We start from the raw sequence: 115,343 nt of genomic DNA on the forward strand, positions 1-115,343 counted from the left end.
TGTTTTGGAGTGCCTTTGCCTCTCAGCTTATAGCTTCGCTTAGATTGCTGTTTACACCTATTTTACTGACGGTAACATATTTTTCTAAACACTTTATCGTGCACTCCGATATGCTAAGATTAACCATGATTGGTATTCAATTGAGATGATTTTAAATTACGCGCTGAACGACTTAAAAAGCGCGAGACGCTATTTAAGATTTAAGTCAAAAAGGAAAGAGCTAAATCTCGGTTGCTTTATCGAGGTGCACATAAATAAATTTACATTATTTTCTTTGTCCCCATTAAGCTTTTAGGTGCTAATTTTAAAAAAGGAAGCTGCGTATCTATTTTTAGTCTTGATAATGTCAATTGGTTTAATGAGATAAAAGGTTTTCTGCTGCCTCAGGTAGTTTTTCGTCTCCTTCCTTATTTGAGCCTTCGCTCCTATTATTGATTATGTGTTTAACTATGCTCATGCTAATTCTAGCTTAAAGGAGCCCAAGTGCTAGCTATCACGACATTGATATCGCTTTACCTTATAGGTCCAGCGCTCGTCGGTTACGTCAAAAACGTGGAATGCTCCGCTCGAAAACGGGCGTGGTACAGGGAGCGCACCGAAGAGATACGGCGCTGGAAACCCATCGCATATGCGACTACCTTATTCGGGATTACCACTGCGGTGTTTTTTCTTGTGGGATTTTCCTCAGTTTATGGTGTCAAGTTTAGCAGTAAGCTTCTAGTTTCGGTATTGGCCGCAGATTGTATTGGGGCGCTTATTTTCCTTTACTTTTACTGGAATGTATCGAAGCTCTGGGGGGAATACGGCGGAATATTGAAAGCTCTTTTTGTGCCGTTAACTATTACCGTAGCGACGCTTTCGAAGATTTATTCTGATTCCACCATTGCTGAATTAAGCGGTCTTGACCCGCAGGATTTGCCTAGTGCCCAGCTGTTCCTCACGCTTATCTTAACGCCTGTCATCTGGCTCATCGCATTCTCCCTTACTTTGGGCTATGTCAGCCTCCCACTGATGCCAATCCTGTTAATTAGGAGTCTAATCCTCGACTTTCGTGAACAAAATAAGAAAGCGTCTGCCCGGAGCGATAATAAAACTTTGGATATCACCGCTATAGTGGCCATCGCCCTATCTGCTATTCTTTCTTTGACAATTATGGAAAAGGTTGTTAGCAAGGGCATCTACGAGCCGCGGCTGAGACAGGCAATTGCCTTTTCTTCCTTCCATTTGCCTACAACGTTTTGCGGACTAAGGGCGGTAAAAAACGTGTACGTCGCGCCTATGTCAGATGATCGCGCTGCGTTGGCAATACCCGATAGCAAAGGGGCATATAGATTCGTGCCTATAAGTTGCAAGCCTACTGCTAAAAGCGACGAAGAGACTAAAAAGCTGATAGATGACATCACTGCACAGGATCTGGCCAGCAACGCTATAAAAAAGTCGCCCACAAGCTCGGGAGGACCAAAAAATTAATCCCCAAATATTTATTCAATAGATTAGCGATACGAACAGGTGCTAACATGTATACGCTCAACTAGATCAGACTTTTACCGAGGGCTCGGCGGAGAGACTGCTGTCGACCCTTATCGGCCTTGGCCCAGTTTTTGTGTGGCGCTCACGAAATGGGCCGTAGAGGGCATCCCTCATCTATCGCCGGACTGAGAATCTTAGGGAGCTTTACGAACTGGCCTGAGAACCGACAGGCGTCCAAGAACTGGTCAGCCAATAGCGGGGAGGGGAGCGACGGCTCACGGCGGTGGAATTTCAGCACCTAGCCCGGGTACCCGCCCGGTGGAATGGTTTGCCAACATCGACAACCCGCGCACGCGCCGTGCGTACCAGAATGATCTGAGAGATTTCTCTTCCTTTATAGGGCTTGCCGGTGCGGCTGATCGTCGCCTGGTCACGCGGGCGCCCTCCTGGCCTGGCGGGCGGACCTGTAACGACGCGGATTGGCCGGCGCCACGATCCGCCGCAAACTGGCGGCACTGGCAAGCCTGTTCGCTCACCTCTTGGAAAACAATGCGGTCGCCGACAGCAACCCGGTGCGTGGGTCAAACGGCCCCGAATCGAAACCAACGAGGGCAAGACCCCGGCGCTGGGCAACCACCAGGCCAAAGCCCTGCTCGAAGCCCCCGATCACACCACGCTCAAAGGGCTGCGCGATCGGGCCATTCTGGCGATGTTGCTGTACCACGGTCTGCGCCAAGAGGAAGCCGCGCAGCTGCGGGTGAGCGACATGCTCGAGCGGCGCGGGGTGAAACATCTGTTGGTGCAAGGGAAGGGTGGCAAGGTGCGTTATTTGCCGTTGCACGTGGTGGCGGCCGAGCGCATTCATGCCTACCTAGAGCGCTCAGCGCATCACCTAGCGAACCCCAAAGCTCCGCATGTTTCATGCCCCTACGCGGTCCGCAGACCGGCGGCGGCGTCACGGCCATCGGCATCTATCCCTTCGTGGAAGCCTATGTGAAGAAAGCCGGCATCGAGGTCGCTGGTTTGGGGGTGCATGGGCTGCGTGCAACCGCAGCCACCAATGCCCTGTAGCATGAGGTGGACATTGCCAAGGTCCAGGCTTGGCTCGGCCATGCCAACATCAGTACCACGCGAATTTATGATCGGCGGCAGAACCGGCCCGAGGATTCTTCGACATATAAGGTAAAATATTACCGGTCTATATATTAATTATATGTATCAATCATCATTGTAGCCGGGAATTCCTTCAGCTTTGCATTGTTCTGAAAATATTAATCTATTAAGAAATTCCGTATAGGTGTCGCGAGTACCGGTCGTCATGTAAATAAAGCTTTTAATGTTGCGGAAAAACTCTTTAGGGTTACTAGAGTTTTCCAAAACCATCATTATTTGAGGAAAACTCATAAATAAAGAGTTATGAAATGGCATATTGCCTGGGGTTCCAATCTCTCCGTTTTCAACAGCAAGCTTCTTTAATTGTACTGAATGCTCTTTCCAGGTTTTTAAATCTTTATCTAAAGCTGGATCCGGATGCTCCACCTGGGTAGATATAGCGACAGTCAGTATACGCTGCATCACTGTCTTATCCTGCAAGGCACCGAAGTCATTAAGACTTACAGAAATTCTGATTACAGGCTTCCCTTTTAGCGATAGGGATTTTTCGATACCTTTATAACTTACAGCAAACACCTCTACGCTTTTTAAAGCTTTTTCGATTCTCATTGCTTGTAAATGCGTAGCCAAAACACTATCAGCTAGGTCAGAAATAATTTTGGGCTCATCTCCAGACAACGCTTGCCTAGTTAGTGCCTTCTTTTTAATTTCAAAAATGTAGACTTCGTCGTCAGCTTCACAGATCAGATCGCATTCGATATCTGCGTCACTCTCCATCTGAAGGCCATTGATAAAATATATGCCTTTTTCTGAAAATTTGTTCCGTAGGAAATCTTCTATTGCATATCCTAACGCGCTATCTTTAGGGTTCGACCATTTTCCATTAGGCCTTGATATACAGTCATTAAATGAATTTAAAGAACCAATGGCAGCAATGCTCTTCGGCAACAAGAAATACTTCTCGCCTGTTTTTACGCAGGGTTTAAAGTAATAGTTTATGTCCAAGCTTGATGGAGGAAACTTAAGCTTAGAGTTTACTGCTCCAGAAACACTACAGAAGAACCTATCTAAAACTTCTTTTGATTTAAATTCAGAAACTCTGGATTTTAGTGATACTTCTCTTGGGGTAATGTCGGTCAGACGCTTGGTATTTGCTAGTGAAATTAGTGCCAGCGCTACCCGGGCTATATCCCGTATTTTTATGCCGAACGATTCAAACCCTCTTGGGTCAATTGCGGTATTTATGTATTTTACCAAATCTGAAGCATAACTCGATTTAGTTTGGGGTAGTCCAACGAGGCTATCATAAAGCATGTTTCTTTTTATAAATGGAATTACCCCGCTGGCATTAACATGCATCGCTTCAAATTGTGAATACGGTTGGATTTCAAAAATAATTATTATATCGGACACTAGATTTAGTAGCGCCTCGTAATAGGATTTCTCTGCAGTTCCCTTTTTTTCTGCATACTTTACACCAAGCGCGTAAAGGTACCCAATTGGTAAAGCAGTTTGTACCGTTGTTAATCCTTGGCTGACATACCGATATTCCATGAATCGGCCAGATATCGAATTAAACGCCTTACCGATACGGTCAGTTAAGGTCTTTAGTATATTCTTCCCTCCGTATCTCGAGCAAAGGCTATCTATTTTTTCATCTATTAGAGAGTAGCTTTCTTCCGAAATAAAAAAATTGTAGTCCTGTTCAGCAATCACTATTCCTGCTGAGCTAAGCCTTTGATATGCAAAGGAAAAATTATCATGCTTGTAGTCTACAAATGATGAATGTGAGCTATCAAAAAAAGAGATTTCCCTACGATTTCTTATTATAATATTTAAAATCTCTACCCAATTCGTTTTATGAGGATCAGCTACACCCTTCGGAAGAGGTTTTCTAGCAGAATCTCGGATGGCATCTATAACCGGGACGTATTTTAAATAATTTAGCCCTTGTTGATGATGCATAATTACAATCTTTTGACGCAGATAAACGCAGGCTCGAAAAACGTTATCTGGCTCAGAAATTTCCCGCCTCGCTAAAGAATATATTCTTTCATAGCCTTTAGGCGTTCTGACGAAATTCTTTTCTTCACTCTCTTGAAATAGCTCATCGCAACGCGAAATAAATTCTGATATATCCAAAGCAGCCTCGCCAGATAACTTTTTAAAATAGCTGTTACAGTGTAGTAATATGCAGTTTCCCTTCTTTTTTTTCAATTTTTTTAACGCAGATACCTCCCCCATAAGCTTCAGAAAACCTTTTGCAAGCATTGATAGCGCGGACTTCGCTGTTAATCCCAACTACAATCTCTTTCACCGCTTCGGCGGGATAATGAAACAGGTTCGTGGGTCGGGTAGGGCAGCTCGACCAGGACGCCGTTCGCGTATTTGGCTCGTCCGGGTTGAACATGCCGGTACGCACGCTGATGCGCATCTGCTTGCACATCGATCCCTGGGCGCGCAGCTTCTCGGCGGCTCGCGCGGTGTAGCTGGCCACCGCTTCCTTGATCGGGGCCAGGTCGGTCAGCCGCTTGCCGAACATGCGGCTACAGCAAATTTCCTGCTTGGGTGGGTCCTGGTCTTCAAGTTCCAGGCAGGGCACGCCGGCCAGTTCGCGGGCCGTGCGCTCCAGCACCACGCTGAACTTGGCCCGCAGGGTCACGGGGTCGGCATGGGCCAGGTCCATGGCCGAGTGGATGCCCATGGCCTGCAAGTGCGTATTCAGGCGTCGGCCCACTCCCCATACCTCGGCTACGGCGGTGTTGCGCAGCACCCAGTCGCGCTTGAACGGGTCGCAGATGTCCACCACGCCGCCGGTTTGTTGCTGCAAGCGCTTGGCGGTGTGGTTAGCCAGCTTGGCGAGGGTCTTGGTGCGGGCAATGCCCACGCCGACCGGAATGCCGGTACAGCGCAGCACCTTCTCCCGGATCGACCGGCCCAGGGCGCTCAGGTCGCCCGGCTGGCCGGTCAGGTCACAGAACATCTCGTCAATTGAATAGACTTCGGCGCCGGCCACCATGCTTTCGATGATCGTCATCACCCGCTCGGACATCTCCCCATACAGCGCGTAATTGCTGCTGAACGCGACGATCCCGTGCCGGCGCAGCGTGTCCTTGATCTGGAAGTACGGCGCGCCCATTTTCACGAAGGGCTTGGCGTCATAGCTGCGGGCGATCACGCAACCGTCGTTGTTCGACAGCACCACAATCGGCGTCTTGGCCAGGTCCGGCCGAAACACCCGCTCGCACGAGGCATAGAAGCTGTTGCAGTCCACCAAGGCGAATACCGGCTCAGGCGTAGGCATGATCGCGCACGCTGTAGCGCACTACACCCCAGATGGTCATGTCATCGCTTTCCAGCACGTAGCGTTGAGGGTAAGCCGGGTTTTCGGACTGGAGAATGACTTCGCTGCCCTTGCGGTGTAGCCGCTTGCACACCGGCTCGCCGTTGAGCGCGGCAATCACGATGTCGCCATGGCGCGCTTCGCGGCCGCGATCCACGATCACCAGGTCGCCGGAGAACAAGCCGGCACCGGTCATGCTGTCGCCCTCGATCTTCACCAGGTAGATATGCGGGGCGCGCAGGTCGAACAGCTCATCCAGGGAGATGTGCTTTTCCAGATGGTCCGCCGCTGGCGAGGGAAACCCGGCCGGCACGCGGCAGGCGAAAAAGGGCAGGGGATACACGGACGGTGCCAGCGGCCCCAGGACAGAAAACGCCATGGTCAATCGTCCTGCAGCACGGTCCAGAAAATCTGGATATGGCCATCGTCCCGGTAGGCCAGGGTTACGTTATCGTTTTCGCCCAGCTCCTCCATGATCCGCTCCCAAGCTTCTTCCGAGTCGCCGTCCAGCCGTTCAAGCAAGGCCGTTTTGGCCTGTTGCGCGGCGGGATGGTTAATGGCGCGCTGCAGGCGCATCGCCAAAAGGTCATAGGGCTGGGGTTGTACGGGCGCGGAAGGTTGCTTGGCCATAACGATGACTCTTAACTGTATGTATTTACAGTATTACAGCCAAAACCAGCTCAGCAAGATTTTTTCTTTCCAGTCATCGGGTTAGGGCTCACCTATGCAAACGTAGCCAGGTGCTCGCATGAGGGCGACGTGTTGCCACGGTGGGCCCATGCGTGAGCCCAGGGCTGAATAGGCCGGCGCTTCAAGCGTGGACGCTTCGCACCGCTGCACGTCCTCGATCCGGAAAAACACCTGGCCGTATTCCTGGTTGGCCAATTGCAACGCGCCTTCCGGGCTGTAGGCGGCGTAGATTTCTTCCAGACCCACCCAAAAGGCCCGCAAGGGCTGTTCCAGTACAGCGTGAGCATCGTCTGCGACTGTCATATCCAGTGTCCTCCTGTGCGTCGCCCTTACTGTAGAACCAGATCCGTGCCGGCGCTGCAACCGCGATTGAGCGCGCATCCTTCGGTTCTGGATGGCGACCAGGAGGCCGTTCCAAGACCTGCGCTTAAGGTTATACTGTACATACATACACTAAAAACAGACAACCGGCATGGACGAACAGCCTTCGACGCTACTGCCTGACCCACACCAGGAAACGTTCACAGCTGGCGCCTGCAATAGGATTTACGACGAGACGTCACAGACCTGTTTATCGATTTCGAACCGGCCAATCTCCTTTATAGTTTTACTCCCATAGATAAAAACATAGGTGCCGCCCATGGTTAATATCGAATTCGCTTTAAGCTTTTTAGGGTCGCATGCAACCTTTATTGCTTCAAGCCTTGTCGCAGCCAAGTCAAAGCCAGCTGGGTTGGCTTCGTAATCAACCGCCTCATAATAAAGCGCTAATGTGTGACTATTATAGGCTTCTGCACGGAGGAATATCGTACCCTCATCGATCATGCGATTCTTAGGAATAGAGTATGTGGAAACCGCTATCAGATCGCTGAGGGGGCTAGGTTTGGTGGGCTGATGACGCACCGCTATTGTTTGTTTGAAAACAACCGCCGCCACCCCCAGGCAACATAGCAGCAAGCTCCAACAGACGATGACTTTAGTTGTTTTTTCCAAATTGGTTCACACTTCCTTCAAATCCAAGAAAGCGGCACGGTTTTTAAATCCACCTGCCTACGTATCGGGCTTCACAGCGAGGCTCAAGTCGTGCTCGACCTCAGCGCGACGCAACAAAGACATCGTGCGTTTGTGAGTATCGCGAGTCGCAGCGCACCGAGCAACAAATTCGACAGAGCCTTGCTGAGCTCGCGGGGTGGAATGCTGGACATCCTGTTAGATTGCGTTCTCGAACCCGTGGCAAGAGCCATTTTCTTTCCAGTGGGGTGGCCGGTCGTTGGTCTTGCCCCCTTCGGGCCTTCAATCCCTCACGCCTTCGCCCGTCCCGGGCTGCGCGCTGTGCTTGCCTCCGGCCGCTGGCCTGTAGCTTCAAACGTTCTCGCTGGGTATGCCGTCCATGCTCGGCCTGGAAACACCACTGCACCATGCTCAATCATGAACTGGACGAGGCGTGCCGCGAACTCGCCAATGGCCGGCGTCGGAGCGCCCAGCTGGTGACCCAGCACGACAATGACCAGCAACGGATCAAGCAGCAGCAGACCAGGATTGGCGAGCTTGAAACCGAAGTGAAGCGGCTAAAGGACCGGCTTGTTGCCGCTACGGCCCGTGAGGCCGCCGGCAACAGCGCCGCCATTTACGAGCACGCATACAACGGGGCGTAGCTTTAGCGTTAGATCACCCGGCTATTAGAACAATGGCTCAGGCGCTATCTGATGGCTCCGCCAATGATTGAAAACGCTGGAATGCTCAGTGAGCCCTATCATCGAGAAAAACCAATGCTAACCAGCTTACCGTCAAGGAATTTGAGCTGATAAATAGCACCGTTTTGAGGTCCATACACCCAGTTTTCCACGGTCACAGCATGATTCTTTTCTGACCTGGTAAAGCCCGGCGCCGCCGGTATTACCTCCCGGTGGGCCGGAGGGCCGCATTTTCGTTGCACGTCATAGGTAGAGTCGCCTTCAGCCACTATCCCCGTTCCGCACCTCATATCAGCAAATGCTAGACCCTGAAGGCTAAACAGGATCGCACCGGCAAAGATGCTTCGCTTAAACGCTCCCACTCTATTCATACCCACTCGCTTTTGATCTGCGCTAGAAGACTCGAATTGCGCCGTATTTACGCCAGTCCTGACATTTTGAGCTAGCACTGAAGTTGAGCACAAGCCGCTTCCCGTACGCTGTAGGCTTGGCCTTAAGCCTCCTCTATGCCCTTATAAGTGCGATACCACGCCCACCAGCGCTGGAGCTGGCCAGGTCTTGCGCGTCAACCTGGGTAGTCTTCGGTGCTGGCCCTGCCAGTACGCTGTGCTCGGGCTCATCAGCACAGGCCACGCGCCAATGGGTCACATCGCTGAGACCGGTTGCGCCTGCTTCAGACCACCACCGGGCACCGCTGTGATTGAACGTGCACACATGCAGGTTGCCCCCATAGGGTGGGCTGTAGACAACATACCGCAGCTGTGCCTGAAGATCGTTCCAAGGCAGCGCGTCGGCACTGACCACCCAGCCATGCCCCAGCGGCGGGATCAATTCACACGGCCATACCGCCGACCACAGGGCATTTTCGCCCTTTTGCCGGCCCATGGCCGGCGTAGCAGGGTCGGGGACACCGGCAGACGCCCGGGTATCCGGGGCGTTCAGCGTGCCGGCCAGCGCCTGGTGCGCGCCGGCCTGCTTTCAATGATCGTCCGCACGTGCTCGGACACGTCACCGTACAGCGCCTAATTGCTGCTGAAGGCGACGATGCCGTGCTGGCGCGGCGCGTCGTTGATCTGGAATACGGCGCCGCCAATCTCGGGACTTGAGAGGAAACTCCTCCGCCTGTGAAACGGCATTCTAGCTGCTCGTAGCATTTTGTATCTTTTTACTTACGAGCATATTGCCACCCTAATAGCCTACTGATAGCATCGCCGCCGCTTCAGCAGGTATGGCCTAACGCCATACCCAGAATATCGCTCCGCTATATCGAGCACTCCAGGGATGGGCACTCCATGAATCAGGATTACGTTTTGCACGTGCTTAAGGAGGGCTTGCTGACTACCGCAACGGTGGCCGCTCCTGTCCTGCTGGCGATTTTGATTGTGGGGCTGGTGATCAGCATTGTTCAGGTCGCCACCCAGATCCAAGAAATGACCCTGACCTTCATCCCCAAATTAATGGTGACGATCGCCATGCTGCTTCTATTCGGCAGTTGGATGCTTGCGTCACTGCAACGCTTTGCAATCGACATCATCACACAAGCGGCGTTTTTGTAATCCGCGTTTCGCCAGGAAAGTCGATTGTGTCCACCGCCATGTTCCTCAATGCAGCGATGATCTTCGTGCGCCTCTTGCCAGTGATGGTAGTGGCGCCTGTAATGCCCTTCGCCCATGTGCCGGTTGTGGTACGGCTCGTGCTCGGGCTGGCGCTAGCACTGCTCATGGCTACCGCATTGCCCGAGTCTGCGCCGTCGATTACCCCCGGTGCGCTAGCGGCAGAGTTCTTGCTAGGCGTAATGATCAGCTTCGGCTTTCACGCCGCCCAGGCTGCAGTCGACCTCGTTGGCAAGTTGCTCGATACTCAAATCGGCCTCAATGCGGCTGGGGTGTTCGATCCAGCGACGGCCCTGGTATCTGGGTTGTTAGGTCAGGTTTTGAGCATTGGCTTCTTGCTGCTGTTCGTAGGCATGAATGTCCATCATGCATTGCTGCGCCTGTTTTGCCGATTTCTGAGCCTTGTGCCGCCCGGTCATGTCTCGCTTGCCCTCCTGTCCATGCCAATGGCCCCGGTACTCACCCGCACGGCCCTGCTGGCTTTCATCACATTGTTGCCCGTGTTGCTGGCATTGTGGTTGACCGATATCGCCTTCGCCTTGATGTCCCGTTCCATGCCTCAGGCGAACATCTACTTTCTTGCGCTTCCAGTGAAATTGGGCGTTGGTGTAGCCGTGCTGCTGCTTAGCCTTCCGCTGATCACCCAGCGGTTGCCATCGCTCTTTGACACTGCTCTGACCCTCGGCGGGCAGTGGGAGGGAGCGTTGTGAGCGACCAAGACGACAAATCCGAAGCAGCCAGCCCGTTCAAACGTGAGCAGGCCCGCCGCAGGGGCCAGGTACCGCGCAGTCAGGACCTCCTATCGTTCGCTATGGTATTGGCGTTCTTGGCGGGGTTCTCGGCAACCATCCAGCCCATCGCCAGCGCCATCGGTGTGCATGGCCGCTGGTGGCTGGGGCACGCCGCTGAATTACACGGCCAATGGGGCGCGCTAGCAGCGCAGGCCATCTTCAGCGTGAAACAGATCGCTTCTGCGGTCATGCCGCTGGTAGGAGCGCTGGTGTTGATGGCGATCCTGGCCAATGTCCTGTTCAGTGGTCCTGTGTTCTCGCTGACGCCAATCAAGCCAGACTTCAAGCGCCTCCATCCCGTGGCCGGCTTGCGCAAGATTTTTTCCCGGAAAATGCTGGTCGAGCTGGGGAAAGTGTTGCTCAAAGGGATACTGTTCGCGGCCGTGCTGTATGTGGTGGGCAAGGCGCAACTGCCGGCGCTGATCGAATTGGCCAACGCCTCACCCGCAGCCCTGGCAGACGCTGCCCGACGCCTGCTGATGCGCGTCTCCTTTTCATTACTCGCGGTGCTCGCGGTCTTTGCGTTGTTCGACATGTGGTTCTCGCGCCGGGACTATGCCCGCCAATTACGCATGAGTAAGCGTGAACTCAAGGATGAACATCGCCGACGTGAAGGCGATCCCGAGATCCGTTCACGGCGCAAGGGTATCCAGCAAGAACTGCTGAAAAAGGCCCGCGCCGTCGGTAAGGTACGGGATGCAGACGTGATCGTCGTCAACCCCACCCACTATTCAGTGGCCTTGCAATACAGACCTTCGACCATGCGCGCGCCCATCGTGTTGGCGCTCGGCCGCGGGGTACAGGCTTGGCGCATCAACCAAATGGCGCGCAAGCACCGAGTGCCAATCCTGCGCCGGCCACCCCTGGCTCGTGCGCTCCATGCCTTGGCACGTATCGGTGCGCCGGTACCGGAGAGCACTCAGGATGAAGTGGCCAATGTCTACCGCTGGGTAATCGCCTTGCCAGGCAACAAGGTGCTGGCCTCATGAAAGCCATGCTTACGCTAGTCAGGGCCGAAGGCGGCAACCTACTGCTGACTGCCGCGGTCATCGGCATCCTGATGGTGCTGTTCACGCCTATACCGTCGGCCTTGCTGGATTTGCTGCTGTTGACCAACTTCGTAGTGGCCTTGCTGGTATTACTGGTCACCTTCGATACCGACAAACCGCTGAGTTTCTCCACCTTCCCATCACTTCTACTGATGACCACGTTGTTCCGGCTTTCCCTGAACATTGCCGCCACCCGTTTGATCCTGTCGGATGGAGACGCTGGCAAAGTTATAGGCGCGGTCGGCAGCCATGTGGTGGCCGGTAATTACGTGGTCGGTTTCGTGGTATTCCTGATTCTGGTAGTCGTGCAATACGTGGTGGTCACCAGCGGCGCGCAGCGGGTGGCAGAAGTGGCGGCGCGCTTCACCCTGGACTCCCTGCCGGGTAAGCAGATGAGCATCGACGCCGACCTCAACATGGGCATCATCGACCAGGATGAAGCCAAGCGGCGGCGCAGCCAGTTGGAGCGCGAGTCGAACTTCTACGGAGCGATGGACGGCGCTTCGAAATTCGTGAAGGGCGATGCCATTGCCGGCATCGTGATCATTGCCATCAACATCATCGGTGGCTTGTCGGTCGGCATGTTGCAAAAGGGCCTTGGTTGGGCCGAAGCGCTGCATCACTACACGCTGCTCACGGTAGGCGACGGCATCGTCACCCAGATCCCTTCGTTGGTGATCGCCGTCGCTGCGGGCATCATCATCACCCGTGCCGCCACGGATGCGAAGCTGGGCCAAGAGCTGGGCAAGCAAGTATCAGCTTACCCGAGAACCCTGGTAGTGATTGCCGCGGTAACCTTGTTGTTGATGACGCTTCCGGGTCTGCCAATACTGCCCTTGGCTGCGCTCTTCATTGGTTTCTCTACAGCCGCTTGGTATGCCTATCGCAAAGCCCAGCGCCAAGGCTCACCTGCCACCGAGCCCGCTTCGGACAGCGCTGCGAAAACCGAAGGCGAAAGCGACCTGTATGCGCTGATGCACACCCATGCCTTTGAGCTGCGCCTGAGCTCGGACCTGGCTGTCCAAGTCCTCGCTGCCACCAGCACCATGCGTCTGCGCCTGGATAACTTGCGCAAGCAGTTTGCCAAGGATTACGGGTTTGCCTTGCCGGCATTGCACTTGGATGCCGACAAGCGGCTTGCTCCCGAGACGTACCAGGTGGCTGTACAGGGCGCGGTCGTCGCTGCTGGCGAACTGGAGCTGGATAAGGTCCTGGCCATTGATTCCGGCAAGACCACTGTCACCCTTGAGGGCCGGGTCACCCGCGAGCCGACCTATGGGCTGGCCGCGCAATGGATCTTGCCCGGCCAGCGGGCCCAGGCCCGGGCAGGTGGCTTCACCTTGGTGGAACCAGAAACCGTGCTGCTGACGCACCTGTCGGAGCTAGCCCGGCGCTATGCGCCAGATTTTCTAACGCGCGCCGAGACCGAACGCATGGTCGAGCACAAACGCGCCGTGCTTGGCAGCCTAATCGATGAGCTGGTGCCGACGGTGCTTACCCTCTCGGACATTCAGCGTGTACTTCAGTTGCTGCTGCGCGAACAGGTACCGATCCGTAACCTGGAAACCATTCTTGAGGTTCTGGTCGATGCTGGGCGTACCACCAAGCATGCCGAAGAACTGGTAGAACGCACGCGGGCCAAGCTCGGTGCAGCATTGTACGAGCGCCTGACTGATGGCAATGGCGAGCTCAATGTGTTGACCATCGCTCCAGGCGTCGAGAGCTACATGCTCAACGCCGCACGGCACCGCGAGGGCGCGCTGGGTGGCTTGCTGCCGGCCCGCGAACTGGACCGCTTCGTCAGTACGGTGGCCAAGGAAGCCGAGCGTCAGCTCGGCGCGAATCGACAACCCGTTTTACTTTGCGCGGCGCCTCTGCGGCGGCCCCTCAGCCTGTTCCTCTGGCGTGCCGTGCCGCATATGGCGGTGCTCTCGGTCAACGAGGTTGGCCAGCACGCGAGGATCACGTCCGCAGGCATGATCGACTTGCCCGGTTTTCCTGAGTTGGAGGCTTCGTGAGCGATTTGGTGATGCAAATGGGCGGGGTGCTTCAGCGCGACCTCGACAGCCTGTCGGCGATTTCCATGAACGTAGCCAATGCCAATACTCCGGGTTACCGCGCCAACCGGGCGTTCAGCGCGCTCGCGTCAACGCCTGGCGTAAACCAACCCGCTCTGGGTCTGGAAGGCGTGGCTACGCAGGCCGCCTTGGATAATCAGGGTGGTGCGCTACAGGTCAGCGGCCGACCCACCGACCTGGCCCTGGAAGGAGATGCATGGTTCGCGGTTAAAGGACCGCGAGGCATCCTGCTCACACGGGATGGCCGCTTTCATGTGGATGCCGCCGGTGGGCTGGTCACTTCATCGAGCTATCCAGTCATGGGGCGCGACGGCCCAATTGCTGTGGACGGCGGTGTTTTCAAGGTGGACGCGGCCGGCGTTGTATCGGTGGACGACAACGAGACTGGGCAATTGAGCATCGTTCGGGTCGCCGACCTGCGTGCCCTGCGCAGTGAGGGCGCGGGGCTGTATTCCAGCACGACGCCTTTGCAAGTCGCCGCTGACTACAGGGTGCGGCAAAACATGCAGGAACGTTCCAACGTCGCCTTGAGTAGCGACATGGTCAGGATGATGCAGGTCACCCGCCACGTGGAAAGCGTGCAGCGCGCGCTGTCGGCTTACGACGGCCTGCTGGACAAAGGCATCAACCAATTAGGTAAGGATTGAGGGCAACACATGATTGACGCACTGAGTATCGCCAGCTCCGGCCTTGCCGCCAACCAAGCCTGGATCGACAGCATCTCCAACAACGTCGCCAACATGCAAACCATCGGTTACAAGCGCAGCCAGGTGGACTTCCACGATCAGGTGCGCACGGTTGCCACGCGTGACGAAACCGGCGCTCAGGTCGATGACACTCTGACCGGCGCCGGCATCCTGGCCTCCAGCCCTACCCAAGTGTTCACGCCAGGCACCATGCGGCAGACCGATAACACGCTCGACCTGGCCATCCAGGGCGATGGTTTCTTCGAGGTGGCCCTGCCCAACGGTGATTCGGCCTATACGCGCGCGGGTCGCTTCCATGTGGACGCAGACGGCCAATTGGCTGTCGTCAGCGGCCAGACCTTGACCTCTAACGTGCGGATTCCGCCGGATGTGAAGCAGGTGGTGATCAAGGCGGATGGCAGCGTGCAGGGAACAGTCATCGACACCGGGGAAGTTCTTGATCTTGGGCAGATCCAGCTGGCCAAGTTCGTAAGCGCGGAGAACCTCAAGCAGTTGGGTGATGGTTTGTACCGGCCGACGACCATGAGCGGCGAAGCCAGCTATGCCCAGCCCGGCAGCGATGGCCAGGGCAGCCTCCAGCAGGGTTACGTGGAGATGTCCAACGTCAACATGATCGACGAAATGAGCGGGTTGGTACTGGCGCAACGTGCCTACCAGATGAACGCCCGCATTCTGCAAGCCAGTGACCAAGTGCTGGAAACCATCAATAACCTGCGGCGTTGATCAGGTGAGCTGGATGTGTTCTTCCGCGGCGCGTTGGCTCAGCCTCGGGGCGCTCGCCCTCGCGGCAAATGCTCTGGCGGCGTGCCCGGACCTGGACCCAGAGAGTGCCGAGGCCCAGGCCCTGCAGCGGCAGGTGGCCGCCTTGATTCCGGCCGACGGCGCCGAGCTGCGTCTTAGTCTGGTCAGCGCGCTGCCGGCCTTTGCGAGGCCAAGCGTGCGGGTGATCACCCCGGGGCTGCCCAGCCGGGTGGCGGTGGAGTTGAGTGGCCAGGCTTGTGGCCAGGCACGGGTAGCGACGGTGTGGTTCAGCCTGAAAGCCCTGCGCGATGCATGGGTGTACGGCCGGGATGCCAAGGGTGACCGCCCGCTTAACGATGCCGAGCCTCATCGCCAGAGCGTGGACGTCGCCGCCTTGCAGTTGCCGGCCCAGGCATTAGCCAGTGATCTGGAAGGGGCCTGGCTGCGGCAGGCTGTCAGGGCGGGCACGCCGGTGCTCAAGCGACAATTGCAGGCGGAACCATTGGTACAGCGCTCTGCGCCGGTCACGGTAGTGGTGTATGGCAATGGCTTGCGCTTGACCTTGCCAGGCACCGCGATGCGCCCAGGGGCCAAGGGCGACCAGGTACCGGTCATGCTCGAAGGAGCGAATTCAAGCTTGCTCGCCGAAGTGGCGGGAAAAGGGGAAGTGCATGTTGGGCCGTAACTTCAGGTGTGCTGCGCTGGCGCTAGGCTTGGCGTGCCTGCCGGTGTTCGCTGGACAGACCCTGATCAACCCAGATGGCTATCGCACGTTGACTGGCGACCGTCGGGGCCACTACGTGGGCCAGACCCTTACCGTGCTGGTGGTCGAGTCCACCAGTGCTGAAACCGACTCCGGAACCGGCGCGAACAGCAAGACCGGCATCAGCGCCAGCGTGACCGGCGACAGCCATTCGCATGACTTCGGTCTCTCGCTTGGCGGCGACACTTCTGGGGGCGGTAAAACCAATCGGCACGGTCAGATCCGCACCAACGTGTCGGTACGCATCATCGGCGTGTTGCCCGAAGGGTTGTTGAAAGTCAGCGGCGAGCAGGCCGTGACCATCAACGACGAAGTGCAGCAGATCCGCATCGAGGGCCTGGTTCGTCCCGACGACATCAGCTACGACAACACCGTGCTGTCGTACCGCCTGGCCGATGCTCGCATCGACATCATCGGTGATGGCGTGGTGACCGATGCACAGCGGCAAAACATCGTTTATCGGGCCTTGAAGTGGTTAAGAATTCTATGAGCATCCGCGTCCTGAACCTGTGCTGGGCGCTGCTAGCGGCGGTGTTCGCGCTAAACGCTCAAGCGGCCGAGTCCGATGTGCGCATCAAAGAGCTCGCGCGCATCCAGGGGGTCCGCGATTACCCCCTGATCGGTTATGGCTTGGTCGTGGGGTTGGCCGGCACCGGCGATAGCGACCGCAATCGAGCGACCCGGCAATCGCTGGTCAACACCTTGAAGACCTTCAACGTCAACGTGTCGGACCGTGACCTGAGCGCGCGGAACACTGCGGCCGTGATGATCACCGCCAACATGGGCTCGTTCAGTGAGTCCGGCGACCGCCTTGATGTCGAGGTATCTTCCTTGGGCGACGCGCGCAGCCTGTTGGGCGGCACCTTGTTGATGACCTCGCTCAATGGCCCGGACGAACGCCTCTATGCGCTGGCCCAGGGGCCCATTTCGGTGGGCGGGTATGTCTTCGAGGCCAACGGCAACTCGGTGCAGAAGAATCACCCCACAGTCGGCCGCATCCCTCACGGCGCCAGTGTCGAGCGCTCGGTGTTCTCCCAAGCGGATGAAAGCGCGCGCACTTTGGTACTGATCCTCAACGACCCGGACTACACCACGGCCCAGCGGATTGCCGATGCACTGTCGCGCAGCCTGGCGCTGCCGGGGGTGCGGGTGGTGCACGCGGCGAAAGTGGAGGTGCCACTGCCGCCCGGGATGAGCCTGCCCCGGCTGATCTCCCAGGTAGAGCGAGTCAGCGTCGCGCCGGATTACGCCGCCCGGGTGGTGGTGAACGAGCGCACCGGCACGGTGGTGGCCGGCAGCAATGTACGCATCGGTGAAGTGAACATTTCCCAGGGTGCGCTCAACGTGGTCATCAGCACCCGCTACGAGGTCTCGCAACCCAACTGGGCAATTCGCCCTGGGCCGAGCATCGGCACAGCGGTGGTCCCTGATACCGACGTCTCGGTCACGGAGGAGTCACGCGGGCCAGTGCAATTGGCCGAAGGCGCCACCGTGGGCGACCTGATCCAGGCCTTGAACCGCATCAAGCTCAGCACCCGCGAAATGATCACGGTGCTCCAGGCGATCAAGCAAGCGGGCGCATTGCATGCCGAACTCATCATTCAATAAGGGGAAGGGCCAATGTCACTTGAAGTAGCGGCAAGCCTGCAGGCAGTGCGCCTGGCTATGGGGGTCGAGGACCTGCGCGCTAAGGTGGCGGCGCACAACATCGCTATGGCCGATGTGCCAGGGGGCCGCGCGTTGCGGCTGGACGCCAGCGGCGTCCTTTCCGGGCTGCGCGCCACTTTGGGAGACCCGCAGCTGTTCGCCCAGGCGCTGGGCGACCTCGAAGGCGCCCCCGCCGCCCTTTATATGCACGAGCACGGTGCTCTGGCACCGGTGGCGCTCGACGCCGAAGTGTCCGAACTAGCGGACGCTAGCGCCCGTTACCAGGCACTGGCCGACGGGGTAAGCCGGCAGTACGCGCTCATGACCCTGGCAATCAAGGGCAACCGCTGATGCCCTTAGATAATGTCTCCGATGTAGTCCGGTCGGCCATGAACTATGAGCGCGCGCGCGCGGAAGCTGCCAGTCAGAACATTGCCCTCGCCAACGTGGCCTTGGCCCCTGGCCAGGCCTCGCCGCTGCGCACGGCCGGCGACCCCAGCTTTGCCGAGCGCCTGGACGCCCACCAGGCACGTGTGAGCGCGGCCGGTGGAGATGACACTCGGCTTGAGCTCGACCCTCATCATCCATTGGCGGACAAAGACGGCATGGTTCATTACCCGAAGGTCGAGATGGCGCGGGAAATGGCGACGCTGGTCTCCGCCACCCGCGCCTACGAGGCGAACATCCGGGCCTACAACACCCTGCGCGGCATGACCCTCAAAGCGTTCGAAATCGGTAAATGACATGACCCTACCTATCGCTCCCATCGCCCCACCCGGTGAGCTTGCCTCCATGGCCAGCATGGTACCCGCCGGTACCGCCGAGACCACGGCCGGCACGGATTTCCTCGGCTTGGTGAAGACTGGCGCCAGCGCCCTCGCCGAACAGTCTGGGCAAGCCAATGACCTGCTGGCGGCCTATGCCGCGGGGGATGCTATCGCCCCGCATGAGCTGGTGATGGCCCTGGAGCAGGCACGGTTGTCCATGCAACTTGCCGTAGAGGTGCGCAACCGTGTTGTCGATGCCTACCAAGAACTGACCCGACTGCAGATCTGACCTATGTCCATGACTTCTTCGAATCCGCTGGCGGGCCGTTCCCGCTTCGTGCTGCTGGGCTCGCTCGTAATAGTCGCGGCCTTTGCCGTCGCGGCCTGGTGGGTATTGCGACCCACCTATGTGGCGTTGTTCAAGGAGGCGAGTGACGCCTCTCAGGCAGAGATCCTTGCCACCCTTAGCCAGCACGGTGTGCCGTACCGGATCAACACCCAAGAGGGCACCATCGAGGTGCCCAGCGAAACTGTCGGCGCGGCCCGGATGGTGCTGGCCGAAGCCGGCATGCCGACTCGCGCCGGCGTAGGCTTCGAGTTGTTCGACCATGCCGAGTACGGAATGTCGGAGTTCAGCCAGAAGATCAACTATCAGCGTGCCATCGAAGGCGAGCTGGCCCGTACCTTGATGAGCATGTCCGAAGTGCAGTACGCCCGTGTGCATCTGACGCTGCGCAAGGCTGGGCTGTTCCAGGGCAGCGAGGAGCCGCCAAAGGCGTCGGTCATCGTGCGCTTGCGAGACCAGGCCACGCTCGATGCCCAACGCGTACGCGGCATGCAACAACTGGTGGCCTCGGCAGTGGAAGGCATGACCCAGGACCATGTGGTGATCCTCAACGAAAGTGGCCAGGTATTGACAGCCACGGGTAGCACCGCCTCCGTACCTGAGCATTTGCAGATGGCTGCGCAGGTGGAGCAGAGCATCCAGCAGAAGATCGAACAGCTGATTCGCCAGCCTTTGGGCCAGCAAGGTGCACAGGTATCGGTGCGGGTCCGCATGAATTTCGACCGGGTCAAATCGGTGACCGAGCAGCCCTTATCAGCGGACGGCAAGGGCTTCGTTCGCCATGAAAAGCGTCTCAAGTCCAGTGATAGCAGCTCGGGTGATACCCGTAGCGAACGCTCCCAGGCCACCAATGAAGTGGACTACGCCTTTGGGCAAGAGCGCGCAGAGGTCGAGCACGCCACCGGCACAGTGGAGCAGGTCAACGTCGGCATCGTACTGGCCAGCCCCTTGAGCAAAGAGGAACTGGCCAGCCTGCGTACCCTGGTGGATGCCTCGGTGGGGCTGGATGCCAAGCGGGGCGACCAACTGGTGATCGCCTACATTCCCGCCCATGCTCAAGCGCCCGGCGCGGCTATCAGCGCGCCCGTGACCGTTCCCCCCACAGCCCCCAGCCTCGACCCGGCGCCCGCTGAGCCTCAGCCGGTGGCGCCTGGCAATGTATGGCGCTACATGCTGGCGGGACTGATCGGCGTATTGGCGTTGCTGCTGGTCGCCCTAGCCCTACGCGGCCGTCACAAAGCTCATGCGCCTGCAGCTCTGCCACGCATGACCTCGGTCGAGCGCGAGCAACTGCTGCTGGACCTGCGTGCCTGGCTACAGCGGGAGGCCTGACTAATGATCGCCGAACCCCTACGTAAGCTGGCCATACGCCTGGCCTGTAGCCTTCACGAAGATCGAGACTGGGTCTTGGCCCAGCTGAGCGCCGAAGAGCGTCAGCGCTTGGAGACCTTGCTTGAAGAGATTCAGGTGCTAGGGCTGGCCAGCGACCCGTCGGTGGTTGCTGCGGTCCTTGCCGAAACAGCCCTCACGCCTGAGCCGGCCCCACTCGCCGAGCACGAGGGTATCGCCCGCTTGGCGGCCGTGAGCGGCCATCCGTTCTGGGAAGCCCTGGCATTACAGCAGCTTCCCGGGGGCAGCCGCGCTGCAGTAATACGCGGCGCGCGGCAAGCCGAGCGGGTACGCCAGTGGGATGCGACCTTCGCCCGTCAGGCCGTACCGCCGTCATTGGGGCTGGCGCTGCAAACACATCTGAATGAGGAGGACACGCGCAATGCGTGATGCCGAGGACACCCGCAACGTGCTGCGCCAACCGCTCTTCAGTGCGGGAACCCGCCGCCTGCCAGCCCGGGCCACGGTGCCAGCACCTGACGCGGCGCCAGAGCAAGCGCTGCGCCTGGCATTCGCGCAAGAGTTACAAGCGCTGCACGAGAACGCCTGTGAGCAAGGTCTGCAAGAGGGCCGCGTGCTGGCAGCAAAGGAACTCGCCAGCGCGCTGGCCGAGCAGCAAGCGCAGCAGGCCGCCTGGATTGTCGAGCAACAACGAACCCTGGCCGCGACGGCGGATGAACAGCGCGAGCAACTGAAGCAGGCGTCGAAGGTGCTGGCGGAAGCCCATCAGCAGTTGTCGAGCGGCCTCGACGGTGCGGTCGCTCGGCTGGCCTATGCTGTGGTGGTAAAGCTGTTGGGTGAGCGGCACCTGCACGGGACGCTGATCGCGGAGCTGGCCGCCCAGGCTGTAGAAGCGTATCGCCTGGCGGCGCCGCTGTGTATCACCGTCGCCAGCGTGGATCACGCCGCCTTGCTGGCCGGCGGCATCGATGCCCAAGTGCAGACAGACTCGGCGTTGTCGGCTGGCGACTGCCGCATCGAACACAGCACCGGGCTGCTCGATGCCGGGGTGGAGACGCAACTGGCCGCGCTGCGGCAGGCGTTGGGATTGGCCGCAGCTCAGGACCGGCCCCATGCTGTCCGCGCTTGAGGCCGACCTGCTGGCGCGGGTGAGCCGAGCCAGCCTGTGCCAGCGCATCGGGCGGCTGACGGCAGTTCATGGGCTGTTGCTCGAAGCCAGTGGTTTAGAGGTCACCTTGGGCGAGCTGTGCAACATCCAGCCGTGCCACGGTGGCCCCGCTATCACCGCCGAAGTGGTGGGAATGCGCGCCGACCATAGCCTGTTGATGCCTTACGCCTCGGTGGAAGGCGTTTCCCTGGCCAGCGAAGTGACTGCCCGTGGTGAGCCAGCCACCGTGGCGGTGGGTGCCAGTTTGCTGGGCCGGGTATTGGACGCCGCTGGCGCCCCGCTGGATGAACTGCCTGCTCCAGCGGGGTTGATCGCGGTGCCGCGTTTCGCGACGGCAATCAATCCGTTGCACCGGCTACCTATCGATCACGCGCTGGACACCGGGGTCAAGGCCGTGGACCTGTTCACGCCATTGGGACGAGGCCAACGCATGGGCGTGTTCGCCGGCAGTGGCGTCGGCAAAAGCACGCTGTTGGGCATGCTCAGTCGGCACGCCGATGCCGAGGTGATCGTCATCGCCTTGATCGGTGAACGCGGCCGGGAGGTGGGGGATTTCATTCGCAACACCCTGGGACCTGAAGGCTTGAAAAAAGCCGTGGTCATCGCCGCAGCCGCCGAGCAGCCGGCGGTACTGCGCCGCCAGGCCGCCTACGCAGCGACCACCATCGCCGAATGGTTCCGTGCCCAGGGCAAGCACGTATTGCTGATTATGGATTCGATCACCCGCTTCGCCTTGGCTCAGCGAGAGATCGGCCTGGCCACGGGCGAACCCATGGGCAGCCGCGGCTACCCGCCCTCGGTATTCGCGCTACTGCCGCCTTTGCTGGAACGGGCCGGCGCCCTGCGCGGTCAGGGCTCGATCACCGCGGTGTATACGGTTCTGGTCGAAGGCGACGACATGAACGAACCCGTGGCCGACCACATGCGCGCCATTTTGGATGGGCATATCGAGCTCAGCCGCGCCATCGCCGCCCGCGGCCAGTGGCCGGCAATCAATGTACTGGGCAGCCTCAGCCGCTTGGCCGGGGCGCTGCGCGGCGCAGAGCAAAAGCGCTGCATCGAGCGCCTGCACGCGAGCTTGGGAACCTACGCCTCCAGCGCGGACCTGATCGAGCTCGGCGCTTACGAAAGCGGCTCGCAGCCCGCGCTGGACCGCGTCATCGCACTTAAGCCGGCCCTCGACAGCCTGCTACGCCAAGCGCCGGAAGAACATGTGCCCGCCGAAGTGGCGTGGCGCGCGGCCTATAGCCTAGCCCAGCGGCTAGCCCCGGAGGCGCCACGTGACTGATGCTGTTGCACGCTTGCGGCAGGTACAAGCCGCCACCCGCCTGCGCGCATTGCAGCGCCAACAAGCCCAACTCCGCCATGCCCAGGCCCAGGTGAGCACACAACGGGCCGAGTCGGGACTGGCGTCGGCACGCGAAGCGTTGGAGCAGGAGACAGCTCTTCGGGCTCGCCTCGCCGAGCCCGGCAGGCTGCTCGACCCGGCGCTGCATGAAGAACACCTCTACGCGCGAATCAGCGGGCAACAGCACTACGTCGCCCTGCGCGAAGCGGTGCTGGACGCCCGCGCCGCCCGCGCCGAAGCCGCTCAGGCGGTACACGCCAGCCAAGTGCGGGAGGCAGTGGCCAGCGAAGCGCGGGACAGGGCATTGGAGGCATTGATGACCCTGCGCGCGGCACGGGCGGGCAATGAGGTGCTAGACGCGCAACAGGCCAACAGGAGGCAACGTGGAGATTAAATTGGGCGCATCCCTCTGGACCCAGCCTGGCGGCGCCCAGCTAGAGGGTCCCCGCGCCCGGGCCGAAGGGGACTTTCGGCACAAGTTAGGGCTGGAGCCGCAGGCGGAGCCGACAGTGGCACCTGAACGCGTGGACGAGCCGCGACGTGAATCCTTTGAGGAGCCAGCGCACGGCTGGGCATTGATGAACGGCTTGCTACGCCAGCCCGGCGCTGAGCACTGCACCGTCGACCCCTCGGCCAAAGGTACGGTGCGGATGTTCGAGCTGGGCGCCCTGTCTAGTGGGCACCTTTCCTACGTGCCCGAAGGCGCTGCTTTGAGGGCAGTCGCCGCGGGCGACGCCATCGCCGAAGCGCCAGCGTTGGCGGTGACACTCTGCTCGGCCTCGATCGCCTTTACCGAAGGCCAGACCATAAGGTCTGTCTCTGCCGTGCGCGCGAACCCGGCGCCGAGCGCGGACGCAGCCCGCCCGGCGGTCAGCGCGAGCGAGGCCGCTCCGTCCAGTTCGCCTGCGCTGAATGCGGTGCTCAGGCGTTGGTGGCCCGAGCGCAACCAGCAATGGCTGACCCATGAGGACGGCTTGCAACTAGTGGTTCGCGACTATCGCTTGGCCCCCCAAGAACGACAGCAACTAGTGGCTGAGTTGAGCACTCACTTGCTCGGCCACCCGGATCAACCGCAATACCTCCTGCTCAACGGCCAAAGGGTCTGGAGCCGGCAGGCCCATTGATAAAGGCGAGGCGCAACGTACATGGCAGTTGAAGCAATCGGCAGTGAACTGAACTCTACCAGTTCGGAAATCAGCCAAAGCACCCTGAACCAGGACGACTTCATCAAGTTGTTCCTGACCGAGCTGAATTTCCAAGACCCGCTGGAGCCGATCAATAACCGCGAATTCCTGGCGCAGATGGCGCAGTTCTCCAACCTAGAGCAAACCCGTGTTACCAACGAAAACACCTCGAACCTGGTGAACATGAATGCCACGGCACAGTCTTTGGGCCTCCTCGGCCGCCAGGTAGAAGCCACTACCGACACCCAAGCCAGCGTGGTAGGTACCGTCTCGGCCATCGACTTTTCCGCCAGCGGGCCAGTGATGTCGCTGAAGAAAGCCGACGGTAGCGTGGTGGTAGGCGTGCGTTTGTCCCAGATCAAACTGGTGAGGACCAGCTGATGCTGCAGGCCTTTTTTAATGGTTTGGCCGGACTGTTCACTTTCTCGCGCGGGCTGAATAACGTTTCGGACAACGTCTCGAACATGAACACACCGGGGTTTCGTGGCAGCGACACCTTCTATCGCAGTGTCAGTGGCGAGGGCGAGGAGGGCCTCGGCTCGGAAGTCGCCGGCACCCAGGTGAGGACCAAGGCGGGCGACAACCGCCAGACCACCAATGCTAACAACGCGGCCATCAGCGGCAACGGCTACTTCGTGCTCAAGGATGACAAAGGCGGCTACGCCTACACCCGCGCGGGGCAGTTCGCGGTCAGCAAGGACGGCTACTTGATCGAATCGGTGAGCAAGCAGCGCGTGCAACAGATGAGCGCCAGCGGCAAGCTCACCGACGTGCGCATCACCGACCGCCAGACTCTGCCCCCGATCGCCACCACCAGCTTGCAGATGATTGGCACGCTGGCCCGGTCCGGGACCACCAACAGCAATGACACCATCAGCTCCATTGCGGTATACGACGCCGCCGGCACCAAGCACACCCTCAGCCTGGACCTGACCCCCCAGCCCAGCCCCAGCAACAACTGGTCGGTCAGTGTCTCGGACGAACAAGGCCTGCTGCAGACCGGCACCATTGCCTTCGGTACCGATGGCACGCCTATGGCCGGGTTCAACACCTTGACCTTGGTGATGCGCGACGGCAAGCAACAGATCACTCTGGACTTCGGTACCCCGGGCAGTTTCAACCTCGCTTCACAAGTGGCCAGCGCCTCCAGCCATACGCTGACGGCCAAGGTGGTGGATGGCTCGCCCAGCTCCAGCTTGTCCAGCTTCGGCTACGACGAAAACGGCATCATCCAGTTGCATTACGCCAATGGCGAAACCCGTGATGGCGAACAATTGGCCTTGGCGTCCTTCAACGACCCCACGCAGTTGATCGCCAGCGATTCCCTGTACCGGGCTCCCCCAGGCATGCACGCCGACTATGGGGTAGCCGGCGAGGATCAGTTCGGCAGCATCCAGGGCGGCTACTTGGAGGGCTCCAACGTGGACTTATCCCAGGAGTTCGGCGACATCCTCATCATCCAGCGCGGCTATCAGGCCAGTTCGCGGGTGATGACCGTTTCCAACGAGCTGCTCGAACAACTCTACAACGGCACCAAGGGAGGCTGAGCCATGAGACCCATAGGCGTGACCGGCGCAACTCGGTTGAATGCGGCCACTGCGCTATTGCCTGCAGGTGTAGTGCGCTGGCGCGAACAGTGGTGCTTCAGCGACCCCAAGTCGCAATCAAGCGTGAGCTGCCAAGCCGAAACCGCCGCGCCCCCGCACGGCCTGGAAGGGCTGGACTGGGTACGGATTCGTCAGAAGGGGAGTGAACTCTACCTGGCAGGAGCCTGGCATCAGACTGTGTTCGGGCCGCATGCCCGCAGTGCGCCGGACGATGCCATCGCCCAGCACCTGCTCGCCTGCGCACAACTGGCCTTGGCCAACGAATTAATGGCGGCCTTAGCGTTGCCACCTTGCACCAGCCTGGAATCCGCGCAGCCGACGGACATTGGTGCCCCCCTCGGTAACCGCGTGCTGATAGTGGCGTACGCCAACGGCGCGGAAGTGTTCGCTCTGCTAGACGCGTCCCTGCTCGATGGGCAGTTGCCGTCGAAGCCGACCAAGCCTGCGCTGGTCAGCCGCACGCAAGCGGTAGGCGGCGCGAAGGTACGACTGCAGGTGCGCATGCCTCTGGCCGGATTGGCCATCGGTGACCTGCAGGGATTGTCCGCAGGCGACGTGCTCAAGGCCAACGTCATGCTGATGGACCCGGTGCAACTGGTCGCCGGGGACGCTCCCATCGCCGAAGGCTACCTGGCACGCCAAGGCCATCGACGGGCGCTGCAACTCATTCAACCGGCTACAGACCACTCCACAGGAACCCCAGCATGACCATCGCCGTAGATCAGATCGAACTGGACGAAGCCGAAGCGCTAGACACTCGCAAGCTCAGCCCCCTCAACAACCGCGACATGGGCCTGATCAAGCATGTGGTGGTACAACTGACTGTGGAGCTGGGGAGCGCTGAAATGACCGTGGGCGACTTGTTCAACCTCAAGGCGGGCGATGTGGTGCGCCTGATGCAACAGGTGAACGAGCCGGCCGCGCTTTGCCTGGATGGCAAGGTGGTCGCGCGTGGCAACCTGGTGGCGGTGGACGATAACTTTGGCCTGCAACTCACGGACATCGCATGACCGACGCCAGCCTCTCTTCATCTGCGGCGCTGCCGCTGCGCCAGGACGACCCGGTATCCTTTGCCCTCGGCCTCAAGGCGCTGCTGATCACCGCCGCGCTATTGGCTATGGTCTATGTGGTGTTGAAGTGGGTAGCGCAACGGCGGCCTAGCGCCCCAATGCAGGCATACCCGGCGGCGCTGGCGTGCACCCGCGCCTTGCGCCTGTCCGGCAAAACCCGGTTGTACTTGGTACAAGCAGGGGGCAGCCAACTAGTGGTGACCGAGTCCGCCCATGGCGCCTCGGTCACGCTTTTACCTGCCAGCACCATTGCGCCATTTTCCGATTCAACCGCGACGACGCCTCTATGAAATCCATCGCTCTCACCGGGGCCGTATTCGCGGCGCTCGCCGGCCCGTGCTTCGCCGACGACACCTTGGGCGGCTTGGCCAGCATCAAGGCTGCGCAGCTGGGCCTGGCCGGCACGCCAGCCACCGGCTCACCGCTCAGCCTGTTTACGCTGCTGACCGTGCTGTCGTTCATCCCGTTTATCGTCATCGCCCTCACCACCTTCACGCGCAACATCGTTGTGTTGTCTTTGGTGCGACAAGCCTTGGGCCTGCAACAAACCCCGCCGAACATCGTATTGATCGTGCTGGCGCTTTTTCTGACCCTGTTCGCCATGGCACCGACCCTGGAGAAAAGCTACGACGCCGGCCTTAAGCCCTTCATGGCCAACCATGTCGACCTGGCCGATGCCGCCACTTTGGGCTGGGCGCCCATCAGTGGGTTTATGGTGCGCCAAACCAGTGAGGCGGACCTCAAGCTCATCTATCAGCTGTCCAGCGAGCCGCTGCCCACCACTGTCGAAGGGGTCACTCCAGTGCGGCTGATTCCAGCCTTCATGCTCAGCGAGTTAAAAACCGGCTTCCAGATCGGCTTTTTGATCTTTCTGCCGTTCTTGATCATCGATCTGATTGTGGCGTCGATCCTGATGGCCCTGGGCATGATCATGGTTCCGCCGATCAGCATTTCACTGCCATTGAAGATCATGCTGTTCCTGCTGATCGACGGCTGGGGCCTGATCGCGCAAACCCTCATCCGCAGCGTGGCCTGACTCGTCCATGAACCCTCTGTCAGCCGAAAGCGAACAGCGTCTATGGCAACGCTGGCTGGGAGACCGCGCTGAGAGCCTGCGCAACCAACTATTCTTCTTCTACAGTGCTTGGCTACGGGTACTCACCGGCCACTTCTACCGCAAATACCCCCACCCGCTGGCCGAATGGGGCGATTACATAAACCTTGCCTCCATCGGCTTGCTACAAGCCATCGACCGCTTCAACCCGACCCTCGGCACCAGCTTCAAGGCCTACGCCGAGCCGTATATCAAGGGCAATATCCTTAAAGGCCTGGCCTGCTATATCCAAGACAAACCCTCACCGCTGCAAGAGCGTCTCGACAGCCTGCGAGAAACAGAAGACGACAGCGGCGACGAGCTCGAGCGCCTTGCCAGTCTCGCAATTGGTTTGGCCTTCGGCTGCTTTTTGGAATCAGGCATCGAAGGGGCAGGGGAAGAAACCGACCCGCTGAATATCTACGAAGCCCAGCGGGAAGTGGAGGACTTGTCGGTATTCGTGGGGCTGCTACCGGAGAACGAGCAGCAGGTGATTCGAAGTCATTACTTCCAGCATCTGAGCTTTGTAGAGGTTGCCGACGTGATGGGGGTGACCAAGGGGAGGGTATCGCAAATTCATGGGAGGGCGATCAGGCGGCTGGGAGAGGCTTACAGAGCAGGATTAATTCAAGAATAATCCCGCGTGCTTCGTCTGCCGGCGGGATGATTTATAAGTTCGTTTCGAAGAAATGGCTTAAAGTAGCTCAATCATTCGGTCCCATGGAAATCAAAATCATCCATCGGTTGACCAGATAGATATTGGGCTAAATATCTGTCGAGCGCTTCTCCCGGGTCCGCTAAATAGCGGGCGCTTTCGAAATTTCCATCCTGTACGTGAAGAACTTTTTTGTCACACAAGTTCTCGTCAATGAATAGGGCGTCCCCCGCATCGGTTAGCATCCAGCCCTTGAAAATTGAATTGGGATGGTTTTTTTCAAATAGCTTTCCAGCGCCTCTATCGGATTTTATTTCTCGGCAATAATCTGAAACGCTAAAGCGCGCTGCATAGCGGACTGGGGCGTTCTTCCAGAATATTGGGGAGATGTTGGCGATGGTTTTTTGGAATGAATCAATTACCGTATAAAGCCCTATCCAGGACTCTGGAAGCATGCGTCGCCCATAGTCATATCGAGTGCCTGCCATAGGAGTGGATGGTGTGGTCAACTCAAATATTAAATTAAAATCATCTTTTTCACAAATAAGGCTTGGTAACCAAAGTGTAGCTCCTTTATGGAATAAAAGAAATGGTTTACTCCATTGTTTCTCCAAAACTTCGGTTGTGTTTTTAAAATGGTCTGAAAATTTAGGAATAATATCGCTTACCTTTCCACCAATGTTTTCGATTATTTCGCTCCGCACTTCTGAAATCAGCTCAGGTACCAGATCGGCTCGCTCTCGACATACCAAGATATTTTCATTTATATTAGACATGCTGTAGATGTGCCTAGTAAGAGTTTAGGTATTCGTTTATTTGGTTTTGTATTTTTATTAAATTTTCTCTTTGAGCTTTTGTTTGAGATTGTATGTAGTCGACGTGAAGCGCTTGTTCTTTGTATTTTGTCCAGTTCATGCTTGCGCCTTTTGACTTGTTGAATTTTAAGGGCAAAGGTTGCAGGTTTCCAATGTTTATTTTGTCCTGCAGTATGTTCTCCATATGTTCTTTTGTCAACAATTTGAAGCCGTCCAATTCTTTTATGATTTTAACCGGTACCCTGTGGTCGACTTCTATTCTTTCGCCGTGAGGAAATTTTACCAGCTCATTACTGAATGGATCTATATAGTCCATGGCGCGGAATCTTGCTTGCGTTTCTTGAGTAACAGTTGTCACCCGTATAGTCCTCTTTGCGAGATCTCCTAACGCCCTGAGAGGCATATCGACGAGTGTAGAGGTATAGAAGGCCGTGCTATTACCGATGGATTTTGGCTGGATAACAGTCGTATTATTTCTCGCAAATTCTGCAGCGTTTCCAGCTACCTTAAGCGCGATCTTGCCTGACGCTATTGCTACAGCCCGGCCTACGCCTCCACCGGCGAGGGTGGCCACTACCTCCTGGAGCGCGTCCTCTGCTATTTCTCGGCCTGTGTGGCTGGAATAGTAAAGCTTCGCACTCGACTCGATAGATGCTACGAACTGTTCCGGATTTTCTACGGCCTGGCTAGCTACAGCCGCGATACCGTTGAAGAGCTTGCTTGGATTGGCGATCGTTTTGGCGAGATTGAGCGGCGTCATCGCTAGCTCATAACCGGAATTGCTGAAGGGACGGCCAAGGGCTAAAAACACTGCTTCTAGTCCATTGCTCGCATTGGCCTCTGAAGCCTTGTAGAAGTTCTCGGCATCGATCCTTGAGGACTCGAGATTAGAGAGGGCGTTATCCAGCCACGAGTTCTCGACAAGCTTGGTTGCGCCATGAGGGATTACATCGCCCTCTGAGTATGTGATCGGTTCTGCTTCAGGAGGTGGAACGACCACTACGGTATCATCGTCGTAAATATCGCCTCTACCGCCATCCTCAAAGTCAGCAATAGCAATGATTTTAGGGGCAGAGTCTGAGCCCGGCACTTGAAGATTAAAGGCATCAGTCGAAACCGACCCGGCAGGACTTGGCCCTTCCGAATCAACCGCTGATCTTTCGTCCATCCCTTGTAAAGGCGAATCCGCCGGGGTGATCATCTTGGAGACTATATAATCTGCTAACACATTTCCAAACGCATCCGCCGCTACTTGCGCATAGTTAGGTTTGCTCCCGCCGAACCATTTATCGCGAATATAAGCCGAGCTGGCACCGCTGGTAAGGCCACGGATGATTGAACCGGAAAGGTCGGTCTTGGTATTCAGATTACCGGCAATTACGCTGCTAATGGCCGAAGCCGCTACATTTTTCCAGGAGAAGGATGTATCCAGGCCGACGACCTTGCTAGCGGCGTAGCTTACCGAGTAGTCGAATACCCCTAGGGCGGCAAAGCGTTGGGTCGTGCCGACGATACCAGGGCTATTGCTGCCTATTCCGCTCAAGGTACCGCTGAACGCCGAAGCAGCGCCAGCTGTGATGCCTGCTACCGCTACCTGTCCCCAGGAAAATTTATCCTGCACGCCGAGGGCCATGCCTGTCAGCTGCGAAGCAGTGCTCCCAATCGCAGCGCCCGCCACAGTACCCAGGGCGGTGGCGTAACCTAGCGTACCAACCGCCAAGGTCGTACCTGAGGCGGCAGCGCTCAATGCCGCACTGCCTGCGGCAAACGCCCCCGCCGAGCCGGTGAATCCGGCCCCGGCAAACAGCGCCGACGCCGCCCCTGCGGTATAAATTGTCGCCACCACCGCGACGACTACCATGACCACCGAGGCTACCCCGCCGCATTTCTTTTTCTTCGGCTTGGGCGGAGGTGGCGAGGCCGGGCTGGGGGTGGTGTCGCCGATGATGTCAGTGGGGTCGTAGGGTTTGAAGGTAGTGGAGTTATTGCGATTGCTGGTAACTACGTTGGGGATGGTCAGGCTGTCCCCAATAGTCAGGGTGGAACTGGTGTCCAGGCCGTTGGCATCGGCAATCACGTACCACATGCTGGCATCGCCCCATAGGCTTTGCGCAATGCTTTGAAGGGTGTCCCCACTGTTAATCACGTAACTAGTGGGGGTACGTCCGGGGTAGGACGTGGAGATCGGGTCGATCGTGTCGATGATCTGCGGCGCCGCGGCGTTGCCGACACTGGCGAGTTGTTGCCCTTGGTTGTACAGGTAGTTCTGCACGGTGCCGTTGGTTTCTTGGCGGGCCTGCAACTGGCCGTCGATGGTAGAGGCAAAGCGGCGGGTGAAGCCGCTGCCGCCGGTGGCCACGGTTTGCAACAGTTCGCCGCGGTCGGTGTAGGTCGAGGTGGTCACGCCTGGAGTGCCTGGCAGGGTCCAGGTAGCGGTGATGGTCAGGTCTCTATAGGTCTCGAAAGCGACGTAAGTTTTGCTGTAGTTGCCCCGATAGTTGATACTGCCGTTGGCGTTATAAAGAACATAGCGATAAGCCAACTGTCGGCCTGCGGCATCGATCATGCCGGCCTCCCCGAAATAGGTGGCTTGGGACAGCGACTGCACACCGTTTGTGATCTTGTAATCGAGCTGGCTGAGCTGAGTTCCATCGCCCCGGTAGGTGAACTTACTGACGGTGCTAGCGTTGCCATTGGCGTCGTAGTCGATTTCCTGAGTGCGGTTGCCGACGGCATCGTAGGTTTCGCTGAACAGATACGGCGCGCCGCCATCGGCGATCACCACGTCCCGGTTGTTGGCGCCAGCGGCGCGGTAGAGGGTGCGGTTGGTGGTGTAGGTCAGTTGGCCAAGGTTGTTGTAGTAGTACTCACTCTTCTTGAAAAGCTCGTTGCTACCACTGGTAGCGCTCCATTGCTCGGAGGAAATGCGCTGGCCGGCGGCGTCATAGGCGAGGGAATAGCCTTTAGCGATCGTACCGAGTTTACCGGCCACAATCTGGCCGTTGCTGAATAACCCGTCTACAATCAATGCACGGCTTTCGGAGTCATAAGTGTACCAGTTGTCGATCTGTTGGGTAACATTGGACTGGTTGGTGGTTGTCAAGATTACACGGCGGCGATTGCCGAACGCGTCGTAGGAGATTTGTTCGTTGGAGTTAGCGGTGTTCGCGATAGAAACCGATTTTACAGTCCCCAGGGGGCGCCCGGTCTGATCTCGCATAAGCCGATTAGAAACGTCTCCCACTACTTCGCTGCCAAGGGGAGCGCTGACTTGGATAAGTCTATTTAATGCATCGTATTGGCTCCTTGTTTCCCGTGCGGCCGTTTGAGACACAGCAAAGAATGTACTGCTCGCCTTAACTGTATAACTTTCGCTTTGATTTGTTCTGACTTGGTTGCCATTGAGGTCGTAAGAATAGACTACGTTTTTTATATACAAATCATCGGGTGTCACGCTCCCAGTTTTTTTGATGGTGCTTCGTGTCAATGTCTGAGACTTGACTTTTCCGTCTGCATTAAAATATGTAGATAAATTTTGTTGGATTACTTGCCCGGCAAAGGTCAGGTTTTCGTTAGAAATCTGCCCGAAGTGATTATAGGTATAATTATAGGTGCGATTGCCGAGATCATTGTGGCTGACTAGGCGGCCAAAGGTCGAATAGTCGTAAGTCCATGTAAGCGTGCTGCCCAATCCGTCAGTTTCTGCCACCTTTTTGTTTTGGGTGTCAAACGTATAGCTCTTCACTACATTGGATTCATTCCGAGTCTGAACGATGTTTCCGCGTTCGTCGAAAATCGTGTATTTGGTGTTGCCTGTATTACCATAGGCGACGTTGCTCCAGTCCCCGTTTGTGCTATTAACCAAGGCTTCCTCGACCGCCGCTGTGCCTTTGGTTTCACCCACCAGTCGGCCGGCCTGGTCATATTGGTTCGTGAGCAAGGTGACAAGCGAGCCATTGGTCATGACCCCATGGCTGACTTGGCGGTCCATCACATCGTAGGTATCGACTAGTACGTTGCTCAGAGCATCGCGAGTGGCGATGCGGTTGCCATTGCTGTCCACAGCGTACTTTCGCGCATAGCCCAGCGCGTCCACATCGCGGATTAGTTGGCCGGCCTGGTTATAGACATGCTCGCGCGTGCGCAGCAGCGTGTAATTGCTCCAGTCGGCCTCCTGAATCAGATTGCCGACGGCGTCGTAACGCGTTTCGTGCATGGCAACAGCGCCAACAGTGCTGCCATCCTCGTTGAGCACTGTCGTGGCATTGGTGCTAGTGGTCAGCACCTTGTTATTGTAGTCGTAGGTGTAGGTCGTCACCGCGCCACGGGCGTCGGTATGGGTCAGCACATTGCCCCAGCGATCGTAAGTCTGCCGCACGATCGGCACGGCGTAGGCCGTGTTGACATCCGTGACGGGGTTGAAGTTGGTGTTGGCGTCGAAGCCTGGCAGACGCTGCTCAATAACACGCCCAAGCAGGTCGTAGACCATGTAGGTGTTGCGGTCGTCGTCGGTGGTGGTGGTATCACCTTCCTGGCTGATGAGGGCGACATTGCCAACCATGTCATAGCGATAATCTGTCAGACCCTGCACGTCGGACTTCTGCACGATCCTGCCAAGCGGATCGTAGCCATAAGCGACTTGGGTACTGTAATTCAACGCTTGGCTGGTCACCTCGCCGAACCGATTGTACGCCACAGAGTTGGTGGTGTTCTGGACGACATTGTTGTTGTCGGTGTACCAATCGATGGTCGCCGTTTGTTGGCCTAGCACATCATAAGTGTAAGTGCGCCTGATGGTTTGCTTGACGGACTTGGCCACGCCCCCCTGCGTCCAGGCGTTCAAGGTCACGTCGATATACCGGACCTCGGATAAGGTCCGGCCTGCCGTGTCACGACCAAAATACAGTGGCGAGCCGCTGGCATCGACGGTCATGGCGGCATAGCCGGCCGCGTCATACACGGTGAGGTCGGTCTGGGTAAGGCCCGCTTGCAGGTTGCCGGAAGCATCCGAGCCGGCCGATCGGGTTTCGCTGATCACTTGGCCGAAGGCGTTTACGGCATAGGTAGTGATTGGAGAAGCCAGCACCGTATTGGCGGCGAAGGGGTTGCTGGGGCCCGCTGCGGCGGTGGTACGGGCCGGTTCGATCAATCGGGTGGCTTGGCCCAAGGCGTTATATTGGGTCGTGGTCACGTTGCCTAGGGCATCGGTTACCGTCAATTTGTTACCGACACCGTCATAGCTTGTGCGGCTCAGGTATACGTCTGCCTGGTATTGATCGACGCTCACCGTGTCGGCCGCGCTGACGGTCTGGTACCAGTACGATACCTGCTCCTGAACCACCTGGGTGATGCGGCCCATGGCGTCATACACGAAGCGCGTGCTGCGGTCCTTGGTGCTGGTAGTCGCGCTTGGCAGGGCTTTTTCGTTCCAACTGCCCAGCGCGGTGGCGTACTCGATCTGCCGGGTCAGTTGGCCCAGGTCGTTGTACTGCATGGCCGTGTAGTAGCCCAAGGCATCCACGCTGCCAATGCGGTTACCATTGCGGTCGTAGTAATAAACGGTGCTGGCGCCGGTCAATAAGGTAGTGCCGTTACCGTCGCGCAGCAGTTGCGTTTCGCGAACCACTTGGCCGAATGTGTTGTAGCTGTAAACCTTGGCAGAGTAACCGCCGGATTGTGATTGTGTCGAGGCGCTGTAGAGCGTTACCCAGCCTTGCTGAACCGCCACTTTTCGGCCTAAGGCGTCGTACGTGGTTTTGAGGGTGCGGTCTTGGTTGGCGTCTGCGGCAGTTCCGGACGCAATGTCTGCGCCGCTGTAATACCCCGTGGCCGGTACTGCGGTGGCCAGGGCATTCACATAGCGCCGTGTGCTGATCTGGTTGCCGAGGGCATCGTAGGTATAGGCCGTCACTCCCTTGAGCGCGTCTACGTCGTATGTCAGCCGGCCCAGTGCGTCGTAGGCTTTGTAGCTGTCGGTGTAGTCTGCCGCGTTGCCGCTGTTGTCCGTGGTTACCCGGTTACGCACGGCGTTGCCCAGGGCGTCGTATGTCACGTTTGTGACCACTTGGAAGGTGCTGGCGGTGCCGTCCGAATACGACTGGAATTGACGACTGGCCTTGTTGTACCAACCCGGCGAAACGATCTGCACCTGATGCCCGACAGCGTCGTAGCCATAGGTGGTGGTGCGTGCCTGGCTCAGGTCATCGCTGGTAGCAGCGTCGGTGAGGTTGGCCCGCAAGCGGCCTTGGGTGCGGCTGAGTACTTGGCCCAAGGCATCGTAGGTAATGCTCGTGACCACGAGCCGAGTGGCCGTGCTCAGTTGCGAGGTGGTGATAAAGCTCGACACCGCTACGGCGGGCGAGATTTCCTCCACCAAGCGGTTGAGGTTGTCGTAGGTGTAGTTCCAGGTATCGCCGTTCTTGTTGGTCAGCGTCTTGCGGTTGCCTACAGCGTCATAGGTGTAAGCCTCGGTTTTGCCGGCGGCGTCGGTGACACTGCGCAGTTGGCCGGCGGCGTCGTAGACGTAGTGGGTATTGAGTGAACTCGCACCTGCGGCGCTGAGGGCTGCGGTCGTGGCGGTGATGCTGGTTGCCGTGCCAGCAGGTATGGCCTTGTCGTATTGGCGGGTGTCGACGACATTACCATTGTGGTTGTAAGCGTACTCGGTCACTTGGTTCAAGGCGTTGCGTGTATACCGCAACCGGCCAATCGCATCGTAGATATTGATCGTGGTCTGATCATTGGCACTGGCCACGGGACTGACGCTGGACACCGCATTACCCAGTCCAGCCAGGGTCGCGGCATCCAACGCAGTGGCATAGCGCGTGGTGCTGGTGACCCTGCCGTTGTTGTCGTAGGTCGTGTGGGTCACCCCACCGAGGGCATCGACGATGTCGGTGACCTGGCCGTTGCGGTCGTAGACGTACCAGGTGCTGTTGCCGTTGGCGTCGATCTTGCGAGTGACCTGATCGTTGCCGTTGTACTTGTACTGGGTGGTGGCGTTCAACCCGTACGGGTCCAGGCGCTCTGAGGTGCGCCGGCCAAGGGTGTCGTAGGTATAGACGGTGACCTGCTGGTTAGGGCTGGCGGCGGTGCCGCGGGTGACCTTCACCTGCTCACCGACACCGTCATAGGTATAGGTGGTGGTTAGGGCCAGGCCGTTCGGATCTTGGGTGACGCGCAGCACTTGGCCGTCGAGGTCGTAGGCATAGTTGGTGATACGCGCTTCGGGCCGGTTTGCGGCCTGAGTGACTCGAATCTGCCGGCCTTGGCCGTCGAAGCTGTATTTGGTTTGTACGCCGCTGTCGTCGGTCTGGGTGACCACGCGATTGGCGGCGTCATAGGCGTAGGTGGTGACGCGGCCCAAGGCGTCGGTGCTGCTAACCTTGCGCCCGAGCTTGTCGTAGCCGCTGTAGGTTGTGCGCTTCAAGGGGTCGGTCACTGAGATTAGCTGTCCGTCCTTGTTGTAGCTGTAGGTCGTGAGCTTACCGCTGCCGTCGGTGGTGGTAAGCGTCTCGCCGTTACGGTTATTTGTTGTGGTGAAGGCCACGCCATCCGGTCGAGTGAGGGTGGTTGTCCGGTTGATGTCGTCGTAGCTGAAGGTGGTGATCTTGCCCAACGCGTCGGTCTGGGTGAGCACACGGTTGAAGGCGTCGTAGGTGCTACTGGTGGTGTGGCTCAGCGGATCAGTTTGGGTAATGGTGCGGCCGCTGTCCGCGTATGCCGTACTACGAGTAATCCCGCGTCCATCCACCTGCTTGACGATGCGTCCGAAGGCGTCATACACGGTACTGACGCCCCTGGCCAGGCCCAGGCTGTCGTCCACAGTACCGGTTTGCAGGCCGCGCTTGTCGTAGCTGGCTGTGCTGGTGACGGTGCTGCCCGCGGCCAGGGTTTTGGTGACGGACGTCTGCTGCCCGTAGTCGCTGTAGCCATAGCTGGTGGTGAAGCCCAGCGCATCGGTGGTGCTCGCCAGCAGGCCACGCACGTCATAGGTGTAGCGGCTGTGGTTGTCCTGGTTGGCATCGCGGATGGCTTGCACCAGAGCCTTGACCGGAGCGGTCAGCAAGCCGCCGGTCAAAGCGGCGTTATCCGCAGCGGCCAAGCGGTTGCTGAAGCCGGTCTGATCGGTCACTTCGCCGAAGGCGTTGTACAGCGTCTCGCTGACTTCCCCCAGCCCATTGATCACCTCAGTTACACGGCCCTCGGCGTCGTAGTAGGTGACGGTACGGTTGCCGGCGGGGTCGGTGGCGCTGGTAATGCGGCCGTTGGCGTCGTAGGTGTAGGTCAGGCTGTATTGCTTGTAGATCGCGTTGACCTGGGCGTCGCTCATGCCGGGGCTGATCAGCGCCGCGCCTTCGCCAGAGAGGCGGCCGGTGATTTGGCCGTAGGCGTCGTAGCGGGTGAGGGCGCTGCGTTCTTCGCTGCTGCTCAGGGCGCTGGTCTGGCGCACAAGACGGCCGGCGGTATCGTACTCGTAGGCGGTGACAGTGCCGTCGGTGCCGGTGACCTGACCGATGCGGCCGAAGACATCGTAAGCGGTAAGGGCACTTTGGCTGGCACCGGCCACGGCGTTCCGGAGGGCAGTCAGGTCGCTGCTGGCGTTGACGGTGCCGGTGTAGGCGCTGGCGTAACGGATGCTTTTTTGGGTATTGGCGGCCTGGTCATAAACTCCTTCGCTGAAGAAACCTTTTTCGTCGACGCTGGCGATCTGGCGGCCGGCATCGTCGTAGAAGAACCAAGCTTGCAGCGAGCTGCCGGTGGTAGGGCGCAGTTGCTCCAACGTAGCGGTGGCGCGGCTGGGGTCGGTAATCTGCAGGCTGTAGCGGATTGTCCGCACTAGTTGCCCTGCGGCGTCGTAGGTGTTGGTCTTGAGGTAGCCCTCTGGGTCGAGCACGCCGGTCTGCAAGCCGCCATTGTCGTAGAAGTAACGGGTAAGGCGGTCGCCAGTCTGCTGGGCGATCAGTTGGTTGCGGCCGTCGTAGCTGTAGGTGGTGGTTGCGCCGCTGGCGGCCGCGCTGGTCAGCAGGCGGCCGGCGGTGTCGTAGGTGTTGGTCGTGAAGCGATCCGCTCCCGACGCAGTGGGCCGCACCTGGCTGATCAAGGTTTTAGTGGTGTTCGTGCCATCGAACCAGGCACCGGTGTCGACTAAGGTTGCGTAGTGTTTTTCCTGAGTGAGCTGGCCAGTTTCGCTGTAGGTAAACTCGGTGACTGCACCCACGCCGTCGACCTTGGCACTGACCCGTCCGGCTTCGTCGTAGAAGATGTATTCGCGCACACCGGTAGGATCCTGGGTCATCACCAGGCGGCCAACGGCGTCGTACACATAACTGGTGGTGCGGCTAGGGAGAGCGGCAGCGGTTTGGGTCATGCTGACCAACCGGCCCTGGCCGTCGTAGGTTTGGGTCAACGTTTGCCCGGCGGTATTGGTCACCGCCACCGTATGCGCGCTGCCGCTATAGCTGGTGGTGCGCGTCCCGCTACTGTCCAACTGGCTGACCACCCGGCCCAGGCCGTCATAGGCCGTGGAACTGAGCACCGTGCGGCTATCCCGGTTGGTGCCGCGTACCGCGATCGTCTGCAGCAGGTTACCCGCCGCGTCGTAGACAAATTCGCTCACCTCGGCTGCGGCATCCAGCACCCCAACGCCGGAAGCATTGACCGTGGCATAGGTCACCCGCTGGCTCAGGTTGCCCCGGTAGTCGTAGGTGTTTTCGGTTAGCGTGGACAGGGCTTTATCCCTGGCGCTGGCCCAGGTCTTGAGCTGGCTTTCGCTCAGGGTGCCAGTCGGGGCAAGGGTCGCCAAGTTGTAAGCGGCATCGGTATAACTTACCTGTTGGCTAAGCAACCCATTGCTGGTGTACCGGTACTCGCTTACTTGGCCAGTGGCGGTGATCACGAAGCGCAGGCGGTCACTGCTGTCGTAGGTGTAACGGGTGACCTGAGCGCTGGAGGCTGGCGGGTTGGTCCAGGTTCCGGTGCTCCCATCCAGCGTGGCCGGGACCGCATAACGCGCCTCGGTCAGTAATTGGTTGGTGGCACTGAAGGTGCGGGTGATGGTATTGCCCAGCGCGTCGCGTTCAAGGATGCGGTTGCCGTTGGCGTCGTAGCCATAGGTCAGGGTGGCGCCACGCGCGTCGGTCACCTGAATGATGTTGCCGGCACTGTCGTAGCTGTAACGGGTGGTCAGGCACTGACCGTTGACCGCCGGGGTGATCAACTGCACCAGGCGGGACTGGGCGTCGTATACATAGCTCCACTGCTGGCCGACACCGTTGGTGACGTCGGTGCGTTTGTTGGCTAGGTCGTAGCTGAAGGTGGTGGTCCCGGAAGCATCGGTAACCGTAGCCACTCGATAGCTACCGCCCACCAATTGGTAGGTGTAGGCAGCGCGGGTGCCGTCGCTTTGGGCCACGCTGGCCACCCGGAAGCTGCTGCCATCGTAAGTGTAGGTGGTGGTGTAGACATTGCCGTCGACGACACTGTTGTCGTCCGGGGATAGGTCGGTCGTCACCGAGGTCAGCCGGCCTGCGCTGTCGTAGCCGTAGTACACCTGCTGGGTGCGCGGGCCGCCGGACACTGTACGGGTGTCGATGCGCGCCAGGTGGCCCCCGGAATAGGTGAACACCAGGGACTGCTTGGAGCTGTCGCTGACTGAGCTTAACCGGCCGCTAGTGTCGTAGCTGAAGGTCAGCTTGGTGCCATGGGCGTCCACTTGGGTCATCAACCGGCCGGTGGTGCTGTCGTAGGTTTCGGTACTGAGACTGGAGCCCTCGGTCCAAACCCATTGCGACGCGCTGTCGTCCCAACTTAACGAATCATGAGCTCCAGCGCCTTCACTGGCTTGGTAGGCGCTGCCGTTCCAGGTGTAGAGGGTGTCATGGCCATCGGCGCCGGTGCGGGTGAGGGTGCTGCCCACGGCGTTTCGGGTGCCGCTGAGTGCCACCTTGCGCTCACCAGTCACGCGCCAGCCATCGGCATCAGCGTCGTTGAGCAAGCCCTGTGAGTTGTAGGTGCGGGTCTGCAGCAGGTCTTGGCCCAGGCCGGAGAGCTGTTCGTCGGTGAACTGCAGCACGAGGTTGCCGTTGCTGGCGTTGACGAGCGCCTGGCCACCGGCCTGGCCGAGGGTGGCGGCACCACCACCGCCGAGCGAGTTGAGCGATGCGTTGAACAGCCCTAATCCATTGCCTGCAATGATCGCGACCATGTGCTTGATGTCCTGTGCCAAGCCAAGAGGGCCTGGCGGTCCTTGAGAAATTTTGGCTATTGCATCGCGCACGCGGAACAGCCTGTCTAAGCGCTGTATGCCGGGATCGGGAAGGAAGTTTAGGGGGTGGGATAAATATTTTTGAAAAGGACGAAAATCGGGAGTTCGCGCATGACAGTTACGCCAACAGCTCGTAATAATGGCCGCCTGTTCGAGCACTGGGCTCGTTGCCAACGCCGACTTTCTCTATGTCAACCGATACCGCCTCACCTGCATTCGCTCGCTTGGCCCGCTTGCTAGGTTTCCTCGCGGCAGACCCACTCAATCAGCCGCTGCTGTATGACGCGTTCGCGCTTGCGCTGGATCTGGGGGAGGCCGCGAGCGCCAATGTACTGCTGGATCACCTGGATGCTCACGCCATTCCCGACCCCATGGTTTACGCACTGGGGTGCCATCTTGGCTTGATGCACGGGCAATACGGCCGCGCCGCCGGCTACGGCGAGGCCGCTATGGTGGGTGGCCTGAATCATCCTTCGCTGCTGCACAACACCGCCCTGGCGCATTTCTACAATCGGAATTTCAATCAGGCCGCGCCACTGCTGGCGGGCCTGACGAGCGATCCCGAGTGCCCGGCGGTGTTGCTATTGGCTTACGCACGCTCGTTGTACCAAGAAGAGTTGACCGAAGAGGCGCAGCCTCTGGTGGCGCGCGCCCTGCAGGCCGAACCTGGCAACGTAGAAGCGCAGGGGCTGCTAGCGGTGCTGACGTACGAGAACGGTGACAACTCTGGCGCGCTGGCACTGGCAAAAACCGTGCTCGACCAAGCACCCATACAGCTCGATGCACTGGTGGCCGCGGCCTCTGCTTATTTCGAGCTAGGCCAGGTAGCGCCAGCCCGCAGCGCATGGCAACAGGCGACCGAGGCTTATCCAGAGTACGGCCGTGCCTGGTTCGGTCTGGGGGAACTGGAGTTCAACGAACTGAAGTTCGACTTGGCCGAATCCTTCCTCAAGCATGCCGTGCGCTTCATGCCCGACCACATCGGCAGTTGGCACTTATTGGCATGGGTGTACATCCTGCGTGAAGACAGCGTTCAGGCGCGCCAGGCGCTGGAGGTGTCTTACGAACTAGACCGGCGTTTTGCCGACACCCACGGTGGCTTCGCGGTGGTGGATGCCCTGGAAGGCGATGTGGCCAAGGCGCGAACTGGCATTCGCCGTGCGTTGAAACTCAGCCCGCAATGCCTGTCCGCGCAATACGCCGAGCTGCTGCTGCTTAAACAGGTCGGCCAGCACGAGCAGGCGCAGCAGTTGGTGGAGCAGGTCCTGAGCCGACCACTGCCGGACGGTGGCAGCGGCCGGATACTGCTAGAACGCTGGGTGCAAGCCCGCCCCGGCCTCGCTCCGATCCAACCTTAGGAGACAACACATGCTGGACGCCTCGGAATACCTGCATCTGGCTATTCATGCCAGTAAAGGCAACGATCACCACGCCGCTTTGAACTACCTGAAAGAAGCTTTGGCCGTGGACCCGAACAACGCTAGTGCTCTGTACTTCCTCGGTGCCGAGTATGCCGAGCTGGAATTGTACGAGCGTGCTTTTGCCTCCATCGAGCAGGCAGTGACGCTGGCCCCGGGCATGGACATCGCTTGGTTCCAGTTGGGCTTGCTGGGACTACAACTGGACCAGCCAGTGGCCGCTGTCACCGCCTTCACTCACCTGCACGAGCACAGCACCGAGGCGAGCCTGCGGAAATTCGCCGATGGCTACCTAGCCATGCTCAACGGTGGCACTCAGGAGGCTGCGAGCCATTTTGAACATGGTCTGCGCGAGTGCAGTAATGCGGCGCTAGCCGCCGACATGCGCAAGGTACTCGCCGGGCTGAATGACGTCGCCCCCGCCGCGCAGTCGCCACTTGACGCCTCCGGGCCGGTCTACCTTGGCGCTTATCGACAGTCCCTCGAGCCCAACTGATGGAACCCATCGACCCCGCGCGCCTGGGCCGCGCGCTCGCTGCCTTGCATGAGCTGCAAGGTCCTGGCAAGGCAACCCAAGCCAGCAGCGCTTCGAAACAGCCCAGCCCCAGCGGCAAAAAAGAGCGCAGCACCGCCGTGCTACGTACTCGGCTGCGCCAACGGCTGCAAGCGCTAGATCCAGACAGCGAAGATTTTGCCAACGCCGGGCCCATTATTGCGGTGCAAGAGATGCTTAGGTGGGAATTTGGTGATGAGATTTTGGAGCACCCCAAGTTCGATCAGGTGGTGAGTAGCGTGGTAGCCACGCTGATGGGGACCGAGGGAGTGGCGGGGGCTATGCGGAAAGTGCTGTTTAAGGTTGCGCGCGGGTGACTATGCATCGACGCGGGCCGCCAAATTTATATGTCGGTGGCGCTCTACCTGGATGATGGTGCCGTGCCCATTGACAATAACCCGGTCGAAAATACGATCAGGCCGTGGGCGCTTGGCCGTCCCAACTGGCTGTTCGCTAGGTCGCTGCGAAGTGGTAAGCGAGCGGCGGCGATCATGAGCTTGATCCAGTCGGCACGCATGAACGGGCATGATCCGTATGCGTATCTCAAGGATGTACTGATGCGGTTGCCGACACAGAAGGCCAGAGAGATCGAGCAACTGCTGCCGCATCGGTGGATGCCGGGCTAGCTTGCGCAGGGCATATTCCCCGTACGCTTACTGATGATCTTGCACGGAGCGGCATTGAGCTCGTTCAGGAACTCGAAGAGGCGGCTTAAAGGGTAGCCGGTGGTTGAGAGACGGTTACTCCTAGTTTCTGTCATGTACAGGTAATAGCTGCCGTTGGATTCACCACCATGACCAGCAAAGAATATCGTCAGGATTTCAAGCTCAGCGTATTTGTCTTGGATCGCTGCGACCCGACGATGCCTAGGCCTAAGCAGCCGAAGTGAAGCCCCGATTAAGGCCTCCGAGTTAGCGACCATCGCGAAAAAAGTCATCCATGGTGGCCAGACCAGAATCGCCATCCCACAGTTGAGGGTCATCCTCAAACATGTTTGCCGTACGTCGCTCCTGCTTGAGGTATGCGAGGGTAGCGAAAAAGCAGGCTTCGCAGAGGTGCACCTCATAGCGTTCGCCATCGTGCAACGCACCGTAGCCCCACTGCGCATGGAGCATCCCATACACCAAATTGCCGCTTCCCCGACAGGTGGAGCAATCGCATACGTCGCAACGCACGTCAGTCAGTGTTTCAACTTCTACGCGGCCAGTGATTTTCATTCGAACCAACCCTCTGTCAATACACATACCAAGTTTAAAGGCTCCAGGCTTGCCCGCTTTGCCATCGGTCGATACCTATAGAACCGCCCAGTCGCAGCAGCGTGACGAGACATCAAGGGTTAGATTGGAATGCATTCGGCGACAGCTGGCGACGACCTTATCAAATGGGAATGCAGCGAGCTGCCGAAGCCAAACGTACGTCCAAGACTGTTGGCGCCGACGATGAACTGCCCCCCTTGGATCAAAATCGCATCAGCGCTGACATACATCGACCTCAGTGTTTTCAAGTCAATACGGCAGCTAGATCACTTTATAAAAAGCTCGGTTTCACGTGGGTCGAGGATCTCCCGCCTTGCTAGCTTCCATGCGGTACAGCTGAACAGCCAATCGAAATGCGGCTCGCACTCTGATTGCACGGTTATGGCAGATACCGAAAGCATTGACAACGTGTGATGCCGAGACGCTTACCGATGAGGTACTGCGGCGCCGATTCGTAACGGCGCCTCATCCGAGCGGGAGGCCCAACCGTGTCAGGGCCTGGTGTCGGCCGCGTATTTGGAACAGTACCGGGCCGAGCGTGCGGAACTCTCTGTGGATGAGCGTCGGGCACACCGCATCGGATGGGAATCCAGTTGATCCCCGGCTGGGATGGCCGCGGGGTCTATAAGCCCAGGTGCCAAGGAAGCCAGCTGTTCCGTTGGCTAGCCAGGGTGAAGCCTGTGACCCACGAGCAAGAGCAGCAATACCGGATCGCGCTTGAAGAGTCCTTGTTAGCCGGTAACTTTATCTTACAGCAAGGTGGCAATAGCCTGACGCTGTGGTTGCCGCCACGGTAGGACTCGGGGATTGCCCGCTTTTCAATGCCGGACGAGGGTCGGTCTTTACCCATAAGTGGTAGCCTTTTTTGAAATCGTTTTTTTTTTCCGTTCAGGGGTTAATTCGAACTTCCGGGTCGTGGTTGTCTGCTGCTCGGGTGTCAGCGGCGTTGCTGGTCGGCGAGACACCACCTCGTTCCTGCGGGAACTGGTTGATCCACCGGCGCAGGGTCAACTCAACCAATCCAAGCGACCGCGCTGCGTCAGTGTGGTCGTAGCTCTAGTCAAGCAACTGGCTAGTAGCTTCGCGCTTGAATTCGGTGGTGAAGGTACGTTGCTGGCTGCTGATCAAACACCTCTGGGGCGACCATATTAGCCTAACAAAAGTGTCCGGGGTTATTCGACCACTACATATCGGAACGTGACTGCAAACCTACCAAATAAGGTAGGTTGCCTAACGGTCCCTCCGATCATAATTTAGGGATCCATAACGGTTACTGAACGCCTTAGACCCACTGGAGTGATACGCCGGGGTGTAATAACAATAGGTAATCAAGCCCCATTAGGCCAAACCATTGACCCGTTGATATTCCGCTTAGGGCCCAGCCCTGAGGTCGCCAACCCATAAATCCGTGACCCGAGGACACCCTATGAAATTTGTAGCTATTGTAGACGCGTACTCAAGCGGCCAATTTTTGGCGGCAGAATTCATTTCGCGAGGGTATACATGTATAGCGATACACAGCTGTGCCACAATACCGAGCGTATATATCAGGTCGTTTTACCCAAATAATTTTGAGAAGCAGTTCAGCTTCAATGGCGATAATTTTGAGGCGCTAATTTCAGTGCTTCAAAGCTACAAATGCACCGCGGTAGTACCAGGCGCAGAAAGCGGAGTTCTATTAGCCAACCAGCTAGCGGATGGTTTAGGTCTAGCCTGCTGTGCTCCGGATAAAACCGACGCGCTCCGCGATAAGTTCTTGATGCAAGAGCAAATTAGAAAATATGGCCTACGTTCTATTCGACAGTTTCAAGCGTCTTCTATTTTCGACGTTAAAAGGAAGCTGCTGGAATGCAGTACAGGAAAAACGGTCGTCAAACCTGTTAGCTCATGCGGGACGGATGGGGTATCTTTCTGCAACTCCCACGAAGAAATCATTATAGCCGCCGAGCTTATTCTGGATAAGATCAACTGTTTCGGGTCGAGAAACGAGTCGATACTCGTGCAGGAGTATATAAATGGAACGGAATACGTGGTGGATACGGTATCCCTCGGTGGAAAACATTACGTTGTAAGTACCTCGCGATACGAAAAAGCTAATTTTAACAGCGCAATAGTATACGTCGAAGAAAACTTCATCAATCCTACGGATCCGGAGATGGCAGAAATAACTGAATATGCCACCAAAGTCTTAGACAGCCTAGGTATTAATTTTGGTGCAGGCCATATGGAGATTATGGTTGATGAGAATGGCCCAGTGTTAATAGAGGTTGGTGCTCGTTTACACGGCGCTAAGGCACCTCGTGCTGCTCAATACTTCTCAAATGTATCTCAAATAGACCTACTCGTCGACGCCGCAGTCGACCCTGAGCGTTTTCACCTACGTACCGCGGAGTTGCCGAAGATACACAAATATTCAAAGGCTGTTTCGCTACTAAACAGCCAAACAGGAACAGTAGTAGACGTCCCTGGAAAAGAATGGGCGCACACCCTTTCGAGCTTCACGACGGCATTTTGGAATATAGCAGTGGGAGATAGAATAGAACCAACGCGAAGCTTGTTCGATAGCCCAGGCGGGATTTTCCTAGCAAACGAAAGTAAATCTGCGTTGGAATCCGATACCCGGCTTATTAGAAAGATGGAAGCCGATGGCCAAATGTGGATAGTGGCATGAACCCAGGTCTACTGTTCGTATTGGCATTTGATACGCTTTCAGCGGCGCAATCAGTATGGTTGGGCCGTCTGCTACAAGGCGTTCCAACCCAGCATTCATTACTTATCATATTTTCAGTAGTGGCGCTTTTTTTCATCATCGCAACTGTATACGCGCGCGATACGTGGCCAGCATTGACAAGCCGCCGTGCGGCGCTCTTCGCTTGCCTTAATATCGGAACGCTTGGGACCTGGGTGTTTCTATATTACTCTCTAAGGTCCATAGAACCGGCCATGACCGCGGCGGTATTATACGGAGTGAACCCACTAGCAACTTTAATATTGTCATTGCTTCTAACGGGCAGCCTTCGCGACTTCACCGTAAAGCGTGTCATTGTTAGCGTCGCAACGATTGCGAGCATGTGGTTCGTAGCGCATACAGTTCTTCAGGGGAATTCAAGTCTGGGCAAACAGGAGGCAGACAGCAGCCTATACGGATTAATTTTCGCTGTGTTGACTGGATTTTCGTTGGCGCTAGTAAATGTTATCTCAAAACATATATATGATCAGGGATATAAGCTGAACCAACTCATGTCGACACGTTTCTTCCTTTTAATCGGGGCTTGTGCATTTTTCGCGGATGGGTTGCAGACTTCGATCTCACAGTACGGATTGGCTTTTATAACAATTGCGTTATTAGGCAATGTCATACCATTGTATTGTCTGCAAAAAGGGATAGGCCTAACGGAGCCTGGCCAAGTCTCATACGTATTGCTTGTCACGCCTATCCTCGTATTCATTTTCCAGCTCTTTGATTCGCGCTTATCACTTTCAGCTGACTCAATCATAGCCATTATTATAGTCTGCTTGTGCGCATTAATAGGCCTTCGAATGGAGCAATCGACGCTAGCCTCTAGGAGTAACCGCGCAAACTCTCAAGCAATAGATACGCAGAATCATAATAGTTAACAGCAGTTTTCAGGAGTCTATATGGAAGTGTTTGAGCAGCTTGAATCGGCAGTTCGTGGATATTGCCGCTCGTTTCCTGCGGTGTTTGCTACCGCTAGCGGTAGCTATATCACGGACGTGTCAGGCGTGAAATATCTAGATTTCTTTTCTGGAGCAGGCACACTTAATTATGGGCATAACGATCCAGACATGATAGAAGCATGCATTGAATATATGCGTAACAAAGGTATTCTGCATTCTTTGGACATGTATTCCGAAACAAAGCAAAATTTCCTGCTGACATTTAAGCGGCTTATCCTTGAACCACGAGGGTTCGATCATAAACTACAATTTACTGGCCCGACCGGTACAAATTGCATCGAGTCTGCCATCAAGCTCGCCCGGAAGGTTACAGGTAGACACGCTGTCGCTTGTTTTACCGGCGGCTATCATGGCATGTCCCTAGGCGCCTTAGCCATCACTGCAAATCCAGCAAAGAAACAATCAATCGGGGTCCAAGTGCCAGGAGTGATTAGGCTCCCATTCGACGGCGTACACATTCCAGACATTCCTGCTCAACTCCAGATATTAGAAGACATGTTTTGTCGTCCTGGATATGGGAACGAAACTCCAGCAGCTTTTATTCTAGAGCCGATTCAAGGTGAAGGGGGAATAAACTGCGCAAATAGTGAGTGGCTCAGAGGTGTAGCAATGTTGGCCAAAAAATTAGGGGCTTTGCTCATCGTCGATGACATCCAGGCGGGTAACGGTCGTGCCGGAAGCTATTTCAGCTTTGAACATGCGGGGATAGTACCTGACATTATTTGCTTGTCAAAATCGCTTAGCGGGCTCGGCCTGCCCTTTGCAGTAAGTTTAGTGAGGCCGGAAATCGACATATGGGAGCCTAGCGAGCATAACGGTACATTTCGGGGTAATAATTTGGCGATGATAACAGCCAGTGTTGCGTTAAAGAAATTTTGGTCAGATGCTAAACTAGCTAACGAAGTCGTCAAGAAGGGTGATCAGCTCTTCCAGCATATCACTGAAGGTCTATCCAATACTAAGCTAGATTTTCAGATCCGAGGGCGGGGTCTTATGCTTGGTATAGCTTTTAAAGATCCTACTATTGCCAAGCGGCTGTCGAGGACGCTATTTGAGGAGCATATGATCGCAGAAACCTGCGGTCCCTTGAGCGAAGTATTAAAGTGTATGCCTGCGCTTACGATTTCCACTGACGACTTGCAAGAAGGCGGCGAGCGAATCATTAAAGCAATACGCGGTTTAGCGCTATAAGGACCTAAGTATGGACACCATTTACGACGTAATCGGCGTGGGCTTCGGTCCGGCTAATATTGCGCTCGCTATCGCTCTGGAGGAAAAATCTCTGGGAGGAAAATACCTATTCCTCGAAGGTAATACTGCTCCGGACTGGCAGGCAGAGATGTTAATTGACGGATCCGACACACAACATAATCCCCTAAGAGACTTCGTGACACCTAGGAATCCGATAAGCCCTTATGGATTCTTAAGCTACCTGAAATCTAAAAACAGGCTATTTGAGTATTTAAACTTGGGCCTGGAATATCCATATCGGCTTGAATATGCACGCTATGTCCGCTGGGTTGCTAGGCAATTTGATCGTTGGGTTAGCTACGGAGAACGTGTTACCTCAGTCTCCAGAGCTGGTACAAATGGGGAGCTGGTGCGGTTAGATACAAGCCTCGGACGCACTGTTCTCGCGCGGACTTTGTCGTTTGCTCCTGGTCGAACTCCTTTTATCCCTGAAGCGTTTCAAAAAAACTTTAAGGGGAGGGTATGCCACTTCACAAAATACACGACGTCCCTCGCTAGCTGGGCAACGAAGGGCGAGCTTCGTTCAATAGCAGTAGTTGGTAGTAGCCAAAGTGCGGTCGAGCTCACCCTGGACTTAAACACTCGCTATCCTGACGCTAAGATATATAATATATTTAGAAGCTTCTCTTATCAGCTTAAAGATACTAGCCCGTTTACAGAGGATGTATATCTTCCTGGGTTTGTTGACGATTACTATAACGCCCCAATTTCGCTTCAGAAGCAATTGACCAATCAACTCCTGCGAAGTAACTATAGCTCGGCGGACATGGATGTTATTAAGGCGCTATATCATAAAGTATATCATCAGAAAATCAGCGGCCGTGAAAGAATCCAGTTGCATAACATGACTCAAATCCAATTCGCGGAACTAGATGGTTCTAAAGTTAAACTCGATCTGCATAATACCTTAAAGAATAAAGATTCGAAGCTAAATGTAGATGCGGTCGTGCTAGCTACAGGTTTTAAGAATTTAGGAAGCGGACGAAACGATGAGTTTCTCCCTCATATTCTCCAAGGGCTTGCAGACAGTGTAATCCAACGGACCGATGGGTCGGTATCAGTGGAGCGGGATTATCTAATTGCCTCCTCCGATCCGGATTTCCCACCAATTTTCCTCAACGGTTTATGTGAGGCTACCCATGGGTTTGGGGACGCGGGTTCGTTTAGCCTATTATCTTTGCGGTCTTGGATGATTGCAGAAAAAATCCAAGAAATTATATTCAGCCGCGGATTGGGCTCAGCGGACACACAATCAAAAACGGTCTATTCATGAGTACAGTGAAAGTTGCGCCCGAGAAATCCATCAACCAGTATATACGCCGATATTCGGATGTATCGTATACTGACGAATACAATTGCAAGCTCCGCAGGTTGTTTCCTTGGGCCGAGAAAGTAAATACCAAGCGCACAATTACGGAGTTTGGTTGTATCTGGGTATGTGTCGAACCAGGGCATGACGTCGACCGCCACGGGCACGATGAAGAGGAAACCTTTATTGTTATTTCCGGGCAGGCTGAATTATCTATTGAAGAGCAGACTACATCTATTGGGTTTGGCGACGTTGTCTATATACCCAGAAATTCCCAGCATCAATTGCGCAATATTTCCTCCCTGCCGTTCCTGATGATTGATATCTACTGGGATTGGGGCGGAGCATCCGATAGTGCCCTTTGAAGACTCTTCACTTACTAATAGAGACTCTACTATGAATGAATCAACACGATTCGTTATTACGCTGCCGCCCCCAACTCCCAATGGAGGGCTACATCTGGGACATTTAAGCGGGCCATTTCTTGCAGGCGATATCCTAGCTAAAGCCACCAAGTTAACCGGCGGTGCAGCATTTGTCACATGCTATAGCGATGTGAATCAGTCTTATGTGCGTGTCACAGCACAGCGACAAAATGTAGAACCGGTAGAGCTAGCTGACTACTGGACCCGTAGTATCCGGAAAACTTTAAAAAATTTTGACATTAGCGTGGACGATTATTACGCCCCGGATGAAGAAGCCAATAACTTTGTTAAACATCTATTCCAAGACTTGTTCCGTAAGAACGTTCTTGTAAAGAAGCCTTATCCTTTCTTTAAAGACAATACGACGGGAGAACTTCTCGATGAAGCCGGTGTGTCCGGATATTGTTGCCATTGCTTGGCCTCCTGTAAGTGCGGGATCTGCGAAGCGTGTGGACATCTGACGAATGCTTTGAATTTGGTCGATGCGCGAAATACCGTAACGGGATCAAGAGACTTAGTCGTTTCCTGGCTAGATGTTATGGTAATAGAACTTGAGCGTTTCAGACAACAAATAATGGATTTCTACCGTGGAGCGACCTCTTTTCGCCAGCGATATAGGTGGTTGGTGGAGGACGCGGTATCGGGCACTCTTCCCGATTTCCCTGTTAGCGTGCCGTCAAGCTGGGGCATTGCTGTTGATCTGCCGGGGTTCGACGGGCAAAGATTCAACCCATGGCCTGAGATTATGGCCCAATTAGTTCATTCTTATCGCCGTGCGGAACGGCTCGCGGACGTACAGTACGAAACACAACCAATTAACTTCTTCGGGTTCGATAATTCGTATTTTTACGCGATCCTTCACGTTGCACTTCTGACGCAAATTGATAACGGCAGATGGCTACCGAAAGTAACCATTATCAATGAGTTTTATAACCTAGAGCATTCTAAGTTTTCAACCAGTAACGGCCACGTGGTCTGGGCGGATGACTGTATCGATAAGTACAGTTCTGATGAAATCCGATTCTACGCTGCGCTGAATTGCCCCGGTTTCGAGAAGGCGAACTACACCGAGTCTGGTATGGTTTCAGCTCTAGATAAATCGCTACACAAACTTTGGAGTAGCGTATCTGACAAATTCAACTTGATGTTGTCATCATCTTCTCTAGAAGACTTTAATTTGCCTTGTAGTAACGAAACGCGGAAGATTGCCTCTACTGCAGAGCAGACGATATTGAGGAGTATGTCTGTCGACCGCTTCCATGTACGGCAAGCGGCAGAGGATTGTCTGCACCTCTTAGGATGGATTGATCATACTCTTTCAGGCGGCGCAACGGCTGCGGACGTTGTACATTTACTCGCTACGTTCGCCAGGGCGTGCTATCCGTTAATGCCATCTGGTTGCAATAAGCTCCACTATCACCTACGCGGTTGCTCGGTTGAGGCCAATAGGACTAGTGGAGCGTTTTTAGGCGAGGCCTTGCCCGCCGCTCTGTTTCGCGCGCATCAGATGAGCAGGGAGCTCAGCAATGCCTAAGGTGTGTCTGATGACCTATTCCGTACTTCGAGCTCCGTATGGAGATGTACTTGTCCAAGGCTTCGATGACCGTACACCAGACGTTTTTTCGGAAGCGGAAAATTCGCCAGGTTTCATCGCTCGGGCTATACAGCAGGACAATAAGGAATGGCTCACTAACCATCAGCGCGAGTGGGGTAAATGGGGGCCATTTGCAGTGCCGCGCTTCTATAATGACGGCGTCACAGGGGGACATTCGACCCAAGCCCAGACTGTCTCGGTCTGGCAGGATCTTAAATCAGTCTTCAATTTCGCTTACCATGGGCCTCTACATCGGCAAGCATTACAGATGCGGAAGGATTGGTTCCTTGAGCAAAACTGGCCGATCTACGTCGTATGGTGGATTGCCGACAACCATCAACCTACGTGGCGCGAGGCCTGTGCTCGGTTAGAATATTTGCATGATCACGGATCGACGCCATACGCTTTTACGTTTCGGAAACCATATGACGTCGCTGGCCACCCTCTGCAGATGAACAGCTTATGAAGTCTGCTGACTTATGTGAACGGCGTGAAGGGATAAAACTAGACACTCCGGTGTGGTTCAACGCTGCGACCTGGTTGCATCATTCAGAAGGGCTAAAGGTAGCGGTGTGTGAGAGCACAGGTCAAAACGCTGTGGATTTGATGCTTGCGGTCTACCTTGCCACGCTAGATTATGGCGTATCGCTGAATGTCGAGGTTTGTGATGATAGGCGCGACCTTCATGAAGCAGCTACTTTAGCAAAGCGATTAGCTCAGAAAAATGTCCAGGTTGTCGTCGGACACTTTGCCGCAACGGCGGCAATGAGCGCCGTCCGCACATATGATGAATATGAAATACTTTTCCTAGCGCCTGGGTGTTCAGATCCGGACTTGTGCTCCAGAGGAGGCCCTGGTACGCATGCGGTAAGGCTTTTTGGTACTGATGAGGAACAGCTAGAATGTCTACTATCTGCAATTCCACCTGCTAGCAGCACTCACATTTTTGCCCAACGCGGGAACTATGGATATCGTCTAGGTAGAGCTCTACATCAACGCTTGAGTGAGCACGCTGCTTCTGCTTCCATCGAATACTCCTATATTTCAGCTAGTCGGCGCCCGAGGATCATCGATAGCGACTGTATAGTTATCGCAGGATCTTGTGAGTTCGCGAAACATGTTGGTAGTCAGATTATTTTCGATAAGAGTCAGACTCTTCTTTTGTCTGATGACACCCGGCTTGATATCGCTGCTGGGTTCAAAGGCCCATCCGGAGTATTTGTTGCTGGACTCGAATGCCGTTTTGATTCGGCTATAACAGCCCCCTATGTCGGGATTGTACAACGTGCTGCGCTAATAGGGGGGCGGCAGCCAGGTCCTTATTTCCTAACATCCTACTTAGCGTGCCAAGCGCTATGTAGAGCGCTGCAGGACTCACCCAACGCGACTCCGGATATTCTGCGCAAGAACATCCTTCTTCAGAAGATATCCTCCCCTTATGGTTTATTAAGTTTTACGGAAACTGGAGCGCTTAAAGGACACCGATGGATTCTTATGTCCCCCGGGGAATCTGATTGTTCAATAGCCACGGAAGGAGGCAGGGGTGCAGCCGCGCTTTGATGTTTGCGTGCTCGGCAATGGCCTACTCGGTGCAGCTGCCGCACTCTACCTTGCCGAAATCGGGGCTTCCGTTTGTCTGATAGGATCAGATAGGAGTGCGCGTGTATCCTCCCACAATGATCACTCGAGAATCTATCGTAGTTGTGGCTCAGATCCTTATTGGAACGCGTTAGCCAAAGAAAACCTTTGCCTAATGACAAATCTGGAAAGATCCACCGGGATTAATTTTTTCAAGCCGGTACCGGTCTACTATGACGAAGCCCACCAGGGCGCTACAGCCTGCCCTACCGGGATCGGTTTTTTGTCCCATAATAAGCTAATTTATCGCGATCCTTCCGGCGGCATAATTGACCCCCTGGCATATATTAGTGCGATGAACTGTCGAGCTCGCAATCTTGGCGTACAAATGCAGGTCGCGGTAGCAGCATCAACTACATCGCACGATTGTTATCATAGCGTTATTACTGATACTGGAAGTGTTATTGAATGTACGAAAATCGCTGACTTCCGTGGGCTGTACTCTGCTGGGGGAGCATGTGGATCGGTCATTGCTCGGACATCAATACATGTAGCTCATCGCCCTATATCTGAGCCCCACTGCTTTATAAGAAGCAAAATGGATTATCCCGGTGTTGCAGAGTTTTTCGGCTGCTCACATTTGGGTTTTGACGAGTCACTGCAAAGTAGTAAGTTCGTCGTGGCCGATACACAATCTATTTTACTAACGGATATTGACCGGCTTCATTCATGGTATGACAGCGGCTACAAGCGCCATCCCAAACTGCAGTGGGCACTGGACGAGATCACGCGTATGGGCTATAAGATAAGTAAACTGAAGCTGTCCCCTTGCGCGTTTACACGTACATTGGACGGGCGTCCGCAAATCACGAACCTAGACGGCCATCTCCAATTTTTTGGATGTAACGGCGGGATTGCAAAATGTGCCCAGAGCCTAACCAAGGTCGTGCTAGAGAATAATTTCCTTTAGATTTAGGACGATAAGGCTACTCCGTATGCTTGCCAACGAGATACTAAAGTTAACAGAAGCCATAGAAGCAGAGCGACTTACCCAGTCAGGCGGTATTTTTCATATTCTCTTTCAGCGCGGAGATTTTTCTATTGAGCTCTTTTCTCCGCGTGGCAAAGATACACAGTCGCCTCATGAGCAGGATGAGATTTATATTATAAGTAGCGGCCAAGCGCATTTTTACAGAGCTGATTCCGAGCTCACGTCTGTCGGCCCGGGCGATCTTTTGTTTGTTCCGGCGGGAATGGACCATCGCTTTTTAGACTTTAGCGATGATTTTCGTACCTGGGTGATTTTTTTTGGACCTTTAGGTGGCTACGGTGCGATGGGCACGGTTGTCATGCAGACCCCTTAGATACGACTCGTCCAGATCGCATTTGATTTTTTCCTAGCTATTTATTAGCTTAAGGCCTTCGGTCGGCCTTTTCCGACCTTGGGTACCGATCGACGTCGCTGTGGCTGGTCGACGCTACTCTTGATGGCCGTCGCATGGGGTCGCGGATGTACGTTGAGATAGAAGAATTGTGGCGGCTTGCTCAAGCGGCTAGCGTTGAAGATTGGGTAGCGATGCTTAAAGCGCTCACGCTTAAGCTAGGATACACAAATTTTCTGATAGGCCTTAAGCCGGCAAGTGATGCTGATACTCAAAATGCAAAAATTTTCGCAGACTATCCTGACGAGTGGCGTCAGAGATATGACGCATACTCTTATGCGACCATAGACCCCGTCGTCCAGCACTGCTTTACGTCTAACCGCCCGCTTATTTGGGATAGGCATGATTTTAGCCTCCCCCAGGAGTCTGCTTTTTTTGAAGAGGCAGAACTTTATGGATTAGGCCAGGGGCTTGCGCTCCCGCTCCATTCCCCAAATGGTGAAACCGGGATGTTATGTCTTAAGCCAAGCGAGCAGGGGAACAAAGGTAAGCGTTTGATTCTTCAGACCGTGCCATCAGCTTCTCTCCTACGCGATTACGCAATGGAAGGAATCCGCGCAGCTAAGCTAAATATTACGCAATCTCCTGTGTATCTGACACCTAGGGAGATTGAGGTATTGAATTGGAGCGCAGCAGGGAAAACCACCTGGGAGATCGCAATGATCCTTTCCTGTACGACTGATGGGGTAGAGTTCCATTTCAAAAATATCCGGAAAAAGTTTCAGGTGAGCTCTCGCAGAATGGCCGTAATCATGGCCATTAAGTACAGATTAATTAACCCTTAGGTCGCTTCCGCAGGACTGTATTAGGTCTTTTTCAGTGAGGCGACCGTTTAGATAAAGTTTAAGCAAGATATATATTGGGGCGGGTAATTGGCTCGTGCACTCAATTCTACTTGCGCAAGCTTGGCTTATCCCAAATTTGCACCAAAATTCCGTTTGGCTTTGCTTGCGCAGCACACGCATTCTCACTGCCTGTCTCGCAGTATCCTTAGCAGCTAACGTGCTGAGTAGCTTCATTGCTGTCTCCACCTCTCAAATTGGCAACTTATCAAAACGTCAAAATCTCTTCTACCTCCCAAATTTGGGAGGGTCACATTTATTCATACCGGATATACATTATTCGCACATTCTTAATCTCCGGTGTGTGCTATGTTAATCTCAATACAGCGTCGTAATAAATTTGATACACAGTCGCTGGAGTCCATGCACCAATTGCGTGCTAGGATCTTTAAAGAAAAGAAATCTTGGGATGTTCAGCTTATTGATGGTATGGAAATTGACGGATATGATGCTCTTGATCCTTATTATATGATTATTAGCAGGGGCGAAAACGAGTCATATGTCTCCGGATGCTGGCGGATTTTGCCTACCACTGGGCCGAACATGTTAGCCCATACGTTTCCGGAGTTACTCCATGGCCTGCCCGCGCCATGCTCTGAAACCATTTGGGAGCTCAGTAGATTCGCTATAGAATCGCCTGATACAAGCCGTTTCGGTTTTTCACACGGCACGGTTCGGGCAATCCAAGCTATCGTAGATTTTGCCATGAGGCGAGGTATTTACAGGTTTGTTACTGTAACCACTGTCGGTGTGGAAAAGATGCTAATTAGGCTGGGGCTTGATATCAGTCGATTCGGTCCAGCTATAACGATTGGTGTGGAGCGTGCGGTTGCTTTGCGTATTGAGCTAAATGAACTCACCCGAAGTTCTCTTGATGAGGCAGTTTCTAACCTATAGGCTTCGGTGGGGATTTATTGTTAGGAAGGGCAAGCTATGCGATCAGACAGCTATATGACGGAGCCTCTGTCACCCTAGGTTCCGCTAGTTTTACTTAATTATATTCCGTACTTATAGCTGGCTGAGCCTCTTTCTTATCGATAGTTTATAAGTTCCTGAATAAGTTATCGTAGGCTCTTCGATGTAACTTTTTAGGGCTGCCGTTCGGGCCGCATAGCGGCCCCAATCGTTAGTCGCAGCGACCTTGATAAATATGGGTTTGCTAGGAGCAAGCGGACCACGACTATTCTCTGCTCTGGTGGAGTGTCTTGATCAGCCCGTACGTTTCAGCTCCGGCGTTGCCGTTCCGCCTCTCCAAAATCTGCGGCGCCTACGTCATGGTTGTTCTTACGGTCGGTTTATTTATGCGGAGGCGCCCTGTAATACAGGTACCTCTAGCCCCTAAGCGCTAATCCCAATGCGTGTTTGTAAGATGGCAGAGTGGATAGGGATTGTTGATAGGGTTCGCCGAGAAAATGTGTGTGAGCAAGTATTGAAAGTAACCGTCCAACGAACACATCTTGCAGAAGCTACCGCCGGAGGCTATCTAGACGTGATGCCTGCTCGATGCCGGTGGCGTTGCGATACCGATCCCACCAGCGGTGCAGCGGGGCTAGGCGCCGGCCATCCACTTAGGTCACCGTCGGGGGCGGGCCATCCCAGGTGCTGTCGCGAGGTTCATCACGGCAGGCCAGGCGCCAGTGGGTCGCCCCGCTGAGGCCCACTTCTCGATGTTCGTCATAACAGCGCGCTCCGTTCAGGCTGAACTGGCACCAGTGCAAATTACCGCTATACGCGGGACTGTAGACGATGTATTCGAGCTCCCCCTGATAGTCATTCCGGGGCAGGGCATCGGTACAGGCCACCCAGCCATGCCCCAGTGGCAGGATCAATTTACACGGCCATACTGCTAACCACAGATCATTTCCGGGCTTTTTCCAGCCCATGGCCGGCGTAGCAGGGTCGGGGGACACAGGCAGACGCCCGGGTATTCACGGCGTTCAGCGTGCCGGCCTCCGCCTGGTGCGCGCCGGCCGGGTTGAATACCGGTCCCCAGTCGTCCAAGGTCTAGACCGGTCCGGTTTTGATGAGGGTTACGCCGGCCTGTTCGCTTGCTTGGGCGACCAGGTGCGACACGGTCTTTTTATCAAGGCCGGTCCTGGCCGCGACCTTGACCAGGGTTGCGTCGGGCATTCCCTTGATGGCGGCGAGGACCGCGAGCAGGCGGAGCAAGTTGCCTTTAGGGTAGGTCGCAATAACGGGCATCACAGGCCATGGGTGCGTTTAATGCGCCTTCTGTAGCTAGGGCCACACGCCTTGTCACGTTGACAAGCCGGCGTACCGCCGCCGTAGCGATTGCCGCGCCAGTATCATTGCCCGGTCGAGCCGAAGGCTCGAAACTCATGTCTTCACCGCAGGCACCGTGCGGACATTTAAGCGCTGCCTGCTTTGAAAGCACGCGCGCCCGGTTGAAGCGGCCTGGCTGGGGCGGGTTAGTAACCCAGGGCAGGGCGGGAACCTCCCTTGGCCGCTTAGACAGACCTTCGTGGGGTCTGAAGTTCACTGTCCACGCCGTGGCATCGGCACGAAATGCATGGGCTTTATGGATAGTGTAGTTTGCTGGCATCAGCCACCGCACAGGGCGGTGAACTCAGCACAAACAATAGGAAAAAATGGATCGCTGCTCAAATGGGGCCTTCATCGCCGTGTCGATTGTCGAGGAAAGTCTTAACACCGGCATGTAGGCCTTAGCCCTTCAGGGAGGGGAACGATGGACCCAAGGAAAACTCCACATTAGGGAGGCAGTGTCCACTGAGCATGAGCTGTACGGCGCCTACGGCATCGCGCTGCGCACCTCCGTCGGCATGCCGCGACCGTTGGCAAGCGGGACCATGACTGGTTTATCCCCCAAGCCGCTTCGGCGTGCTGATGCAGGTGCCTGACTGACGTTTTAGATGGACCTTGATTGACCAAGCGATCAGCGACGCAGCTTTATGGCTTCGCAAAGTATCTTTATCTCGCATTGAAGTTAGTGCGAAGCATCGTAAATAAATGTGGCAAAGGCTTTCTGAGAGGCATAGCCACGCAATCTGGATGCTTTGAAAGCTGATCATTTCAAAGCCAACGCACTCGCAGCACTGTCATGCATTGGTGAGGGGACTGCCATCCTCCGATGCCAGAGGAAGGATAAGATCATGCAAGTACTGACATTTAGCGAAGCCCGGGCCCGTTTGAAGCAAGCAATGGATGACGTCTGCAGAGACCATGAGCCCACCGTCATTACCCGTCAGCGTGGTGAGCACGTAGTGCTTCTGTCGTTGGAGGATTTCAATTCAATGAATGAAACCATGTACCTGCTCAGTACTGCCTCGAATGCCTCAAGGCTTCAAGCATCCATTGCACAGCATAAAGCCGGTACGGCATTCTCGAGGGATATCCTTTTAAATGTCTCACAAGACAAAGTAGCAGAATAAGAAAACTGCCACTGTCGGCGCGCCAAATGAAGAAGTCGACAGTGATGGCAAAACGGCTAGCGTTGCGCTGCGGTTTGTCGGTTAGGTGTGTGACGGGGCGAGCCAGCTAAATTTCGACTACTTTCGGGATTATGATCCCGAGGTTGGTCCGTTGCGGAGTCCTAAGGCTCATGAAGATTCGGCGGATAACCATCGTTGAGCATTCGGGCGGTCATCCACTATATAAGGTCTATAAGATTAGCGTGGAAGCAGAGCTTCGGTCGGATATGTTCAGGTAATAATGGCGCTACATCCTTCAGGACTAAGGCGTATTATAGCGGATAGGATTTTCAGGCTAAGGATAACAGATAGCTTCTTTCAGTACCTAGCCTCTGTCTTGAAAATCATACAGATAGTGGCTGCAACGAAATGTGAGTTTAAAGGCTGATCTCAACTTGGACTGTTGTATTCGATGGAGGCTTGAAATTATCGGCCCCGCTACGTACTCTAAACCTCCTGGATAGAGGTGTATTAAAACCAGGCCATGCTTCAGCTTTTTGTAGTTATAAGGAGTTTTAACTGGTCACCAAAACGGAAAAAAGGTGCGGGAAGGAGCGCACCGCCTGGATGGGGAATTCAGTGGTAACGTGCAAAACGCTAATAAAAAACCCCTCAGCAGCTTCGCCGCCTAAGCGGGTGAGCCGAGAGGGGCCGTGTTGCTGCTAATTCTGGGGGTGGTTGACAGAGCCGTCAACTACTGAGATGGGTTGAAGCTAGGGGCCCCAATACGAAGTCGAAAGCAACTGCGTGCCGGACCCGTTAACGATTGCCGAGGAAACTACCCTGGACGTTCCCTATGATAAACCTGACTGAAGAAGAAATGCGTAGCGCGTTGTTTGGCGCCGCGTAAGCGCCGGCGCCCAAGCACCGACACATCCCTGATCCGATGGAAGCCATTCCTGGCGTGACCATCCTGCCGCCGGCGGCCGTGGCGAAGAAGCAGAAGGTGGGGAACGCGTTTACGCGCCGGCTCAGGGTCTTGCTCAGAGTCGGGAATGTCCTTGAAGGCGAGATCGAGGAGCCTTGCATGAAGCAGGTACGCTAAGCACCCTGCTGGCTGAGCAGGAAGCGGTGAAGGCAGCGCGGAAAAATACAGGTATGTGGACGTGGTGTGAGTCATGCCGAAGTGAGGTGGTACCGTTCGAATCGTGCCCCAGCGGGCATTTTTACTCAGGTCCAGTCCGCCATGGTCGATAAAAGGTACAACACCAGCTGCCTTATAGACGCATGGAATCGGCATTGCGATGTCACCCCATCGCATGGTTAGCGACTCCCTGCGGCACGGGAGGCCTTACCCTGTTCCGTGGTTGTCGATCACCAACATTACGTCGATGCTTGAACGCGCGGCAGTCGCCAGTGCCTCGGCGATCGCAGGGGAGATGAACGAATACTTTTCATGCGGATGCCCTCAGCACAAGACCTCAAACAACCCACCAACTGAGCAGCAACGGTCAACGAGGGCTGAGAAACCATTCAGTCTGGAGGGCGGTTCTTAGGCGATGGTCGTGGTTGAGTTCACATCAGCCGAGGATCTGATTTTTTCTAACAGAGTCGGTTCTGGCTGTTGGGGCGTATGGGATCTAGAGTATGAAATGAGGCACCATGCCAGGGAGGCGAACCTCTTGATGAGTGATTCTTGTCGATGACTGTGGAAAGCGAGGACCTCGGGGATGGCAGTGGGAATTTCATCATCGATATCTCTTCCGACCTTCTCGAAAAATGGACCTCAATGCTGCCGGATGGCTAAGGATCAAGTGAGTGACGCCTACCTAGTCCTCAAGCGGCTTCGTGATGCAGGTAAAAGCCCTCACCCCGAGCGAGCGGAGACCCGATATCGCTGGATATCAAAATGCGTTGACATAGCAATCGCCGAGGCTAGAGTTAGCTACAGCAACTGACCTTGGACAAATGGATGACTACCGATAAACGCGACAGCGTAAGGGAAGCGGCGCTTGCAAAGCTCAAAAAGATCCAGCAATCGCCGGGCTATAAGAGCTTCTTTAATGAGTCTGCAATCGAGGCCTTCAGCTGCGTTGAGGCAACTGCATTTGCTGGCAAGCCTTTGAGCGGCCCGCTTAGGCTTCCGCAGCCCTAGTCGCCTCATGCTTCGGCCTCGGCGGCCCTACGAGGTCCAAACTGCGGCTTGCTTGATATGCTTAGGCGTCCTTGTGTGCCAACGGCATAGGAGTGTAGTAGTCAGGCCATCCCCGCGGGCGAAGCGCATGCAGGTGCTCAGCAGCTTGCTGACACTTCGTGTTGGAATCCACTAGCCATAGTAAGGAACGCTGCGCGGTCGGATGTGCGGTTCTGACAGGTAAGTAATCTGGCGGTCTCCCTGCATGAGCAAACCCGACGTAAGCGGCTGGCGAACACACCTTCAAAATCCCTGCATTAAGGGCGATGGTCTCGGCGTATTTTCAAGCGGACGCGATTGTCCTTATCGCCAGGATTTTCATGCGCCAACGAAGCTCTTAATCCAAACCATTCAAAGCTTAGGTCGTGCAGGAATACCTGCAACCCGGCGCGACGATTACCAGCGTAGCCATCCATCACGGCATCAATGCCGACGTGATCCGCAAGAGGTTACCGACTTACCGGGATCAATCGCCTGCAACCTTGCCGGCTTTCGTTCCGGTAAAAGCGGCGTTAAGGCGAGCACAGAAGCAAACGTGTAGTGTCCAACTGCTCCCGGGAAGTGCTAAGCCTTGCGTTGGCCTAGTACCAGCTAATGTCGAACACGCAATTACAAGCGGCGAAAGACAAGCTGAATAGCAAGGGGTACCCCCTAGGGTGAACACTACGCACAGCCCGCTTTAATCCGCTTTCGATTCAAAAAATGCCGTGACGACTAGCGCCTACGCCATTGTCTACCTATGCTTTCGGAAATCTTGATTGGGATAGATCCCATAGGACGGCTGGGATGGAAGCTCAAATACTGAAGCTGGCCCTGGTTTTGTCTTTAACATCGGTCTTGGGCGGGTGCGCAGGGATCAGCTTTTATAGTGCTCCCGATCTTAAAAACCAAACTGGAATACCGGTATATCCCTCGAAGCCGTATCTGCTGGTGTCACGCACTGGTGCGACGGATAAGCCGGTCGAAACGTCAATTGTCTACCTGCCAGACAGAACAAAAGTCATCTATGCGAAGCCACGGTCGGGCTTTGGCTCTGCAAACCTCACCATGGCCTTGGCGGGGGGGCAAATGACCTCTTTCGGACAGCAGACCGATATGAAAATACCAGAACTCATCAACTCTTTCGCAGGGATGATCACCGCCAGAGCCGGAGCTGAAAAATTGCTAGCAGAAGCAGCTGCTGCCAAGGATGGGTTCAGAGAAGAAGCCGCACCGTCGGCAAAAGAGTCTTCGAAGGTAGTGTTAGACCTTTCAAAAGAGATTTTGCAGAAGGCCACTCCCAGCGGATTGCCGGGACTATCAGAAGTCGAACTCAGGAAGCTAAAGTCGATAGCTCAAGCACTTGCGTCTGCGGGCGCAATTTTAGCCGATCCGGCTAACGCGGCAATGGCAAACGGCCAATATGAAAATATTAGAGCACAGGCTGATGCGCTCAGCAAATTTCCTGCCCCTACAGCCAGCACTCCACGTGCCAACTCATTGCAAGTAGTTCAAGCATGGGCAACGGAGCTAAGCAAAACCTACACAGTCACTCAGCCGGAAAAACCTACGCTGCCAGCATTCGAGCTTTACGAAATAATCCAGCAAGCTAACGGGACTACTGAGCTTCGTCGGGTAGAAGCACCATGAGCAGAGCCGGCACCCCTCCGTTGACTCGCGTAAAAGCCATCGCTGAAGTCAGAAGTCAGGTCGATGAACGCATGTACAGCAAACCCGGGGTTATTGGCTCCATGATAGGGGTCAAGATCAGAGGGGGGGTCATTCAACCGAGTGTGGGGCTCACATTCTTTGTTCGCGAAAAAGCTTCGAAAACCGACTTAAGCCCGACAGAAAGGGTCCCCGCTCGCGTCCGCATCGGTAACCTGTCTGTTGCTACTGACGTCCTTGAGTGGCCTCAAATGAGGGAGCAGTCCTGGGCCGGGCCAATAATAATCGACGATGGACGTAGCCAAGGTTCCGTGACGTGTTTTGCCCATACCGAGGCTGGAGCCTTTGGAGTTTCGTGTGCACACTGCCTCGTTGGTACAGATGGCCGACCAGCGACGCCAGCCAATGTGGGTTTCTACTCCAACAGCAACCCAGGTTGGAACCAGGCGGGGGAGAGCTTATCTCTGGCTTATTCGTCAGGCAGTGGCCGGTTCGGTGACTATGGATTTTTAGACTGCGGGTTGTTTGACCTTCAGAACGAATACTTGAGAGCCAGAGCGCTCAATGGTCGCCGCGTTGATGTTGTCACGGATTTGCACTCGTTAATCCACACCAAACTGATTGGTGCTAGTACGTTGAACATTCCGGGATATGACATGCGCAGGGAATGCAAAGTCCTCGGTGTCGAGTCGTTTGCCTTGGGTGAACGCAGCGATCTAGCACTACTGGTGGACCCGCCGGGTACATATCCAGGCGACAGCGGGATGTTATGGCTGACTGCTGATGGGCGGGCAGCTGGCGTTCATGCGAGAGGGGAGCACCGAGCTGGGAATCTTGCTAGTTTCAAAACGGCTTCAATGTCGGCTGCCCGAGTTTGTACGTACCTTAGAGCCCAACTCTACATCGGCTAAGATTCGTGTCCTATGAGCCTAGCGTAAGCTTTGAAGCTCAAACCCGACGACCATCGCTGGCGGTATCTCCCACCCACATGAACGGGCGGACTGGACGCGTATATTGCGAAAGCGCCGCGAATTCGGCCTGCACGGGTGGAGGGCTGAGACCTCGAGTAACTCCATCTCTACGTCCTGCGAAAGTTTCCGTTACACTGCATGCATGGAAAAGCATGCAACGTCGAGTCCATGTTTTCTATGTTCCATCATTGCTACTATTTTAGTGCTTGCCGATGGCGCCGTCGTCGCTTGGCGCCCAAAATGTACCTTGGGGGAGATGGCATAAGCGGCTTTTTATTTTGCCTATAGAAAGATTATTGGTTTTTTCTGACCATAGGAGGCCAAATGTCCGTCATCCAAGCCATCTCAAACCGGATCAAGCACATGCCGAAGGGAAGACCTTTTGCTAGGGCTGTGTTCGCAGCGGCCGGCCCGAGGTCAACCGTCGATAAGGCCCTGTCCAAGCTAGTACGAGCCGGCTCGCTTGAGCGTGTCATGCGAGGCGTCTACATGCGACCGAAGGTGGTCAAGTACGTCGGCCGTGTAAGCCCAAGTCCAGTCGAAGTGATGTATGTCATTGCGGGGGCCAAAGGCGAAACGATCCAGATCCACGGGGCGGAGGCTGTTAGACGTTTGGGGCTCAGCACACAGATGCAGGTACTTCCAACCTTCTACACCAGCGGCACCACGCGCGAAATCAAAGTGGGGAACGCCATAGTCCGCTTACAGCATGTGGCCAGGCACCGTTTGCAGCACGCCGGAACGAAAGTTGGGACTGTGTTGACTGCTATGCACTACCTCGGAAATGAACAGCTTACGCCTGAACTGGTTGGGCGAATGACCAAAACCCTGAACGAAACTGAATTTAAACAGTTTCTGGCGTGCAGAATGCCGGAATGGATGCGTTCGGTCCTAGGTCAAACCGCAAAGAAACATGAGTGTCAGCCTGTTCTTCCGACTCCACCAAAGCGAAGGCTGAGCCTCTAAATACTGCTGCATTTCGTACTGGGCGGACCTCCGGCGTGATTGACGAAGATATTTAGCTTTCGTTATGCTCCAGTCTCTTTTCACAATGTCGGGAGGAAGGCTTCGGCCTTCAAAGGCGGAACGAGCCTGTCCAAGATCCACTTAGTCATCCAGCGGTTCTCAGAGGAAGTAAACGTCACGACTGATTACCTGGAGCTAGGTTTCCATATCCCCATTCTGGGCTCAAGAACCTGTCCGAGGAGCGTAAGCGGTTGGATGAGGCGCTAAAAAGAGAATTTGCAGTGTACGGCCACGAAACCCTACGACTATATCTCGAAGCTCAATTGAAGGCCGTCGCGGGACAGGAAGCTTGCGGCGTCGCGATCAGCTAGCAGGAAGAAAACTGCACGTTTACTACAAGCCGCAGGTTCTAGATCGGAGCGATACACCAAGAAGTTTGCGCTGGTTGAGTTGGCGGCCGCAACATCTGTATCCCCATGCAACTCACAGATCCAGCCCGACACTGTGGACGAGTTCCCCGAAGTCATTTTCCAGAGCTGAGGGTGTGATAGCCCTGTTCCCGCAGGTTATTTGCCAGGAAAAGGTCACGCTGAGCCACGCGCAGTGCAACAGGCCGTCGCCGATGGCAGGGATCGGATTTCGCGACACTGGCATGACCTGGGCATGCTGACTCAGCACCCACGGGGCGGACCGCCGTAACCGATTTTTGAAGTGATGGCAGACGTGATCGACCTTAAGGAGACGTTCTACAGAAGCAGCTCCACTCACTATTGAAATATGTCTGGCCGGTGAGTTGAAGTCTATGCACGATGCAGAGAATCACGCCAAGCAAAACGACGACGATACCAGATGCCAAGATGCAGGCATGCTCAATGGTCATGAATAACTCATGGCAGGCACTGTGGGATGAGCTTCAAAAATTTTCGGGGCAAAATCAACCAGCTTGTGTTCGTCGTACGCCGGCTAGGTAGCCGATCTACCTTTCACTGGAGTCAATATATAGATGCCTGCTCGAAGCCAGTACGGGCGTTTTTATGCTCGCGAATCTCTATGACTAATTTGCAAGCTTAACGAGGATTATAGCCTACTGATATACTCCTGTTACTATCCGTTCCAGATAATCTTCGAGCAGTTGAAACCCTATTGCGTTTTCAATGATATCTAAGGGGATTACGTCAGACAGGTGTTTGCAGGGGCGGTTCAGCCACTCTTCGGCACTTTGCTGGTTGCCAAAAGCCAAACACGCATCCTCTAAAATCTTGGCGAACTGAAATGCCAGCGCGCTCTCTCGACTGCTCAGTCTTTCCGAGCCTATGTCCATCGCAGCGCGTCTTCGTTTTCGCGGTGGTGATACGCCTCTTATCCGGCGCAAGACGTTAGTCGATTCGTAAAGCTTAGAACACGAAAGCATAGCTTGAACGTCGCTTAATTCAAACCCTCTGCATATCATTAATGTGAGTTCAATCTTACTAACGGATTCTGCACGGGTTTTCAGAAGATATTCAGTCATGCAGCCCGCTGGCGGTCTTGTCGTACCGTTAGACACCATGCTGCTCTCCTTCATGAATATAGTATGGAAATCTACAGCTGAGTAGTCATCGGGCACGCTGTTCAGTAGAGGCGGCGGCATGCGTCATTGTTCACTGATTCGGAGCCAAATGCTTATCAGGGCCCTCTTGGAGTCTGGGACGTTGATGCCTAGCCCTGTCCAGGGAAAAACGACATATGCATACTATTATAGCGGGAGAGATTGGACAACTTATGATTTTCCGCAATAGATATTTGACTCATTCCAGCAGGGGTCGATCAGCACAATATTTAAGATTGGGTGAGTAATTCATCAGGCCTAGCTGGTGTAGAGACATCTCATTCCAAGGTGCTGATCGCTGCCTAGAGGCAGAATTTTCCGGTTTTCGCGATTTTTGCTACTGGACTTTCCAGCGTCTACACCGATCAGATGTGGTCTAAAATGTTCGTCCTGATAGCCACTTGCACGGCAGAGATCAAAAAAATCGAGCTATTTCCGCGCATGCGCGGGTTCCTCCAGCCGCAGGGTATTCATGCCTGCCAATACGTATACCATGAGTCGCTACTTTATTGGCTAGCGCAGGCAAGGATGGTATAAGGCCACTGATACAAGAGAAAAATGCTAGGGACGTCGCTGTTATAGTGATGGTACGGCTTTTTTGGAGAGCGCTATGAAAGGACGGAGAAAGCTTCAAACTTCAAAATGGTTTGACTGCTGTCGCTATTCTAGGGAAGCCAAGAGTATTTTGGAGAGAAGAAAAAATAGCTCCAGCTTGCTGGCTGCCGCTGTGAAGGTCGGTCGCTGCCTTGAGCCGAGTGGCTGGCTCGCTGGTAAGAATGAGCGGTAAATTACCTGTTTGCTCGTCTAATTCCTAGGACATTATTTGCGGTAGGGTATATCCAGTCTCAACGTTCAACTCTTGCGCCAGTACCTGCTCACGGCTGCGGAAGTCAGTCCCAAGCGTCGCGCTGTTTCCGCTTGCGTACAGCCCTGACCTTTCAGATCTAAAACCTTTCTCATGTTTTCCAGGTTTGCAGGTTTGCCACGGGTGCGTTTTGTCAGATTTCCACTTTGATATTGTAGCGCAAGTAATTCCATTCCCCCTTGATCTCTGAATGTCATCAGCACTCGAGCCGCCTCTTCCAGAGACTGCTCCGGACTTTCGCCTCGCTTTAGAGACACACAAAGCGCTACGAGCGTAACCAAGTCGAAATCGAGCAGTTCCGCGATCAGTTGGAGTTTTTCCAGCGAGATTTTCACTCTCGCCTGTTCCAGTTGGCTGATTGCTTTCTGTACGCTTACCTCGGCAAGGCTCTCTTGGGTCACACCTCGCTTTGCACGAACAGCCCTCACTGTAGCGGCCACCTCTTTCGTCAACACAGCTTCACCCTCAAAAGTGGAGATGAGGCCATAGCGGTGCTGCTTCAATAAATGTATGAATGTACGTATAATGAAGTAATTCGTTACAAGCGTGGTGGCACGGTCGTTTCGATTGTGTAAATAGCGACACTTACATATTTCATGTGTGCCTACAGGGTGGTTGATATGTTCAAAACAATGCGGGAGGCTGAGCTTCTGGCCGGGCTTACGCGTGTGGCAAGCGAATCGCAATTTTGGGCGTTTGTGGAGATTCAGACGTTTATCCCCTGGTTTCACATCGAAACCGTCGAGGACCTAGGCGGCGTAGTCAATAAGGGCGTAATCCTAGCGGCAACGGTTTGTCGGCTACAGCAATTGTTACAACACGACTGCAAAAATGCGTGGATTGAAAAAGTGCAGGTAATTACGCCGGCCGATTTAAATGAATCGGGATCTTGGAAGATGGACGTTCTGGTTAGGCTAACAGAATTCCATGACCGTCAGGGCCGTCCTTTGGGACATACGTATGAGGTGCGCGGAGGAACGATTTACTCAACTGTTGTCAGTGAGCCATCCGAGATAGCGCATTCACAACTGGTTTACTCCCAGAGCTGATAGGTATTGCGCAAGGCAAGGAAGGCGCGTTTATCTATGTGAGGATGAAGCCGGGCTATTCACAACTGCGGGTTCTTGCTGGCGGCGAACGAGAAGGGAAGAAATTGGCGTTCTTCGCCGTCTCAAAGCGGTCCTCAAATGGTGCGTTAGGTAATTATAGAGAGCGCCCTGCTCACGTATCTAAAACCGTTCATTTTCCGCGTGGGACCCACGGCGGAAGCCGCCCTGTGGACGTCTTAGTACTTCAGATTGCTCAATGATAAGGCGCCCCTCTAGGTGAAAGAGGGCGCTATTGAAATTGGCATCCTGCTCATTCGAAGGACCCTAGGCTCCATTTTTGTGCGATCAGTCGCGGATCTCCGAAAAAGGTCTGGGTCATCGTGAAAACTGAAGGTGGGTCGTTGTATTAATTCCACAACGACTCATGGCTTTATGACACGCACCATTTCAGTTTGACGTGAAAAAAGTTCACTCCAGGATGAAAACCTACGTCAACCCTGATCAATCCCAGCTCAACGCACCGCCGGTCTGGTACTCGATCACGCGGGTTTCGAAGAAGTTCTTTTCCTTCTTCAGGTCCATGATCTCGCTCATCCACGGGAACGGGTTGCTGGTGCCCGGGTATTCTTCCTTCAGGCCGATCTGCGACAGGCGACGGTTGGCGATGAACTTGAGGTAGTCCTCCATCATGGCCGCGTTCATGCCCAGTACGCCGCGTGGCATGGTGTCGCGCGCGTATTCGATTTCCAGCTGGGTGCCCTGCAGGATCATCTGGGTGGCTTCTTCCTTGAGCTCGGCATCCCACAGGTGCGGGTTTTCGATCTTGATCTGGTTGATCACGTCGATGCCGAAGTTCAGGTGCATGGATTCGTCGCGCAGGATGTACTGGAACTGCTCGGCCACGCCGGTCATCTTGTTGCGGCGGCCCATGGAAAGGATCTGGGTAAAGCCGCAGTAGAAGAAGATGCCTTCGAGCACGCAGTAGTAGGCGATCAGGTTGCGCAGTAGTTCCTTGTCTGTTTCCGGGGTGCCGGTGTCGAACTTCGGATCGGAGATGGCGCGGGTGTACTTCAGGCCCCAGGCCGCTTTTTTAGCGACCGAAGGGATCTCGTGGTACATGTTGAAGATCTCGCCTTCATCCATGCCCAGCGACTCGATGCAGTACTGGTAGGCGTGGGTATGAATCGCCTCTTCGAAGGCCTGGCGCAGGATGTACTGGCGGCATTCGGGGTTGGTGATCAGGCGGTATACAGCCAGCGCCAGGTTGTTCGCCACCAGCGAGTCAGCGGTGGAGAAGAAGCCCAGATTGCGCATCACGATGCGGCGCTCGTCGTCGGTCAGGCCTTCGGGGCTCTTCCACAGCGCGATGTCGGCGGTCATGTTGACCTCTTGCGGCATCCAGTGGTTGGCGCAGCCGTCGAGGTACTTCTGCCAGGCCCAGTCGTACTTGAAGGGCACCAGCTGGTTGAGGTCGGCGCGGCAGTTGATCATGCGCTTTTCATCGACCTTCACACGGGCGGCGGAGCCTTCCAGCTCGGCCAGGCCCTCGGCGATGTCCAGGCTGTTCAACGCGGCCTTGGCACGAGCGACCGCCGCGCTGTCGTTAGCGCTCACTTCGCGGGCTTCATGCGCGGCGGCGTCGCCAGCGCTGTCGAGTTTGTCCATGGCGCCGGCTGGTGCCTGGCTGCCATTGGCCTGTGCGGCATCGCCGTCGTCTTTATCGAATTCGTCCCAGCTCAGCATCGGGGTTCGCTCCTGCTCGTGGCCGCCGAAACGGCCAGGTTAATTTGGAAGACTGCCGCGCCGCTCTGTTGAGCTACGGCGTCGGCGCAAGGAATCTGGATATTGCTGTTATGCCTGTGCAAAACCGCAAGGCGCACCGAATAACGTGAACCCCTTTAGCCAAGGCGAATAAAACCGCCAGTCGGTTTAAATAACCGCTGTTTCGAGGCGCATGGTTGGGTCCCTTTGTAGGACGTGCAGTATACGGAAAAGTACGGCCAATTGCGCGTATTGACATGAGATTTTGATGGCATAAGCCAATCGCCTATGGCCGAAAAAATCTATATGTGGTGGCTTGCGCTTATCTCAGGCACAGGATGCTGTGGTTGGTACCGATCACGATAGAGCCGTCAGTCGGGCTCGATGAGGCCTTGGATGCATCGGCGAAATATCGCTTCCAGCGGCTGATAATCGCAGTGCACTGCTGAGATATTTGCGGCTTTCCATTCGTCTGGAAGCACAGATGTCCAGTCCACCGTATGACCCGTGTGAATGATCAGGTGATCGAATAACACGCGTTGTGCCCGGCCATTTCCTTCACGGAAGGGGTGGATCATGTTCAGCTCACCGAACAACTCCGCAACAGCTGGTATGAGTTCCAACCTGGGCAGGTTTTCGAACCAGTCGTCTCGGGCCGCTTGCGCAAAAAGCCTGTCTGCTTCGGCGACGATCCGAGTAGCTGTACAGAATCGGGTTTGCTCCTTGGCAATGTCCACGCTGCGCAGCATTCCAGCCCATGCATACACGTCTTCAAACAGCTGCCTGTGCAGACCCTGCCAATAAGCCAAATCATAGGGAGCAGGTTGAAATTCAATTCGGCCTGCAGCGATTGCGGAGAGATCACGCTCGGCGTCGCTCAACCAAGCGGCATCGACGATATCCAGGCGATTGCGCAAGATGCCGGTGCCGGGATAGCAATAGGTGTCCTGGCCAACCCCGTATTTATCCATTATTCCGCACGGGCGTTCGAGCGGTACCGCTTGAGTACTTCTTCGCGGGAAGGTAACGCCTTCGTCGCGGTGTCGTCAGGTACGTCGAAGCCTTCGAGACGCAGGCTGGCAGCGTAATTTGCCTGACGGATGCGGGCGTAATAGGCACGTTTTGCTTCTAGCGAAAGGGGCATGACCTAGTCTCCAGAGTGACGTCCTGATTATATGACAGGGTGGCTTGCATGGCCATGAACGAACAGGGCGCCCGAAGGCGCCCTGCAGTCAATCAACCACGCTTACTGACACGCCTCGCAATCCGGCTCGTCGATAGCGCAGGCCTTCGGCACCGGGGCGGGGCCGGCGGGTGCTGCAACCTCGGGGGCTGCGTGCAGCGCGCCGTCGTTGCCGCTGGATACCGCGTTCAGCTTGCCAGTGCTGATGGTGGACTTCTCGGTGCTGGTGGCAGCCAGGGCACGGAGGTAGTAGGTGGTTTTCAGGCCACGGAACCACGCCATGCGGTAGGTCACGTCCAGCTTCTTGCCCGAAGCGCCGGCGATGTACAGGTTCAGCGACTGGGCCTGGTCGATCCACTTCTGGCGACGGCTGGCCGCTTCCACGATCCACTTGGTGTCCACTTCGAACGCGGTGGCGTAGAGGTCTTTCAGCTCTTGCGGGATACGCTCGATCTGCTGCACCGAACCGTCGTAGTACTTCAGGTCGTTGATCATGACCGAGTCCCACAGGCCGCGCGCCTTGAGGTCGCGTACCAGGTAAGGGTTGATCACGGTGAACTCGCCCGACAGGTTCGATTTCACGTAGAGGTTCTGGTAGGTCGGCTCGATCGACTGCGACACGCCGGTGATGTTGGCGATGGTCGCGGTGGGTGCGATGGCCATGATGTTCGAGTTGCGCACGCCTTTCTGCACACGCTCGCGCACCGGTGCCCAGTCCAGGGTTTCGCTGCGGTCGACTTCGATGTACTTGGCGCCGCGCTGTTCGATCAGGGTTTCCAGCGAGTCCAGTGGCAATACGCCCTTGGACCACAGCGAGCCCTGGAACGTCTCGTAGGCACCACGTTCGTCGGCCAGGTCACAGGAGGCCTGGATCGCGTAGTAGCTCACCGCTTCCATCGAACGGTCGGCGAAGGTGATGGCCGCTTCGGAACCGTACGGGATGTGCTGCAGGTACAGCGCGTCCTGGAAGCCCATGATGCCCAGGCCCACAGGGCGGTGGCGCAGGTTGGAGTTGCGTGCCTGCGGTACCGAGTAGTAGTTGATGTCGATCACGTTGTCGAGCATGCGCACCGCGGTCTTGATGGTGCGCTCGAGCTTGGCGGTGTCCAGCTTGCCGTCGACGATATGGTTCGGCAGGTTGATCGAGCCCAGGTTGCAGACCGCGATCTCGTCCTTGTTGGTGTTCAAGGTGATTTCGGTGCACAGGTTGGAGCTGTGGACCACGCCCACGTGCTGCTGCGGGCTGCGCAGGTTGCACGGGTCCTTGAAGGTCAACCATGGGTGGCCGGTCTCGAACAGCATCGAGAGCATCTTGCGCCACAGGTCCTTGGCTTGCAGGGTTTTGTAGACCTTGATCTTGCCGTATTCGATCAGGGCTTCGTAGTACTCGTAGCGCTCTTCGAAGGCCTTGCCGGTCAGGTCGTGCAGGTCCGGGGTTTCCGAAGGGGAGAAGAGGGTCCACTTGCCGTCTTCGAACACACGCTTCATGAACAGGTCGGGAATCCAGTTCGCGGTGTTCATGTCGTGGGTGCGGCGACGGTCGTCACCGGTGTTCTTGCGCAGCTCGAGGAATTCCTCGATGTCCAGGTGCCAGGTTTCCAGGTACGCGCACACCGCGCCCTTGCGCTTGCCGCCCTGGTTCACTGCCACGGCGGTGTCGTTCACTACCTTGAGGAACGGCACAACGCCCTGGGACTTGCCGTTGGTGCCCTTGATGTACGAACCCAGCGCGCGAACCGGCGTCCAGTCGTTACCCAGGCCGCCAGCGAACTTGGACAGCATGGCGTTATCGTGGATGGCACCGTAGATGCCCGAGAGGTCGTCCGGCACGGTGGTGAGGTAGCACGACGACAGCTGCGGGCGCAGGGTGCCAGCGTTGAACAGCGTAGGCGTGGAGGCCATGTAGTCGAACGACGACAGCAGGCGGTAGAACTCGATCGCACGCTCGTCGCGGTTCTTCTCTTCGATGGCAAGGCCCATGGCCACGCGCATGAAGAACACCTGGGGCAGCTCGAAGCGCACGCCATCCTTGTGGATGAAGTAGCGGTCGTACAGGGTTTGCAAGCCCAGGTAGGTGAACTGCTGGTCGCGCTCGTGATCGATGGCCGCGCCCAGCTTGGCCAGGTCATAGTTGGCCAGCTCAGGGTTCAGCAGCTCGTACTCCACACCCTTGGCCACATAGGCCGGTAGTGCCTTGGCGTACAGGTCGACCATTTCGTGGTGAGTAGCGCTTTCGGCAACCTCCAGGAAGCTCAGGCCTTCGGCGCGCAGGGTGTCCATCAGCAGGCGGGCGGTGACGAAGGAGTAGTTCGGCTCACGCTCCACCAGGGTGCGGGCGGTCATCACCAGGGCGGTGTTGACGTCCTTGAGGGCCACGCCGTCGTAGAGGTTTTTCAGGGTTTCGCGCTGGATCAGCTCGCCGTCCACTTCCGCCAGGCCTTCGCAGGCTTCGGTGATGATGGTGTTCAGGCGGCCCATGTCCAGAGGCTCGAGGGCGCCGTCGGCGCGGGTCACGCGGATGCTCGGGTGCGGCTGCGCAGGTTGGCCGGCGTTGCTGCGGCTGGCACGTTCCTTGGCGCGCTGGTCGCGGTAGATCACGTAGTCGCGGGCGACTTTCTGCTCACCGGCGCGCATCAGGGCCAGCTCTACCTGGTCCTGGATTTCCTCGATATGAATGGTGCCGCCCGACGGCATGCGACGGCGGAAGGTCGCGGTGACCTGCTCGGTCAGCCGTGCCACGGTGTCATGAATGCGCGAGGAAGCCGCGGCGTTACCGCCTTCCACTGCGAGGAACGCCTTGGTGATGGCCACGGTGATCTTGTCGTCGGTGTAGGGGACGACCGTACCGTTACGCTTGATCACGCGCAGTTGGCCGGGCGCGGTGGCGCTCAGCTCCTGAGCGGAGCCCACGCCCTGAGGCGCCTGGCCTTGCGGGTTCTCGCGAGTGGTGTCGGTGTGCATAGGTTCTCCACGATCTTGATGTAAATTTAGGCGCGGCAGGGTGGCTGCCGTTCCATGCGAAGCACGACAACCGACGAAAGCGACCTGGCCGTAAAAGGCCATCAGCCGGCTTGGCCGGTATACAGCGACTTCAAAAAATAAGGAGGTGCGACAGGGCGCCTCCGTGGCAAAACAGGTTGGTAGCCAGCGCGCGCAGGGGCGCCTGGCGGCCCGTCTTCAACGACCAGGGAATGACCGCGAAAAGGGCTTGAAATTTCTATGAGAGTTGTGTTCAAGCGAAGCGGCGAACCACTACATGTAGTGGGTTTAGCGCCAACGGGCTACACGATAATGCGGTTGGCCGGTCATTGCAACATGAAGAAATGTGGATAAGGTGTGGGCAAAATGTGGGGGAAATTCTGCGCCCGGCTGCGGGCCGCGCCGGCTGCGGGTTGTAGGCGTTACTCAGGAAAATCGCCGCTCGTCATCTAGGGCGGAGATACAAACCAGGCTCAGCAATCGGCTGCCCAAGACGCAAAACTGCCCTGGCAGTTCCGTGCCGTACGTCCAGCCAGCGCCCAGGTCGGTGAGCAGCCGAAGCCGCGCCTTGCCGTCATGGGACCAGCCCAGCACTTCTGCCGCTTCGAAATAAAAACGCTGGCGCACGAGGGGGTAGAGGGCCTTGAACAGGCTTTCCTTCAGTGAAAACGTGAGCGTGATCGCCAGTGCGGCCTGCGCCGGATCCGTGGGCAAGCGCGCCAGCTCGGCGGGGGTGAGTATTTCCCCGGCCAGGCGTTGGGCGCGGTCGGGTTCGAGCAGCGTTTCCACATCCAGCCCCAGCCCACGCTGGTAGCCTGCGGGCGCAACGATAGCGGCGGCCCAGCCCTGGCCATGGGTGATCGCACCGGTAACGCCCTGGGGCCATACCGGGGCGCGATCCTCGCCAATGGGAATATCCAGTTGGGGCAACCCAAGCTGCGCCAGCGCGGCCCCTGCGCACAGGCGGCCGGCCAGAAATTCGGCCTGACGCTTGGCCACCGAACGCTCGATGCTGGGGGGCTTGAGTATGCCGCTGCGCTGGAAGTCGTCGGTCAACAGCCGTGACGGTTCGAAGCCACAACTGGCGAACGCACTGCCTGCAACCGGCAAGGGCAGCGGGCAGTGGTCGGCCAATGGTGTGCAGCAGGCGGGGTGGAAAGGCATATCGGTCATGGCGGGTATTGTGCCGCCACGCCTGGCCTATAGGAAGCTTCGCGAGCCGGATTCCCAGCTGAGTGGGAGCGGGGGGCCGGCCATCCGGCGCCAGCTCGCGAAAATTTACTATTCGCGAGCTGGCGCCCGCTTCCCACAGACTGAACTGAATCCTGTAGGAGACGGGGGGCCGGCCATCCGGCGGAGCCATAGGCGGAGCTCGCGAATAAGGGCTTAAGAAAACCGCTGAAGACAGTTGCTTCCCACAGGGTTGGAGGCCTCCTGCCAAGGCCCGCATGGGCCCTGTAGGCGAGTGCTATCGCCGGATGGCTCGCACCGCCGCTTAGAAGAACACCTTGACCAGCAGGCTGGCGGTGTTCTGGTCGGTGTCAAAGTACGGGGTGTCTTTGATCCCGTACTTGTCTTTCCAGTAGTCGTATTCGATGCCCACGTACAACTGGCGGTCGGCCATGTTCAGCACCTTGCCCAGGTCGTACTTGATCTGCGGGTTGAAGTGCAGGTTGGCGTGGTAGTCGCCACGGTTGTTGCTGTCGTTGCCCACTACCCAGTCCATGAAGCCGTCGATCAGCACGTCGGACTTGCCCACGGGAATGGTGTAGGACCATACCGGGGTGATCTGCCATACGTTGTCGCCGGCGCGCGGGCCGTCGGTTATGCGCTTGTAGAAGTTCAGCTGGAAGTAGTCGAAGCCTGGCACGTCCAGGTCGAAGCCGGGGCCGAACAGGTAGGACTCGTTGTCGCCCTCGCCGAACTCGTAGGTCAGCGCCAGCAACACGTCTTTCACCGGGCCGAACTTGATCGGGCGGTCGAGGATCTTGCCGGCCGAAAGACGCGGGCTGAACTCGCCGTACAGGGTGCTGTTACCCGAACTGGAGGAAGCCTTGCCGTTGAAGAAGATCTTGTCCACGAACAGGAAGTTGTCCCCGTACTTCCACGAGTCCGCGTGCTCGAAGGTGAAGGTCTGCTGTATTTCCGGGTCTACCGTAAAATCCCGCCCGTTCAAGTAGGTCAGGCTGTTGCTTTGCCATTGCAGCCAATCGCCCGCCGCCTGGGCATTGCCTGCCGCCAGCACAGTGCCGGCGACCAGAAGGCTGGAAAGGGTACGGTTCATTGAAAGCTCCCTGGTGATTACAGCGGCGCTGCATTGGCGCCGCCTGGATAAATGTGCTGTCCGATCGGTCAGGTTCGCTGGCCGCCAGAACCCTATAGCAATTGCTGCGCCAGCTTCTGGCCTGAGCCCTGCGCAGCTGTCCGACAGGTCAGGAAAGCCGCCATTTCGCGACATGAGTCAGGCAGCGCGGGCCCCGAGCAGGCATCGCCAGGCAGCGAGCAAAGGGCGCGCAGCATAATTAGGAGCATTCTGAAAGGCAATCGCCCTATGACGGGGCGTATGCAAGAGGGGTTTCAGCGGCTTAGGCGCCTGGGTACAGGCGCGCCTCGATTCGCGTTTGCGCCCGTTGCGATCCAGGCCCAGGCACCCGGATGCGCCTCAGGCCCGAGTCAGGCATTGATGTGCGAAGGATCCAGCAGCCACTGCTCGGCCAGCGGGAAGAAATGCTCGTCACAGTTATTGCCCGGGCCGCTGCGGTCCACCACCAGAAAATCGTCGAGCGGATGCAGCGCCAGCACCGGGTGGTGCCACACCCCTCGGTGGTAATTCACGCCCTGGCGGCCATCGCTGAGAAACGCGCGAATGGCCTCAGGGTCAGGCTGTTGCGCAACTGGCGCCACTACGATCAGAAATGGGTGGCCCAGCAGCGGCACGAACGCCTGGCTGCCATGAGGGTGGCGTTCCAACATGGTGACAGGCATCGGCATGCTCAAGGCCTGCGCCCGGAAGATGCTGATGATTGCGGTGTCTTCAGGGCCGCTCAGCTGTACATCGGCCAGCCGGTGGTAGCGCTCGGTGGAACCGTTGTTGATCAAAAAGTGATCGCGCCCTTCGGTGGCGATCACATCACCGAAAGGTGCAAAGGCTTCGCGGCTCAGGGGCTCGATGGTCAGCTGGCGCATGCAGAGGGTCTCCGGATATAAAAGCGCGGCTCAGCGCGCGGGGCGGCCGATCACCCGCAGCCGGCTTACGCCGCCATCAGGGAACACGTTCAGGCGCAAATGGGTGATCGGGCCCAGGTCGCGGATCTGCTCGGCAAAGTGGTGCTCCTGGTGCATCTGCAGCTTCTGGCTGGGCAGCAGCTCGCGCCAGAACAGGCTCTGGGTTTCGATCTGGCTGTCGGTGCCGCCTTTCACGAAAGCGGCCTGGATCGAGCAGCTGTCCGGGTAATTGCCCTTGAAGTGCAGGGTGTCGACCACGATCTGCTCCACCGTGCCGGGGTGGCCCAAGGCGATGATTACCCAATCGTTGCCCGGCGTACGGCGCCGCGCGGTTTCCCAGCCATCGCCCATGTTCACGCCGCGGCCGGGGTTGAGCAGGTTGCTCATGTGGCCGTAATGCTGGTCGGAACACGCCAATGCGCGGCCGCCGTTCAGCGCCGCGGCCAGATCCAGTGGCTCGTCGCCGGCGCCTGACCAATCCACGGCCGGTATGCCATGCACGCGCAGCCGTGCCACTCCACCGTCCGGGTAAATGTTGAAGCGCAGGTGGCTCACCGGTTGTTCATGGCTGATAGCGTGATAGTGGTGGCTGTTGCCTTGCAGTTCTACCGCTGGTAGCACTTCCGCCCAGACGGTGTGCTCATCCGGGTCGCCGCTGGCCAGGTAGCAAGCCTCCAGCGAAGCCGAGGGCGGGAAGTTGCCGGTGAACCACGAGGTATCGATATCCACGCCCTTGAGGGTGCCCGGCACGCCGAGGCGGATCACCGCATGGTCGTACCCTTCGAAGCGCTTGCGACGCGATTCCCAGCCGTCCATCCATTTGCCGTTGTCATCGAACACGCCTTCTTTCCACACCGCCGGGTGCGGCTGGAACAAGCGGTTCACGTCGGCAAACCAGTCATCGCTTACCGAAAGCGCACGGGTGCCGAGGCGGGCATCGGCCAGGTTCAGGTATTTTTCGAAGGGTGCGGCGTAGGCTTTCATGCGGTTGGGCCTTGAACAGTTAGAGGGCGAGAAGGCGGAACAGGGCGATCTTGTTGATCTCGGCCAGGGCGCAGCCGAACTCTACTTCGCGGGTGTGATGAATGCGTGTTTCGAAAGCGGCAAGAATCTGATGCCGGTCGCTGCCCTTCACCGCCATGATAAAGGGGAATCCGAAGCGGGCCTTGTAGGCATCGTTCAGCTCCGTGAAGCGGGCAAACTCCGCCGGCGTGCACAAATGAATGCCCGCGCCAGCCTGTTCGCTGGTGCTGGCGGCGGTAAGTTCGCCGGCCACGGCCGCCTTGCCGGCGAGGTCCGGGTGGGCGTTGATCAGGGCCAGCTGGCGAGCGCTGTCGGCAGCCAGCAGCGTTTCGCTCATTGCCGCATGCACGGCTTCGATGCTGTTCAGCCCTTGGCCTTGCAGGCGGTCCCAGGTATCCGCCGCTACCCATGGGGAATGCTCATAGAGGTCGCCGAACGCCGTGATGAAGGCGTCCCGGTCCAGATCCCCGCAGGGGAGCGTAGTAAAAGCAGTCATGGAGCCACCTGCGGCTGGAAGGGGTGCGTGGCGTGCCAGTGGCGGGCGATGTCCACGCGCCGGGCGAACCACACCCGCTCGTGGCTTTTGGCATAGTCGATGAAGCGACGCAGGGCGGCCAAACGTGCCGGTCGGCCGATCAGCCGGCAATGCAAGCCGATGGAGAGCATTTTTGGCGCCTCGGCGCCTTCCTCGTACAGCACGTCGAAGGCATCCTTCAAATACTGGTAGAACTGATCGCCATTATTGAAGCCCTGTACCTGGGTGAAGCGCATGTCGTTGGTGTCCAGGGTATAGGGGATCACCAGGTGCGGCTTGTCAGCGGGAGAGGTTGGCTCCCAGTAGGGAAGGTCGTCATCGTAGGTGTCCGAATCATACAAAAAGCCACCTTCCTCCATCACCAACCGGCGAGTGTTGGGCCCTGTGCGCCCGGTGTACCAGCCCAGCGGGCGTTCGCCGGTGAGTTCGGTGAGAATGTCGATAGCCTTGAGCAGGTGCTCGCGCTCCTGGGCCTCGTCCATGTACTGGTAGTCGATCCAGCGGTAGCCGTGGCTGCAGATCTCGTGCCCTGCGGCGACCATTGCCCGAATGACGTCAGGGTGGCGTTGCGCGGCCATGGCCACGGCAAATACGGTAAGCGGGATGCCTTGTTGCTCGAACAGGCGGAGGATGCGCCATACCCCCGCGCGGCTGCCGTATTCGTACAACGACTCCATGCTCATGTTGCGCGCGCCCTGCAAGGGCTGCGCGGCGACCATTTCCGAGAGGAACGCTTCGGACTCCTTGTCGCCATGCAACACGTTTCGCTCGCCGCCTTCTTCGTAGTTAAGTACGAAGGACAGCGCAATGCGTGCCTGCCCCGGCCATTGAGGGTGGGGAGGATGTTCCCCGTAGCCGACGAGATTTCGAGGGTAGTGGGCGCTCACGACGGGTTCCTCTGGAGGGGGCGATAGGGGTCAATTGCCAGGGTTTTTCCAGCTCGGGTATCCTGCCTTGGCAGCCCTGTGGTTGCAAGAAACTTGCCCATGTGGTCAGTTTTTTGCAACCCTTGCCTTTACGCCGAGTTTGGCTCACGCAAGGCAAGGCCGCTGCCCTGAAGCGGTGCGCTACCTAACCGAAGGAGGCCCTTATGGGGCGTTTGACCACACATGTACTGGACGCCAGCAGAGGCTGCCCGGCCGTTGGCATACCGGTAAAACTGTACCGGGTGGAAGGCGAGCGGCTGGAGCTGCTGGCCCGGACCGTCACCAACGACGACGGCCGCTGCGACCAGCCGCTGCTGGACGGCCCCACCTATGTCACCGGGGTGTACCAACTTCATTTCGAAGCCGGTGCCTACCATCGAGCCCATGGTGTTGAGTCACCGGGCCAGCCTTTCCTCGATGAAGTAGTGCTGCGCTTTGGCATAAACGCCGAGCAGGCCCACTATCACGTACCGTTGTTGCTGTCGCCCTACAGCTATTCCACCTATCGCGGCAGCTGAGCGCAGCGGTATCTACCACCGCGGCGGCTCAGGCCCTCGCACACTGCGGCTCCTTTCACCCCGGAGCCGCAGCCATGAACGAACTCGATAGCCTGCTTGACGTCATCCCCCTTCCTGAAACCCAGCATCCGATAGCCAACGAACCCCAAGCGCATGCCGCCGCGTTCATCGCCGCGTCGCTCCTGGACGCCGAGGCGCCGGTGGATTGGCTGAACCGGCTGGCCGATACGCTGGAAACGCTGGGGTTGGGCACCGAACAATCCGACGAATTCGACCAAATTTCCCCTTTTATCCGTGCTTATCCCGAGGCATGGCGGGCAGCGCTAACGGCGGCCCAGCGGCAACAGGCCCAGGCGTACGCCGAACTGCTGCCGCTGGGCAGCCAGCCGGACAGCTACCCACGGCAGTGGCTGCTGGACCAATGCCAGGCCCAGGTTGATCGCCTCGTTGCTCGCTTCGGCGAAGAGGCCCCCGGTGATGTCCGGCTTGCCCCCTTTAAATCGGCTCAGTCGCAGCGCCAGTCAGCGTGGCGGCAAGCGCACGGGGTGCTGGCCGGTATCGACGATGCAGCCGCCCTACGCGAACAGGGCGAGGCGATTCAAGGCATCATCCGCCAGGCGATGCTCGCGGAAGTGCAGTTACAGTGTGAAGAAGGGCAATTGCCCACGCAGGTACTGGCCAGGTTCGAACCCCTGCTGGCCACGGGCAGCGCCCCCGTACTTGCCGTGCAATGGCAAGGCGCCGACATCCACCGGGCCTGGATTCTCACCTCGCAGACCGAGTGGGCAGCCAACCTGAGCACCTTGCCTCTGCTGTTGTGGGTGCAAGGGGAGGGCGGGGGTTTGTTCTATACCGAGGCACGGGAGGCGCTTCGAGAGCGGCTGGCGTTCACCTTGGCAGCGCCGTTTGCCACGGTGTTCGGCCCTGTTGCGAGCGAGCGGGAAAGCGACCCCGCTGACCTGGTGCTGACGCCAGTGACGGGTGGGTTGACCGCAGCAGTCGATGCGCTCATCGAGCACTGGGCGCTGCGGCTGGAGGCTGCCGAGCCGGCGCAGGTCGAACAGGTATTGGACGAAGCCCGTAGCGCGCTGGCGGTGCCTGTGGATACCACACGCCAACTGGCGTTGGGCGCAGTCGAGCGGCAATGGCAGGCGGACGCCCTGGCGCACCACCTGCCAGCCTGGCTACTGTCTCGCAGCGCCCAGGAGCGTGAGGCGGCCAGCCATGAGCTTGAGGCTTATCATCAAGCGGCGTCGGAGCTGGAATACTGGCTCAGCGAACAGTTGCCCGAATTCCCTGCCTTCGCCGGGCGCTTGCTGGCCGAGCGCATCGAACGCGACCTGGGTATCGTCATAAACCTCGACGATGCGGTGCTTACCCGGCCGGTCAGCGTGACCTTTCACTGGTTCGGTCCGGGTGCTGTTGTGGAGCCCCCACCAGAAGGGACGTTCCTGCTGCCGCTCGACCCCGAACCCGCCGAAGGCGGCCTTCGATGGATCCCCAGCGATGCCTGGGAAACCATGACCTTGACCCAACTGGCCACCGAAAGCCTGGACGCCTCCGACGAAGCCGAAACCGAACGGCTGAACATGGCCCGCTGGAACGTGGAGGGCCTTTCGGCAGCTTACTTGCTGCGTGTGCTGCCGGCGCTGGACCCGCTCAAGCAGTACGAACAACTGTTACAGGAGCTGCTTGATCCCGCCCTGGCCGAGCGCGCGGACCGGTTGCGCCTGCCTTACGAGCGAGAACTGGTATGCCAGGCCCGGATGGCGCACTGGCAACACCGCTTGAGCGGGGCAGGCATGGCCATGGTGCACACCGCTGTGGCCATTCACCACGCAAGCGACCTTGGCGCGCAAGGCTTGCGCGTGCATTGGCTGGTGATCAACACGGGCGAAGCGCTCGGCCGCACGCTCGAAGGGGGCTGCGCGCTGGTTGCCGATAATGGCGGGCGCACAGTGCTGTGCCTGCCGGGGGCGCCCGCCGGGTATGCGCTGTTGGAGCGTGATTCCCTGGAAGCCGCGATGCGCGCGTTGTGCGACGGCATTCGGATAAACCCCGAAGTCGCTGATTATGTGGCGCATCGGCTGGGCAGCGAGCCGCTACGCGTGTTGTCCTATTTGCGCCAGGCCGCGCAAAGGGGATATGAGGGCTACCTGAGTGCGCCGGCAAGCCTGGACCAAACCCTGGTGGCCGTGCAGTTGCACGATCGCCGCGCGTGGCTTCAAGCCCGCGCGGCCAACCTGGGGCGCAGCCAGCGCCAGGTGCTCGAAGCGCGTAACCTGGCCGCCCATCAGCGCCATCTGGGGTACCTGCGTGCCGGCCTGGCCGTGTTGCCTGGCGTGGGCACGCTTCTGGGCCTTGAAGATATCTATGACAGCAGCCGTGTCGCGGCCGCCGCCTGGCACCAGCAGGACCCGGACGCGCTGGGCGCGGCGGTGCTGGGGGTGGCCGGCGGTGTGCTGGACGTGCTGCTGAGCGCGATACCGGCAGCCAGCACCATGGTCGGCCTGCGCCGGGCGATACGCGCTCACGTGCGGCTGCGGGGTAGTTTGCAGGCAGGCCGATCGGCGTTCGCCGGCTACGAAGCGCCGCTTCGCCTGCGTGATGGCGTGCCGTTGACGGGGCGCGATGCGGGTAGCTGGCGCGTTGGCGGCCAGCAGTATATCTGGCAGGACGGCCGTGCCTATGCTGTGTACCGGCGCCCTGAAGAACACACCCTGCGCCTGCGCGCTACGGCTACACGCCGATACGAAGCCCCGGTGCGCCGCGACGGTGAGCGCTGGGTCATCCATGCCGACGTTGGCCTGCGAGGCGGTGGCGGCAAGCTGACTGATGCTGAGCAGGTATTCGCGACCTGGGGGCCGGGTAGCCTCTATCCGAGGTTCGCCCGCACCACTCGACAACGCGCATTGCAGCGCGGGCGCGAATTGCTCGAGCAGTACCAGTTTCCCACTGAGCGCCATGCCACTGAGTTCGCCTGTGCCTACCTCGCAGACGGTACGGCCCCGGCCTGGGCGCTGCGTTATCGCACCGGCGCGGGCGCCGCGCCCGCGCCGTCCAGCCCGGGGCAGGGGTGGCAAACGGTTCGCTGGACGCTGAGCGAAGGGGACGAAGTAATCCCCGGCGTACTGGGCGGAGAGGTAAGCGTACGCTTCTTCCAGAGCGCCCGGCTGCACAGAAGCGTGCGTTGGGATGGGCACTATTATCCTCTTCTGCCGAGCGAGGGCAGTGTCGGCACCGCGCGATTCATCGCACCCTCCGGCCGGCCCCCCGCGAACCTGCAGGATCTGGACGACCTGATCCGGGAAGGCCGGGGCCCGGTGCGGGTACTGCTGGGCCAGAACCGCTCGCAGCCGCCGCAGGTATTGGGAGGCTATACCGAAACCTTCACCGACCGGCTTGCCCGGCGCTTCCCGGACATGGTCCCCGGTAGCCGGGAATCATGGGCCCAGGCCATTTATCACCACGCCGACCCGCAGGCTCAGAGCCTTACGCAGCGTCGCCTGCTCGCGCTTGAGGGATTGATCGAGGACGCTGTGTCCGACCCGTTGCAGTCGCTCGCGGTACGACGTATTGATCAGTTGGAAGTACCCCTGGTGCGGCGCGATGTGCCCAACCGTTTCGATCAACTGCGCTGGGCGCTGAACCCTGCCGAAGAGCAGGCGATGCGCCGGGCCCTGGCGTTCGACAGCGTTCCCGCAGCACAGGCGGCAATCGGCCACATGATCAGTCGACGGGGCTATCAGGTGCTGCTCGGCCACGCCACCTCCCTACGCTACCTCATGGTGGTACGAAACCCTCGGACCACACGAATCTATATTCTGGTTCAGCATACCGCCACTGGGCCGCTGCAAATGCAAGGCAACAATGGCGTCAACCTGCTGAGCCCCGCCTGGATGGACCTGTTCATCTCAGGCGTCAAAAGCCCCGAGCTTGCCGGGCTGTTGCGCAATGCCAGGGCTGAAAATCGACTGCACCCCTTGTTGGGCGGCGTACTGCTTGACGGGCCGGGGCCTGAGCTGGTGTGGGAGCACATCCGTATGCCCTCTGCGGTCCAGGGTGGCCCCCTGAACGCGCGCAGTTGGCGGGACACCGCTCGGGCGTTGCAGCCTGGGGATCTGGAAACAGCCCCGGGGTCTGGCCTGTATCGTCGCGAAGGCGAGCCTCTGGTTCAAGGCGCCAGAGTGGAGGGGCGCTGGCTACCGCTGTTCCCGGCGCAAGACAGCAACGGCATCATGCTTACGCGCCCCTCGGGGCTCCCCTCACCCTTGACATTCGAGGCGCTGGAGGCCTGCCTGCGAGAGCGTTTCGGGGAGCAACCCTGGCTGGTTTCCAAAAGTGCACTCGAATGGACGGTTCGCCGGCCACTGTTCCTCGGGGCACTGGACCGGCAGGTGAGCCGCGCACGGCCGGGCATCACTCGGCATAGTGCCCTCAATGCCGCCCGGGCGATCTTCGAGCGGGCGCCAGGCCTCGACCATGCCCGCCTGTTGCGGCTTGAACACATAGTGGCCAGCTGGGTAGCCGATAGCAGTATGTTCAACGAGCTCGCCGATCCCTTCCTGATGTTGACCCGCCAGCAACCCGCGGGGCTACAAGGGCTCGGCGGCTGGCAGCTCCCACTGCCGGCAGATGTACCCGGCACGGGCACTGCAGTGGAGGTTGTGTATCTTCAGCCGCTGGAAGCCCACACCCGGAACCTGGTGGCCGCGCTGGCCCGGCCGCGGATGCGGCATCATGCGCCGAACGTGATCGATGACATGCTCACGCGTTATGGCCTGGTGCTCGATCACCGTTTTGGCGGATTCGCTCAATACCGGCAAGTGTCCACCGGCCATGTGTATCTGGTTGCCTTGCAGGTGAGCGAGGGCGCCGTGACCGAGGTAGCGCTGGACGGGGGCACGCGGGTGTTGTCCGACGCCTGGATCGCCCAATGGTATTCACGCCTGGAGGGCACTGCGGCCGAGGTGCTGCAACAGGCCATTGCGCAACGCCGGCTGGTAAGGGTGGTAGCGACCCTGCGCCTGGGCGCAGACATGAACGGGCAGGTAGCGATACAGCGCCTGGCTGATTTCTGATCAGCGCTGGCTGAGCAAGGCCGCCGTGCCAGCCGTGGCGAACAACGCCGCACTGGCACGGTTGAACCACCTCTGGCCGCGGCCGCTGCGCAGGTAACTGCCGGCGCTGCGCGCCAGCAACCCGTAGCCCAGTTTGCAGCACAGGTCCAGCACCGCCCAAGTCACGATCATTACCGCCAACTGCACCCCCATCGGCACCTGGGTACTGATGAACTGTGGCAAAAATGCGGCGAAGAACAGGATGTCCTTGGGGTTGCTTGCGCCCAGGGTGAATGCCCGGCCAAACAGCGAGGCGAAGCCCGCTTGCGCTGAGGTGCTCGACGCCATTCCTGACGCCGGTGCACGTGCCTGGCGCCAGCTCGCCCACGCCAGGTAGAACAGATAAAGCGCGCCGGCCAGCTTCAACGCTCCAAATACGGTGGCCGACGCCGCCAGCAGCGCGCCCAGCCCCAGCGCCGAAGCACTGAGCAGGCACAACGAAGCGCTCACCCCGCCGACAAACGCCGGCCACGCACGGGCAATACCGAGGTTCAGGCTGTTGCTGACCATCAGCAGGGACAGCGGCCCGGGAATGACGATTACCACGAAGGCGGCGGCGGCGAAGAGTAGCCAGGTATCAAGGTTCATGGAGGGCTCCAGAGCGGGAAGGAATTATCGCCTTGCCGCGAACTTTGGCAAGCTGCGGCGCCCGCTCTGGAACAAGGCGGCAGCCACTATCGACGATGCACCACTTCGCCCATGGAGAAGGTTTGCTTGACCACGCGGTCATCCCCCAGCGTCATCAGCACAAAGAGGGTTTCGGCGATATCTCGCGCCTGCGCCAGCCGATACGACAACAGCGGCGTCGCTTTCAGGTCCAGCACCAGGAAATCCGCTTCGTAGCCAGGGCTCAGGCTGCCGATCCGGTCACCCAGCGACAGCGCCCGCGCGCCGCCCAGGGTAGCCAGGTACAAGGATTTGAACGGGCTTAGCCGCGCGCCCTGCATCTGCATCACCTTGTAGGCTTCGTTCAGGGTTTGCAGGATGGAGAAGCTGGTACCGCCGCCCACATCAGTGCCAAGGCCCACTTTTACCTTGTGCTGCTCGGCCATGGGCAGGTTGAACAGCCCGCTGCCCAGGAACAGGTTGGAGGTAGGGCAGAATGCAATGGCCGAGCCGGTTTCGGCCAGGCGCGCGCACTCGGCGTCGCACAGGTGAACCCCATGGGCAAACACCGAGCGCTCGCCCAGCAACTGGTAATGGTCATACACGTCCAGGTAGCCGGCGCGCTCGGGGAACAGCGCCTTCACCCATTCGATTTCTTTGTGGTTTTCGCTCAAATGCGTTTGCAGGTACAGGCCGTCGTGCTCGCGCAGCAAGCGGCCGGCCATGGAAAGTTGTTCGGGCGTGCTGGTGGGCGCGAAGCGCGGCGTCACTGCATAGTGCAAACGGCCTTTGCCATGCCAGCGTTCGATCAAGGCCTTGCTTTGGGTGTAGCTGGTCTCGGCAGTGTCGGTGAGGTAGCTCGGGGCGTTGCGGTCCATCATCACCTTGCCGGCGATCATCCGCAGGTTCAGCCGCTGCGATGCTTCGAACAACGCATCCACAGACTCAGGGTGCACGCTGCCAAACACCAGCGCGGTGGTGGTGCCGTTGCGTAGCAGCTCGGCGAGGAAGCGCGCCGCCACATCGTCGGCGTGGGCCTTGTCCTCGAATTGGCGCTCGCAGGGGAAGGTATAGGTATTGAGCCAGTCCAGCAGTTGCTCGCCGTAGGCGCCGATCATGCCGGTTTGCGGCAGGTGGATATGGGTGTCGACGAAGCCTGGCGTGATCAACGCATTTTCAAAGTGCTCCACCGGAGTGTCGCCGCCCAGGGTGGGCAACAGGTCGGCGGCCTCGCCCATGGCGGTGATTTTTCCGTTTTCCACGACCAGCAGGCCATCGCTGATGTATTGGTACGAGGCGTCGACGCCGATTTCGACAGGGTCGCCCAGGCTGTGCAACAGGCCGGCACGGTAAGCTTTACGGGTTGATGTCATGAAGGGTGCTGTCCTGCAGTGGAAGTACGCCGCGACTGCGGCAGCAACCTGGCAAGGGTTTCCCCGCCCTGGATGCCTTCGCCGAAGCGTGCGTTATAAAGGGAAATGATCTCGGCGGCGACAGAGACTGCAATCTCCATCGGCAGCTTGCCCTTGACCGGCGCCAATCCCACCGGGCAGCGCATGCGCGCCAGCGCTTCGGCGGGAATGCCGCGCTCCCGTAGCCGGTGTTCGAAACGTGCACGCTTGGTTTTCGAACCGATCAGGCCGAACCAGTGGGTGTCGTTGCGGCGCAGGATGGCCTCGCTCAGGGCAAGGTCCAGTTGGTGATCGTGGGTCATCACCAGGCAGTAACTGCCCGGGCGCATGCGGTCTACTTCTTCTAGCGGGTCATCATTGACGATCGCTTCCACCCCCGCGGGCAGCACGGGCGGGAACTCCTGGGCACGGGCGTCTACCCAGCGCACCCGGCACGGCAGGCTGGCCAGCAGCGGCACCAGCGCACGGCCTACATGGCCGGCACCGAATACGGTGATATGGGCCTGGGGCTGGCCCAGCGGTTCGAGCAATACCACGGCCGCGCCGCCACAGCATTGGCCCAGGCTGGCGCCGAGGCTGAAACGCTCCAGGCGGGACTGCCTCGAACCCTCGGCAAGCAGCTCCCTGGCCATGGCCAAGGTTTTGAACTCCAGATTGCCGCCGCCGATGGTGTCGTAGGCCGTGGTGGCGGTGACCACCATTTTCGCCCCGGCGTTGCGCGGTGTAGAACCCCGTTCTTCGATCAAAGTGACCAATACGCAGGGTTCACCAGCGGCATGCAGCTCGGCCAGGGCACTGATCCAGTCGGTCATGGTTCAGGCCTCCGCCGGTTGTCTGGCTGGAACGGGGGAGGGCTGGGCCTCGCGCAGTGCCTGGCAGGCCAACAGTACCCGTTCAGGCGTGGCAGGGGCGTCCAGCGCCGGCTGCACCTGATAGTTCGCCAGGCTGGCCACCGCGTCCTTGATCGCGCACCAGGCGCTGATACTCAGCATGAACGGCGGCTCGCCCACGGCCTTGGAGTGGAATACCGTGTCTTCGGGGTTCTTGCGGTTTTCTACCAGGTGCACGTTGAAGGCTTCTGGTGCGTCGGCCACGGTAGGAATCTTGTAACTGGCCGGCCCGTTGGTGAGCAGGCGGCCTTTGTCGCTCCATACCAGCTCTTCGCAGGTCAGCCAGCCCAGGCCCTGGATAAAGCCGCCTTCCACCTGGCCAATGTCGATGGCCGGGTTCAGCGAGGCCCCTACGTCGTGAAGGATGTCCACCCGCGAGAGCTTGTATTCGCCAGTCAATACATCCACCAGCACTTCACTGCACGCTACCCCAAAGGCGAAGTAGTAGAACGGCCGGCCTTTGGCCAAGGAACGGTCATAGAAGATTTTCGGGGTTTTGTAGAAGCCGGTGCTCGACAGCGACACCTGGTTGAAATACGCCAGTTGCACCAAGGCCTCGAAGGTCATCAGCTGTTCGCGCACCTGCACCATGCCATTGCTGAACACCACATCCTCGGCGCTCACTCGCCAATGGGCGGCGGCAAAATCCACCAACCGTTGGCGCAGGATAAGCGCGGCATTCTGTGCCGCCTTGCCATTGAGGTCGGCGCCGCTGGACGCTGCCGTGGGCGAGGTATTCGGCACCTTGCCGGTATGGGTAGCCGTGATTTCTATACGGCTGATGTCCACCTGGAACACCTCGGCGACCACCTGGGCGACCTTGGTATTGAGGCCCTGGCCCATTTCGGTGCCGCCGTGATTCAGTTGGAGGCTGCCGTCGGTGTAGATATGCAACAGCGCGCCGGCCTGGTTGAGGAAGCTGGCGGTGAACGATATACCGAATTTCACGGGTGTGAGCGCCAGGCCTTTCTTCAGTACCGGGCTGTGGGCATTGAATGCGGTGATGGCCTCGCGGCGGTTGGCGTAATCGGCTCGGGCTTCGAGGTCGGCGGTCATTTCCTCGATCAGGTTGTGCTCCACCGTCTGGTAATAGTGGGTCACGTTGCGGTCGTGCTTGCCATAGTAGTTAGCCTTGCGCACGGCCAGTGGGTCCAGCTGCAAATGCCGGGCGATGCGGTCCATCACTTCCTCGATGGCCACCATGCCCTGAGGGCCGCCAAAACCACGGTAGGCCGTATTGGACGCCGTATGGGTCTTGCACCGATGGCCGTTGATGGTGGCGTCGCCCAGGTAATAGGCGTTGTCGGCATGGAACATGGCCCGGTCGACGATAGAAGCGGAAAGGTCCGGGGAATAGCCGCAGTTGCCGGCCAGGTCCATGGCGATACCGCGCAGGCGGCCGGTATCGTCGAAGCCGACGTCGTATTCCACATAGAAGGGGTGGCGCTTGCCCGTCATGGCCATGTCATCGCCGCGCAGCAGCCGCATCTTGGTGGGTTGGCCGGTAAGGCGCGCAATGATCGCGCACAAGCAGGCCGGGCCGGCAGCCTGGGTTTCCTTGCCGCCAAAGCCACCACCCATGCGGCGCATGTCCACCACCACCTTGGCCATCGGCACGCCCAACACTTCGGCCACCAGTTTCTGCACCTCGGTAGGGTTTTGCGTGGACGAATACACCAGCATGCTGCCGTCTTCGCCCGGCATCACCGAGGCCACCTGGGTTTCCAGGTAAAAGTGTTCCTGGCCACCAATGTGCAGCGTGCCTTGCAGGCGATGGGGCGCGGTGGCTAGCGCCGTGGCGCTGTCGCCGCGTTGGTGAGTGTGGCTGTCTAGCACAAAGTGTCGCTTGCGCAGGGCCTCCACGACGTCCAGTACCGGCTCAAGCTCCTCATATTCGATGATGGCAGCCATGGCCGCGCGGCGGGCGGTTTCCAGGTCGCAGGCGGCCACTGCCAGCACTGGCTGGCCCACGTATTCCACCTTGTCGATGGCCAGCAGCGGGTCGCCTGGTACCAGCGGGCCGATGTCCTTGAGGGCCGGCAGGTCTTCATGGGTGATGACCAGCCGCACGCCGGGGATCGCCAGGCAGGGCGAGGTATCCACCTTCACCAATCGGGCATGGGCGCGCTCCGACAGCCGTGCATACACATGCAGCTGGTTGGGAAATTCCAGGCGGTCGTCGATGTACTGGGCTTCGCCGCTCACGTGCTTTTCAGCGCTTTCATGGCGCACGCTGCGGCCAACGCCGGTAGCGATGCCCTGGCGGAACGCCTCGGCCAGCTGTTGCTCGGTCAATGCGTGAGTGTGGGAATCAGACATGAGCGGCCACCCGGGTCGGAAGGTCAGGTGTATGGGTTTCGATCAGGCATTTACGAAGAAGGTTCTGGGCCACCAGCAAGCGGTACTCGCTGCTGGCGCGCAGGTCGCTGAGGGGGGTGAAGTCTTCGGCGAGGGCCTGGCAGGCTGCTTCGACGCTGGCAGTGGTCCACGGCTGGCCCTGTAGGGCGGCTTCGCACGCGTATGCACGTTTTGGAATAGCGGCCATCCCGCCGTAAGCGATACGGGCGCCGGTCACCTGGCCGTGCTCCACAGTGAGATTGAAGGCCGCGCACACGGCCGAGATGTCGTCGTCCAGGCGCTTGGACACTTTGTAGGCGCGGAACCAGGCGCCCGTAGCCGGGCGCGGCACCTTCACCGCCTCGATAAACTCGCCGGGCTGGCGGGCCGTGATGCGATAGTCCAGATAAAAGTCCTCCAGCGGCAACTCCCGTTGCGCGTCGCCATGGCGCAACAGTAGCGAAGCGCCCAGCGCCAGCAGCAGCGGCGGTGCGTCCCCGATGGGGGAGGCGTTGCCAATGTTGCCCCCCAGCGTGCCCTGGTTGCGTACCTGCAATGAGGCAAAACGGTGCAACAGCGCGCCGAAGTCCGGGTAATCCTCGGCCAGGGCAGCGTAACAGTCGGTAAGCGGTGTAGCGGCGCCAAGTGTCAGCGCGTGTTCGGTCGCAGCAATCTGCCGCAGCTCAGGCACCTGGCCCAGGTAGATCATCGAGGTCAACGGGCGGTGTTGCTGGGTCACCTCCAGCGCCAGGTCGGTACCACCGGCCAATAGCCGGGCTTGCGGCTCGGCGGCGTAAGTTTGGGCGAGGCTGGCCAGGCTGGTAGGGATCCGGCAGTGGCCAGCGGGGCTCGTCAACGCCCCCGGCCCTTTGGCAGCAATCGCCTGTAGCTGGGCAATAGTGGCGGCTTCACGGGTATCGAAGCTGTCTTCGACGGGTGCTGCGCACGCCTGGGCGGCGGCTTCCACGATAGGGCGGTAGCCCGTGCACCGACACAGGTTACCGCCCAGTGCTTCATGAATGGCCGGCGTGTCGGCGTTGGGGGAGTTTTTCTGAAGGGCGAAGAGGCTCATCACAAAGCCCGGCGTGCAGAAGCCGCATTGGGAGCCGTGGCAGTCCACCATGGCCTGCTGAACGCTGTGCAGTTGCCCTTGCTGCTTGAGGTCTTCCACGGTGATCAGCTGTTTGCCATGCAGGGTAGCAATGAACGTGAGGCAGGCATTCACGCTGCGGTAGCGCAGGGCCTGCGTGCCGTCTGCCTGGGCCGCCAGTTCGCCCAGCACCACGGTGCAGGCGCCGCAATCACCACTGCCACAGCCTTCCTTGGTGCCGCGCCGGTTGCGCCGTTCGCGCAGGTATTGCAGCACGGTGAGGTTGGGGTCCAGGTGCTCTTCGGAACACAGCTGGTGGTCAAGCAGGAACTGGATCACGGGCGACCTCGCAAGCTGTGGCGGTATTCGTAAGGGCTCGGCGAATGTAGTAGCGGGTTGACCGGAAGGTCAATAATTTTCTGACCTTTAAGTCAGGTTCGACGGCCTGAAGGAGATCAAGCGTATTTCGTGCCAGTTCGCCCGCTTCAGCCGACCATTATTTGCTATACAATCGCCGACTTGCGCATTTCCCGGACCCGCAGAGACCATCATGACGTTCAAGGCCTCGGACAGCCTCGCCGAGCAGATTGCCCGCCACCTGGCCGACCGCATCGTGCGCGGCGAGCTGCGCCCCGGCGAACGCATTCAGGAGCAGAAAGTGACACAGGCGCTGGACGTGAGCCGTGGCTCGGTGCGCGAAGCGTTGCTGATCCTCGAGCGGCGGCACCTGGTGGTGATCCTGGCGCGGCGCGGCGCCCACGTGAGCGAGCTCAACGCTCACCATGTACGCAGCCTGTGCACCCTCATGGGTGAGCTGTACATCCTGCTGGGCTATGCGGTGGCCGAGCATTGGCGCACCGAAGCCGACCTCGCACCCTTCCTGGCGCTGCAACAGCGGTTGCGGGCCAGCGCCGAGGCCAATGCCATCCAGGCCTTTGTTGACGATAGCTTCAATGTGATGCGCGCGGCGTATCCGTTCGCCAACAACCCTTACTTGCGCGAAACGGTCGAGAACCTCCAACCGGCCATGAACCGCAACTACTACCTGGCCCTGGAACAGCGCAAGGCCGTGATGGCCGATTACCTGGAGCTGTTCGATGGCCTGCTGACCGCAGTGCGTGCCCGTGACCAGGCGAGCATTCGGCGCCAGCTGCAGGCGTACTGCGAGCTGAGCTGCCAATTGGTGCTGGCCGCCCTGGGCCCGGCCTGACATGCGCCTCAAGTGCATCCGCCTGGCGGGGTTCAAGTCCTTCGTAGACCCCACCACGGTCAACTTCCCCAGCAACATGGCGGCAGTGGTAGGCCCCAATGGCTGCGGAAAGTCCAACATCATCGACGCGGTGCGCTGGGTAATGGGCGAAAGCTCTGCGAAAAACCTGCGTGGCGAGTCCATGACGGACGTGATCTTCAACGGCTCCACCAGCCGCAAGCCTGTCAGCCAGGCCAGCATCGAGCTGGTGTTCGATAACGCCGAAACCACGTTGATCGGCGAATACGCCGCCTATGCCGAGATTTCCATCCGCCGCAAGGTCACCCGCGACGGCCAGAACACCTATTACCTGAACGGCACCAAATGCCGCCGGCGGGACATTACCGACATCTTCCTGGGCACGGGCCTTGGTGCACGCAGCTATTCGATCATCGAACAGGGCATGATTTCGCGGCTGATCGAGGCGCGGCCCGAGGAGCTGCGTAACTTCATCGAGGAAGCCGCTGGCATTTCCAAGTACAAGGAGCGCCGGCGCGAAACCGAAAGCCGCATCCGCCGTACCCAGGAAAACCTCGAGCGCCTCACCGACCTTCGCGAGGAGCTGGACCGCCAGTTGGAGCGCTTGCACCGCCAGGCCCAGGCCGCAGAGAAGTACCAGGAATACAAGGCCGAGGAGCGCCAGCTAAAAGCCCAGCTGTCGGCCCTGCGCTGGCGTGCCCTGGACGAACTGGTAGCCCAGCGCGAGAGCATTATCGGTGAGCAGGAAGTGGGCTTCGAGGCGTTGGTGGCCGACCAGCGCAGCGCCGACGCCAGCATCGAACGGCTGCGGGACGGCCACCACGAGCTCTCCGAGCGCTTCAATCAGGTGCAGGCACGCTTCTATTCCGTGGGCGGCGATATCGCACGGGTAGAGCAGAGCATCCAGCATGGCCAGCAACGGCTGCGCCAGTTGCACGATGACCTGCGCGAAGCCGAGCGTGCCCGCCAGGAGACCGACTCCCATCTGGGCCACGACCAGACGCTGCTCGCCACCCTGGGCGAAGAACTGGACATGCTGGAGCCCGAACAAGCCATTGCCGCCGCTGCCGCCGAAGAAAGCGCTGCGGCGCTGGAGGCCGCAGAAGCCGCCATGCAAGCCTGGCAGGAACAATGGGACGCTTTCAACACCCGCTCCGCCGAGCCACGCCGCCAGGCCGAAGTGCAACAGGCGCGTTTGCAACAACTGGAGCAAAGCCTCGAGCGCCTGGCCGAGCGCCAGCGCCGGTTGGCCGAGGAACTTGCAAGCCTGGCGGCCAACCCTGAAGACGCGGCCATCGTGGAGCTGAACGAGCAACTGGCCGCCGCCGAAATGCTCATGGAGGAGTTGCAGGCCGAGGAGCAACAGCAAGCCGAACAGTTGGAAGCCTTGCGTGAAGAACTGCACACCCTCGGCCAGCAGCAACAGGCCGGGCAGGGCGAGCTGCAACGCCTGGGCGGCCGGCTGGCCTCGCTGGAAGCACTGCAACAGGCCGCACTGAACCCGGCCGGCGGCGTGAGCGACTGGCTGCGCGACCAGGGCCTGCAAACGCAACCGCGCCTGGCTGAAGGCTTACGGGTGGAGGCAGGCTGGGAGCAGGCCGTGGAAGCGGTGCTGGGCGCCGACTTGCAGGCCGTATTGCTCGACGACCTGGCGTCCGATGGCTTGCCCACGTTCGATGGCGGCGAGCTGCGGCTTGCCCAGGCGGTACCCACGCCCGCCTTGGCCGGCAGCCTGCTGGAAAAAGTAAGCGGCCCGGTGGACCTCTCCGCCTGGCTGGGCCAGGTACGCCCGGTGGATAGCCTCGACGCCGCGCTTGCACTGCGTGGCAGCCTGGCGCCGGGTGAAAGCCTGGCCACCCGTGACGGTTATTGGGTAGGCCGGCATTTCCTTCGCGTCAGCCGCGGCAATGATGCTCAGGGCGGTGTGCTGGCCCGTGCTCATGAACTGGAAACGCTGCACGCCACCCGCGAAGCTGCTGAAGCGGTGCAAGCCGAGCTGGAACACCGGCTGAGCGAGGCGCGCCAGGCGCAGCAGGATGCCGAGCAGGCCCGGGAGCAAGTGCGCCGCAGGCTCCAGGAGGAAGCCCGGCAACTGGGTGAACTCAAGGCGCGGCGCTCTGCCAGCCAGGCGCGCGCCGAGCAACTGGCCTTGCGCCGCCGCCGGCTCGACGAGGAAACCACCGAGCTGGCCGAGCAGCGCGCCATGGAAACCGAAGCCATCGGCGAATGCCGCCTGCTGTTGCAGGAAGCGCTGGATGCCATGGCCGAAGACACTGGCCAGCGCGACACCTTGGCAGCCGCGCGGGAAAGCCTGCGCGAACGCCTCGATCAGGTGCGCCACGAAGCCCGCCAGCACAAAGACAGCGCACATCAATTGGCGCTGCGGCTGGGCTCACTGCGAGCGCAGCACAACTCTACGCGGCAGGCATTGGAACGGTTGGAGCTGCAATCGGCCAGGCTGGTCGAGCGGCAGGAACAACTGAGCCTCAACCTGGAGGAGGGCGAGGCACCGCTCGAAGAGTTTCGCCTTACCCTTGAAGGCTTGCTGGAGCAACGCCTGGCTGCAGACGAGGACATGCGCACCGCTCGCGCCGCGCTTGACGACGCCGACCGCGAGCTGCGCGACGCGGAAAAACGCCGCACCCAGGCCGAGCAACAGTCCCAATTGCTGCGTGGGCAAATGGAGCAGCACCGGCTTGAGTGGCAAGGCCTGAGCGTGCGCCGCAAGGCCTTGCAGGAACAGCTTCATGCGGACGGCTACGACCTGCACGGTGTGTTGCAAACCCTGGCGGCCGACGCCACCGAGGCTGCCGCCGAAGAAGCGCTGCAACTGCTGGATGCGCGTATCAATCGCCTGGGCGCGATCAACCTGGCGGCCATCGAGGAGTATCGCCAGCAGTCCGAGCGCAAGCGTTACCTGGACGCTCAGGACGCAGACCTGGTCGAAGCCCTGGCCACGCTGGAAAGTGTGATCGGCAAGATCGACCGCGAAACCCGTAACCGCTTCAAAGACACTTTCGACCAGATCAATAACGGCCTGCAGGCGTTGTTTCCAAAGGTATTTGGCGGCGGTAGCGCTTATTTGGAACTGACCGGCGAAGATTTACTCGATACAGGGGTCACAATCATGGCCCGGCCGCCCGGCAAGAAGAACAGCACCATTCACTTGCTGTCCGGCGGGGAAAAAGCCCTGACGGCGTTGGCGCTTGTGTTTTCGATCTTCCAGCTCAATCCGGCGCCGTTTTGCATGCTGGATGAAGTGGATGCGCCGCTGGATGACGCCAACGTAGGACGTTACGCCCGCCTGGTGAAGGAAATGTCGCAGACCGTGCAGTTCATTTACATCACCCACAACAAGATCGCCATGGAGATGGCCGATCAGCTGATGGGCGTAACCATGCATGAGCCGGGCTGCTCAAGGCTGGTGGCGGTAGACGTGGAAGAGGCATTGGCAATGGTCGATGCCTGAGGCAAGCGGCGAGCGTTGGAGCTAAAACACATGACGCGGACGGTGTAAAGTTGCCTTTGGTCGTGCTAGTTTATTGTTCATATTTTTGTACACGTGGCAAAAACACCAACCAGAACATAGGCTTGGGGCTACGTTTTAAAGGGTTTTTTACCTAACCCATTTTTGACATCTTTTTTGAGGCACAGGACTTCATGGAAATCGGTCTGCGCGAGTGGCTGATCGTCATCGGCATCATCGTGATTGCCGGCATTCTTTTCGACGGCTGGCGCCGCATGCGCGGCGGCAAGGGCAAGCTTAAGTTCAGGCTGGATCGTAGTTTCTCCAACCTGCCGGATGAAGAGGGGCCAACTGAAGTACTGGGCCCGCCTCGGGTACTTGATACCCACCAGGAACCGCAACTGGACGAAACCGACCTGCCGTCGATGACCGCGCCCAGCCGCGAATCGCGCCGACGCAAGCCGCAGGAAGCGCCGCGGGTAACCGAGCTGGCGGTAGACGAACCGCGGATGAACGCCCGCGAAGACTTCGGCCTCGATGACGCCGAGGGCTTCGGCGAAGAGCCGGCGCCCGTGGAAGAAGTGCTGGTGATCAACGTGATTTCCCGCGACCCGAACGGCTTCAAGGGCCCTGCGCTGTTGCAGAACATCCTTGAAAGCGGCCTGCGCTTTGGTGACATGGACATCTTCCACCGCCACGAAAGCATGGCCGGCAACGGTGAGGTGCTGTTCTCCATGGCCAACGCGGTGAAGCCTGGCGTGTTCGACCTGGACGACATCGACCACTTCACCACCCGCGCCGTGAGCTTCTTCCTGGGGCTGCCGGGCCCGCGCCATCCCAAGCCTGCCTTCGAGGTGATGGTGGCTGCCGCGCGCAAGCTGGCCCACGAACTGGACGGCGAGCTCAAGGATGACCAGCGCAGCGTACTCACCGCGCAAACCATCGAGCACTACCGCCAGCGCATCGTGGAGTTCGAGCGCCGCGCGCTCACCCAGAAGCGCTGACCCGCGCTATGGTTGAAAAGCCAGACTCGCCCTGCGGCGGGCTGGCTTTTTTGGTTTTTACCCCTTTCGTTTAACCGCGAGCGCACTTGTGCCGCTCGCGCAGGCCGGACCCTTTGCCCATGACCACTGCCCAGACTCGAATCCTTGAACTGCGCGCCGAACTGGACGAGCACAACTACCGCTACTATGTGCTGGACGAGCCGAGCGTGCCCGACGCTGAGTACGACCGGCTGTTCCGGGAGCTTCAGGCGCTGGAGGCAGACAACCCCACGCTGATCACGCCAGATTCACCCACCCAGCGGGTAGGCGGCAGCGCGCAAACGGCCTTCAGCCAGATCCGCCACGAAATCCCCATGCTCAGCCTGGGCAACGCCTTCGCTGAAACGGACCTGCTGGACTTCGACCGGCGCGTGGCCGAAGGCCTGGATGCCGGCAAGGGGCAAGTGATCGAGTACAGCTGCGAGCCCAAGCTGGACGGCTTGGCAGTGAGCCTGCTGTACGTGGACGGGCAGTTGCAGCGAGGCGCCACCCGCGGCGATGGCACCACCGGCGAGGACATCAGCGCCAACGTGCGCACCGTGCGCAACATCCCGCTCAAACTCAAGGGCAGCGGCTGGCCGGCCACGCTGGAAGTGCGCGGCGAGGTGTACATGACCAAGGCGGGCTTCGAGCGCTTGAACGCTGCCCAGGCCGAGGCGGGCGGCAAGACCTTCGCCAACCCGCGAAACGCCGCCGCCGGCAGCCTGCGCCAGCTGGATTCGCGCATCACCGCCAGCCGCCCGCTGGAGTTCTGCTGCTACGGTATCGGCCAGGTCAGCCATGACATTGCCGATACCCACATCGGCAACCTCAAGCAGTTGCAGCAATGGGGCCTGCCCATCAGCCACGAGCTGAAGCTGGCCAAGGGGCCGCAGGAATGCCTGGCGTACTACCACAGCATCGGTGAGCGCCGTAACGCGCTCGCCTACGAAATCGACGGTGTAGTGTTCAAGGTCAACAGCCTTGCGGCGCAGCGCGAGCTGGGCTTCCGTTCCCGTGAACCGCGCTGGGCCATTGCGCATAAATTCCCCGCCATGGAAGAGCTCACCGAACTGCTGGGCGTGGAATTTCAGGTGGGGCGCACGGGTGCGGTCACGCCGGTTGCCCGGCTCAAGCCGGTGAAGGTCGCGGGCGTGACCGTGGCCAACGCTACTCTGCATAACATGGACGAAGTGGCCCGGCTGGGTGTGATGATCGGCGACACAGTGATCATCCGTCGCGCCGGGGACGTGATCCCGCAGGTGATGCAAGTGGTACTGGAGCGCCGCCCGGCCGATGCGCAGCCCGTGGCCGTGCCCACTCACTGCCCGGTATGCGGCTCGGAGGTGGAGCGCACTCAGCTGATCAAACGCAGCAAGGGCAAGCAGGTAGTGACCGAAGGCGCGGTGTACCGCTGTGTGGGCCGGCTGGCCTGTGCCGCGCAGCTCAAGCAGGCGATCATCCACTTTGTGTCCCGGCGTGCCATGGACATCGACGGCCTGGGCGACAAGATCGTCGAGCAGTTGGTGGATACCGGCCTGGTGCGCTCGCCGGCCGACCTGTACCAGCTCACCCAGGAACAGGTACTTGGCCTGGAAGGCTTCGCTGAAATCTCCAGCCGCAACCTGATCGCCGCCATCGACGCCAGCCGCAAGCCCTCGCTGGCACGGTTTATCTTCGCCTTGGGCATCCCCGATGTAGGCGAGGAAACCGCCAAGGTGCTGGCCCGTTCGCTGGGCAGCCTTGAGCGGATCATGGCCGCGCTTCCCCTCGTGCTCACCTATCTGCCAGACATCGGCAGCGAAGTTGCCTACGAAATCGGCCACTTCTTCGAAGAGGAACACAACCGCACCGTCATCGCCCAACTGCTGGAGCGCGGCGTGGCGCTGCAGGACGAAGGCGAGCTGCATGCCGAGTATGCGGCGGCTACGACTTTCGATGGCCTGGTGGCCAAGCTGGAGATCCCCTACGTAGGCCCAGGGGCGGCGCAGAAGCTGGCCGAGCGCTTCGGTTCGCTGCAGGCCCTGGCTGAGGCAGACTGGCTCGACTTGCGGCAAACCGTGAACGAACGCGCCGCCGAAGCCCTGCGCACCTACTTCGCCGACCCCGCCCGGCGTGAGGCTGCCTTGGCAGTGGAGGCGCAACTACGAGATTTCGGCATGCATTGGAGCAGCGCCAAACGCACCGTGGAAGGGCTGCCCCTGGCGGGGCAAACCTGGGTGCTCACCGGCACGCTGGAAAGCATGAGCCGCGACGAAGCCAAGGAAAAGCTCGAAGCATTGGGCGCCAAAGTGGCGGGTTCGGTGTCTGCGAAAACCCACACCGTGGTGGCAGGGCCGGGGGCGGGGAGCAAACTGGCCAAGGCGCAGCAGTTGGGGGTGGCCGTGATGGACGAAGCCCAGCTGTTGGCCTTCCTGGCCGGTTAGTACGGCGAAACGGGCTGGGCGCTGGGCAACCAACGGTAACCCCAGCGGAACCCTGCCCGCGGTTTCGTATCCACTCTGGCGTAGCCCACTGGAAGCGCGCCATGTACCGTTATTTCGAAAACATTTCATCCCGCATCGCCACCCCCTCCGAGCAGGGCGCGCGTCACAGCAGCGTTTGGGATTGCCAATGCGGGCAGTCAATCTTTTTCAACAACAGCCTGTGCCTGGCGTGCGAGCACGCGCTGGGCTACCTGCCAGGGTTCAATGTCGTTTCCTCGCTTGGCGAAGCCGAACAAACCGGTACCTGGTACCTGGACGCCGCGCCTGAAGCAGGCCCGGTGCGCCGCTGCGCCAACCTTGATACCCCAGCGGCGTGCAACTGGCTGATCCCGGCCAGCGACCCCAACCCGCTGTGCGCCGCCTGCCGGCTCAACCGCACCATTCCCGACCTGTCCATCCCGGAAAACCACGAGCACTGGCGCAAGGTCGAGGCGGCCAAGCGCCGGCTGGTGGCACAGCTGATCAACCTGGGCCTGAAGGTGATTCCCAAGACCGAAGACGACGCCCGCGGGCTGTGCTTTGACTTCGTGGGCACAGCGATAGATGGCACCGCACCTACCACCGGGCATGCGAACGGGCTGATCACGTTGGATATCAGCGAAGCGGATGACGCCCACCGTGAGCAGGTACGTCAGCAGATGCACGAGCCCTATCGCACGTTGCTCGGCCATTTCCGCCACGAAGTGGGCCATTACTACTGGGACAGGCTGATCGCTGGAACGCCGTGGCTGGAGAAGTTTCGAGCGGTGTTCGGCGATGAGCAGGCCGACTACGGCCAGGCCTTGAGCCGCCACTACGAGCAAGGCCCGCCCGCCGGCTGGGAAGAGCGGCATGTGAGCAGCTACGCCACCATGCACCCTTGGGAGGACTGGGCCGAAACCTGGGCGCACTACCTGCACATGATGGATGCGGTGGATACGGCGCTGGGCTTTGGCATGAGCGCGCGGCGCATGGAGCTGACCTACCCGCGCTTCCCACTGCAAACCCTGTACGACCCTACTCACGAGAGCGGTGCGGCGTTTCTCGCATTCGTGAACAACTGGATCGAATTGGCGGGCATGCTCAACGAGCTGTCCCGTGCCATGGGCCAGCCGGACTTCTACCCGTTCGTGTTGCCACCGGCGGTAATCGCCAAACTGCATTTCATTCATCTGGTGATACAGGACGCCGGTGGCCGGGCCGACGACGTGCTGCAGGTGGAGGCAACGCCAACGGCTTGAGTTGACGGCTTTTTTTGCCGTGGCGGTTGTATCTCACCGCCACATCGGTACAATGGCCCCCGCTTACCGGGCAACCCGGCAAGCGTGCGTTATGGCGACCCCATCGGTCCCCCCGCAACGATTACCCGTTAACCTGGTCAGGCCCGGAAGGGAGCAGCCACAGCGGGAACATTGTGTGCCGGGGTGTGGCTGGTGGGGTTGCCACCTTACTTATCGTTCCCCTCCCTGTTTATTCCTGACTTGCGCTTCGGCAGCCAAGCCCGACCTTTCGGCCGGACCTCTCGTGGCTACAGATAACTGAGCGTGAACCCCAGGTAGGCATCGGCGTTGCCCGGCGTAACTTCGCCCGGTGTCCCGGTCTGGTAGAACCTCACCAGGAAGGGTAATTGCGTCGAGCCGCCCCCCGGAAGGCGCTGCATCTGTACTATACGGTTGAGCGGCATCGGTGTGCCGTCGCCGCGCAACACCTGCACACCTATGCCTGCGGCAGTCGATGCGGGTGTGAGCGAGAATATTCCATTAGCCCCATCCACCGGGTAAGAGCCCCGTTGGGGGTCGAACTGCAGGTAGATATCCGTGCTCCCGTTAGTGGGGTCGTCCGCGCAGTTCTCCAGTTCCAGTACGAATGGCACTTCCGTGGTCGTGGTGCCCGGTGCGGTAAAGTGGCTGCGGTTCCAGTTCCCCAATTCCACATAAGAGGGGGTGCTGGCGCCTACGTCACATTGAGCCTGGATCACCGTCCCGGTGACGGCATACGTGAGCGTCAGGCCGATATCGGAGAACGAACCCGTATACAGCACGTGTGGGAGCACTTGATGCACGCCCGGCGCGATCGGGCCGGTCTTTACCAGTGTGAGGTATGCATGGCCGCCGGAATATGCCCATCTGAACGCATCGCTGGACCAATGCATGACTGCGGCGAAGGGTGGGATCGGCGGCAAGCCGTCCACGGGGGTGAAAACGCTGTACTGCGCCGGGCCGTTGAACGGCAGCCCATATTCGATCTGTACGGCGATGCCTGGAACGTTCGTGGCCAGTAGCCGCTGCGGCAGATAGGGCGGGGCATTCACCGGAGGGGGCGGCACCAGCGCGGCCGTGGTGGTGGTTTCGAAGGTTATGGGGGGAGAACTGCCGTGCCTGTTCGCACACTCCACTTCGCCATTGGTTTGATAATCGCCTTTTTCGGCGCGGGCCTGGCCGATTACCGCTCCGGGCGGAGCATCGCGGGCGACGAAGGCAACGCCGAAGTCTCGAACGAACGGCATGGGCCCGCTGCCGTTGCTCCAATAGCAGCCGTGATCGGGCAAGCGGGTAACAGGCGAACGGGCATGGCTGGGCGCAGCCGCTGTCGCCAGCGCTGCGCCCAATAGTATCAAGCATGTGTTTTTCATCGTCGGTGTTGAAACCTGAAGTGGCAGGGTCACAAGGGTAAGTCGCAGGTCACGCGCTGCTGCCGGAAGCCGTCGCGTTCTGGCCAAGCTGCGGGGGTAAGGGCCAAGGTGCAGGGGCGTTCTCCGCTTTCCCGGGCCAGCGTCAGGGTTTGCCGATCGAGGGAGGTGGCCAGTAGCAATTGGCCCCCTTGGCCCACCATGCCAAGCACGTCTCCGTTCGCTGCTACGGCTTCGGTTCCGAAGGGCAGTGGGGCGCCAGCCCGGTCCACTACCTGCAGAATGAGGCGGTTGACCTTACGCGCCTCGAAAGCCGCGCGGACGATAGCGCCCCGGCGCGGGACCACCTGTTGAGCACCGTTCTCGATCTCCACATCCGGGCCCAATTGGCCGGTATCCAGGGTGACCGTGTTAACTCGATACGGCCGCAGGTACGGCACTACGCTATAACCGTCGGCGTTGGTGAGGGTGCGCCCGCTGTTCGCCACGCCAACGCCCTCGATGCCGGGTACGTGTACCAGCGCCATGGTGTCTCCGGCCATGGAGCCCAGCACGATGCCGTCCCGATGGGCCACCAGCGAACCCGAAGCACTGGCCGAAAGGCTGCGGTAATCCTGGCCTGCGCTGTAGCCCAGGCTGTAACTGCCCCATTGGCCTTGGTAGCCAACAGTGGCTGCGGCGTTGGTGGGCGCCTGACCGGATTGAGCGAGCGAGGCGCTGTAGTTCAAGCCACGTTCCTGGTCGAGCGTGCTGAAGGTTGCGCGCCGGGACCATTGGTTCTGGCTGCGTAACCCATCGAGAGACACCGTGGACCAGTTGCCGAAGTCCAAGGGGATAGACACCGCCACGCCAAACTGGCGGTCATTATGGGCTTGGCCGCTGTAATGGGTGAGGGACTGAGTCGCGTAGGCGCTGTATTGAACCGAGCGGTGCGAGGTACTCACACTGAAGTGGAACTGCCGCCGGCTCGGGCGATCGCCCCAATAGTCCTCTTGGGAGAGGGTGAGTGCAGTGGAAGTGCTGCGGCCCAGCGGCTGATTGAGCGAGGCCTCGAAGCGGCTGCGTCGGTTGCCGCTGAATCCCGCGTAGCGGCTGTGTTCGTACACGGCTTCGTTGAAGTCCCGATAGTTTTCCGTGGAATAGCGATAGCCGGCGAAGCGCAGGTAGGTGCGGGTGGGGAACGCCTTGCCGTAGCGCACCGCATAGCTTTGGCCATGGAGCCCATCGCCCGTGGCGCTTTGGCTGCGCGACAGGGTAACGTCTGCCGCCAACGCCCCCCATCGGCCCAGGTCTCGCGCTGCGCCAAGGGTGCCTGCCTGGTAGAAATCGGCGTGGCGCACGCCCCCATAGAGTGTTGTGTTCCAGGCCAGCCCCCGGGCGAGGCTGGCTTGTGCCAGCAGCGGTTGGCCCAGCGCGGTGTAGGAGGGGTTATAGCGACCAACCGATCCTTCGTAACGCCATGTGCCTTGGCGCAACAGGTTGCCGAGCGTGGCATAAGGTTGAGTGAAGCGCCGGACTTGGCCGTCGGCCTCGGTAACGATGATTTCCAGTTCACCATTGCCCGATATTGCCAGATCATCCAACGTGAACGGCCCCGCGCTCACATAACTGTTGTACACGGTATAGCCGTTCTGGCGCACCTCTACCTTGGCTCGGCTGAGGGCAACGCCCCTTATGACTGGGGCGTAGGCCTGCAAACTGTCGGGCAACATGCCCAGGTCGCTGGCCAATACCGCACCCAGGATAGGCTGCGAGGAAAACACGTCCCCGCCGGTGCTGGCTTCACCCACAGTGATGTTGGCGTTCAGGCCCGGCACGTCCCGGCGCAGGTAGGTGTAGTTTCGCAGCCAGTGACGTTCGTGTTCATCGCTGCGCAGGTTGAAGCCGCCGCGCAGTTGCCAGGGGCCCAGGTTGACCCCGGTGGTCAATAGCACGTCTTCGCCGGCCCGGCGGCTGGCACGGCCACTGCTGCGCTGAGCGGACACCTGATAGTTGATGAATCCGGCATTGATGCCATCGTCCCAGCGGGCGGGGTCCACGTAGCCGGTGGCTACGCGGCGCATGAAGGCCTGTGGCAGCGACAGGCTCAGGGTCATGTCCTGAACATCCATTACAGCAGTGGCGGCCGGGACGGCGGCGGGTAAATCGACGCACGCAGGGTCAAGCAGTGCAGGGTCTTGCACGGTGTCCAACCGTAAGCCAAGGGCTTCCAGCCAGGCGGTGGAAAGGCAAGGCTGCACGTCCCCCTTGGCATCAGCCTCGAACGACACCACGTGTTGCCCAAGGTCTTCGCGGTTGACCAGCAACCGCACGGTGTGACGGCCGGGGCTGAGGGTGCTGCCTTGCTCCAGGGCAGCGAGCGCGGCGGTGCCGGCGGTGCCGGGGTAAAGAAAACCTGGGTTGAAGCGGACGGGGTCGGCACTGGCCTGGATGCTGGCTGCCAACAAGCCAGGCACGGTGAATGCCAGCGCCTGCCCTCGGCGAATGCTGACGCCTGGGCGCTTATCGGATCGAATCATTGCACTACGCTCCGACGCTCAGGGAAGTGGCTGTACGGTGACGCTCAGGGGTTCGCTGATGCCGCCGTAATCGTTGATGGCACTGAACCGCACCTGTTTTGGCTGCCCTTGGCCCTCGGGGAGGTCGAAGCGTTGGTCGGCGAAGGGTGCGACCATGCCGGGCTCCACTCGCCCTGCATCACCTTCGGCAACGGTGAGGCGCTTGAAGGTGATGTGGTACGGCGTAGGGTTACGCACGACCAGTTGGCGTGCAGTGGCATCCCAATGCCATGCGAGTTCGCCCAGATGCTTGTGAGGGTCGCCCTTGATGGCAGTCGGGCGGTAAAACACCTTGATCCGGGTACGCAAGGCAATGGTCAGTACGTTGGCGGTGTCAGCCCCTGGCCGGGCTTGAGGGATTTCTTGCAGATTGAAGAAGAACAGCGATTCGCGGTCCTGCGGCAACTCGTTGGGCAGGCCGTTGATGCGTACCAGTTGCTCCTTGCCGGGGTCCAGCCGGAACAACCCGGGGGATGGCATGAAGGGCACCGCCGTGGTGGTATCGTCCGCCTCGGTGTTCACCCACACCTGCGCGGCGAATACCTGGCTGGAAGGGTTGCGCACCATTACTGTAGTGTTGCGTTGAGCGCCCTCGAATACCACGCGTGTGGCACCGATGGTCAAGGCGCCGTGGGAAGGCGCGGCGGCGAACGCCAGCCACAAGGCGAGCGCCGACGCCAGGGCGCGCGAAGGGCGGCCCCGAGAAAAAGGCATGAACATGGAACACTCCGGCGGGGCCAGCCCCAGCGTCGCAACGCTGGGGCTGGCTGACAGTCAAGGCAGGTTGACGACGAACTGGATATCGGAATCCACGTAACCGGCAGTCACCGTGGCAGCGGTGGCGATCATGGAAGCGGAGAAGTTCAGGCGATTTTCGCCACTGGTGATGGGATAGGTGATGGTGGGGGTATTGGGCTTGATGTCGCCGCTGTTGCGGTCCTTCAGCGCAACAGCAACGCTGCCCGCCGCGCCAGTGCCCTGCTTGATCTGGAAATAATCACCGACCGCACCGTCCAGGCCGGTGTAGGTCACGCTGACCGTGTCGCCATCGCTGAGGCCGCATTTGCTCGCATCCTTGATCCACAGTTGGAACGGGCGGGCAGGGGTGCGAACATTGGCAGCGGTGAAATACGCTTTGTTGTATGTGCCCAGCTGGATCATGTTGTTGTTCGAGCCGGAAATCGGATCGATGACTTCGATCGCGCAGGTTGCGTCGGTAATCTTTCCCTTGAACTGGATAGTGCCGGTGTTCGCCATTGCGGCGGTGCTCGCAGCCATGAAGGCGACGGCGAGTGAAATACGTTTCATGTAGAGCTCCTTGAAGTGTGACGGCGCCTGATGGGGCAGGCGCGCGCCGCACTTTAGGGGGAGCGGAGGACAGGAGGTATTAGGTAGATTCTTATATTTTAATAAATAACAGCATTGGCCAACTCCATTGCCGTACTTCTTACCGATGGAACCCCATCCCTGTTGAGATGGCTGGCGGTTGTAACCAGCCTCCTAGAGGCTGATAGCCTCTGCGGGCCCTTTGGTAGTGCTTTCTGAGCAGCAAAGGAGGGTACTTCAGCTGGACGGACGGGCTTCATGGTGGGCGTGCTTATCTGGACTGCGGTATTAGCCAAAACAGGCTCGTTTGACTCAGAGAGATAGCTCGGAATTGGAATTTCGCTATCTGTGGAATTTCTAGGTGCTCTCGGACCAGGAAGGGTAAAGTCGGCGGACAGTAAATTTGGGCGACTGCTACCAGAGTTAAGAGGCCAGTGAGAAAGAGTGCGTGCCCTCTCGAAACGATTCAGACGCTTCCTGCGAGGTATCATGATCCAAGGCTCGCCCAGCGAAGCAATGCTTGACGATCTTGAGGGGGCTTTTGAGGCTGCCCGCCCAGCGCTACCTGCCAGCCTTGCCGCCAGCGGCTCCGCAGCCAGGTCGAAGGCCAGAAACGCGAAGAACGCTACCGGGCTGTCTTCGACCACCTCCGCTGCGACCAAGGCGTTCCAGGTCGTGGAAGCTGCGGCCGTGCCCAGCACCAGCGCCCATGCCGCTGCACTCGCTGGAGGGAAGACCATCGTAAACACTACCGTGGTAACAACGCCTATCGCCACAGGCATCCACTTTTGCCACCAACTCGGTTCAGGCACAGGCTGGGGCTCGGGAATCCGCCGTGGTCCCGCGACCTCGCTGGTGAAATGGCCGGTAGGGTCGTGGAAGGTGACGGGGTTGCCCCCGGCATAGGCGTAGGGGTTAAGACCGCCTCCGTCGAAGGGGCTGGCGGAGTCGGGTGCGTTGAACCGGCGCAGGCGCGGCAGATATGCCCGGTAACCCTGGCCCAACAGGTAGCCATCGAGCAGGCTGTCATGCCGTTCGCCGTTGTAGCCCAAGGTGCTGGCCAATGAGGCATTAGGGTTGCCCCATGCGTCGTACCCGGTCATTGCAACCGTGCCGTCCTGGTGGCTGGCGCGGATACTGCCGTTGGCATCCGTAGCCAGCAACCGCGTTGCTTGCGAGGGGGCGTGTTCCGCCACAGCGTGGCCGTCGCCGTCGTACTGGTACTGCACTTTGCCAGTGGGCGAGGTGGTGTGGCTCACGCTCAAGCCGTCATAGAAATACCGTGTTTCCTCAAGGCCTGCGTCTGTGGTGCCCAACAGTTCATCATGGGGGTCGTAGCGGTAGGTCCGCACGGCCCCGCCCTTGATGGCCGCTTCGGTCAGCCGGCCGCGCAAGTCGTACCCGAACGTCCGCCCCTCCCCAGCCTGGGTCAGGCAACCCAGGCTGTCATACGTGAAGCTTTCCCTGGCAGGGTAACGAGCGTCATCGGACAGGTAATTGATAGCGACCAATTGCGAGCGATTACGTGGATCGTACTCGTGTACGGCTTGGACCCGGGCGCCTCCGCCAGTAAACGTGGTGATTACCCGCTCGATATTACCCAAGGCGTCGAACTCCACCGTCTCTGAGGCGATCCGCTGGCCGAACCGGTCCGTAGGCAGCCAACCTTCGTCTCCCTTGTATGTGCAATAGTTAAGCCGGCCAAGCAAGTCGTATTCAAAGGCCTCCTCCAGGCAAGGCTGCCCATTGCTTTCGAATTGGCGGCGCAGGAGCAGGTCGTCGTCGCTCCAGGTCTGGCGTATCACCCACTCGGCCATCCCAGTGAGGTTTACCCGGCGCTCTACCTCGCGCCCCAAACTGTCATAGTAACGGCGTGTGCGGCATTCACCGTCGGGCGCGGTAGTGGTGGTTTCAGCCAGCAACCCCAGCGGGTTGTAGGTGTGCACGGTGTCAACCAGCCCCTGCGTCGTGCGGGCCAACCGCCCGGCTGAGTCATACTCGTGGGTGCCAGGTGTTGTTTCGGTGGCCGCGCGGCCAAGCCTTCGCCCCTGCCGCGAATGGGTGAAGGTAGTGACATGGTCGGGGTACTGCTGGTCTTTTAGAGTGCTCTGCTCCACTTCCCCCAGCCGGTTGTAGAGGAACGAGGTGGAAGCCTGGTTGGCTTCGCCGCCGGTGACCAGGCCGGTGCGCGCGTCGTATTCGAACAGCTGCGCCTCCCCGCCGCCGCTCACCTGGGTGGGTGTAGTGGTCAAGGAAGGTTCATATTGGTAGGCGAGGCGTTGCCCATTTGCCAAGGTGCGGGCGTTCACTAGCAGGGAGCCCGGTGTGTATTCCAGCGTTTCGTGCAACGTGCCGTGGCCTCGCTCGAGCAATCGCCCAAGGTGGTCGAACGTTTGCTCGCCAACATCGAACTGTTGCCCGTTTCCGTCCAGGGTCAGTTTTGTAGCCAGCGCTTGCGAGCTGAACGGGGCAAAGGTTGTTCTGAGCTCGCTCTTGTCCGGGCGAGTGGTAGTACAGACGCGATCCCACGCGTCATAGGCAAAAGCTGTGGTGCGGGTATGGGCGTTCAGGCCTCTGCCCGGTTTCATCGGCAAGGTTTCGGTTTGCCGAATGCATCGGCCCAGGCCGTCGTAAAGGTATTCCATACGGTCAGCCGACCGCCGCGTTGTACCTTCATTCATACGGCGTTCTTCGTAATCGGGCTTGCCGAACGTGTTGTATTGGGTGAAGGTTTCGCTCAGGCGCTCGCCGGGCAAGGCCGAATGCTCCTGCCACCGCAGCAGGGTGCTTGCAGCGGGCGCCAGCGGCGTGAGCGAGGTTTGGGTCACCGTAATCACGCCATCCGGGCCGGTGACACGGCTCAGATTGCCCCAGTCGTCGAAGCTGCGGCGCGTGATCAGCTCACTGGGCGCGCCGGGGTAGTCGTCAAATTCCACCTGTTCGGTGCAATGGCCCAGTTCGTCGTAGGCAAAGCGGGAGATAGCGTCTCCCTGCACGCCGCTGACCAGGCTGCGAAATACCCTCACAGGGCGCGCCAGCCCATCCGCCACGGTCGTCACTTCTACGCCATTTACGTCGATAGCCACGGTTTGGTTGCCTTCACTATTGCCGTCCACCCCGGCAAAGGCATAGCGGTAGGTTCGGCTGGCGGCCCCAGGCCCCTCGATGGTTTCGCTCACAGCGCGGCCTAGCGCGTCGTACTCCGTGCGCTGTACCACGCCTTCGTTGTCACGGGTTGCTCGTTCGGTCCCAGTCAGGCAGTTGACGGTCCGCTCGCTGATAATGGCGTCTGCGCTGCGGTGACCCTTCCCCTGCCTGTCATGGCCCAGGCTGATGGTTTGGATAGTGATGGCCCGGTCCCGCAGTCCATTGCCGCTGGCGCTATAGGTGAACTCGGTAACAGCGGTGTAACCGTTGACCTGTGAGCGCTGCCGCGCAACGCGCCCATGCAGCAAACGGTCGCTGGGCACGTTGTGGTATTCGGTTGTTTCCCGCGACAGCTCCTCTACGTGCTCACCGTCGACCCATTGGAGGCACGCTTCGGCAAGCACATTCAGCCCCGGTGTGTCGATGCCGGAAAGTGCGGGCAGGCGAACATAGCGGTATACCGTTTGACGTACTGGAGCCTCGCCGGGCCTGCCTTCGCTTGGCACGATGCGCTTGCACTTGAGCAGGTTCGAGAAGCCGTTGGGCTCCGGCGGGCAGGCGTCACCGTCGCCTTCGGGCGGATAGTATTCGTACTCCTCCACAGTGCCATCCGCACCCTGCTGCCATACAAGGTTGCCGTGGGTGTCATAGCGGTGCTCGGTTTTCTCGCCGCGGGCCCCTCCTGCCTTTTCCCAGCGCACCTGGCGCACGCGGGGCAGCTGAAAGTACGCGGGTTGGTCGCGAAATTGCTTGTTGTCGTCGGTGTAGTACGCAATTGCCTCGGTCAGTACATGGCCATTGCGCTCGGTGCGTTGCTCCACCATTTGGTGGAAGCGGTTGTAAGTACGGCGGATTTCACGCAGCGATGTTGCGGCGGGTTGCTCGCCTGATTCCGGCGCAAGCAAACGTTCCACGGTGTAGTAGCGGAAGTCGGGCTCGGTGACTTCGTACAACTGATCAGTGCCGTCATTCTGCCAGGGCCTCTGCGTGCCGCCATAGCCCAGGTAGTTGTTGGGAGAATACGCCCATGCGGTCTCGACCATAGGCATGCCAGCGCCGGGGTACAGCCGGTGCGAAGTCACCCGCGGCAGCGCCAGCCCTACGTGCCCCGGGAACGTATGGCCACCGTCGGCGTAGTCCAGCAGCTCGATCGTGCCCTGTGGGGTTCGCGCTTCCACAATGCAATCGTAGCCGCGGATCGCCTGGTAACGTAGCGTCCAGGCAGCGTTGGGGATGCCCTGAACCTCCACACGTGTGAGGCGGTCACTGGTGAGTATGAAATCCAGCCGCAGTTGTGCCTCGTTCCCTTCGGGCGCCAGACGAGCGATCACCCGATCCACGTAATATTCCAAGTTCAGTAATACGTTACCGTTATCGTCCAGTACGGTTTCAAGGCGCGCCCCCCGGGAATCTGCGCTCAGGTTGTGCTGAAGGGTCAAGCCATGGCCGAGCGGCCCTGTCAGGCGGGTAGGCAAGGCTACCCTGCCATCGAGCGGTTCGAACTGGGTCAGATGTTCCACTTCGCCCGACCGGTGAACGACACGGTAAGGCCCATTGGAAAGATCCGCCGCGTGTAAATGAAAACCAGGAATTTTCTGTTCTTCGATAGGTGCAGGCTGATCGCCCGTACTGGGCGCGGTCACCGAGAATGTCTCACCGGTTCTCAGGCTAAGCACCCGATTGTTGTCAGGGCTATAGCGGCTGAGATTCAAACTCCAGCCTTTACCAAAGCCATGATTTTGCCGGTTGAGCAAGTTGTAGCTCAACGCAAGCGCGAGGGTAGGGCCCATCAGGTCATTGCTGCCGAAGGTAGGCAAGTTGATGTTCAACATGAAGTGCCCGGTGCGAGGGTCCACGCCCGCACTAAGAAAATCACCGAAATTGGAAGCGTTGGATTGAACTTCGGTTGACGCGCTCATGAATGGCTTCCTCTTGTGAACTAGTACTGAAGTTTGCCGCAGCGATAAGCCGAGTTTTTCTGCTCGCCGTTGCCGCTCTCGGTATCTCCCGTATGCCAGCGCCCGATCAGCGCTTCATTCGCCGGGCAGCGGAACTGGTGATCGTCTTCAGCCACAGGTACCCAGGCATCGCTCGGGGCTATGCTGACCGGCTTGCCGTTGTAGGTCACAGTGGCGCAGCGGTAGCTGGTGTCGTCGTTTTCATCGCCGTGGTGGGCACGCCCGACCAATGCCTGATCGAAGGGGCATACAAACCACGTATTGCTGCTTTCCCGGATGCCCGCGTAAGTTTGTACGGGCCCCTTGATAAGGTTTGGCAACGTGGAACAGGCGTATTGAGTGCCGCCCGTTTCATCCCCTTGGTGGCCACGGCCGGTCAGCACGCCGTTCGCACAGGTAAAGTCATGGTCGTTTTCATTCACCGCTTGCCATTCGCCTTGTACCACCGGTACCAGCGCAGGTTGAGGCTGGCCCGGCTTGCGCGACACATTCACTGCCACGCACTGCAGCGCCTTGTTCAAAGGGCTGCCGTGTTTGCTGGTTAACTCCAGGCCGTTCTCCAACATTGAGCCGATCTCGGTCTTGAATGCCGCCTCCAGTGAAATAACCTGTGTACTGGCGTTAGCGCGGACACTCTTGAGCGTTACATGAAAATCGCCGGTAGTTGCGCACATGGGATCCGAGCTGAGGGTGACGGTCGTAGCCGGCGCCATGTTATCGATCCGGAAGAGATTGATGTTGTGCTTGCCAGCTCCGGCCTCACCACTATAAAAGGGAAACGCTGAGAGGTAGTTCCGAAGTTCGAGCTGACGTGAAACGCCGTAGTCGGGAAAGTTATATATGTAGGGTTTATCGTTTGCGTCAAAATTGTCGTCAATGAAGGTGATCTTTCCGGTGTCGGCAGTTCCGGCGACTGTCGAACGCGGGCCATCAGCGGAGGGGTAGCCCAACACGATGGCACAACGGAAACCGATATCGAAGTTTTCGTTTTCCAGCTTGCCTGTGCGTATTCCGGTTATTACTTTTCCATCAGGGCATGAGAAATCGTGGTCTGAGTATTTACCAACTATGTCGAAGTGATCGTCTGGTTTGATCCATAAGGGCCGGCCCTTGGCGTCCAACAGCGTGGCACATCTTAGGTTCACTTGGTTTGGCCCATCAGAATGATTATCTGTTCCAGTTAATATGGTATTGATAGGGCACTCGTTTATAGTGTTTATCCACGGCAGGGGAGAAGTATTCTGGATATTGGATAGCTGCATGGATGGAGAAACCCCGCAAATGTTCTGGCGGAGCATACCGTCTGGGTGAACTGCACTTCGACGGCCGCGTAGTACACTTGGGCTTGGGCATGTCTGGTCTCCGCCTGGGGGGAAAGAAAAGTCCTGGTCCGAGAAGATCAATGGAGTGTTTGGTACGACGTCACCTGGCCGCCGTGACGTTGTAATACGCACACACGCGACCCGGTCGACCCCGGTGGGGATCTTGATGTGTTTTTCCACCAACGCCAGGCCGCCGAGCGACTCGGTTTCACCAATAGCTGCAAGCTCGGTCAGCGTCATATACTTCGCTTGCGAAGACGGTGGAGGATAAGTTGCCTCCCGTGTCGCAACGAGCTCGATCCAGAAGTCCACCTCGCTGTTACGTGCACAGTTTCCATCACTGCTTAGAAATATCCGGGTGGCGGAAGGAATGTTCAGGAATGAAAGGGCACGTGCTTGATTGGGCTTGATAGGCGCCCCGTTCGCGCGTAGGTCGTACTCCATGGGGCGCCCCCATTGCTCCCCATCGTCAAGCACATGCTCTGTATTCGTCGCGCTTAATAAGGTCACTGAGCCCAGGGGCGCCGCTGCCCAGATGGGTTGAGCCATAAAGCAGCACAGGCTTGCCAAGGGCAGCAGAATTGCGGCGCGGATCTGTCGAAAATTCATTCGGCGACTCCTTCTGTGAATCGATGAGGTGTCAGTACAATTCAGCACAGAAGGCAAGGGAGTTACCTTGTTCGTCGCCACTGTGATATCGACCCATATAGACACCTGGGGAGCAATCCAGCATTGCGCCGGACTCACTTATCGGGCTTTGTGGCTTTCTGGTTTCGTTCTGTACACGAACAGGCGTATTGAAGGTGGGCTCTGAAAATGACTGGCACCAGTAGGTGGTTTTTTCATTCTCATCGCCACTGTGACTACGCCCTACCAATACCTCATTGTCAGCGATAGAACATCTGAAATTCTGAGTATCGCTCTCTTTTTCAACGGATTGTTCCACAGCCCGTCCCACGAGTTTCAAGGGCTTGCCATTCTGGAAATACCGTGCGCATACGTAAGCAGTAGCACCGTTCTCGTCGCCCCTGTGTGCTCTGGCGACGATGGCAGAGTCAAGTAGATAACTCGAACATTCGCCCAATGTACCGTTGGATTCCTCATGAAAATACTGTAATACGGCCGCTGCTTCCGGCGCCTGCCCGTTTGAACCCAAGGCTGCACAGAAAAGCCCAGTATTACTGGTAATTGAACCAAAATTACCGCCAACAGCAACCTCATTCGATTTGCATATCTGTGCACCATCGCGAAAATCGACACTGTCCAGCTTCGATGTTGGATTTGCCGTGCTTCTGACTGAGGCGGGAGCGGCCTTTCCCGTCGCCACGCTCAAGGCCCGGCAGGTGTAGGTCGCGGTAACTACGTCATCGTTTCTTTCATAGGTAAGCGCAGTCAACGCTTCGCCTGTATTACACGTGAAGTCTCTTCCGGCGGCTACACGTTGTTCTCTAGGCGCGGACGTGAATTCGACAAGCTTTCCGTTTACTGTGAACCTGCTGCAACCTGCAATCTGCGCATTGGATATGTCGTTACCGCCTTGATCGCGCAGGCCTGCCCGGCCGTTCACAATGTAATTGGTGTGAGCGTTATCCGGGTTGCAATCAAGAGTTATTTTGGCTCCGGCCCCGGTCGGCATCCATCCCCCAGGCTCGGCCCGCGCAGCCTGCGCAGTTTGCACGCCCGCTACCATCGTCAGGATACCAATGCCGATAATTAAAAAACGGCCAAGGTGCTTTTTTAAACAGTTCATCAAAGCTCTCCAACGCATGAAGTGGTGTTCACTTTTTGCTATGTAAACACCGCTCAGGTCGGCTGACTACCTGGCAGATCTGTCAGGTTTGTGCAGATATTTTCATAGTCGCACTGCGCGGAAAAGCTGCAGTTAAAATGGAAAACCTAGCAGTTCTGCCAGTACACCTGCCGGGTATTGCGCGTTACAACTTACCGCATAACCCACCTGCAGAGATGTTCCTGATGCAGCACTATGAAACTCTCGAACCTGATGAAGCCGTCGAACCAGGGGCTTATCCTCAAATTCCCATCATGCGTGGACAGGTCATTTTCGTTGACGACCTCGAAGGTGGGGATTTGCTGACGTATGTCCAGTATTCCGACATCAAACTCGGTGACAAGATCGTTGCACATTGGCGCGGGCGCGACGTATCAGGAAGGGCTGTGGATGAGAACGTCCCGGTGGATGTTACAGAGTTCAA

The 115,343-nt window shown here is 58.4% G+C and carries 92 protein-coding genes, 1 other RNA gene and 3 pseudogenes (1 of these 96 cut by a window edge); 59 read left to right on the forward strand and 37 right to left on the reverse strand.

From position 1 onward, the window contains the following. The first annotated feature begins 483 nt into the window (after nt 1-483). Both AC3Z8Y_RS05910 and AC3Z8Y_RS05915 read left to right on the forward strand, forming a co-directional pair. Nucleotides 484-1,470: a hypothetical protein gene (locus tag AC3Z8Y_RS05910; RefSeq protein ID WP_490088848.1), complete on the forward strand. Its 987-nt coding sequence runs from the start codon at nt 484-486 to the stop codon at nt 1,468-1,470. 283 nt (nt 1,471-1,753) lie between these two features. Beyond that, nucleotides 1,754-2,679: pseudogene (locus AC3Z8Y_RS05915) on the forward strand (tyrosine-type recombinase/integrase). Nucleotides 2,680-2,688: 9 nt separating this feature from the next. Here AC3Z8Y_RS05915 and AC3Z8Y_RS05920 read toward each other — a convergent pair. The 6 genes from AC3Z8Y_RS05920 to AC3Z8Y_RS05945 all read right to left on the reverse strand — a co-directional run bounded on the left by AC3Z8Y_RS05920 (nt 2,689) and on the right by AC3Z8Y_RS05945 (nt 7,609). Continuing rightward, nucleotides 2,689-4,854, reverse strand: a complete 2,166-nt coding sequence (locus AC3Z8Y_RS05920) for a hypothetical protein (RefSeq protein ID WP_490088849.1) — start codon at nt 4,852-4,854, stop codon at nt 2,689-2,691. Beyond that, complete coding sequence (locus tag AC3Z8Y_RS05925) at nt 4,760-5,887, reverse strand: Y-family DNA polymerase (RefSeq protein ID WP_490088850.1); 1,128 nt, start codon at nt 5,885-5,887, stop codon at nt 4,760-4,762. The genes AC3Z8Y_RS05920 and AC3Z8Y_RS05925 overlap by 95 nt, the downstream gene beginning before the upstream one ends. Next, nucleotides 5,874-6,305, reverse strand: a complete 432-nt coding sequence (locus AC3Z8Y_RS05930) for a LexA family protein (protein ID WP_490088851.1) — start codon at nt 6,303-6,305, stop codon at nt 5,874-5,876. The genes AC3Z8Y_RS05925 and AC3Z8Y_RS05930 overlap by 14 nt, the downstream gene beginning before the upstream one ends. Nucleotides 6,306-6,307: 2 nt before the next feature. Further along, nucleotides 6,308-6,556 carry a DUF1654 domain-containing protein gene (locus AC3Z8Y_RS05935; protein WP_490088852.1) on the reverse strand — a complete coding sequence of 83 codons (249 nt, stop codon included), beginning with the start codon at nt 6,554-6,556 and terminating at the stop codon, nt 6,308-6,310. A gap of 81 nt (nt 6,557-6,637) precedes the next feature. Then, nucleotides 6,638-6,919 (reverse strand): hypothetical protein, encoded by a 282-nt coding sequence (locus AC3Z8Y_RS05940; protein ID WP_490088853.1) that lies wholly within the window; start codon nt 6,917-6,919, stop codon nt 6,638-6,640. Between the two features lie 243 nt (nt 6,920-7,162). Next, nucleotides 7,163-7,609: a hypothetical protein gene (locus AC3Z8Y_RS05945; protein ID WP_490088854.1), complete on the reverse strand. Its 447-nt coding sequence runs from the start codon at nt 7,607-7,609 to the stop codon at nt 7,163-7,165. A gap of 425 nt (nt 7,610-8,034) precedes the next feature. Between AC3Z8Y_RS05945 and AC3Z8Y_RS05950 the strand changes: the two genes are divergently transcribed. Next, entirely contained in the window at nt 8,035-8,271 is a 237-nt protein-coding gene (locus AC3Z8Y_RS05950) for a hypothetical protein (protein WP_490088855.1), read from the forward strand. 98 nt (nt 8,272-8,369) lie between these two features. Here AC3Z8Y_RS05950 and AC3Z8Y_RS05955 read toward each other — a convergent pair whose 3' ends face one another. Then, the gene (locus AC3Z8Y_RS05955) at nt 8,370-8,681 is read right to left on the reverse strand and encodes a DUF2845 domain-containing protein (RefSeq protein ID WP_490088856.1); all 312 of its coding nucleotides are present in this window, start codon (nt 8,679-8,681) and stop codon (nt 8,370-8,372) included. A 921-nt stretch (nt 8,682-9,602) separates the two neighbouring features. Between AC3Z8Y_RS05955 and AC3Z8Y_RS05960 the strand changes: the two genes are divergently transcribed. The 25 genes from AC3Z8Y_RS05960 to AC3Z8Y_RS06080 are packed head-to-tail and all read left to right on the forward strand — an operon-like array spanning nt 9,603 to nt 28,269. Further along, on the forward strand, nt 9,603-9,866 hold the full coding sequence (locus AC3Z8Y_RS05960; RefSeq protein WP_490088857.1) for a flagellar biosynthetic protein FliQ: 264 nt from the start codon (nt 9,603-9,605) through the stop codon (nt 9,864-9,866). A 26-nt stretch (nt 9,867-9,892) separates the two neighbouring features. Then, a complete protein-coding gene (locus tag AC3Z8Y_RS05965; protein ID WP_490088858.1) occupies nt 9,893-10,633 on the forward strand; it encodes a flagellar biosynthetic protein FliR in 741 nt (246 codons plus the stop codon). After that, on the forward strand, nt 10,630-11,703 hold the full coding sequence (locus AC3Z8Y_RS05970) for an EscU/YscU/HrcU family type III secretion system export apparatus switch protein (protein WP_490088859.1): 1,074 nt from the start codon (nt 10,630-10,632) through the stop codon (nt 11,701-11,703). Before AC3Z8Y_RS05965 ends, AC3Z8Y_RS05970 begins: the two co-directional genes overlap by 4 nt. Further along, entirely contained in the window at nt 11,700-13,781 is a 2,082-nt protein-coding gene (locus AC3Z8Y_RS05975) for an FHIPEP family type III secretion protein (RefSeq protein ID WP_490088860.1), read from the forward strand. The genes AC3Z8Y_RS05970 and AC3Z8Y_RS05975 overlap by 4 nt, the downstream gene beginning before the upstream one ends. Further along, a complete protein-coding gene (locus AC3Z8Y_RS05980) occupies nt 13,778-14,488 on the forward strand; it encodes a flagellar hook-basal body protein (protein ID WP_490088861.1) in 711 nt (236 codons plus the stop codon). The genes AC3Z8Y_RS05975 and AC3Z8Y_RS05980 overlap by 4 nt, the downstream gene beginning before the upstream one ends. Nucleotides 14,489-14,497: 9 nt before the next feature. Continuing rightward, on the forward strand, nt 14,498-15,271 hold the full coding sequence (locus AC3Z8Y_RS05985) for a flagellar hook-basal body protein (protein WP_490088862.1): 774 nt from the start codon (nt 14,498-14,500) through the stop codon (nt 15,269-15,271). Between the two features lie 13 nt (nt 15,272-15,284). Further along, nucleotides 15,285-15,974, forward strand: coding sequence for a flagellar basal body P-ring formation chaperone FlgA (gene flgA / locus AC3Z8Y_RS05990; RefSeq protein ID WP_490088863.1), 690 nt, complete (start codon nt 15,285-15,287; stop codon nt 15,972-15,974). After that, complete coding sequence (locus AC3Z8Y_RS05995; RefSeq protein WP_490088864.1) at nt 15,961-16,542, forward strand: flagellar basal body L-ring protein FlgH; 582 nt, start codon at nt 15,961-15,963, stop codon at nt 16,540-16,542. The genes flgA and AC3Z8Y_RS05995 overlap by 14 nt, the downstream gene beginning before the upstream one ends. Beyond that, nucleotides 16,539-17,660: a flagellar basal body P-ring protein FlgI gene (locus AC3Z8Y_RS06000; protein ID WP_490088865.1), complete on the forward strand. Its 1,122-nt coding sequence runs from the start codon at nt 16,539-16,541 to the stop codon at nt 17,658-17,660. The genes AC3Z8Y_RS05995 and AC3Z8Y_RS06000 overlap by 4 nt, the downstream gene beginning before the upstream one ends. Nucleotides 17,661-17,672: 12 nt before the next feature. After that, entirely contained in the window at nt 17,673-18,050 is a 378-nt protein-coding gene (locus AC3Z8Y_RS06005; protein WP_490088866.1) for a hypothetical protein, read from the forward strand. Beyond that, nucleotides 18,050-18,442: a flagellar basal body rod protein FlgC gene (locus AC3Z8Y_RS06010; RefSeq protein WP_490088867.1), complete on the forward strand. Its 393-nt coding sequence runs from the start codon at nt 18,050-18,052 to the stop codon at nt 18,440-18,442. The genes AC3Z8Y_RS06005 and AC3Z8Y_RS06010 overlap by 1 nt, the downstream gene beginning before the upstream one ends. A gap of 1 nt (nt 18,443) precedes the next feature. After that, a complete protein-coding gene (gene fliE / locus AC3Z8Y_RS06015; protein ID WP_490088868.1) occupies nt 18,444-18,755 on the forward strand; it encodes a flagellar hook-basal body complex protein FliE in 312 nt (103 codons plus the stop codon). Nucleotides 18,756-18,758: 3 nt separating this feature from the next. Then, nucleotides 18,759-20,144, forward strand: a complete 1,386-nt coding sequence (gene fliF / locus AC3Z8Y_RS06020) for a flagellar basal-body MS-ring/collar protein FliF (RefSeq protein ID WP_490088869.1) — start codon at nt 18,759-18,761, stop codon at nt 20,142-20,144. A 3-nt stretch (nt 20,145-20,147) separates the two neighbouring features. Then, a complete protein-coding gene (locus AC3Z8Y_RS06025) occupies nt 20,148-20,591 on the forward strand; it encodes a hypothetical protein (RefSeq protein WP_490088870.1) in 444 nt (147 codons plus the stop codon). Then, the gene (locus AC3Z8Y_RS06030; RefSeq protein WP_490088871.1) at nt 20,584-21,291 is read left to right on the forward strand and encodes a FliH/SctL family protein; all 708 of its coding nucleotides are present in this window, start codon (nt 20,584-20,586) and stop codon (nt 21,289-21,291) included. The genes AC3Z8Y_RS06025 and AC3Z8Y_RS06030 overlap by 8 nt, the downstream gene beginning before the upstream one ends. Beyond that, the gene (locus AC3Z8Y_RS06035; RefSeq protein ID WP_490088872.1) at nt 21,275-22,618 is read left to right on the forward strand and encodes a FliI/YscN family ATPase; all 1,344 of its coding nucleotides are present in this window, start codon (nt 21,275-21,277) and stop codon (nt 22,616-22,618) included. The genes AC3Z8Y_RS06030 and AC3Z8Y_RS06035 overlap by 17 nt, the downstream gene beginning before the upstream one ends. Then, a complete protein-coding gene (locus AC3Z8Y_RS06040) occupies nt 22,611-23,072 on the forward strand; it encodes a hypothetical protein (RefSeq protein WP_490088873.1) in 462 nt (153 codons plus the stop codon). Before AC3Z8Y_RS06035 ends, AC3Z8Y_RS06040 begins: the two co-directional genes overlap by 8 nt. Next, entirely contained in the window at nt 23,062-23,802 is a 741-nt protein-coding gene (locus tag AC3Z8Y_RS06045; protein WP_490088874.1) for a hypothetical protein, read from the forward strand. Before AC3Z8Y_RS06040 ends, AC3Z8Y_RS06045 begins: the two co-directional genes overlap by 11 nt. A gap of 21 nt (nt 23,803-23,823) precedes the next feature. Continuing rightward, nucleotides 23,824-24,243: a flagellar hook assembly protein FlgD gene (locus tag AC3Z8Y_RS06050; protein WP_490088875.1), complete on the forward strand. Its 420-nt coding sequence runs from the start codon at nt 23,824-23,826 to the stop codon at nt 24,241-24,243. Next, nucleotides 24,243-25,409 (forward strand): flagellar hook-basal body complex protein, encoded by a 1,167-nt coding sequence (locus AC3Z8Y_RS06055; protein WP_490088876.1) that lies wholly within the window; start codon nt 24,243-24,245, stop codon nt 25,407-25,409. Before AC3Z8Y_RS06050 ends, AC3Z8Y_RS06055 begins: the two co-directional genes overlap by 1 nt. Nucleotides 25,410-25,412: 3 nt before the next feature. After that, nucleotides 25,413-26,177 carry a FliM/FliN family flagellar motor switch protein gene (locus AC3Z8Y_RS06060; protein WP_490088877.1) on the forward strand — a complete coding sequence of 255 codons (765 nt, stop codon included), beginning with the start codon at nt 25,413-25,415 and terminating at the stop codon, nt 26,175-26,177. Next, a complete protein-coding gene (locus AC3Z8Y_RS06065; protein ID WP_490088878.1) occupies nt 26,174-26,479 on the forward strand; it encodes a FliM/FliN family flagellar motor switch protein in 306 nt (101 codons plus the stop codon). The genes AC3Z8Y_RS06060 and AC3Z8Y_RS06065 overlap by 4 nt, the downstream gene beginning before the upstream one ends. Then, complete coding sequence (locus tag AC3Z8Y_RS06070; RefSeq protein WP_490088879.1) at nt 26,476-26,829, forward strand: flagellar biosynthetic protein FliO; 354 nt, start codon at nt 26,476-26,478, stop codon at nt 26,827-26,829. Before AC3Z8Y_RS06065 ends, AC3Z8Y_RS06070 begins: the two co-directional genes overlap by 4 nt. Continuing rightward, nucleotides 26,826-27,575, forward strand: a complete 750-nt coding sequence (fliP, locus tag AC3Z8Y_RS06075) for a flagellar type III secretion system pore protein FliP (RefSeq protein WP_490088880.1) — start codon at nt 26,826-26,828, stop codon at nt 27,573-27,575. The genes AC3Z8Y_RS06070 and fliP overlap by 4 nt, the downstream gene beginning before the upstream one ends. 7 nt (nt 27,576-27,582) lie before the next feature. Beyond that, nucleotides 27,583-28,269 (forward strand): sigma-70 family RNA polymerase sigma factor, encoded by a 687-nt coding sequence (locus AC3Z8Y_RS06080; protein ID WP_490088881.1) that lies wholly within the window; start codon nt 27,583-27,585, stop codon nt 28,267-28,269. Between the two features lie 71 nt (nt 28,270-28,340). On the opposite strand, the gene AC3Z8Y_RS06085 is transcribed toward AC3Z8Y_RS06080, so the two are convergent. Together AC3Z8Y_RS06085 and AC3Z8Y_RS06090 are read right to left on the reverse strand one after the other, a co-directional pair. Continuing rightward, the gene (locus tag AC3Z8Y_RS06085; RefSeq protein ID WP_490088882.1) at nt 28,341-29,063 is read right to left on the reverse strand and encodes a hypothetical protein; all 723 of its coding nucleotides are present in this window, start codon (nt 29,061-29,063) and stop codon (nt 28,341-28,343) included. 13 nt (nt 29,064-29,076) lie between these two features. Continuing rightward, entirely contained in the window at nt 29,077-40,527 is an 11,451-nt protein-coding gene (locus AC3Z8Y_RS06090; RefSeq protein WP_490088883.1) for a LysM peptidoglycan-binding domain-containing protein, read from the reverse strand. A gap of 29 nt (nt 40,528-40,556) precedes the next feature. Here AC3Z8Y_RS06090 and AC3Z8Y_RS06095 point away from each other — a divergent pair, with 29 nt between their 5' ends. The 4 genes and pseudogenes from AC3Z8Y_RS06095 to AC3Z8Y_RS06110 form a co-directional block, all read left to right on the forward strand. Next, nucleotides 40,557-41,726, forward strand: a complete 1,170-nt coding sequence (locus AC3Z8Y_RS06095) for a tetratricopeptide repeat protein (protein ID WP_490088884.1) — start codon at nt 40,557-40,559, stop codon at nt 41,724-41,726. 10 nt (nt 41,727-41,736) lie between these two features. Continuing rightward, nucleotides 41,737-42,282, forward strand: a complete 546-nt coding sequence (locus AC3Z8Y_RS06100; RefSeq protein WP_490088885.1) for a hypothetical protein — start codon at nt 41,737-41,739, stop codon at nt 42,280-42,282. After that, nucleotides 42,282-42,656, forward strand: a complete 375-nt coding sequence (locus tag AC3Z8Y_RS06105; protein WP_490088886.1) for a hypothetical protein — start codon at nt 42,282-42,284, stop codon at nt 42,654-42,656. The genes AC3Z8Y_RS06100 and AC3Z8Y_RS06105 overlap by 1 nt, the downstream gene beginning before the upstream one ends. A gap of 42 nt (nt 42,657-42,698) precedes the next feature. Further along, nucleotides 42,699-42,965, forward strand: a pseudogene (locus AC3Z8Y_RS06110) (transposase domain-containing protein); the annotation flags it as partial. Nucleotides 42,966-43,250: 285 nt separating this feature from the next. Here the strand turns inward: AC3Z8Y_RS06110 and AC3Z8Y_RS06115 are convergent. Beyond that, the gene (locus tag AC3Z8Y_RS06115) at nt 43,251-43,556 is read right to left on the reverse strand and encodes a hypothetical protein (RefSeq protein ID WP_490088887.1); all 306 of its coding nucleotides are present in this window, start codon (nt 43,554-43,556) and stop codon (nt 43,251-43,253) included. Between the two features lie 927 nt (nt 43,557-44,483). Continuing rightward, nucleotides 44,484-44,636, reverse strand: a pseudogene (locus tag AC3Z8Y_RS06120) (IS3 family transposase); the annotation flags it as partial. A 385-nt stretch (nt 44,637-45,021) separates the two neighbouring features. Between AC3Z8Y_RS06120 and AC3Z8Y_RS06125 the strand changes: the two are divergent. The 11 genes from AC3Z8Y_RS06125 to AC3Z8Y_RS06175 all read left to right on the forward strand — a co-directional run bounded on the left by AC3Z8Y_RS06125 (nt 45,022) and on the right by AC3Z8Y_RS06175 (nt 55,678). Then, on the forward strand, nt 45,022-46,266 hold the full coding sequence (locus AC3Z8Y_RS06125) for an ATP-grasp domain-containing protein (RefSeq protein WP_490088888.1): 1,245 nt from the start codon (nt 45,022-45,024) through the stop codon (nt 46,264-46,266). A 398-nt stretch (nt 46,267-46,664) separates the two neighbouring features. Then, on the forward strand, nt 46,665-47,213 hold the full coding sequence (locus AC3Z8Y_RS06130) for an EamA family transporter (RefSeq protein WP_490089947.1): 549 nt from the start codon (nt 46,665-46,667) through the stop codon (nt 47,211-47,213). A gap of 21 nt (nt 47,214-47,234) precedes the next feature. Beyond that, nucleotides 47,235-48,485 (forward strand): aspartate aminotransferase family protein, encoded by a 1,251-nt coding sequence (locus AC3Z8Y_RS06135; protein ID WP_490088889.1) that lies wholly within the window; start codon nt 47,235-47,237, stop codon nt 48,483-48,485. A 10-nt stretch (nt 48,486-48,495) separates the two neighbouring features. Next, nucleotides 48,496-49,818, forward strand: a complete 1,323-nt coding sequence (locus AC3Z8Y_RS06140; RefSeq protein WP_490088890.1) for a SidA/IucD/PvdA family monooxygenase — start codon at nt 48,496-48,498, stop codon at nt 49,816-49,818. Then, the gene (locus tag AC3Z8Y_RS06145; RefSeq protein WP_490088891.1) at nt 49,815-50,219 is read left to right on the forward strand and encodes a cupin domain-containing protein; all 405 of its coding nucleotides are present in this window, start codon (nt 49,815-49,817) and stop codon (nt 50,217-50,219) included. The genes AC3Z8Y_RS06140 and AC3Z8Y_RS06145 overlap by 4 nt, the downstream gene beginning before the upstream one ends. A 31-nt stretch (nt 50,220-50,250) precedes the next feature. Next, nucleotides 50,251-51,813: a class I tRNA ligase family protein gene (locus AC3Z8Y_RS06150; protein WP_490088892.1), complete on the forward strand. Its 1,563-nt coding sequence runs from the start codon at nt 50,251-50,253 to the stop codon at nt 51,811-51,813. Nucleotides 51,814-51,823: 10 nt separating this feature from the next. Further along, complete coding sequence (locus AC3Z8Y_RS06155) at nt 51,824-52,339, forward strand: DUF3291 domain-containing protein (protein WP_490088893.1); 516 nt, start codon at nt 51,824-51,826, stop codon at nt 52,337-52,339. After that, a complete protein-coding gene (locus tag AC3Z8Y_RS06160; protein WP_490088894.1) occupies nt 52,336-53,433 on the forward strand; it encodes an ABC transporter substrate-binding protein in 1,098 nt (365 codons plus the stop codon). Before AC3Z8Y_RS06155 ends, AC3Z8Y_RS06160 begins: the two co-directional genes overlap by 4 nt. After that, entirely contained in the window at nt 53,417-54,421 is a 1,005-nt protein-coding gene (locus AC3Z8Y_RS06165; protein ID WP_490088895.1) for an FAD-dependent oxidoreductase, read from the forward strand. Before AC3Z8Y_RS06160 ends, AC3Z8Y_RS06165 begins: the two co-directional genes overlap by 17 nt. A 25-nt stretch (nt 54,422-54,446) precedes the next feature. Then, nucleotides 54,447-54,815, forward strand: coding sequence for a cupin domain-containing protein (locus AC3Z8Y_RS06170; RefSeq protein ID WP_490088896.1), 369 nt, complete (start codon nt 54,447-54,449; stop codon nt 54,813-54,815). 146 nt (nt 54,816-54,961) lie between these two features. Then, nucleotides 54,962-55,678, forward strand: a complete 717-nt coding sequence (locus AC3Z8Y_RS06175; RefSeq protein ID WP_490088897.1) for a helix-turn-helix transcriptional regulator — start codon at nt 54,962-54,964, stop codon at nt 55,676-55,678. Here AC3Z8Y_RS06175 and AC3Z8Y_RS06180 read toward each other — a convergent pair. Continuing rightward, complete coding sequence (locus AC3Z8Y_RS06180) at nt 55,664-55,912, reverse strand: hypothetical protein (protein WP_490088898.1); 249 nt, start codon at nt 55,910-55,912, stop codon at nt 55,664-55,666. The genes AC3Z8Y_RS06175 and AC3Z8Y_RS06180 overlap by 15 nt on opposite strands. A 132-nt stretch (nt 55,913-56,044) precedes the next feature. Between AC3Z8Y_RS06180 and AC3Z8Y_RS06185 the strand changes: the two genes are divergently transcribed. Further along, nucleotides 56,045-56,632 (forward strand): acyl-homoserine-lactone synthase, encoded by a 588-nt coding sequence (locus AC3Z8Y_RS06185; protein ID WP_490088899.1) that lies wholly within the window; start codon nt 56,045-56,047, stop codon nt 56,630-56,632. 1,107 nt (nt 56,633-57,739) lie between these two features. On the opposite strand, the gene AC3Z8Y_RS06190 is transcribed toward AC3Z8Y_RS06185, so the two are convergent. After that, the gene (locus AC3Z8Y_RS06190; RefSeq protein WP_490088900.1) at nt 57,740-57,937 is read right to left on the reverse strand and encodes a helix-turn-helix domain-containing protein; all 198 of its coding nucleotides are present in this window, start codon (nt 57,935-57,937) and stop codon (nt 57,740-57,742) included. Nucleotides 57,938-58,866: 929 nt separating this feature from the next. Between AC3Z8Y_RS06190 and AC3Z8Y_RS06195 the strand changes: the two genes are divergently transcribed. The 5 genes from AC3Z8Y_RS06195 (at nt 58,867) to AC3Z8Y_RS06215 (ending at nt 65,169) form a co-directional block, all read left to right on the forward strand. Further along, nucleotides 58,867-59,145, forward strand: coding sequence for a type II toxin-antitoxin system Phd/YefM family antitoxin (locus AC3Z8Y_RS06195; protein WP_490088901.1), 279 nt, complete (start codon nt 58,867-58,869; stop codon nt 59,143-59,145). Between the two features lie 1,951 nt (nt 59,146-61,096). Beyond that, nucleotides 61,097-61,279: a hypothetical protein gene (locus AC3Z8Y_RS06200; protein WP_490088902.1), complete on the forward strand. Its 183-nt coding sequence runs from the start codon at nt 61,097-61,099 to the stop codon at nt 61,277-61,279. An 825-nt stretch (nt 61,280-62,104) separates the two neighbouring features. Beyond that, nucleotides 62,105-62,947 (forward strand): hypothetical protein, encoded by an 843-nt coding sequence (locus AC3Z8Y_RS06205; RefSeq protein WP_490088903.1) that lies wholly within the window; start codon nt 62,105-62,107, stop codon nt 62,945-62,947. A gap of 1,313 nt (nt 62,948-64,260) precedes the next feature. Continuing rightward, nucleotides 64,261-64,902, forward strand: coding sequence for a DUF6088 family protein (locus tag AC3Z8Y_RS06210; RefSeq protein WP_490088904.1), 642 nt, complete (start codon nt 64,261-64,263; stop codon nt 64,900-64,902). A 39-nt stretch (nt 64,903-64,941) separates the two neighbouring features. Then, complete coding sequence (locus tag AC3Z8Y_RS06215) at nt 64,942-65,169, forward strand: nucleotidyl transferase AbiEii/AbiGii toxin family protein (RefSeq protein ID WP_490088905.1); 228 nt, start codon at nt 64,942-64,944, stop codon at nt 65,167-65,169. An 817-nt stretch (nt 65,170-65,986) separates the two neighbouring features. On the opposite strand, the gene AC3Z8Y_RS06220 is transcribed toward AC3Z8Y_RS06215, so the two are convergent. Together AC3Z8Y_RS06220 and AC3Z8Y_RS06225 are read right to left on the reverse strand one after the other, a co-directional pair. Next, the gene (locus AC3Z8Y_RS06220; protein WP_490088906.1) at nt 65,987-66,412 is read right to left on the reverse strand and encodes an antitoxin Xre/MbcA/ParS toxin-binding domain-containing protein; all 426 of its coding nucleotides are present in this window, start codon (nt 66,410-66,412) and stop codon (nt 65,987-65,989) included. Nucleotides 66,413-67,342: 930 nt separating this feature from the next. Next, entirely contained in the window at nt 67,343-67,810 is a 468-nt protein-coding gene (locus tag AC3Z8Y_RS06225) for a helix-turn-helix domain-containing protein (protein ID WP_490088907.1), read from the reverse strand. 165 nt (nt 67,811-67,975) lie between these two features. On the opposite strand from AC3Z8Y_RS06225, the gene AC3Z8Y_RS06230 reads away from it, so the two are divergent. Further along, the gene (locus AC3Z8Y_RS06230; RefSeq protein ID WP_490088908.1) at nt 67,976-68,404 is read left to right on the forward strand and encodes a hypothetical protein; all 429 of its coding nucleotides are present in this window, start codon (nt 67,976-67,978) and stop codon (nt 68,402-68,404) included. Nucleotides 68,405-68,905: 501 nt separating this feature from the next. Here the strand turns inward: AC3Z8Y_RS06230 and AC3Z8Y_RS06235 are convergent. From AC3Z8Y_RS06235 to puuE, 10 genes are all read right to left on the reverse strand, one after another. Beyond that, nucleotides 68,906-70,147: a ribonucleotide-diphosphate reductase subunit beta gene (locus AC3Z8Y_RS06235; RefSeq protein WP_181118877.1), complete on the reverse strand. Its 1,242-nt coding sequence runs from the start codon at nt 70,145-70,147 to the stop codon at nt 68,906-68,908. A 389-nt stretch (nt 70,148-70,536) separates the two neighbouring features. Next, nucleotides 70,537-71,139, reverse strand: a complete 603-nt coding sequence (locus AC3Z8Y_RS06240) for a Fic/DOC family protein (RefSeq protein ID WP_490089948.1) — start codon at nt 71,137-71,139, stop codon at nt 70,537-70,539. Continuing rightward, nucleotides 71,136-71,309, reverse strand: a complete 174-nt coding sequence (locus AC3Z8Y_RS06245) for a YhfG family protein (RefSeq protein WP_490088909.1) — start codon at nt 71,307-71,309, stop codon at nt 71,136-71,138. Before AC3Z8Y_RS06245 ends, AC3Z8Y_RS06240 begins: the two co-directional genes overlap by 4 nt. A 102-nt stretch (nt 71,310-71,411) precedes the next feature. Continuing rightward, nucleotides 71,412-74,309 carry a ribonucleoside-diphosphate reductase subunit alpha gene (locus AC3Z8Y_RS06250; protein ID WP_490088910.1) on the reverse strand — a complete coding sequence of 966 codons (2,898 nt, stop codon included), beginning with the start codon at nt 74,307-74,309 and terminating at the stop codon, nt 71,412-71,414. Nucleotides 74,310-74,753: 444 nt separating this feature from the next. Beyond that, nucleotides 74,754-75,500, reverse strand: coding sequence for a 4'-phosphopantetheinyl transferase family protein (locus tag AC3Z8Y_RS06255; protein ID WP_490088911.1), 747 nt, complete (start codon nt 75,498-75,500; stop codon nt 74,754-74,756). Nucleotides 75,501-75,822: 322 nt separating this feature from the next. Next, the gene (locus AC3Z8Y_RS06260; RefSeq protein ID WP_490088912.1) at nt 75,823-76,611 is read right to left on the reverse strand and encodes an outer membrane protein OmpK; all 789 of its coding nucleotides are present in this window, start codon (nt 76,609-76,611) and stop codon (nt 75,823-75,825) included. 389 nt (nt 76,612-77,000) lie between these two features. Continuing rightward, entirely contained in the window at nt 77,001-77,513 is a 513-nt protein-coding gene (locus AC3Z8Y_RS06265) for an ureidoglycolate lyase (RefSeq protein ID WP_490088913.1), read from the reverse strand. A 30-nt stretch (nt 77,514-77,543) separates the two neighbouring features. Further along, the gene (gene alc, locus AC3Z8Y_RS06270; protein ID WP_490088914.1) at nt 77,544-78,536 is read right to left on the reverse strand and encodes an allantoicase; all 993 of its coding nucleotides are present in this window, start codon (nt 78,534-78,536) and stop codon (nt 77,544-77,546) included. 19 nt (nt 78,537-78,555) lie between these two features. Then, nucleotides 78,556-79,071 carry a 2-oxo-4-hydroxy-4-carboxy-5-ureidoimidazoline decarboxylase gene (gene uraD, locus AC3Z8Y_RS06275; RefSeq protein ID WP_490088915.1) on the reverse strand — a complete coding sequence of 172 codons (516 nt, stop codon included), beginning with the start codon at nt 79,069-79,071 and terminating at the stop codon, nt 78,556-78,558. After that, nucleotides 79,068-79,997, reverse strand: a complete 930-nt coding sequence (gene puuE / locus AC3Z8Y_RS06280; RefSeq protein WP_490088916.1) for an allantoinase PuuE — start codon at nt 79,995-79,997, stop codon at nt 79,068-79,070. The genes uraD and puuE overlap by 4 nt, the downstream gene beginning before the upstream one ends. A 203-nt stretch (nt 79,998-80,200) precedes the next feature. Here puuE and uraH point away from each other — a divergent pair, with 203 nt between their 5' ends. Together uraH and AC3Z8Y_RS06290 are read left to right on the forward strand one after the other, a co-directional pair. Next, nucleotides 80,201-80,554: a hydroxyisourate hydrolase gene (gene uraH, locus AC3Z8Y_RS06285; RefSeq protein ID WP_490088917.1), complete on the forward strand. Its 354-nt coding sequence runs from the start codon at nt 80,201-80,203 to the stop codon at nt 80,552-80,554. A 74-nt stretch (nt 80,555-80,628) separates the two neighbouring features. After that, the gene (locus tag AC3Z8Y_RS06290) at nt 80,629-85,635 is read left to right on the forward strand and encodes a dermonecrotic toxin domain-containing protein (RefSeq protein WP_490088918.1); all 5,007 of its coding nucleotides are present in this window, start codon (nt 80,629-80,631) and stop codon (nt 85,633-85,635) included. On the opposite strand, the gene AC3Z8Y_RS06295 is transcribed toward AC3Z8Y_RS06290, so the two are convergent. The 5 genes from AC3Z8Y_RS06295 to xdhA form a co-directional block, all read right to left on the reverse strand. Further along, entirely contained in the window at nt 85,636-86,262 is a 627-nt protein-coding gene (locus AC3Z8Y_RS06295) for a LysE family translocator (protein WP_490088919.1), read from the reverse strand. A gap of 86 nt (nt 86,263-86,348) precedes the next feature. Beyond that, entirely contained in the window at nt 86,349-87,653 is a 1,305-nt protein-coding gene (guaD, locus tag AC3Z8Y_RS06300; RefSeq protein WP_490088920.1) for a guanine deaminase, read from the reverse strand. Further along, a complete protein-coding gene (gene xdhC, locus AC3Z8Y_RS06305; RefSeq protein ID WP_490088921.1) occupies nt 87,650-88,504 on the reverse strand; it encodes a xanthine dehydrogenase accessory protein XdhC in 855 nt (284 codons plus the stop codon). Before xdhC ends, guaD begins: the two co-directional genes overlap by 4 nt. 3 nt (nt 88,505-88,507) lie before the next feature. After that, nucleotides 88,508-90,901 carry a xanthine dehydrogenase molybdopterin binding subunit gene (gene xdhB, locus AC3Z8Y_RS06310; RefSeq protein ID WP_490088922.1) on the reverse strand — a complete coding sequence of 798 codons (2,394 nt, stop codon included), beginning with the start codon at nt 90,899-90,901 and terminating at the stop codon, nt 88,508-88,510. Continuing rightward, entirely contained in the window at nt 90,894-92,348 is a 1,455-nt protein-coding gene (gene xdhA, locus AC3Z8Y_RS06315) for a xanthine dehydrogenase small subunit (protein ID WP_490088923.1), read from the reverse strand. Before xdhA ends, xdhB begins: the two co-directional genes overlap by 8 nt. A gap of 211 nt (nt 92,349-92,559) precedes the next feature. On the opposite strand from xdhA, the gene AC3Z8Y_RS06320 reads away from it, so the two are divergent. From AC3Z8Y_RS06320 to ffs, 6 genes are all read left to right on the forward strand, one after another. Next, a complete protein-coding gene (locus tag AC3Z8Y_RS06320; RefSeq protein WP_490088924.1) occupies nt 92,560-93,219 on the forward strand; it encodes a GntR family transcriptional regulator in 660 nt (219 codons plus the stop codon). A gap of 1 nt (nt 93,220) precedes the next feature. Further along, nucleotides 93,221-96,706, forward strand: coding sequence for a chromosome segregation protein SMC (gene smc / locus AC3Z8Y_RS06325; RefSeq protein ID WP_490088925.1), 3,486 nt, complete (start codon nt 93,221-93,223; stop codon nt 96,704-96,706). 191 nt (nt 96,707-96,897) lie between these two features. Continuing rightward, nucleotides 96,898-97,707 (forward strand): cell division protein ZipA, encoded by an 810-nt coding sequence (gene zipA, locus AC3Z8Y_RS06330; protein ID WP_181114936.1) that lies wholly within the window; start codon nt 96,898-96,900, stop codon nt 97,705-97,707. A 119-nt stretch (nt 97,708-97,826) separates the two neighbouring features. Beyond that, nucleotides 97,827-100,151 (forward strand): NAD-dependent DNA ligase LigA, encoded by a 2,325-nt coding sequence (gene ligA, locus AC3Z8Y_RS06335; RefSeq protein ID WP_490088926.1) that lies wholly within the window; start codon nt 97,827-97,829, stop codon nt 100,149-100,151. Nucleotides 100,152-100,252: 101 nt separating this feature from the next. Next, nucleotides 100,253-101,431, forward strand: a complete 1,179-nt coding sequence (locus AC3Z8Y_RS06340) for a zinc-binding metallopeptidase family protein (protein WP_490088927.1) — start codon at nt 100,253-100,255, stop codon at nt 101,429-101,431. Nucleotides 101,432-101,532: 101 nt separating this feature from the next. Beyond that, nucleotides 101,533-101,629, forward strand: an RNA gene (gene ffs / locus AC3Z8Y_RS06345) — signal recognition particle sRNA small type. A gap of 89 nt (nt 101,630-101,718) precedes the next feature. On the opposite strand, the gene AC3Z8Y_RS06350 is transcribed toward ffs, so the two are convergent. The 7 genes from AC3Z8Y_RS06350 to AC3Z8Y_RS06380 all read right to left on the reverse strand — a co-directional run bounded on the left by AC3Z8Y_RS06350 (nt 101,719) and on the right by AC3Z8Y_RS06380 (nt 114,880). Continuing rightward, the gene (locus tag AC3Z8Y_RS06350) at nt 101,719-102,822 is read right to left on the reverse strand and encodes a fimbrial protein (RefSeq protein ID WP_490088928.1); all 1,104 of its coding nucleotides are present in this window, start codon (nt 102,820-102,822) and stop codon (nt 101,719-101,721) included. 29 nt (nt 102,823-102,851) lie between these two features. Then, nucleotides 102,852-105,338 carry a fimbria/pilus outer membrane usher protein gene (locus AC3Z8Y_RS06355; protein WP_490088929.1) on the reverse strand — a complete coding sequence of 829 codons (2,487 nt, stop codon included), beginning with the start codon at nt 105,336-105,338 and terminating at the stop codon, nt 102,852-102,854. A gap of 18 nt (nt 105,339-105,356) precedes the next feature. Then, nucleotides 105,357-106,091, reverse strand: coding sequence for a fimbrial biogenesis chaperone (locus AC3Z8Y_RS06360; protein ID WP_490089949.1), 735 nt, complete (start codon nt 106,089-106,091; stop codon nt 105,357-105,359). A 60-nt stretch (nt 106,092-106,151) separates the two neighbouring features. Beyond that, entirely contained in the window at nt 106,152-106,685 is a 534-nt protein-coding gene (locus AC3Z8Y_RS06365; protein WP_490088930.1) for a fimbrial protein, read from the reverse strand. 98 nt (nt 106,686-106,783) lie between these two features. Continuing rightward, on the reverse strand, nt 106,784-111,769 hold the full coding sequence (locus AC3Z8Y_RS06370; RefSeq protein WP_490088931.1) for an RHS repeat domain-containing protein: 4,986 nt from the start codon (nt 111,767-111,769) through the stop codon (nt 106,784-106,786). A 20-nt stretch (nt 111,770-111,789) separates the two neighbouring features. Next, the gene (locus AC3Z8Y_RS06375) at nt 111,790-113,739 is read right to left on the reverse strand and encodes a hypothetical protein (RefSeq protein WP_490088932.1); all 1,950 of its coding nucleotides are present in this window, start codon (nt 113,737-113,739) and stop codon (nt 111,790-111,792) included. Between the two features lie 31 nt (nt 113,740-113,770). After that, entirely contained in the window at nt 113,771-114,880 is a 1,110-nt protein-coding gene (locus tag AC3Z8Y_RS06380) for a hypothetical protein (protein ID WP_490088933.1), read from the reverse strand. Nucleotides 114,881-114,915: 35 nt separating this feature from the next. Here AC3Z8Y_RS06380 and AC3Z8Y_RS06385 point away from each other — a divergent pair, with 35 nt between their 5' ends. Continuing rightward, nucleotides 114,916-115,343: the beginning of a hypothetical protein gene (locus AC3Z8Y_RS06385; RefSeq protein WP_490088934.1), read on the forward strand. 1,639 nt of this gene lie beyond the right edge of the window; 428 of the gene's 2,067 nt are visible here — the first part of the coding sequence; the start codon lies at nt 114,916-114,918; its stop codon lies beyond the right edge, outside the window.

The sequence above is a fragment of the Pseudomonas sp. 3MAES_34.3B genome, assembly GCF_058145875.1.

What these genes read in the sequence shown, in the direction of transcription:
- AC3Z8Y_RS05920 (WP_490088849.1), bottom strand. Translation starts at nt 4,854, where the DNA reads ATGCTTGCAAAAGGTTTTCTGAAGCTTATGGGGGAGGTATCTGCGTTA.
- AC3Z8Y_RS05925 (WP_490088850.1), bottom strand. Translation starts at nt 5,887, where the DNA reads ATGCCTACGCCTGAGCCGGTATTCGCCTTGGTGGACTGCAACAGCTTC.
- AC3Z8Y_RS05930 (WP_490088851.1), bottom strand. Translation starts at nt 6,305, where the DNA reads ATGGCGTTTTCTGTCCTGGGGCCGCTGGCACCGTCCGTGTATCCCCTG.
- AC3Z8Y_RS05935 (WP_490088852.1), bottom strand. Translation starts at nt 6,556, where the DNA reads ATGGCCAAGCAACCTTCCGCGCCCGTACAACCCCAGCCCTATGACCTT.
- AC3Z8Y_RS05940 (WP_490088853.1), bottom strand. Translation starts at nt 6,919, where the DNA reads ATGACAGTCGCAGACGATGCTCACGCTGTACTGGAACAGCCCTTGCGG.
- AC3Z8Y_RS05950 (WP_490088855.1), top strand. Translation starts at nt 8,035, where the DNA reads ATGCTCAATCATGAACTGGACGAGGCGTGCCGCGAACTCGCCAATGGC.
- AC3Z8Y_RS05955 (WP_490088856.1), bottom strand. Translation starts at nt 8,681, where the DNA reads ATGAATAGAGTGGGAGCGTTTAAGCGAAGCATCTTTGCCGGTGCGATC.
- AC3Z8Y_RS05960 (WP_490088857.1), top strand. Translation starts at nt 9,603, where the DNA reads ATGAATCAGGATTACGTTTTGCACGTGCTTAAGGAGGGCTTGCTGACT.
- AC3Z8Y_RS05975 (WP_490088860.1), top strand. Translation starts at nt 11,700, where the DNA reads ATGAAAGCCATGCTTACGCTAGTCAGGGCCGAAGGCGGCAACCTACTG.
- AC3Z8Y_RS05985 (WP_490088862.1), top strand. Translation starts at nt 14,498, where the DNA reads ATGATTGACGCACTGAGTATCGCCAGCTCCGGCCTTGCCGCCAACCAA.
- flgA (WP_490088863.1), top strand. Translation starts at nt 15,285, where the DNA reads ATGTGTTCTTCCGCGGCGCGTTGGCTCAGCCTCGGGGCGCTCGCCCTC.
- AC3Z8Y_RS05995 (WP_490088864.1), top strand. Translation starts at nt 15,961, where the DNA reads ATGTTGGGCCGTAACTTCAGGTGTGCTGCGCTGGCGCTAGGCTTGGCG.
- AC3Z8Y_RS06000 (WP_490088865.1), top strand. Translation starts at nt 16,539, where the DNA reads ATGAGCATCCGCGTCCTGAACCTGTGCTGGGCGCTGCTAGCGGCGGTG.
- AC3Z8Y_RS06005 (WP_490088866.1), top strand. Translation starts at nt 17,673, where the DNA reads ATGTCACTTGAAGTAGCGGCAAGCCTGCAGGCAGTGCGCCTGGCTATG.
- AC3Z8Y_RS06010 (WP_490088867.1), top strand. Translation starts at nt 18,050, where the DNA reads ATGCCCTTAGATAATGTCTCCGATGTAGTCCGGTCGGCCATGAACTAT.
- fliE (WP_490088868.1), top strand. Translation starts at nt 18,444, where the DNA reads ATGACCCTACCTATCGCTCCCATCGCCCCACCCGGTGAGCTTGCCTCC.
- fliF (WP_490088869.1), top strand. Translation starts at nt 18,759, where the DNA reads ATGTCCATGACTTCTTCGAATCCGCTGGCGGGCCGTTCCCGCTTCGTG.
- AC3Z8Y_RS06025 (WP_490088870.1), top strand. Translation starts at nt 20,148, where the DNA reads ATGATCGCCGAACCCCTACGTAAGCTGGCCATACGCCTGGCCTGTAGC.
- AC3Z8Y_RS06030 (WP_490088871.1), top strand. Translation starts at nt 20,584, where the DNA reads ATGCGTGATGCCGAGGACACCCGCAACGTGCTGCGCCAACCGCTCTTC.
- AC3Z8Y_RS06035 (WP_490088872.1), top strand. Translation starts at nt 21,275, where the DNA reads ATGCTGTCCGCGCTTGAGGCCGACCTGCTGGCGCGGGTGAGCCGAGCC.
- AC3Z8Y_RS06050 (WP_490088875.1), top strand. Translation starts at nt 23,824, where the DNA reads ATGGCAGTTGAAGCAATCGGCAGTGAACTGAACTCTACCAGTTCGGAA.
- AC3Z8Y_RS06055 (WP_490088876.1), top strand. Translation starts at nt 24,243, where the DNA reads ATGCTGCAGGCCTTTTTTAATGGTTTGGCCGGACTGTTCACTTTCTCG.
- AC3Z8Y_RS06060 (WP_490088877.1), top strand. Translation starts at nt 25,413, where the DNA reads ATGAGACCCATAGGCGTGACCGGCGCAACTCGGTTGAATGCGGCCACT.
- AC3Z8Y_RS06065 (WP_490088878.1), top strand. Translation starts at nt 26,174, where the DNA reads ATGACCATCGCCGTAGATCAGATCGAACTGGACGAAGCCGAAGCGCTA.
- AC3Z8Y_RS06070 (WP_490088879.1), top strand. Translation starts at nt 26,476, where the DNA reads ATGACCGACGCCAGCCTCTCTTCATCTGCGGCGCTGCCGCTGCGCCAG.
- fliP (WP_490088880.1), top strand. Translation starts at nt 26,826, where the DNA reads ATGAAATCCATCGCTCTCACCGGGGCCGTATTCGCGGCGCTCGCCGGC.
- AC3Z8Y_RS06080 (WP_490088881.1), top strand. Translation starts at nt 27,583, where the DNA reads ATGAACCCTCTGTCAGCCGAAAGCGAACAGCGTCTATGGCAACGCTGG.
- AC3Z8Y_RS06085 (WP_490088882.1), bottom strand. Translation starts at nt 29,063, where the DNA reads ATGTCTAATATAAATGAAAATATCTTGGTATGTCGAGAGCGAGCCGAT.
- AC3Z8Y_RS06095 (WP_490088884.1), top strand. Translation starts at nt 40,557, where the DNA reads ATGTCAACCGATACCGCCTCACCTGCATTCGCTCGCTTGGCCCGCTTG.
- AC3Z8Y_RS06100 (WP_490088885.1), top strand. Translation starts at nt 41,737, where the DNA reads ATGCTGGACGCCTCGGAATACCTGCATCTGGCTATTCATGCCAGTAAA.
- AC3Z8Y_RS06105 (WP_490088886.1), top strand. Translation starts at nt 42,282, where the DNA reads ATGGAACCCATCGACCCCGCGCGCCTGGGCCGCGCGCTCGCTGCCTTG.
- AC3Z8Y_RS06115 (WP_490088887.1), bottom strand. Translation starts at nt 43,556, where the DNA reads ATGAAAATCACTGGCCGCGTAGAAGTTGAAACACTGACTGACGTGCGT.
- AC3Z8Y_RS06125 (WP_490088888.1), top strand. Translation starts at nt 45,022, where the DNA reads ATGAAATTTGTAGCTATTGTAGACGCGTACTCAAGCGGCCAATTTTTG.
- AC3Z8Y_RS06130 (WP_490089947.1), top strand. Translation starts at nt 46,665, where the DNA reads ATGTGGTTCGTAGCGCATACAGTTCTTCAGGGGAATTCAAGTCTGGGC.
- AC3Z8Y_RS06135 (WP_490088889.1), top strand. Translation starts at nt 47,235, where the DNA reads ATGGAAGTGTTTGAGCAGCTTGAATCGGCAGTTCGTGGATATTGCCGC.
- AC3Z8Y_RS06140 (WP_490088890.1), top strand. Translation starts at nt 48,496, where the DNA reads ATGGACACCATTTACGACGTAATCGGCGTGGGCTTCGGTCCGGCTAAT.
- AC3Z8Y_RS06145 (WP_490088891.1), top strand. Translation starts at nt 49,815, where the DNA reads ATGAGTACAGTGAAAGTTGCGCCCGAGAAATCCATCAACCAGTATATA.
- AC3Z8Y_RS06150 (WP_490088892.1), top strand. Translation starts at nt 50,251, where the DNA reads ATGAATGAATCAACACGATTCGTTATTACGCTGCCGCCCCCAACTCCC.
- AC3Z8Y_RS06155 (WP_490088893.1), top strand. Translation starts at nt 51,824, where the DNA reads ATGACCTATTCCGTACTTCGAGCTCCGTATGGAGATGTACTTGTCCAA.
- AC3Z8Y_RS06160 (WP_490088894.1), top strand. Translation starts at nt 52,336, where the DNA reads ATGAAGTCTGCTGACTTATGTGAACGGCGTGAAGGGATAAAACTAGAC.
- AC3Z8Y_RS06170 (WP_490088896.1), top strand. Translation starts at nt 54,447, where the DNA reads ATGCTTGCCAACGAGATACTAAAGTTAACAGAAGCCATAGAAGCAGAG.
- AC3Z8Y_RS06175 (WP_490088897.1), top strand. Translation starts at nt 54,962, where the DNA reads ATGTACGTTGAGATAGAAGAATTGTGGCGGCTTGCTCAAGCGGCTAGC.
- AC3Z8Y_RS06180 (WP_490088898.1), bottom strand. Translation starts at nt 55,912, where the DNA reads ATGAAGCTACTCAGCACGTTAGCTGCTAAGGATACTGCGAGACAGGCA.
- AC3Z8Y_RS06185 (WP_490088899.1), top strand. Translation starts at nt 56,045, where the DNA reads ATGTTAATCTCAATACAGCGTCGTAATAAATTTGATACACAGTCGCTG.
- AC3Z8Y_RS06190 (WP_490088900.1), bottom strand. Translation starts at nt 57,937, where the DNA reads ATGCCCGTTATTGCGACCTACCCTAAAGGCAACTTGCTCCGCCTGCTC.
- AC3Z8Y_RS06195 (WP_490088901.1), top strand. Translation starts at nt 58,867, where the DNA reads ATGCAAGTACTGACATTTAGCGAAGCCCGGGCCCGTTTGAAGCAAGCA.
- AC3Z8Y_RS06200 (WP_490088902.1), top strand. Translation starts at nt 61,097, where the DNA reads ATGACTACCGATAAACGCGACAGCGTAAGGGAAGCGGCGCTTGCAAAG.
- AC3Z8Y_RS06205 (WP_490088903.1), top strand. Translation starts at nt 62,105, where the DNA reads ATGGAAGCTCAAATACTGAAGCTGGCCCTGGTTTTGTCTTTAACATCG.
- AC3Z8Y_RS06210 (WP_490088904.1), top strand. Translation starts at nt 64,261, where the DNA reads ATGTCCGTCATCCAAGCCATCTCAAACCGGATCAAGCACATGCCGAAG.
- AC3Z8Y_RS06220 (WP_490088906.1), bottom strand. Translation starts at nt 66,412, where the DNA reads ATGACTGAATATCTTCTGAAAACCCGTGCAGAATCCGTTAGTAAGATT.
- AC3Z8Y_RS06230 (WP_490088908.1), top strand. Translation starts at nt 67,976, where the DNA reads ATGTTCAAAACAATGCGGGAGGCTGAGCTTCTGGCCGGGCTTACGCGT.
- AC3Z8Y_RS06235 (WP_181118877.1), bottom strand. Translation starts at nt 70,147, where the DNA reads ATGCTGAGCTGGGACGAATTCGATAAAGACGACGGCGATGCCGCACAG.
- AC3Z8Y_RS06245 (WP_490088909.1), bottom strand. Translation starts at nt 71,309, where the DNA reads ATGCCCCTTTCGCTAGAAGCAAAACGTGCCTATTACGCCCGCATCCGT.
- AC3Z8Y_RS06250 (WP_490088910.1), bottom strand. Translation starts at nt 74,309, where the DNA reads ATGCACACCGACACCACTCGCGAGAACCCGCAAGGCCAGGCGCCTCAG.
- AC3Z8Y_RS06255 (WP_490088911.1), bottom strand. Translation starts at nt 75,500, where the DNA reads ATGACCGATATGCCTTTCCACCCCGCCTGCTGCACACCATTGGCCGAC.
- AC3Z8Y_RS06260 (WP_490088912.1), bottom strand. Translation starts at nt 76,611, where the DNA reads ATGAACCGTACCCTTTCCAGCCTTCTGGTCGCCGGCACTGTGCTGGCG.
- AC3Z8Y_RS06265 (WP_490088913.1), bottom strand. Translation starts at nt 77,513, where the DNA reads ATGCGCCAGCTGACCATCGAGCCCCTGAGCCGCGAAGCCTTTGCACCT.
- alc (WP_490088914.1), bottom strand. Translation starts at nt 78,536, where the DNA reads ATGAAAGCCTACGCCGCACCCTTCGAAAAATACCTGAACCTGGCCGAT.
- uraD (WP_490088915.1), bottom strand. Translation starts at nt 79,071, where the DNA reads ATGACTGCTTTTACTACGCTCCCCTGCGGGGATCTGGACCGGGACGCC.
- uraH (WP_490088917.1), top strand. Translation starts at nt 80,201, where the DNA reads ATGGGGCGTTTGACCACACATGTACTGGACGCCAGCAGAGGCTGCCCG.
- AC3Z8Y_RS06290 (WP_490088918.1), top strand. Translation starts at nt 80,629, where the DNA reads ATGAACGAACTCGATAGCCTGCTTGACGTCATCCCCCTTCCTGAAACC.
- AC3Z8Y_RS06295 (WP_490088919.1), bottom strand. Translation starts at nt 86,262, where the DNA reads ATGAACCTTGATACCTGGCTACTCTTCGCCGCCGCCGCCTTCGTGGTA.
- guaD (WP_490088920.1), bottom strand. Translation starts at nt 87,653, where the DNA reads ATGACATCAACCCGTAAAGCTTACCGTGCCGGCCTGTTGCACAGCCTG.
- xdhC (WP_490088921.1), bottom strand. Translation starts at nt 88,504, where the DNA reads ATGACCGACTGGATCAGTGCCCTGGCCGAGCTGCATGCCGCTGGTGAA.
- xdhB (WP_490088922.1), bottom strand. Translation starts at nt 90,901, where the DNA reads ATGTCTGATTCCCACACTCACGCATTGACCGAGCAACAGCTGGCCGAG.
- AC3Z8Y_RS06320 (WP_490088924.1), top strand. Translation starts at nt 92,560, where the DNA reads ATGACGTTCAAGGCCTCGGACAGCCTCGCCGAGCAGATTGCCCGCCAC.
- smc (WP_490088925.1), top strand. Translation starts at nt 93,221, where the DNA reads ATGCGCCTCAAGTGCATCCGCCTGGCGGGGTTCAAGTCCTTCGTAGAC.
- zipA (WP_181114936.1), top strand. Translation starts at nt 96,898, where the DNA reads ATGGAAATCGGTCTGCGCGAGTGGCTGATCGTCATCGGCATCATCGTG.
- ligA (WP_490088926.1), top strand. Translation starts at nt 97,827, where the DNA reads ATGACCACTGCCCAGACTCGAATCCTTGAACTGCGCGCCGAACTGGAC.
- AC3Z8Y_RS06340 (WP_490088927.1), top strand. Translation starts at nt 100,253, where the DNA reads ATGTACCGTTATTTCGAAAACATTTCATCCCGCATCGCCACCCCCTCC.
- AC3Z8Y_RS06350 (WP_490088928.1), bottom strand. Translation starts at nt 102,822, where the DNA reads ATGAAAAACACATGCTTGATACTATTGGGCGCAGCGCTGGCGACAGCG.
- AC3Z8Y_RS06355 (WP_490088929.1), bottom strand. Translation starts at nt 105,338, where the DNA reads ATGATTCGATCCGATAAGCGCCCAGGCGTCAGCATTCGCCGAGGGCAG.
- AC3Z8Y_RS06360 (WP_490089949.1), bottom strand. Translation starts at nt 106,091, where the DNA reads ATGCCTTTTTCTCGGGGCCGCCCTTCGCGCGCCCTGGCGTCGGCGCTC.
- AC3Z8Y_RS06365 (WP_490088930.1), bottom strand. Translation starts at nt 106,685, where the DNA reads ATGAAACGTATTTCACTCGCCGTCGCCTTCATGGCTGCGAGCACCGCC.
- AC3Z8Y_RS06370 (WP_490088931.1), bottom strand. Translation starts at nt 111,769, where the DNA reads ATGAGCGCGTCAACCGAAGTTCAATCCAACGCTTCCAATTTCGGTGAT.
- AC3Z8Y_RS06375 (WP_490088932.1), bottom strand. Translation starts at nt 113,739, where the DNA reads ATGAATTTTCGACAGATCCGCGCCGCAATTCTGCTGCCCTTGGCAAGC.
- AC3Z8Y_RS06380 (WP_490088933.1), bottom strand. Translation starts at nt 114,880, where the DNA reads ATGAACTGTTTAAAAAAGCACCTTGGCCGTTTTTTAATTATCGGCATT.